This is a genomic window from Paenibacillus sp. FSL H3-0333 (assembly GCF_038002805.1).
Classification (GTDB): domain Bacteria; phylum Bacillota; class Bacilli; order Paenibacillales; family Paenibacillaceae; genus Paenibacillus_AQ; species Paenibacillus_AQ silagei.
Map to the genome: position 1 here is coordinate 6,676,964 of NZ_JBBODG010000001.1, position 115,343 is coordinate 6,792,306.

At 52.9% G+C, this 115,343-nt stretch carries 93 protein-coding genes, 1 tRNA gene and 1 pseudogene (2 of these 95 running past the window's edge); 22 read left to right on the forward strand and 73 right to left on the reverse strand.

Annotated features, from left to right (window positions below; genetic code table 11):
* The 3 genes from MHH78_RS29165 to MHH78_RS29175 form a co-directional block, all read right to left on the reverse strand.
* Nucleotides 1-2,326 carry the 5' portion of a DEAD/DEAH box helicase gene (locus tag MHH78_RS29165; RefSeq protein ID WP_341169725.1) on the reverse strand. The gene continues 947 nt to the left of window position 1, outside the view, so the window shows 2,326 of its 3,273 coding nt (coding positions 1-2,326); it begins with the start codon at nucleotides 2,324-2,326; its stop codon lies beyond the left edge, outside the window.
* A gap of 84 nt (nucleotides 2,327-2,410) precedes the next feature.
* On the reverse strand, nucleotides 2,411-3,220 hold the full coding sequence (locus MHH78_RS29170) for a protein phosphatase 2C domain-containing protein (protein WP_339254479.1): 810 nt from the start codon (nucleotides 3,218-3,220) through the stop codon (nucleotides 2,411-2,413).
* A 109-nt stretch (nucleotides 3,221-3,329) separates the two neighbouring features.
* On the reverse strand, nucleotides 3,330-3,806 hold the full coding sequence (locus MHH78_RS29175; protein ID WP_339254477.1) for a hypothetical protein: 477 nt from the start codon (nucleotides 3,804-3,806) through the stop codon (nucleotides 3,330-3,332).
* A 218-nt stretch (nucleotides 3,807-4,024) separates the two neighbouring features.
* On the opposite strand from MHH78_RS29175, the gene MHH78_RS29180 reads away from it, so the two are divergent.
* On the forward strand, nucleotides 4,025-4,657 hold the full coding sequence (locus MHH78_RS29180; protein WP_341169726.1) for a CPBP family intramembrane glutamic endopeptidase: 633 nt from the start codon (nucleotides 4,025-4,027) through the stop codon (nucleotides 4,655-4,657).
* A 42-nt stretch (nucleotides 4,658-4,699) separates the two neighbouring features.
* Here the strand turns inward: MHH78_RS29180 and MHH78_RS29185 are convergent, their stop codons facing one another.
* Nucleotides 4,700-5,329, reverse strand: a complete 630-nt coding sequence (locus MHH78_RS29185) for a YfbR-like 5'-deoxynucleotidase (RefSeq protein ID WP_036691104.1) — start codon at nucleotides 5,327-5,329, stop codon at nucleotides 4,700-4,702.
* Between the two features lie 297 nt (nucleotides 5,330-5,626).
* Between MHH78_RS29185 and MHH78_RS29190 the strand changes: the two genes are divergently transcribed.
* Both MHH78_RS29190 and MHH78_RS29195 read left to right on the forward strand, forming a co-directional pair.
* Nucleotides 5,627-5,845, forward strand: coding sequence for a PspC domain-containing protein (locus MHH78_RS29190; RefSeq protein ID WP_036727755.1), 219 nt, complete (start codon nucleotides 5,627-5,629; stop codon nucleotides 5,843-5,845).
* A 62-nt stretch (nucleotides 5,846-5,907) separates the two neighbouring features.
* A complete protein-coding gene (locus tag MHH78_RS29195) occupies nucleotides 5,908-6,579 on the forward strand; it encodes a PspA/IM30 family protein (RefSeq protein ID WP_341169727.1) in 672 nt (223 codons plus the stop codon).
* A 108-nt stretch (nucleotides 6,580-6,687) separates the two neighbouring features.
* Here the strand turns inward: MHH78_RS29195 and MHH78_RS29200 are convergent, their stop codons facing one another.
* The 8 genes from MHH78_RS29200 to MHH78_RS29235 all read right to left on the reverse strand — a co-directional run bounded on the left by MHH78_RS29200 (nucleotide 6,688) and on the right by MHH78_RS29235 (nucleotide 22,241).
* On the reverse strand, nucleotides 6,688-8,316 hold the full coding sequence (locus MHH78_RS29200) for a glycoside hydrolase family 13 protein (RefSeq protein WP_341169728.1): 1,629 nt from the start codon (nucleotides 8,314-8,316) through the stop codon (nucleotides 6,688-6,690).
* 5 nt (nucleotides 8,317-8,321) lie between these two features.
* On the reverse strand, nucleotides 8,322-10,043 hold the full coding sequence (locus MHH78_RS29205; RefSeq protein ID WP_341169729.1) for a glycoside hydrolase family 66 protein: 1,722 nt from the start codon (nucleotides 10,041-10,043) through the stop codon (nucleotides 8,322-8,324).
* A gap of 43 nt (nucleotides 10,044-10,086) precedes the next feature.
* Complete coding sequence (locus MHH78_RS29210) at nucleotides 10,087-11,661, reverse strand: ABC transporter substrate-binding protein (RefSeq protein WP_341169730.1); 1,575 nt, start codon at nucleotides 11,659-11,661, stop codon at nucleotides 10,087-10,089.
* An 87-nt stretch (nucleotides 11,662-11,748) separates the two neighbouring features.
* Nucleotides 11,749-12,627 (reverse strand): carbohydrate ABC transporter permease, encoded by an 879-nt coding sequence (locus MHH78_RS29215; RefSeq protein WP_341169731.1) that lies wholly within the window; start codon nucleotides 12,625-12,627, stop codon nucleotides 11,749-11,751.
* A 12-nt stretch (nucleotides 12,628-12,639) separates the two neighbouring features.
* Nucleotides 12,640-13,602, reverse strand: coding sequence for an ABC transporter permease (locus MHH78_RS29220; RefSeq protein WP_341169732.1), 963 nt, complete (start codon nucleotides 13,600-13,602; stop codon nucleotides 12,640-12,642).
* A gap of 75 nt (nucleotides 13,603-13,677) precedes the next feature.
* Nucleotides 13,678-15,303, reverse strand: coding sequence for a helix-turn-helix domain-containing protein (locus MHH78_RS29225; RefSeq protein ID WP_341169733.1), 1,626 nt, complete (start codon nucleotides 15,301-15,303; stop codon nucleotides 13,678-13,680).
* Nucleotides 15,304-15,306: 3 nt separating this feature from the next.
* Complete coding sequence (locus MHH78_RS29230) at nucleotides 15,307-17,058, reverse strand: cache domain-containing sensor histidine kinase (RefSeq protein WP_341169734.1); 1,752 nt, start codon at nucleotides 17,056-17,058, stop codon at nucleotides 15,307-15,309.
* Nucleotides 17,059-17,132: 74 nt separating this feature from the next.
* The gene (locus tag MHH78_RS29235; protein ID WP_341169735.1) at nucleotides 17,133-22,241 is read right to left on the reverse strand and encodes a glycoside hydrolase family 66 protein; all 5,109 of its coding nucleotides are present in this window, start codon (nucleotides 22,239-22,241) and stop codon (nucleotides 17,133-17,135) included.
* Between the two features lie 407 nt (nucleotides 22,242-22,648).
* Here MHH78_RS29235 and MHH78_RS29240 point away from each other — a divergent pair, with 407 nt between their 5' ends.
* Nucleotides 22,649-23,653, forward strand: a complete 1,005-nt coding sequence (locus MHH78_RS29240) for a LacI family DNA-binding transcriptional regulator (protein WP_341169736.1) — start codon at nucleotides 22,649-22,651, stop codon at nucleotides 23,651-23,653.
* A gap of 231 nt (nucleotides 23,654-23,884) precedes the next feature.
* A complete protein-coding gene (locus MHH78_RS29245; RefSeq protein ID WP_143803608.1) occupies nucleotides 23,885-24,427 on the forward strand; it encodes a hypothetical protein in 543 nt (180 codons plus the stop codon).
* Between the two features lie 90 nt (nucleotides 24,428-24,517).
* Here MHH78_RS29245 and MHH78_RS29250 read toward each other — a convergent pair whose 3' ends face one another.
* From MHH78_RS29250 to MHH78_RS29295, 10 genes are all read right to left on the reverse strand, one after another.
* Nucleotides 24,518-25,858, reverse strand: a complete 1,341-nt coding sequence (locus tag MHH78_RS29250; protein ID WP_341169737.1) for an LLM class flavin-dependent oxidoreductase — start codon at nucleotides 25,856-25,858, stop codon at nucleotides 24,518-24,520.
* Between the two features lie 55 nt (nucleotides 25,859-25,913).
* Nucleotides 25,914-26,429 carry a DinB family protein gene (locus tag MHH78_RS29255; protein WP_341169738.1) on the reverse strand — a complete coding sequence of 172 codons (516 nt, stop codon included), beginning with the start codon at nucleotides 26,427-26,429 and terminating at the stop codon, nucleotides 25,914-25,916.
* A 378-nt stretch (nucleotides 26,430-26,807) separates the two neighbouring features.
* A complete protein-coding gene (gene solA / locus MHH78_RS29260) occupies nucleotides 26,808-27,965 on the reverse strand; it encodes an N-methyl-L-tryptophan oxidase (RefSeq protein ID WP_341170404.1) in 1,158 nt (385 codons plus the stop codon).
* Nucleotides 27,949-29,157, reverse strand: coding sequence for an amidohydrolase (locus MHH78_RS29265; RefSeq protein WP_341169739.1), 1,209 nt, complete (start codon nucleotides 29,155-29,157; stop codon nucleotides 27,949-27,951). Before MHH78_RS29265 ends, solA begins: the two co-directional genes overlap by 17 nt.
* Nucleotides 29,154-30,176: an LLM class flavin-dependent oxidoreductase gene (locus tag MHH78_RS29270; RefSeq protein ID WP_341169740.1), complete on the reverse strand. Its 1,023-nt coding sequence runs from the start codon at nucleotides 30,174-30,176 to the stop codon at nucleotides 29,154-29,156. Before MHH78_RS29270 ends, MHH78_RS29265 begins: the two co-directional genes overlap by 4 nt.
* Before the next feature lie 11 nt (nucleotides 30,177-30,187).
* On the reverse strand, nucleotides 30,188-30,940 hold the full coding sequence (locus MHH78_RS29275; protein WP_341169741.1) for an amino acid ABC transporter ATP-binding protein: 753 nt from the start codon (nucleotides 30,938-30,940) through the stop codon (nucleotides 30,188-30,190).
* A complete protein-coding gene (locus MHH78_RS29280; protein ID WP_076076843.1) occupies nucleotides 30,937-31,647 on the reverse strand; it encodes an amino acid ABC transporter permease in 711 nt (236 codons plus the stop codon). Before MHH78_RS29280 ends, MHH78_RS29275 begins: the two co-directional genes overlap by 4 nt.
* Nucleotides 31,647-32,429 carry an amino acid ABC transporter permease gene (locus tag MHH78_RS29285; protein WP_036727734.1) on the reverse strand — a complete coding sequence of 261 codons (783 nt, stop codon included), beginning with the start codon at nucleotides 32,427-32,429 and terminating at the stop codon, nucleotides 31,647-31,649. Before MHH78_RS29285 ends, MHH78_RS29280 begins: the two co-directional genes overlap by 1 nt.
* A 34-nt stretch (nucleotides 32,430-32,463) precedes the next feature.
* On the reverse strand, nucleotides 32,464-33,336 hold the full coding sequence (locus tag MHH78_RS29290) for a transporter substrate-binding domain-containing protein (protein WP_341169742.1): 873 nt from the start codon (nucleotides 33,334-33,336) through the stop codon (nucleotides 32,464-32,466).
* Nucleotides 33,337-33,458: 122 nt separating this feature from the next.
* Nucleotides 33,459-34,346 carry a LysR family transcriptional regulator gene (locus MHH78_RS29295; protein ID WP_341141473.1) on the reverse strand — a complete coding sequence of 296 codons (888 nt, stop codon included), beginning with the start codon at nucleotides 34,344-34,346 and terminating at the stop codon, nucleotides 33,459-33,461.
* Nucleotides 34,347-34,621: 275 nt separating this feature from the next.
* On the opposite strand from MHH78_RS29295, the gene MHH78_RS29300 reads away from it, so the two are divergent.
* Nucleotides 34,622-35,188: a GNAT family N-acetyltransferase gene (locus MHH78_RS29300; protein WP_341169743.1), complete on the forward strand. Its 567-nt coding sequence runs from the start codon at nucleotides 34,622-34,624 to the stop codon at nucleotides 35,186-35,188.
* A gap of 541 nt (nucleotides 35,189-35,729) precedes the next feature.
* Here MHH78_RS29300 and MHH78_RS29305 read toward each other — a convergent pair.
* Nucleotides 35,730-36,395: a vWA domain-containing protein gene (locus tag MHH78_RS29305; protein WP_341170405.1), complete on the reverse strand. Its 666-nt coding sequence runs from the start codon at nucleotides 36,393-36,395 to the stop codon at nucleotides 35,730-35,732.
* A gap of 234 nt (nucleotides 36,396-36,629) precedes the next feature.
* Nucleotides 36,630-37,103, reverse strand: a pseudogene (locus MHH78_RS29310) (TerD family protein); the annotation flags it as partial.
* A gap of 144 nt (nucleotides 37,104-37,247) precedes the next feature.
* On the opposite strand from MHH78_RS29310, the gene MHH78_RS29315 reads away from it, so the two are divergent.
* Nucleotides 37,248-38,615 carry a TerD family protein gene (locus tag MHH78_RS29315; RefSeq protein ID WP_341169744.1) on the forward strand — a complete coding sequence of 456 codons (1,368 nt, stop codon included), beginning with the start codon at nucleotides 37,248-37,250 and terminating at the stop codon, nucleotides 38,613-38,615.
* Between the two features lie 72 nt (nucleotides 38,616-38,687).
* Here MHH78_RS29315 and MHH78_RS29320 read toward each other — a convergent pair whose 3' ends face one another.
* Both MHH78_RS29320 and MHH78_RS29325 read right to left on the reverse strand, forming a co-directional pair.
* Nucleotides 38,688-39,644, reverse strand: a complete 957-nt coding sequence (locus MHH78_RS29320; protein ID WP_076076858.1) for a 3'-5' exoribonuclease YhaM family protein — start codon at nucleotides 39,642-39,644, stop codon at nucleotides 38,688-38,690.
* Nucleotides 39,645-39,836: 192 nt separating this feature from the next.
* Complete coding sequence (locus MHH78_RS29325; RefSeq protein ID WP_341169745.1) at nucleotides 39,837-42,158, reverse strand: FMN-binding protein; 2,322 nt, start codon at nucleotides 42,156-42,158, stop codon at nucleotides 39,837-39,839.
* Between the two features lie 485 nt (nucleotides 42,159-42,643).
* On the opposite strand from MHH78_RS29325, the gene hemH reads away from it, so the two are divergent.
* Entirely contained in the window at nucleotides 42,644-43,669 is a 1,026-nt protein-coding gene (gene hemH / locus MHH78_RS29330) for a ferrochelatase (RefSeq protein ID WP_341169746.1), read from the forward strand.
* Between the two features lie 76 nt (nucleotides 43,670-43,745).
* On the opposite strand, the gene MHH78_RS29335 is transcribed toward hemH, so the two are convergent.
* The 17 genes from MHH78_RS29335 to MHH78_RS29415 all read right to left on the reverse strand — a co-directional run bounded on the left by MHH78_RS29335 (nucleotide 43,746) and on the right by MHH78_RS29415 (nucleotide 65,523).
* Nucleotides 43,746-44,201 (reverse strand): IDEAL domain-containing protein, encoded by a 456-nt coding sequence (locus MHH78_RS29335; protein ID WP_076076971.1) that lies wholly within the window; start codon nucleotides 44,199-44,201, stop codon nucleotides 43,746-43,748.
* A 292-nt stretch (nucleotides 44,202-44,493) separates the two neighbouring features.
* Nucleotides 44,494-46,302, reverse strand: a complete 1,809-nt coding sequence (locus MHH78_RS29340; RefSeq protein WP_341170406.1) for an adenine deaminase — start codon at nucleotides 46,300-46,302, stop codon at nucleotides 44,494-44,496.
* A 95-nt stretch (nucleotides 46,303-46,397) separates the two neighbouring features.
* The gene (locus tag MHH78_RS29345; protein ID WP_341169747.1) at nucleotides 46,398-47,630 is read right to left on the reverse strand and encodes a pyridoxal-phosphate-dependent aminotransferase family protein; all 1,233 of its coding nucleotides are present in this window, start codon (nucleotides 47,628-47,630) and stop codon (nucleotides 46,398-46,400) included.
* A 103-nt stretch (nucleotides 47,631-47,733) separates the two neighbouring features.
* Complete coding sequence (locus MHH78_RS29350; protein WP_445668108.1) at nucleotides 47,734-49,095, reverse strand: Zn-dependent hydrolase; 1,362 nt, start codon at nucleotides 49,093-49,095, stop codon at nucleotides 47,734-47,736.
* Entirely contained in the window at nucleotides 49,092-50,489 is a 1,398-nt protein-coding gene (gene allB, locus MHH78_RS29355) for an allantoinase AllB (RefSeq protein WP_341169749.1), read from the reverse strand. The genes MHH78_RS29350 and allB overlap by 4 nt, the downstream gene beginning before the upstream one ends.
* Before the next feature lie 61 nt (nucleotides 50,490-50,550).
* Nucleotides 50,551-50,949, reverse strand: a complete 399-nt coding sequence (gene uraH, locus MHH78_RS29360) for a hydroxyisourate hydrolase (RefSeq protein ID WP_341169750.1) — start codon at nucleotides 50,947-50,949, stop codon at nucleotides 50,551-50,553.
* 38 nt (nucleotides 50,950-50,987) lie between these two features.
* A complete protein-coding gene (gene uraD / locus MHH78_RS29365; protein ID WP_076076877.1) occupies nucleotides 50,988-51,506 on the reverse strand; it encodes a 2-oxo-4-hydroxy-4-carboxy-5-ureidoimidazoline decarboxylase in 519 nt (172 codons plus the stop codon).
* Between the two features lie 52 nt (nucleotides 51,507-51,558).
* Entirely contained in the window at nucleotides 51,559-52,488 is a 930-nt protein-coding gene (locus tag MHH78_RS29370; protein WP_076076879.1) for an ABC transporter permease, read from the reverse strand.
* A 30-nt stretch (nucleotides 52,489-52,518) separates the two neighbouring features.
* The gene (locus MHH78_RS29375) at nucleotides 52,519-53,634 is read right to left on the reverse strand and encodes an ABC transporter permease (protein WP_341169751.1); all 1,116 of its coding nucleotides are present in this window, start codon (nucleotides 53,632-53,634) and stop codon (nucleotides 52,519-52,521) included.
* Nucleotides 53,631-55,163 (reverse strand): ABC transporter ATP-binding protein, encoded by a 1,533-nt coding sequence (locus MHH78_RS29380; RefSeq protein WP_340955367.1) that lies wholly within the window; start codon nucleotides 55,161-55,163, stop codon nucleotides 53,631-53,633. Before MHH78_RS29380 ends, MHH78_RS29375 begins: the two co-directional genes overlap by 4 nt.
* A 107-nt stretch (nucleotides 55,164-55,270) precedes the next feature.
* Entirely contained in the window at nucleotides 55,271-56,446 is a 1,176-nt protein-coding gene (locus MHH78_RS29385; protein WP_341169752.1) for a BMP family ABC transporter substrate-binding protein, read from the reverse strand.
* Between the two features lie 212 nt (nucleotides 56,447-56,658).
* Complete coding sequence (locus MHH78_RS29390; RefSeq protein WP_341169753.1) at nucleotides 56,659-57,288, reverse strand: NTP transferase domain-containing protein; 630 nt, start codon at nucleotides 57,286-57,288, stop codon at nucleotides 56,659-56,661.
* Between the two features lie 44 nt (nucleotides 57,289-57,332).
* Nucleotides 57,333-58,907 carry a PucR family transcriptional regulator gene (locus MHH78_RS29395; RefSeq protein WP_341169754.1) on the reverse strand — a complete coding sequence of 525 codons (1,575 nt, stop codon included), beginning with the start codon at nucleotides 58,905-58,907 and terminating at the stop codon, nucleotides 57,333-57,335.
* A 650-nt stretch (nucleotides 58,908-59,557) separates the two neighbouring features.
* Nucleotides 59,558-60,937, reverse strand: a complete 1,380-nt coding sequence (locus MHH78_RS29400) for an amidase family protein (protein WP_341169755.1) — start codon at nucleotides 60,935-60,937, stop codon at nucleotides 59,558-59,560.
* Between the two features lie 293 nt (nucleotides 60,938-61,230).
* Nucleotides 61,231-62,529: a group II intron reverse transcriptase/maturase gene (gene ltrA / locus MHH78_RS29405; protein ID WP_341169756.1), complete on the reverse strand. Its 1,299-nt coding sequence runs from the start codon at nucleotides 62,527-62,529 to the stop codon at nucleotides 61,231-61,233.
* An 812-nt stretch (nucleotides 62,530-63,341) separates the two neighbouring features.
* The gene (gene ggt / locus MHH78_RS29410; RefSeq protein WP_341169757.1) at nucleotides 63,342-64,919 is read right to left on the reverse strand and encodes a gamma-glutamyltransferase; all 1,578 of its coding nucleotides are present in this window, start codon (nucleotides 64,917-64,919) and stop codon (nucleotides 63,342-63,344) included.
* A gap of 226 nt (nucleotides 64,920-65,145) precedes the next feature.
* Nucleotides 65,146-65,523: a PH domain-containing protein gene (locus tag MHH78_RS29415; RefSeq protein WP_036696174.1), complete on the reverse strand. Its 378-nt coding sequence runs from the start codon at nucleotides 65,521-65,523 to the stop codon at nucleotides 65,146-65,148.
* A gap of 461 nt (nucleotides 65,524-65,984) precedes the next feature.
* Between MHH78_RS29415 and abc-f the strand changes: the two genes are divergently transcribed.
* Together abc-f and MHH78_RS29425 are read left to right on the forward strand one after the other, a co-directional pair.
* On the forward strand, nucleotides 65,985-68,003 hold the full coding sequence (abc-f, locus tag MHH78_RS29420; RefSeq protein ID WP_341169758.1) for a ribosomal protection-like ABC-F family protein: 2,019 nt from the start codon (nucleotides 65,985-65,987) through the stop codon (nucleotides 68,001-68,003).
* Nucleotides 68,004-68,048: 45 nt separating this feature from the next.
* The gene (locus MHH78_RS29425; protein ID WP_341169759.1) at nucleotides 68,049-68,522 is read left to right on the forward strand and encodes an ASCH domain-containing protein; all 474 of its coding nucleotides are present in this window, start codon (nucleotides 68,049-68,051) and stop codon (nucleotides 68,520-68,522) included.
* 95 nt (nucleotides 68,523-68,617) lie between these two features.
* On the opposite strand, the gene MHH78_RS29430 is transcribed toward MHH78_RS29425, so the two are convergent.
* The 3 genes from MHH78_RS29430 to MHH78_RS29440 form a co-directional block, all read right to left on the reverse strand.
* Nucleotides 68,618-68,773, reverse strand: a complete 156-nt coding sequence (locus MHH78_RS29430) for a hypothetical protein (protein WP_156949647.1) — start codon at nucleotides 68,771-68,773, stop codon at nucleotides 68,618-68,620.
* A gap of 202 nt (nucleotides 68,774-68,975) precedes the next feature.
* Complete coding sequence (locus tag MHH78_RS29435) at nucleotides 68,976-69,593, reverse strand: NUDIX hydrolase (protein ID WP_076076900.1); 618 nt, start codon at nucleotides 69,591-69,593, stop codon at nucleotides 68,976-68,978.
* A gap of 50 nt (nucleotides 69,594-69,643) precedes the next feature.
* On the reverse strand, nucleotides 69,644-70,594 hold the full coding sequence (locus MHH78_RS29440) for a TRM11 family SAM-dependent methyltransferase (RefSeq protein WP_341170407.1): 951 nt from the start codon (nucleotides 70,592-70,594) through the stop codon (nucleotides 69,644-69,646).
* Nucleotides 70,595-70,910: 316 nt separating this feature from the next.
* Here MHH78_RS29440 and MHH78_RS29445 point away from each other — a divergent pair, with 316 nt between their 5' ends.
* Both MHH78_RS29445 and MHH78_RS29450 read left to right on the forward strand, forming a co-directional pair.
* Complete coding sequence (locus tag MHH78_RS29445; RefSeq protein WP_341169760.1) at nucleotides 70,911-72,266, forward strand: dipeptidase; 1,356 nt, start codon at nucleotides 70,911-70,913, stop codon at nucleotides 72,264-72,266.
* A 336-nt stretch (nucleotides 72,267-72,602) separates the two neighbouring features.
* Complete coding sequence (locus tag MHH78_RS29450) at nucleotides 72,603-73,925, forward strand: IS4 family transposase (protein ID WP_076086935.1); 1,323 nt, start codon at nucleotides 72,603-72,605, stop codon at nucleotides 73,923-73,925.
* Between the two features lie 742 nt (nucleotides 73,926-74,667).
* On the opposite strand, the gene MHH78_RS29455 is transcribed toward MHH78_RS29450, so the two are convergent.
* From MHH78_RS29455 to MHH78_RS29465, 3 genes are all read right to left on the reverse strand, one after another.
* Nucleotides 74,668-74,741 (reverse strand) — tRNA-Gly (locus MHH78_RS29455).
* 85 nt (nucleotides 74,742-74,826) lie between these two features.
* On the reverse strand, nucleotides 74,827-76,950 hold the full coding sequence (locus MHH78_RS29460; protein WP_341169761.1) for a putative bifunctional diguanylate cyclase/phosphodiesterase: 2,124 nt from the start codon (nucleotides 76,948-76,950) through the stop codon (nucleotides 74,827-74,829).
* 188 nt (nucleotides 76,951-77,138) lie between these two features.
* Nucleotides 77,139-78,098, reverse strand: coding sequence for an aldolase catalytic domain-containing protein (locus MHH78_RS29465; RefSeq protein WP_200869575.1), 960 nt, complete (start codon nucleotides 78,096-78,098; stop codon nucleotides 77,139-77,141).
* Nucleotides 78,099-78,316: 218 nt separating this feature from the next.
* Between MHH78_RS29465 and MHH78_RS29470 the strand changes: the two genes are divergently transcribed.
* The 4 genes from MHH78_RS29470 (at nucleotide 78,317) to MHH78_RS29485 (ending at nucleotide 81,040) form a co-directional block, all read left to right on the forward strand.
* Entirely contained in the window at nucleotides 78,317-78,559 is a 243-nt protein-coding gene (locus MHH78_RS29470) for a FeoA family protein (protein ID WP_036696155.1), read from the forward strand.
* Nucleotides 78,556-80,568 (forward strand): ferrous iron transport protein B, encoded by a 2,013-nt coding sequence (gene feoB / locus MHH78_RS29475; protein WP_341169762.1) that lies wholly within the window; start codon nucleotides 78,556-78,558, stop codon nucleotides 80,566-80,568. The genes MHH78_RS29470 and feoB overlap by 4 nt, the downstream gene beginning before the upstream one ends.
* 36 nt (nucleotides 80,569-80,604) lie before the next feature.
* A complete protein-coding gene (locus MHH78_RS29480; RefSeq protein ID WP_339254387.1) occupies nucleotides 80,605-80,796 on the forward strand; it encodes a FeoB-associated Cys-rich membrane protein in 192 nt (63 codons plus the stop codon).
* Between the two features lie 112 nt (nucleotides 80,797-80,908).
* Nucleotides 80,909-81,040, forward strand: coding sequence for a hypothetical protein (locus MHH78_RS29485; RefSeq protein ID WP_256707444.1), 132 nt, complete (start codon nucleotides 80,909-80,911; stop codon nucleotides 81,038-81,040).
* A 108-nt stretch (nucleotides 81,041-81,148) separates the two neighbouring features.
* Here the strand turns inward: MHH78_RS29485 and MHH78_RS29490 are convergent, their stop codons facing one another.
* The 5 genes from MHH78_RS29490 to leuB all read right to left on the reverse strand — a co-directional run bounded on the left by MHH78_RS29490 (nucleotide 81,149) and on the right by leuB (nucleotide 86,879).
* Nucleotides 81,149-82,687, reverse strand: a complete 1,539-nt coding sequence (locus tag MHH78_RS29490; protein ID WP_341169763.1) for a leucyl aminopeptidase — start codon at nucleotides 82,685-82,687, stop codon at nucleotides 81,149-81,151.
* Nucleotides 82,688-82,851: 164 nt separating this feature from the next.
* Nucleotides 82,852-83,955, reverse strand: coding sequence for an ATP-binding protein (locus MHH78_RS29495; protein ID WP_036727689.1), 1,104 nt, complete (start codon nucleotides 83,953-83,955; stop codon nucleotides 82,852-82,854).
* Between the two features lie 335 nt (nucleotides 83,956-84,290).
* The gene (locus MHH78_RS29500) at nucleotides 84,291-84,698 is read right to left on the reverse strand and encodes a hypothetical protein (RefSeq protein WP_036727687.1); all 408 of its coding nucleotides are present in this window, start codon (nucleotides 84,696-84,698) and stop codon (nucleotides 84,291-84,293) included.
* A gap of 321 nt (nucleotides 84,699-85,019) precedes the next feature.
* Nucleotides 85,020-85,559 carry a peroxiredoxin gene (locus tag MHH78_RS29505; protein ID WP_036727686.1) on the reverse strand — a complete coding sequence of 180 codons (540 nt, stop codon included), beginning with the start codon at nucleotides 85,557-85,559 and terminating at the stop codon, nucleotides 85,020-85,022.
* A 237-nt stretch (nucleotides 85,560-85,796) separates the two neighbouring features.
* Nucleotides 85,797-86,879, reverse strand: a complete 1,083-nt coding sequence (gene leuB / locus MHH78_RS29510; RefSeq protein ID WP_036727684.1) for a 3-isopropylmalate dehydrogenase — start codon at nucleotides 86,877-86,879, stop codon at nucleotides 85,797-85,799.
* Between the two features lie 227 nt (nucleotides 86,880-87,106).
* Here leuB and MHH78_RS29515 point away from each other — a divergent pair, with 227 nt between their 5' ends.
* Nucleotides 87,107-88,087 carry an aldo/keto reductase gene (locus MHH78_RS29515; RefSeq protein WP_036696143.1) on the forward strand — a complete coding sequence of 327 codons (981 nt, stop codon included), beginning with the start codon at nucleotides 87,107-87,109 and terminating at the stop codon, nucleotides 88,085-88,087.
* 117 nt (nucleotides 88,088-88,204) lie between these two features.
* Here the strand turns inward: MHH78_RS29515 and MHH78_RS29520 are convergent, their stop codons facing one another.
* The 4 genes from MHH78_RS29520 to MHH78_RS29535 all read right to left on the reverse strand — a co-directional run bounded on the left by MHH78_RS29520 (nucleotide 88,205) and on the right by MHH78_RS29535 (nucleotide 90,884).
* Nucleotides 88,205-89,296 (reverse strand): LiaF transmembrane domain-containing protein, encoded by a 1,092-nt coding sequence (locus tag MHH78_RS29520; protein WP_083684667.1) that lies wholly within the window; start codon nucleotides 89,294-89,296, stop codon nucleotides 88,205-88,207.
* Between the two features lie 19 nt (nucleotides 89,297-89,315).
* Nucleotides 89,316-89,813, reverse strand: coding sequence for a hypothetical protein (locus tag MHH78_RS29525; protein ID WP_341169764.1), 498 nt, complete (start codon nucleotides 89,811-89,813; stop codon nucleotides 89,316-89,318).
* A gap of 61 nt (nucleotides 89,814-89,874) precedes the next feature.
* Nucleotides 89,875-90,345 carry a zf-HC2 domain-containing protein gene (locus MHH78_RS29530; RefSeq protein WP_339254374.1) on the reverse strand — a complete coding sequence of 157 codons (471 nt, stop codon included), beginning with the start codon at nucleotides 90,343-90,345 and terminating at the stop codon, nucleotides 89,875-89,877.
* On the reverse strand, nucleotides 90,342-90,884 hold the full coding sequence (locus MHH78_RS29535; RefSeq protein ID WP_036727677.1) for an RNA polymerase sigma factor: 543 nt from the start codon (nucleotides 90,882-90,884) through the stop codon (nucleotides 90,342-90,344). The genes MHH78_RS29530 and MHH78_RS29535 overlap by 4 nt, the downstream gene beginning before the upstream one ends.
* Before the next feature lie 211 nt (nucleotides 90,885-91,095).
* On the opposite strand from MHH78_RS29535, the gene MHH78_RS29540 reads away from it, so the two are divergent.
* Nucleotides 91,096-92,244 carry a response regulator gene (locus MHH78_RS29540; RefSeq protein WP_341169765.1) on the forward strand — a complete coding sequence of 383 codons (1,149 nt, stop codon included), beginning with the start codon at nucleotides 91,096-91,098 and terminating at the stop codon, nucleotides 92,242-92,244.
* Between the two features lie 156 nt (nucleotides 92,245-92,400).
* On the opposite strand, the gene MHH78_RS29545 is transcribed toward MHH78_RS29540, so the two are convergent.
* The 5 genes from MHH78_RS29545 to ilvB all read right to left on the reverse strand — a co-directional run bounded on the left by MHH78_RS29545 (nucleotide 92,401) and on the right by ilvB (nucleotide 102,811).
* Nucleotides 92,401-97,263, reverse strand: a complete 4,863-nt coding sequence (locus tag MHH78_RS29545; protein ID WP_341169766.1) for a SpaA isopeptide-forming pilin-related protein — start codon at nucleotides 97,261-97,263, stop codon at nucleotides 92,401-92,403.
* 463 nt (nucleotides 97,264-97,726) lie between these two features.
* Nucleotides 97,727-99,268 (reverse strand): 2-isopropylmalate synthase, encoded by a 1,542-nt coding sequence (locus tag MHH78_RS29550; protein WP_036727673.1) that lies wholly within the window; start codon nucleotides 99,266-99,268, stop codon nucleotides 97,727-97,729.
* A 108-nt stretch (nucleotides 99,269-99,376) separates the two neighbouring features.
* Nucleotides 99,377-100,369, reverse strand: a complete 993-nt coding sequence (gene ilvC, locus MHH78_RS29555; protein WP_036727672.1) for a ketol-acid reductoisomerase — start codon at nucleotides 100,367-100,369, stop codon at nucleotides 99,377-99,379.
* A gap of 205 nt (nucleotides 100,370-100,574) precedes the next feature.
* Nucleotides 100,575-101,054 carry an acetolactate synthase small subunit gene (gene ilvN, locus MHH78_RS29560; RefSeq protein ID WP_036727931.1) on the reverse strand — a complete coding sequence of 160 codons (480 nt, stop codon included), beginning with the start codon at nucleotides 101,052-101,054 and terminating at the stop codon, nucleotides 100,575-100,577.
* A gap of 5 nt (nucleotides 101,055-101,059) precedes the next feature.
* Entirely contained in the window at nucleotides 101,060-102,811 is a 1,752-nt protein-coding gene (ilvB, locus tag MHH78_RS29565) for a biosynthetic-type acetolactate synthase large subunit (protein ID WP_036727670.1), read from the reverse strand.
* Nucleotides 102,812-103,432: 621 nt separating this feature from the next.
* On the opposite strand from ilvB, the gene MHH78_RS29570 reads away from it, so the two are divergent.
* Nucleotides 103,433-103,879: a GNAT family N-acetyltransferase gene (locus tag MHH78_RS29570; RefSeq protein ID WP_036727669.1), complete on the forward strand. Its 447-nt coding sequence runs from the start codon at nucleotides 103,433-103,435 to the stop codon at nucleotides 103,877-103,879.
* A gap of 21 nt (nucleotides 103,880-103,900) precedes the next feature.
* Here the strand turns inward: MHH78_RS29570 and MHH78_RS29575 are convergent, their stop codons facing one another.
* From MHH78_RS29575 to MHH78_RS29595, 5 genes are all read right to left on the reverse strand, one after another.
* Entirely contained in the window at nucleotides 103,901-104,251 is a 351-nt protein-coding gene (locus MHH78_RS29575) for a hypothetical protein (RefSeq protein ID WP_036727667.1), read from the reverse strand.
* A 279-nt stretch (nucleotides 104,252-104,530) separates the two neighbouring features.
* Nucleotides 104,531-105,487 carry an ABC transporter permease gene (locus MHH78_RS29580; protein ID WP_036727665.1) on the reverse strand — a complete coding sequence of 319 codons (957 nt, stop codon included), beginning with the start codon at nucleotides 105,485-105,487 and terminating at the stop codon, nucleotides 104,531-104,533.
* Nucleotides 105,488-106,564 (reverse strand): ABC transporter permease, encoded by a 1,077-nt coding sequence (locus MHH78_RS29585; RefSeq protein ID WP_036727664.1) that lies wholly within the window; start codon nucleotides 106,562-106,564, stop codon nucleotides 105,488-105,490.
* Entirely contained in the window at nucleotides 106,557-108,095 is a 1,539-nt protein-coding gene (locus MHH78_RS29590; protein ID WP_340943285.1) for an ABC transporter ATP-binding protein, read from the reverse strand. The genes MHH78_RS29585 and MHH78_RS29590 overlap by 8 nt, the downstream gene beginning before the upstream one ends.
* Nucleotides 108,096-108,273: 178 nt before the next feature.
* A complete protein-coding gene (locus MHH78_RS29595) occupies nucleotides 108,274-109,356 on the reverse strand; it encodes a BMP family lipoprotein (RefSeq protein WP_340978840.1) in 1,083 nt (360 codons plus the stop codon).
* Nucleotides 109,357-109,664: 308 nt separating this feature from the next.
* Here MHH78_RS29595 and MHH78_RS29600 point away from each other — a divergent pair, with 308 nt between their 5' ends.
* On the forward strand, nucleotides 109,665-110,207 hold the full coding sequence (locus MHH78_RS29600; RefSeq protein WP_036696107.1) for an acyl-CoA thioesterase: 543 nt from the start codon (nucleotides 109,665-109,667) through the stop codon (nucleotides 110,205-110,207).
* Nucleotides 110,208-110,292: 85 nt separating this feature from the next.
* On the opposite strand, the gene rplT is transcribed toward MHH78_RS29600, so the two are convergent.
* The 4 genes from rplT to MHH78_RS29620 all read right to left on the reverse strand — a co-directional run bounded on the left by rplT (nucleotide 110,293) and on the right by MHH78_RS29620 (nucleotide 112,965).
* Nucleotides 110,293-110,652 (reverse strand): 50S ribosomal protein L20, encoded by a 360-nt coding sequence (gene rplT / locus MHH78_RS29605; protein ID WP_036649386.1) that lies wholly within the window; start codon nucleotides 110,650-110,652, stop codon nucleotides 110,293-110,295.
* Nucleotides 110,653-110,683: 31 nt separating this feature from the next.
* Nucleotides 110,684-110,884, reverse strand: a complete 201-nt coding sequence (gene rpmI / locus MHH78_RS29610; RefSeq protein ID WP_036696104.1) for a 50S ribosomal protein L35 — start codon at nucleotides 110,882-110,884, stop codon at nucleotides 110,684-110,686.
* A gap of 57 nt (nucleotides 110,885-110,941) precedes the next feature.
* Nucleotides 110,942-111,439: a translation initiation factor IF-3 gene (gene infC, locus MHH78_RS29615; RefSeq protein WP_036696103.1), complete on the reverse strand. Its 498-nt coding sequence runs from the start codon at nucleotides 111,437-111,439 to the stop codon at nucleotides 110,942-110,944.
* Between the two features lie 284 nt (nucleotides 111,440-111,723).
* Nucleotides 111,724-112,965: a glycosyltransferase family 2 protein gene (locus MHH78_RS29620; RefSeq protein WP_036727659.1), complete on the reverse strand. Its 1,242-nt coding sequence runs from the start codon at nucleotides 112,963-112,965 to the stop codon at nucleotides 111,724-111,726.
* A gap of 415 nt (nucleotides 112,966-113,380) precedes the next feature.
* Between MHH78_RS29620 and MHH78_RS29625 the strand changes: the two genes are divergently transcribed.
* Entirely contained in the window at nucleotides 113,381-113,908 is a 528-nt protein-coding gene (locus tag MHH78_RS29625) for a phosphatase PAP2 family protein (RefSeq protein WP_076081835.1), read from the forward strand.
* 53 nt (nucleotides 113,909-113,961) lie between these two features.
* Nucleotides 113,962-115,101, forward strand: a complete 1,140-nt coding sequence (locus MHH78_RS29630; RefSeq protein WP_076081881.1) for an MGDG synthase family glycosyltransferase — start codon at nucleotides 113,962-113,964, stop codon at nucleotides 115,099-115,101.
* A 79-nt stretch (nucleotides 115,102-115,180) separates the two neighbouring features.
* On the opposite strand, the gene trmB is transcribed toward MHH78_RS29630, so the two are convergent.
* On the reverse strand, nucleotides 115,181-115,343 hold the end of the coding sequence (gene trmB / locus MHH78_RS29635) for a tRNA (guanosine(46)-N7)-methyltransferase TrmB (RefSeq protein WP_036727654.1). It continues 554 nt past the right edge of the window; only the last 163 of its 717 coding nucleotides appear in the window; its start codon lies beyond the right edge, outside the window — the gene reads right to left on this strand; its stop codon occupies nucleotides 115,181-115,183.

Sequence of the window (115,343 nt, forward strand, 5' to 3'; positions counted from 1 at the left end):
TCTGGGAAGCTGAATTTTTGATCGCCTGGGCTTCATCCAGAATTAGCGCATGAAAGGTTGTGCCGGAATACAGATCAATATCCCTGCGGAGAAGAGGGTAAGAGGTAATAATCACATCTGCTTCTTCCATGGCATTGCTCTCCAGCAGTCCACTGCGCTCCTCCTTCTGACCTGCCGCCACCAGTACGTTGACTGCTGGTGCAAACCGGGCGAACTCATGGCTCCAGTTATACGTTAAGGATGCCGGACACAGAATCAGCACCGGAGCTCTCCCCTGTACCTTGGACGGCATCTCAGCCAGCTCGGAGCAGATATAAGCAATACTCTGGATGGTTTTACCCAGCCCCATGTCATCCGCCAGAATTCCGCCGAACCTGAACTTCGACAACGTCTTCATCCACTGGAAGCCTCTGGCCTGATAATCGCGGAGAACCGGCTTCAGCTCAGCGGGCAGCTCGAATTCCAGACTGTCCGGTTCCCGCAGCTGGTCCAGGAATTCCCGGAGGGACTTGCCCCACTTCGTATGCTTGAAGCCATGGCCCCGCTCTGGAAGCTGAAGAGCTTGTACGGAGGGCAGGCGGATTACCGAGTGTTTAAGATCCCTTTGCCTGAGATTCAACCGTTCGGCAACGGTGCCGAATTCGTTGAAACTGTCTACGGCAATGGGCAGAAACGCCCCGCTGCGCAGGCGGACATACTTCCTTTTCTCCACAATCGCCTGCATGACCCGAACAGTCTCCTCCTCATTCAAGCCTTCCAGCTCAAAAGAGATATCCAGCCAATCCAGACCTTCGCTCAGCTCCGCTTTCACTTTGGGATAAGCTTTACGCTCCAGCACAAGTCTCTGAACAGCAGGTGTGACAAACAGCTCGGCAACCTCTTCCAAAACCGGCACAAGCTCATATAACGCCTCGTAGATGACCGGCTCACTAACCGAAACCCAGTGCTGCCGTTCCTGTCTGAGCGGAGAGTTGTCCAGAATATCAACGATCTTATTTTCCCGCTGCATATTTCGGATCAGGATCTTCTGCTTGTGCACTTCATCCACGCTATTCTCTTCCAGCGGATTAATCACAATCTCCTCATAATGAAATTCCAGCCGAAACGTTAAGGTGCCGTCCGCATAATCCAGATACAGCTTAGCCTGCAGTTCAGGCTCCACAATTCGCTCGCTTACTGCCTGTTCCACACTTACTTTCCCCAGCTTTCTTAAGGCTGGCAGCACCTGCTGTACGACCGCTTCGATTTGTCCGGGAGCCACTGCAATGTCGCTGGAGGCCGTGAACTGCTGCTGCAGCAGTGCAATTGTACGGAGCGCTGCTCTGTCCACATCATAGATCAGCCCGTTCATAATCAGAGTAGAATAGTCCTCAAGCAAGGTAAGTTTATCCATATTCGCAGCCGTCAGAACATAATCCTTCTTCTTTCCTTGGCCGATCGAGAATTCAAGCGGCGGGGCTTGGCCCGCAAGGACAGCAGGAACCTCCGGGTGCCCCACACTTCTTAGGGTAATATTCACTTTTGACAGCAGCGGCTTAAGCTTGTCCCAGGCCAGCGGAGTGACCTTCAGCATTCTCCCGTCAGTCTCAGGGGGGCTATAATAGCTATTCGGGCTAGGTTTGAGTAATTTCTCAGAGTTTTTCAGTAGAAGCATGACCTCCATGAATTCCCGGTCGGCAGCGCTAATCTGCTGCTGTGCTGCGTCAAACGTGAACTTGCTGGTGAAATACAGCGGCTTCCGCTGCTCCAGATGCTCAAGGAATTGTCCCAGCTTCGTCACGACATACCGGTGTTTATAGCCCACCCGCATTTCAAGCGTAAATCCTCTGGGCTGCTGGTAAAGCGTGCTTAAGATGAACTCAAACTGCAATTGTTCTTCATGCTCAAACAGAGGAGCTTTCTCTCTATTCATAGCAGGTTCCATCCCGGCAAGTGAGGAAATCAACAGATCCGTCTGGTTATATTTGCGTTTATCTTTGCTTTTGGAGGGGGTAACGGAGGCGGAGCCCGGCTTCTTCACTTCGCTACCTGCAGGGTTCTTGGTCTGCAGTGCGTGTATGGCCATGAGTGTCGCCGCCACATGCTTACAGCAGTCATAGTTCTCATAGGCGGGACAAGTACAGTAAGCTTCGGTATCCTTTCCCGTAAGATTAATATTGAAAATTTCAACGTGATAAGCTTTGCTTCCTTTTACCCATGCTCTATAACGGTTGATTTCTGCATCAAAGCTCAGCTTGCTTACCCGCCCCGAATTATAATAAGATCGTCCCCGCTTATAAAAGGTATCCCCGCAGATATCCTTGATATCTTCTAATGTAAAATCCATCTTCATCACCTGCTTTGTATCTAAGTTGGTCTTTACTACGGTTCTTCTCGGCCTCATCCAGGTGTTGCAAAACGAAAATAACCCTCAATCACTCGGCATCGCACCCGCCCGCCCATTATCATAACTCCAGGCCACCACCGTTGCGCTGTCCCGCCCAAGCTGTTCATGGACACTCGTCAATACATCCGCCACACATTCCTCCAGATCCTCTCTACCCGTAAAAGCTTCATACAGCCTGCGCGGGTCCTCCAGCAGTCTTTCCCCCACCTCCAGCAGACCATCCGTGGTCATCACGATGATGTTGCGGCCCTGCCGCAGCTCGCGGATGCCGGAGGAGTAACAGGCCACAGGCTGAGCAAAAGTGTTGACGAAGCCGATCCACTCGAAGTAATTACGCTGACCAAGCGCATATTGCCCGCGTGCCGCCAGCTCGGGATGCAGCAGATAGAGCGAATTATCCCCCACCGAGAACCACCAGAGATAATTCTCCATCCGGACACAGATCAGGCATGCGGTCTCCCCTTTTACCTGCCTACACTGGCTGAGAAATGCCTCAGACTGGAAAATCGCCAGCAAAAAAGACTCCAGTTCCCGGAACGCCTGCTGAACCGGCAGCGCCAGCAGTCTGATGATTCCACCTGCCTCACCATTGATCGTGCGGACCAGCAGTTCGGCGCTTTCCGCCGTATTGTGCGCATCCAGAAGCATCGCGAACTCCCAGTCCGCGCCCGGCTCGCTTGATAAATAGACACCGTCTTCATTTTTATTAGCACCTGCAGCAGTGTTTCCGCCGTACCGGCCAATAACCATCCTGTTCAGTGTAGAGGTTATTGGATGATCCAAGTACCTCTCCTCACTGCCTACCCAGCTGAATTGTTCCCTTGTCTGTCCCATCCTGCTCCTCCTGTCCCGTCTATACTCTATGTTTCTTCTATTATACTCGAACGGCTACTCCCGCGACTTCATTCAGAGACCCGCTCCATAACCTCTATCCGTTCCCGGTTTAGATTCTGTCCTCCGGTCCCGGGCTCAGGCTGTCGCTCGCTGTCAGGAATCTTCTATCAGTGTCCCGCAGAATATACACTCCGCTTAGAAGCTCTCCTCCAACCAGCTTAATGTTCATTCTCGCAGGCAGGCAGTAATTCACCGCGCACCAGCTATATAGAGGCCGCATCAGCAGCTTCCCGATCACGAAATACAATACAGCCATAATCAGTAGCACCCCATACACCACCGGCCTGTCCTGGCCATAGACAAAAAAGAGTATATCAAACTGTTTTGTCATGTTAAGGTTATAGGTGACGACCAGCTTGCTCATCAGCAGCATACCGAACAGCAGGTAGAAGCTGACGCCAAGCAAAACGTGGATCAGCAAGATCCAGGACCGGAAGGGTAAGCGCTTCCGGTCCGCTTTTGAAGACAAGTAGTATGTAACAAGCAGTCCCGCAGCAGCCAGCGAGATCAGCAACAGATTATCCATGGGATGAAGGACATACATAAGCAAGCCGTTCAAAGCAGCAAAGATCAGAATATCCGCCAGTATGGCTTTATTCCGCTCCCGGAGGCTACCCGCTTGAAGCTGTATGTGGGACCCGCCCTGTAAGAAGTCGACAGCCCACACGATCAGGAACAGAACGCTGAACCAGCCTATTTTTCCTTTATCATAACACTTTCACCATCTCAGGAGGATTAACATTCATGCTATTACTGAAGTTATGCGCTATTGCTGTACTGCTGTCTTTTTCCTACCGGATCTTCGAGCGGGTTCTCGGGCTGATCGCTAAAACACAGGTGCGGTATACAATCTATTATTGGGGAGCCGCCATGATCGGAGGAAGTCTTCTCTGGAGCAACGGTTACACCTTCAACGCTCCACAAGATGTAATGAGAGTGCTTCCGCTGTTCCTTATCATACTGCTTGTGAACCTGATCATCTCCAGATCCTCCGGCTATAATCCAGTGGGCACTTATAATACAGTCAACTTCGTGCTGTGCTTCCCGATCTTTGAAGAGATTGCCTTCCGGGGGCTGGTTCTGCCCATTCTCGCGCAGCATCCGGGTCTTGGGCAACTCCATGCCACGGGAATCATCGATGTCAGCGGCGCTATTCTCCTTACCGCCTTCCTGTTCGCCGTCTCCCATTTGCAGTATTACCGGCTGAACCGCGAGAGTATCCGGTTTATGCTGTTCGCGCTGAGCGGAGGGATCTTCTTCGGGCTGTTCGCGCAGGTGACAGAGTCGCTCTTGCTGACGATTCCGCTCCATATTGCTTTTAACGGATCAGCCGTGTGGTATGCCCGGGCTTCCGCAAGCAAGCACCTTCAGGCCTGAGGTATTTCTATATGTATATATGAAAAAAGAGCCACAGCTCCTCTATAGGGCCAGCGCCTCTTCCGTAATCTGCCTGATATCAATCGGAGACAACGTCTCCTCGTTCACCATGTCCGGCAGAATCTCTGCCAGGAAGTAATCCACACACTTAAGGTCAATATGCTTGATCTTGATCAGCGCATTGCGGTACATCACCACGAATTCCTTCTCCGTGTTCCCTCTTTGCAGCTCGGCGAAGGCCTCATACACCTGATCCATCTTATCCGCAACCTCCAGAATCAATCCCTCCAGTGACTCATCCTTGCCCTCGCGCAGCTGCTGGTAGAAGATGCTTTTGAATTCGTCCGGGATATGCTCCTTGATGAAGTTGTCGATCATGCCCTCCTCCACCTGCTGGATCAATGATCTGAGCTGGAGCGAGGAGTGCTTCACCGGCGTTTTGATATCCCCGATAAAAATCTCTCCGTAATCATGGCTGCTCGTAATCTCGTACAGCTTCTTCCAGTCGATCACCGCGCCGTGCTTCTCTTCAATATCCGCCAGCGTCTTCGCGTATTGCACGACCTTCCAGGAATGGGCCGCAACGCTATGCTCCTCGAATTTGAATTTGCCCGGACAGCGGATAATGCGCTCCAGCTCATTCAGTGAGCGAAAATACTTGTGAATTCCCATGAGGCCTTGTCCTCCCGTATGTTTGGATATGCTCTAGATTAGAGTGTAATCCTCCAGTGTTATCCCCGGATGAACCGCAGCACACCATTGTGTAAAATCCGCACGGCTACGCGCATCTAACGTTATTTCCCAGCCTCTCCCCGCCCTATTACGGTCCCCATCCCCGACTAAAGTCGGGATTCAAGAACAGTCTGCAGGCCGTTTTGCCAGAATGAATAATTACGTACAATACATACATAGACAACGGAAATGAACACGCCACACCGGCGGTCATCTAATATGAGAGGAAGATATATTATGAATAAAAAATTAACCCGCTCCGTAACAGACAAGAAACTCACCGGTTTATGCGGAGGACTGGCCCGCTATTTCAAAGTTGATGCAACCCTTGTAAGATTGATTGTTGCTATCGCTACGATATTCAGCTTCGGCACTGTAGTCTTTCTGTATATTATCGGTAGCCTAATTGTTCCCCAGGAATCCTACGGCGGATTCGATGACGGCTTCAACTACTAATTCCTTCTATTAAATACTTGCGGCATACCTTAACCAACCCACATATAAAGGAGATCATTATAATGAGCATATTCCAAAGAATCACTACACTAACCAAGGCTGCTATTCATGAAGGACTGAACAAACTGGAAGATCCAATCCTGCTAACCGGTCAATACCTGCGGGATCTGGAGGACAAGATCGCTAATGCCGAAGGCAAACAGCGTGAACTCAAGGCAGCAGCCAGTGTGCTGGAGCGCCGGATCTACGAATACAAGGTGCTTGCAGAGCGCAGTGAAGCGGAAGCAGTCCAGTTCATGAGCGAGGGCAATGAACCTGCTGCCCGCCTGGCGGTAATGGCTAAGCTCCGCTACACGGAGAGCGGACAGGAATGTACCGCCGGACTTCAAGAGACGCAGGCAGCACTTGCCTCGCTGGAGGTACAGCTTGCTGGTGTTAAGGAAGAACATACGCGTCTCAAAGCCAAAAGAGCCGAGCTGGCTGAACGTGCCCGCAAGGCTGCGGAGATCAAGCAGTCTGCCCAAGCCAGCGCTTCAAGCTTCCCGGCCGGATACGGCGGCCAGGTGCTGAATGCCGGTGCCGCTGCCCGCGGCTTCGAACGGATGGAGGACAAGATCGCCATGCAGGAAGCACTGGCCGAGCAATCCGGGCTGGCAGCAACAACCGCCGCACCTGACGCTCCGCTGAACAGCGCAGTGGAGGCCGAGCTTGAACGCCTGCGCAACCGGAAATAAGCTGACGGTGTAAGCTCAGCAATAACAAAAAGGATGCCACCCTTTTGACCAGGGAGGCATCCTTTTGATGCAATGAACTTTGTTCCAAATAGGACTGGACAGGTTAGTCTATGCAAGTACGACAGCAAAAGCTTCATAAGGCCGTAATTGCAGCTGCTTGAAGTCCACAGCATCTCTGGTATAGTTGCCGATAATGAATCCGGCGTGACCCAGCTCCGGCAATTCCAGTGTGATGGGCTCCCCGCTGAAGTTGGCCGTTACCAGCCAGGTCTGTCCTTCATAGCGGCGGAAGTACATGAATACTTGATCCGGCACGCCGGTCACCAGTTCGAACTCGCCCCATACCACAATCGGGTTGTTCTTCCGCAGTTCAATCAGCTTACGGTAGCAATGGAACACCGAATCCGGGTCCTTCAGATTCGCCTCCATATTAATTTCCTTATAATTCGGATGTACAGGCAGCCATGGCTCTCCGGTTGTAAATCCTCCGTTACGGATAGCATCCCACTGCATCGGGGTCCGGGCATTATCTCTTCCCTTGGCATTAATGGACTGAATGATAGCTTCCCTGGCGTAGCCTTGCCCGATCCGTTCATGATACATATTGATGGCCTCAATATCCTGCACTTCGCTGATATCCTGAATCGGATAATTGGTCATTCCGAGCTCCTCGCCCTGATAAATGTAAGGCGTACCCTTCATCAGGTGAAGGAGTATGGCGAACATTTTGGCGCTCTGCACACGGTACTGCTTATCGTTGCCCCAGCGCGATACAATTCTCGGCAAATCATGATTGTTCCAGAACAGGCTGTTCCAGCCCTCGTTCCCCAGCTCGGTCTGCCATTTCGCCAGCACCTGCTTCAATTCGCTTACATCCAGAGGCTTCAGATCCCACTTCTCTCCCCCGCCCTGCTGATCCAGACCGATGTGCTCGAACTGGAACACCATCGACAGCTCCTTGCGGTCCGGGTTGGAATAAAGCTTGGCTACTTCCGGAGTCGCCCCCCAGGTCTCTCCCACCGTTAGAACATCATGCGCTCCGAAGGTCTCCCGGTTCATCTCCTGCAGATATTCATGCAGCTTCGGACCATTTCCTGTGATCTCCTGATCGGGAATTTTGCCGACCAGATCAATGACGTCCATACGGAATCCGCCGACGCCCTTATCCAGCCAGAAATTCATCATGTCCCATACCTCTTGACGGACCTTGGGGTTCTCCCAGTTCAGATCCGGCTGCCTGCGGCTGAACAAGTGCAGAAAGTACTGGCCGCTCGCTTCGTCAAGCTCCCAGGCCGATCCGCTGAAGGTTGAACGCAGGGCGTTGGGAACCCCGCCGTTGACCGGATCACGCCAGATATAATAGTCACGGTACGGATTATCCCTTCCTTTGCGGGCCTCAATGAACCATGGGTGCTCGTCCGAGGTATGGTTGACGACCAGATCCATAATAATCCGGATATTGCGCTGCCTGGCCTGCTCTATTAACTCATCCATGTCATCCATCGTTCCGAATTCGGTCATAATATCCTGGTAATCGCTGATATCATAGCCGTTATCGTCATTGGGTGATTTGTATACGGGACTAAGCCAGATGGCGGTAATGCCAAGCTGCTCCAGATAGTCCAGCCTGCTGATTATCCCCCTGAGATCGCCGATTCCATCCCCGTCGCTGTCCTGAAAGCTTCGGGGATAGATCTGATATATTACAGCTGTCTGCCACCATTTCGTATTGTTCAAGCCAATCACTCCTGTAAGCTAAATTTAACTACAACCATGGACCAGATGCGCAGGGACGGCAAAGTGAATCTGGCCGCAAGTCCTTGCCCGTGAGGAACCACCTCATAATCCAGGACAATCACTTCCTGGGCCTCATCATCCGGGTTGGCCGTGTAAATGCATTCAATCGGCTGTTCGATCAGCAGTGTGCACACCACATCATTTTGAGCTTCAGGCCGCTGTTGCTTGCCATGTTCCCAATAATCATCTTCAAGCCCGGCAAGATTAATCAGCTGCAGAATCTGATAGCCCGGCTTGCGCTTAATGATCGTCCAGACCGAGTCAATATCTCCGTTCGGGGCAAATGGCACCTTGCCTTCGAAGGTAATCTCGGTGTTAACTCCCGCGGTATAGGTATAAGACACATCTTCCAATTGCGCATCATGTATCAGCACTCCAAAACGCACGATGAAATCATAATAGCGTCTGACCTCAATAGCAAATTCAGGCCGCATCACTGCATAATCGGGATAGTAGGGCATAGTCAGCATTCCATGATCCTCACCCAGCAAGAGGTGATATCCCCCGCTGGCGAATATGGAGGCCATCGTCAGCAGCGCCCCATTCTCAGCCCATTCCTTGTCATGTCCGGCTTCCGGGTAGAAGGAGGGCAGATAGGCGGAGAGAATCACCGGCTTGTGCGGGTCGAGTGAACGCGCATGATCGATCAGTCCTTTAAGCTCACGCAGCCGGACCACCGGCGGCCAGACTTCAATATATAGCGCCTCCTGATCCGCCGGGGCCGTCTTGTGTATAGGATAATTACCCACATTATTGAAAATAACCCCGGCCTCTGCCTTGATTTCCTTCACAGCCGCCTGCGTCCGGTTAATCAGAGCCGGATAACATTCCGCCAAATCGACCAGCTCTTCTTTTCCTGCGATCCGGCGCACCGCTTTCTTGGGGAAGCCGTATTGGTCCATATGAATTCCGTCGAATCCGGCATGTACGGCCTGACGGAACTGTTCAACAATATGATCGGTCCAAGGAGAGCCCGGTGTAATATCCATAATATAGAACAGATCAATTAATTGAAACGGATCTCCCTGGCGGTTATACAGTCCCCATTCCGGACGTGCCTGCAAGAAGTCCTTAAGACTTGCATATACCGCTCCATAGGCCATGGCAGCCATCCCTTTATCGTGTACGGCTGCGATCTTTTCACGAACCACCTTATAGGATATCGTCCGGCCCATCGGATCAATAAATTCATCCTCTGTCGGAACCAGATCATCATGCCGGTACATCCAGTCATAGAACTGTATGACATTCAAGTGGAATTTGTTCATGCTGTCAACGTCACGGGTGTCTCCAGATTCTTCACTCCGGAAATCGCTTAGAAATCCATACCGTGGCGCCCGGCCCCAATGATCGGCAATATCGTAGGAGGTATAGGCGGTTGACACTACAGCTTCATTGCACAGAACTGTAGCCTTGACCCCGTAACCCGCCCACTCTGTAGTTTCAGTGAACAAGGGAACGGGTACTCTTTGTCTCAGGCCTGGTTCCGTACGGATGCTAAGTCTTGCTTCAGCAACCTGCTGCTCCAGCTTGTAGAAGCTGACCACCAGCTGCAGAACCGCTTTCTCCCCGGTCTCTACTTCAATAATAATACTGCCTGATTGGCCGGTCTTGTACTGGGCCTGATCCGGATATATATCTATATGTGTCACTAATCTATGGTCCATATGAATTCTCCAATCCTTGTAGATTGAGCTTGATCACTTCCGCTTATTTCTTGCCGTTTTCCGCCAACCAGGCATCCAGCTGCTTTTGCGCCTCCGCGATGACTTTGTCTGCTCCAGCCGCTTTTTGTTTTTCCAGCATTTTAGGAAGAGACTCTTCCGGATCGAGCTGGCCGGACTTCAGACCGTCAACAAAGGCTTTGTTGGCGTTGTCAATCGAGATCAATTCATTTTTTACAGGCTCCGCATCGAAGACAAATCCAAAGATCCGTGAAGGATTAGAAGACACCTGTTCGTTGAACTTCTCATAGTTCTGGTATTTATTCGGATCTTCGCCTACACGGGTATAGTTGAGCATTTGATTGCCGAGCTGCCACATAATATCGTGGTAGTAGCCGACATTATCTGTAGTTTTGCCTTCCGGCAGCGCAACTTGTCCGTCTTTGAGCACATAGTGGGTGCCTTCAATCCCGAAGTTGAAGAGAGTCAGCAATTCCTTGTCCTTATAGAACAGGTTAAGCAGCATCATGGCACGTTCCGGATCACCGGAGCTTTTTGCAATCGCGTACATGGTTGCTGTCATCTTGCCTGTCTGCAAACGGTCAATATTAAGCGGAACCTGCAGCATCTCACGGCCTGCTTTAATCGAACCATTCGGGGATACGGCTGCTGTGCCGATCTCCATATCCGCGATAATATCCATATCAGAGACAAAGGCGAAGCCTTTACCCGCTTGAATCTTCTTCCAGGCGTCCAGACCAGGTGTCAGTGCATCCTTGTTAATGTATCCTGCCTTGTACCACTTGTTGGTAAGCTTGGCAAGCTCCATATACCGCGGAGTCGTGTAGGAATTGATGACGGTATAATCATCTGCCGCTGTTCCCACGGTGTTAATCGCTGCAATACTCACAATAGAATCCAAATTCGTGGAGGAATAGTACGCTTCGAGAGGAAAGCTTGGTGCTACCAGAGGTGTAATCCCCGGTTCGTTCTCCTTGATGGTCTGGAGCATCGGCTCCAGCTCCTCGACTTTACCGGACTTCAGTGCAGTCAGATCAAAGTTATATTTGTCCACAAGCTCTTTGTTCAAGTAGACCCCTTGCGCACCACCCAGCTCCTGGTGGGTATGAATACCGTATAGCTTGCCGCCGCGCTTAGCCGGCCCGTGATAATCCTTCTCCACAGCTTCGATGTCCGGGCCGTATTTAGCGAGCAAATCATCCAGCGGCAGCAAGCCCCCTTTGGTCACCTGTTGCTGGAATCCGAGCCAATCCGCTGTGAACAGCAGGTCCATTTTGTCACCGGAGGCCATCATCAGGTTCGTTTTATCGCTCCAGGCGCCCCAGTCGATGGGATTCAGCTTGACCGTCATGTTCATTTCCGGATAGGTCTTTGCCAGATAATCATTCATCGCATCCTGTACCCGCTGATTATCGTTTTGCGGCGCATCGGGGAATACCATGACCACTTCGTAAGGCTTCAATTCGGAGCTGGCAGTGCCTCCCGGCTGGACTGTGCCCCCCGGTGAATTCGCAGCATTATTCCCGCCGCAGCCGGTTACTAGGGCTGAAGTCAGCACAAGCGATGTCAATACAACAGAACTCTTTTTCAACCACTTCATAAATAATAGACCTCCCTGGAATACTTCTGTATTATTATTGCCTCATCATTCTGAACTTGCTTATACTAATCCGGTCATATACCGGGATCAGCCTTTCACAGCGCCTACGGTAAGGCCTTTGACGAAATACTTCTGCAGGAACGGGAATACCAGCACCAGCGGTCCGATTGCAATCATCGCCATCGCCATCCGGATGGATTCAAGCGGCGTTGTGACCTGTGCGGTTGAGCTGTAAGCCTTATTGGCAATCGTCTGCAGGAACGAAGCGTTCATTAGGGTTTTGGTCAACAGATATTGCAGAGAGAACAGCTTCTCATTCTGGATGAAGACCAGGCTTGTAAACCAATCGTTCCAGTAGGATACGGTGGTGAATAACCCGATTGTGGCCATTACAGGCAGGGACAGCGGCAGAATAATGCTGAAGTATGTCCGGAATTCACCTGCCCCGTCGATCTGAGAGGAATCAATCAGGGAAGGCGGGATGCTGTTCGTGAAGAAGGTTCGCATGATGATCACATTGAAGCCGCCGATCAGACCCGGAATGATAAGCGCCATCAGCGTATCCTGAACATGCAGGAACCGGGTGTAGACCAGATACCAGGGCAGCAAGCCGCCGGAGAACAGCATCGTGATCAGAATGTAGAAGCTCAGGGCACCTCTGAGAGGGAACTCTTTTCGCGACAATGCATAGGCCATGGCCGAAGTCACAAACAGACTGACGACAACTCCAATCAGTGTTACCGAAGCAGAGACACTGTAAGCCCGCAATATTTTTCCGGCATCTTCAAATAAATACTGATAAGCGACAAGACTAAATTTGCCGGGCCAGAAGCTGTATCCATTCGCAGTTACCCAGTCCTCATCAGCAACCGAGATCATAAAGATAAGCCAGAACGGGATCAGGCAGGCAAGACTGAACAATGACAGGACAATAAGGATAAAGGGATTGGTTCGTTTTTTCTGCATGGTGTTCTCCTTCTAGAACAAAGCATTTTCTTTGCTGAATTTACGGACAGCCAGGTTGACGGTAATGACAAGTGTAAAGCCAACTACAGATTGCAGCAGCCCTGCCGAGGAGGCGAGTCCCGTATCACCGGTAACCATTAACGCCCTGTATACATAGGTATCGATAACATCCGTTGTCTCCTTGATCATGCCGGAGGCCATGGTGGCCTGATAGAACAGACCGAAGTCAGCGTTGAAGATCCGGCCGATCGCCAGCAGGGTCATGATGATGATGATTGGAGCGATCAGCGGAATCGTAATTTTCGTCATTTGCTTCCAGCGTGTGGCCCCGTCAATGACGGCCGCTTCATAATATTCAGAGTCTATCCCGACAATGGCTGCCAGATAGACGACGGCCGAGTAACCCACACCCTTCCAGGTGTTAACAATGGTCAGGATATAAGGCCAATGCTCTGCTTCCGCATACCAGTTTCTAGGATCGATTCCGAAGGGCTCCAGAATGAATTTATTGATGAATCCCAGCTCCGGATTCAGAAATCCATACACGATATAGCCGACAATGACCATGGAAATGAAATTGGGCAGGATCACTGTGCTCTGAAAGAACTTGGAGGCAAACTTATTTTTGACCTCGTTAAGGAGAAGTGCCAGCATCACTGCGAGTATCGTATTGATGATCAGGAAGCTAAGGTTGTACAGCAAGGTATTCCTGATGATCAGCCAAGCGTCGTTCGAAGCAAACAGAAACTTAAAGTTGTCCAGTCCGATCCATTTGCTGCCCCAGATTCCTGCCGTATAATTCAGGTCCTTGAAGGCCAGGAAAATACCGAACATGGGCAGGTAGTTATTGATCAGCATCAGCAGCACACCGGGCAATGCCAGCACGACCAAGGCCCTGTACTTCCATATGCTTTTCCATTTTGAGCCAGGCCGCGAGCTGCCTGATTGTGCCGTTAGTGCTTTTTCCAAAGCCATAGTTCCACACCTTCTTATTGGGTTATGGCTTCATTATAAGGAGTTGCCTGCAGCTGCTCTGCCGTTTTTATAACCTTAATCTATTCGTTTTGTGACATTGCGGTATTCCTGGGGATTGACGTCGAACTGCTTGCGGAACATTTTGGTGAAATGGGAAAAATTGCTGTAGCCTACCTGCTGCGCGATCGCGCTGACCGGCATATCCGTGGTGTCCAGAAGCTCGCGTGTGCGGTCCATCTTCACCGAAATCAGGAAATCGATAAGATTCTGTCCAGTCTCTTTCTTGAACAGCCTGGAGAGGTAAGCCGGGTTCAAGCCCACATAATCAGCGACACTGGCCCTGGAGATCTCTTCCTCCACATTCTGCTGGATGTAGCGGATGGACCGCTCAATCACACCGCCCTTCTCCTGCCGCTCGAATTCCGCTTCCATGACCGCCGATACGATTCCTTCCGCCCAATGCCTGTATTGAAGCAGTCCCCGTATCCGGGCGGTTGTCCAGTCTGGAAACAGGGCGATGCTTCCCGCATTGATTCCTCTTACCTGCAGGAAGTGATATATAATCTGCAGGGTATCCTGATGCAGGGCGTCCAGATGTCTTCCCTGAAAAGAAGGATTAGCTTCCAGCTTCGCTGTCAGATGATGAATGAACTGCACAGCGGACTCACGTTTGCCGTTCAGCATATAAGAGATCAGATCACCCAGCAGGATATCCTCCGAATTAGAATTGGCGGACAGCATCTGATCCTGTGGTAAGTATAAGAGCACGGATTGGGTCCGGGAGATATTATCACGCTCCATGGTCTTTAGACTTTCACACATTCCCGGCAACTCCTGGATGGGTTTGAACGAGCCGACATAGCAGGTAACGATGCTGTAGAACAACTCCTGGCAAGCTTGGATGAAACGTTTACCTATGGCAGTGAGCCTCTGAATGCTAAGCTTCTTAGTCTCCCGTTCTCCTTCCGCACCTCCGGCATACAGCAGAATGAACAAAACCCCGCTCTTATCGGTGATGGCCTCCCCCGGATGCTCTTCTGTGAAACATTCCTCCGCCGCTTTCTTCACAGCATACTCCATGATTTCCTGATCACGCGGGCTGAGCGGTTTGGACCACTCCTCAATACTGATCAGAATCGGGAGCACCTGATCGTCAGGATTTAACCCTACCCCTGCACCCGCCAGCTCCCGGTCAAAGAAATCCCCGAACGACAGGATGCTGCGGGACAACAAATCCTGCCAGAAGCGTTCTACACGCTTCGGCTTTTCCTGTTGCCACAGATTCAGATACTTATGGTACATCTGGTTGTAGGACTCATACTCTTCCTTCTCGCGGATGGCCGCCATCATACCCGATACGGCTGACAACAGCTCCTCTGTGTCAACAGGCTTCAGCAAGTAATCAAAGCTCCCAAGATTAACGGCCTTCTTGGCATAGGAGAATTCGGAATGGCAGGTCAGAAATATCGATTCCGTCCAGGGAGAGTGCTCCCGCACCCAGCCAACCAGTGAAAGTCCGTCTTCATCCGGCATCTCAATATCGCAAATCAGCAATTCTATTCTGTGATCATTCAGCAGCTCCCTGGCCTTGTCGGCCCTGTTCGCCGTCAAGACCTCTTCAATCCCATACGCCTTCCAGTCGCAGCAGTAGAGCAGCCCCTCTACAGCGAATTGTTCATCATCTACAATCAATAATCGCATGGCTCAACGTTCTCCTTCTGTATATTCAATAGGCAGGCTAAGCCGCACCCGGAATCCGGACGGCTGATTGCCGCTGAAGTGAATTCCGGCTCGCCCCTGATAGATCATAGCCAGCCGTTGCTTCACATTCCAGATCCCGATTTGTCCCTCATCTGTGTCCGGGGTATAATCCGGTGCATTCAGCTCCTGCAGCTTCTCTGCACTGCTGCCCTTTCCGTTATCAGAGATTTCAATGATCATGGTACCTGCCGCTTCTTCTGAGAGGCCCGCCGAAATCTCCAGCCGGAAGATTTCTGCCTTCAGGCTCATGCCATGAAGCATGGCATTTTCTACAAAGGGCTGTACCAGCAAGGACGGTATGGAGGCGCGGCTAAGCGCTTCGGCTACGGTGATCTGGAACTCAAACGACTGCTGGTAGCGCATCTTTTGAATTTCCAGGTAATTGCGGAGATGTTCAAGCTCTTGTCCCAAAGTAATGCGGTTATCCTTGACCTGAAGCATAAAGCGGAAATACTGCACCAGATGCCGTACTGTCTTTTTGACCAATTCGAAACGCTTCAGATCGGCAAGCTGAAAAATAATATTGAGCGTATTCAAAAAGAAGTGCGGATTAATTTGCATTTGCAAATGCTTCATTTCTGCCTTTTGCGCATGAATCCGTTCCTCGTAGATATCAATTTTCAGATCTTGAATTTCCACAACCATGTTATTAAATGCCTGATTCAGCGCCTGAAACTCCACCAGGTTAGAATCGGGAAGCTTGGTTTCCATGGCGCCGTTGCGGATCCTGTGGATGCCGCTGAGCAAATCCAGAATCGGGCGGATGACCATACGGCGGAAATAATATAAGTAAACCAGTAAAATGAGCAAAATAATAAAGGGCAGCACATTAATAATCGTTTGGAAGGTATTGAGTCCCTGGAGCAGCTCGGAAGCAGGGATGACCACGGACAGATTGATTCCCAGTGCGGAGGACTGGCTGGACACCACAAACCACTTCAGCCCATCATGGGTAAAAGAAAAGGAAGAATTCAGATTCATCTTCTCACTCGGCAGCTTGAAGTCGTAGCCCATGGATGCCGAAGGACGGGTTAAGATATTCCCTTCATTATCCACAATCAGCACATCACCGCCCGATTGCAGGTTGAGATTGCCCAGCGGTGAGCGCATGGAGTCGATTCGGATCAGAGCGCCAATACAAGCGGTATTGTCCAGATTATTGCTGACAGTCCGGTTTAAATAGTAATCTCCGGCAATGTTAACGATTGTCCATTTGTACTGAAATGTTTCCAGATTATCTTCATTTTGAACCTTTGTCGTAATCCAATCCCTTATCTGGTCCATATATTCCTCTGTCGTTCCCAGTACATTGGATAGTGTCAAAGTATCATTAACGCCGGAGTACAGATAGAACATGTCCACGCTATGGTAATAGGCCTGGTAGGCCTGATTTCTCTGCATAATCCCCATACGGGCAAAATAATAGTCGGACTCTGTCAGCCCCGGCTGATTCAATTGAAGAAAATTCACATCATGATCGACAATATCGACCAGATTAATCGTAATGTCCTCCAGACTGCTCTCCATCATTTGAAGATTGGAGTTGACCAGATTCTGATAGGATCTGGATACCTGTTCGAGCACAATTCCCTTGGCATAATATCCCCCTGCAAAAAGAACGGAGAGGAGCGGAATCGTTATCGCAGCAGACAGTTGAATCAGTCTTACACCCAGCGAGTTTTTTCTGTTTTTCATAATGCCTCCTTTCTGCAACAGAACATAAGAAAGAGTCACCTCAGTGACCCTTATCCTATGACCTTATTTGCGGATTAATCAATTAAATGCTCTATGACCTGAGCGGCTTCTGCCCGTGTTGCGCTGGATTCAGGTGCAAAGTTTCCATTCGCGTATCCATTCATCAGACCCGCTGACTTCACCTTCTGAACTGCTGACTGTGCCCAGGCAGAGATCTCTTCGCTGTCCCTAAAGGTTAGGTTTACCTCTTCGGTCTGCTTGATACTTCCATGGATGGCTGATGCTTTGGCAAGCATCACCGCCATCTCCTGACGGGTTATCGCTTCATCAGGTGCAAATCGCTTCCCGTTTCTTCCGTTCACCAGACCTGCCTGATAAGCAGCGGCAACATCACCGGCATACCAGCTATCCGCAGTTACATCCATAAATGGAGCCGGTCCTCCGGCTTTTAACCGAAGTGCCTTGACCATCAATGCAGCGAACTGTGCCCGGGTAATCTTCGCCGCTGGAACGAACGTATTCTCCGTCATTCCGTTGATGACATGCTTCGCGGTCAAGCGGCGGACAGCCTTATATGCCCAATGCTCCGCAGGTAAGTCAGCATACGTTTTGTCATATGCAAACACGGTATAACGGCTAAAGTGACTAAGCTCAGCTGTAATCTCCTGTTCGGCCGTGTTGGCTCTGCTGCCGGTATATTCCCATTTCTTCAGCGGCTCACTGAAAGTGTAGATGCCCAGCAATTCATTCAGATCTTCTTGCTCCAGATCATCAACCTTTAAGGTAAGCTGCACCGGGCTTCTAAAGGAAACGAGCCTGGATAATCCTCCATCTGCCGTCGTTACTCCGAATTCAAATTCATAGATCGATCCAGCGGGAACCCAAGGCTTCACAGCCGGAAGGAAAGCTGCCTGCGGCTCGATTCTGTTGAAGGTAATTTGAATTTGTGAATCGGCTGTTATTTTCCCTTTATTCTCTTCCAGAAGCTGAAGAATATGATCATGGGTGAAGTTCAGGCTGAAATGACTTCCTTGAAGCTGCAGCTTCTTCCCCTGCAGCCCTTCCGCAACAGAGACAGGAATCTGAATCCGGTTGTACTCATCCTCATTGACCGCAATTGTGATTGTCCCATCAATCGCCGGATTCAAATCCTTCGCCTGCAAAACAAGAACATCCCTTTCTGCTGCTGCCGGAGTAGGTGTAGGCGCAGGTGTGGCCGATACCGTCACTGTACCTATATCTGCCCCTCCGGGAGCAGGTGCAGGAGTTGCCTCTGCAGTCGGTGACGGACTTGGAAGGCCCGGTTCATCATCACTGAAGATCGGCTGAACCCATGCTGTCCTCGGCGCCTTGTCGATATAAATCATCGTCCAATACTGCATCGATGGCAGTTCAATCTGCAATTGTTCACCATTCCAAGTATAATTCAGCTCTTGTGACAGACCATGCCCGGCGTCAGGACTGGCGGCATAGACCTTCAGATCCGGTGCTTCCGTCTCGGTGATGCCGATATCGTAAGACACTTTCAAATGGTTGAGGACCGCTGGCTCATTGGCTGCATTTCTCCAGTTGTCATCATTATGAAGCAGATTGATCAGATGCAGTACATCATACCGCTCAAAGCCTGTATTAGCATCATTTTTTCTGACTGTTGTCCAGAGTGTATTCTCCGTTCCGTCTTTGCTTGTTGCCAGATTGCCGCCGTCCGCTTCCACGGACACAACAGCGGATGAATCGGCTTTGCTGCCGAACAGCAGGTTTTCATAGGCAGCATTGAATTTATAATACTCCTGCATGGATTCCTTGGTGGATTCCAGCATTTTTTTGCTGCGGTTCGGATAATATTCATGGGCTAGCATGTTCGGGCCTTCCGATTGCTTCTCGGCGGTTCCCAGCTCAATATGGGTTGCACCCATCGATGCCAGCCCGGCATCCATCAGCCGCACGGACGGCTCGTTGAAATAGCCAGCCGTTACCCCGCGCAGCCGGACGCTTCCGGCAATATCATCCGCTTCCATCTTCAATGTAACGGTATGGGTTCCCGCCTCCATGTGTGGAATAATCACGTATCCGTCCCCGCTGTACTTCTCACTGCTCTCAGTTCCATCCAATCCAATCTTCAGATCGTTGCCATGTTCATCCTTGGCGCGCACGCCGTCAATATAGACCGAACGTGTGGTCATGCCGCCTGCATTGGAATAGGTGAAGATCAGACTCTGTTCCCCTGATTGAGGGATGTTCACCGGATAGGTCACCTGCTCTCCGATTTCACTAAAGTTCAGCACGGTATCCTTGTAGAGAGAGAACGGTGACTCCGTATCCGTACTCTCGGCTTCATAGCTGCGGGTTACCGGGTCCGGATTACCGGATAATGCAACGTTCAGCTTATCCAGCCTGATTCCGCTGTCCTGCCCCTCCGGCATTTTGATGATTATGCGATTTATGCCTTCCTCCATTGGAATGCCGCTCATTGCCGCTTCTCCCCATTCCGAGTCAGCGGTTGGTGCAAAGCTTACAGGAGTGCCCGCGCCATTGTTAATATACACACTGCGGCTGACGGTCGCTGCCCCCGGGGCATTATTTTGATAGATCCAGCCGAGATCGTAGATGCCTGATTGCGCTGTATTCACTGTAAAAGTCAACCGGTCATTGACATTATTGAACTCGGAGGCATATCCGATGATAGGGACAACCCCGCCTGTTGTTTCAGCGCCGCCTGTACTGTATTCATACCCTCCGGCAATGATCCCGCCCACATTGATATATTGTCCGCTTGATTCCATTCGCAGCGTAACCTTATGGTATCCCTCCTGGACAGGGACAGATAATTCACGGGGCTGCATAGAGCCCTCCCAGCCGCCGGCTGTTTTAGCAAATGTGATATTCTGGGCCTGTGGAGCTGGTTCGCTATCCACCAGAACCGACATTACAGGATCATTATCGCCATGATACAGGACCGTAATCGTGTCCAGCGGATGTTCTGCATATACATCGTAGGTGACAGTCTGTCCTGCCTGCCCGAAATTGTCTGTCTTGCTCTGGCTGTAACTCAGGCTGCTGGTCTGTGGAACATCCGCATACAGTGCATAGTTTCTCTGTGTGCCGACCGTCATATACCGGAGCTTAATACCCAGGTCATTTGCAGACGCTCTCAGCGTTATGGTATTATCGCCTGCGTTCAGATGAACCTTGTGCAGATTGCCAAGCTCCGAGAATTTATCCCATGTACCCGTGCCGGCAAACGAGACCTCTCCCTGAGGCACATCATTCACAAGCAGCTCACGGTTCACCTCCTGCCAATCAGAAGCGTAGCTGAATCCAAGCGGATATTCTCCTTCAGCAGGAACATTTACATGGAATTTCACATAATCGCCTGCGGTATCAAAATAATATACATTGCTGTACTGATCCACAATTACCGTATCCAGCTTGGCATCTGCCGCCTCATAGCGCTCATTGATCCCCTGCCCTTGGACCTCCAGGCCCGCCAGATTGAGCCACAGGCTATTTGTGTTCAGGGTAAGCTTAACGGAATTTTCACCTTCCTTTAACATTGCCGTTACTGTGGCTTGTGCTGTCGGGTTCCCCCACCCCGTATTGGCCTCAAAGGGAATTGCCGCTGCGGCAATCTCATCATTCACCATCAGCTTGCCTTCCGGAGAACCGGAGCTATTGCCCTGTCCATAATTCAGGACAAGCGTATACATTCCGTCTGCTGGCGCATTTACCGTAAACGTCACCGAATCAGTATCCTTGCGTCCAAAGTTGCCGACCCAGCCGTAAGCTTTGGCAATCCGTGATTGGTAATCCACGGTTACCGGAGCATCCTGGGCTTCCGTGCCTCGTGTCGGCAGACCTGTAGCCTCTTTGTAGTTCATATAACCGGCGATCACCATCGCCTTACCGCCATCCTTCTCCCGGGTATCTTCTACGACCTTCTGAATATCCCGGTAATTGTTGCGGTCCTGCCAAATCTCGCTGTAGTCGAAATCGGTTTTCGTACCCGGATCGGGTACTGCGCTGTATTCGGCATTGCCTCCCACCATATTGAACGTAACCTTGCTCTTTAAGGGGTTATTTGCGAGCAATGAGTCCTTGACGGAATGAATGAACCGGGCATAATCCAGGGAATAATAACGTTTATTGCCGTTATAGTCATACAGGAAATTGTTATCATTCGCTCCCCACTGGTCCAGGTGAATGCCGTCAAACCCGAATGTATTAATGGAACGGGCATACTGTCTGGTGATATAGTCCTGCCAGAACCTGCTTCCCGGGTCTTGCAGGAACAGGGAGGTCGTCTTCCCGTTCACATCGAAGGTATACCCGTTCTGCTCCTTCTGCGGATTGTTCGGATCGAGCTGAGCACTGTTATAGAGTCCCCACTCCGGACTGACGCCGAAGTCCTCATAGTTCTCACGCGCTGCATAATTCATCTGATAGGCCATAGCGGCCGAGCCGTATTTCTGTGCAGCCTCCACCTGCTGCTTAACGCTGAGCGGATACAGTGAACGTCCCAGCAGATCCGGATAGTGTGTATCCGCGTTAATGTCTTCATCAATGAAATTGCCATCTGCATCTGTGACCGGCTGTCCATTGCTGTCGGTCTTGGAATACACCGAAACATCATGCCGCCACATCCAATCATAGAACTGGTAGGCATTAATGTAGTAGTCCTGGGACAATTCCCGGAGCTTGGAGTCACTCTCCTCCGCCGTCTCCTGCGGAAAATCAGCGACATATCCGTATCGTGGGAATTTCGTCCAATCGCTGGAAACATCGATTGCTGCGGTCACATACTCCGATGGCGCATCTCCCTCTATCCACGCTTTCGCCGTGTAGCCGCGGAAGTCCTCAGCCGGAGGCGTCCACCCCACGGTTAGCTTGTTGCTCCCTTCCTGCAATACCTTCAGCGCTTTGTCGCCTTCAGCAACCAGGGTATTCAACTGATAAATTTGCAGATGCAGCTGGCCGCTCCAATCCGCAGATTGATCCAGAGTCATAATCAGCTCTGCGGCTTCCCCCGGAGCGAATCGTGCCTTTGAGGGTACCATTTTTAGTATTTTGGGATTCGCCGTCCCCGTTGGCTCTGCCTGGGCCATTCCTCTGCCGCCATAGCCTGTTGTACAAATTTGAATTAGCAGTAATAAACAGAGACAGATCACAGCTTGTTTCTTAAACATACAGCATCTCCTTTATATCCATATTGTTGAGAATACATGTTGCTGAAAGACTAAATAAGGATGTTAGGTTTTGCGAAGGTATCGAAGGAATAATAGATTTCAAGGAGTCCTTTTTTACGTAAACGTTTACTCAAATAGGCAAAGATCATCCCTTTATTAAGGCCTTTCCCTCCTCCTCCAAAAAATTCATGGTGTAAATTTATACGTTTACTTGAATGTAAGTTATGTATTTTTGTACCTACAATCCTAAATTCCTATAACGTAAACGCTTACCATAAAAGTTATCTCGTTTATTTTTCCTTGTCAATGCTTATTTTTCGGATTTTTTAATTCGGTTGACAAAGAAAAAGCAAGGCCTTATATTTTCAGTAAGCGTTTACTGCTATAAACGACAGGCAGGAGAGTCCATGAATCCCACAATTAAAGATGTTGCCCAAAAGGCGAACGTATCCATTGCCACCGTCTCACGGGTTCTGCATAACCTGGGCGGATATTCAGATAAAACGAAGCAAAAGGTAGATCAGACCATCAAAGAGCTTAAATATCAGCCGAATGCTATCGCCCGCGGACTGATTAACAAGCGCACCCAAACCATCGGCGTATTATTTCCTGATGTGTCGAGCACCTTCTCCTCCGATCTGCTCCACGGAATCAGCGAATTCGTCCATGACCGCAATTACAGTGTAATGGTCTGCAATACCGATCAGGACGGCAAACGTACGCTGAAGTATCTGCAGCTTCTGCGCGAGAAGCAGGTTGACGGGATTATTTTTTCCAGTGAAGTGCTCAAGCAAGAGTATTATGACATGCTGGAGAGCATGAATGTTCCAGTGGTGCTGGTCTCTTCCCAAACGGATTATGCCAATGTCCCTTATGTGAAGGTCGATGATTATCAGGCGGCCTATGACGCTGTCGATTATCTGATCACCAAAGGCCACCGCAGCATAAGCATGATCAGCGGCACCAAGGGCGATCCCATCGCCGGAACTCCACGGGTCGAAGGATACCGCAAAGCGCTGGAAGCACACGGCATCGCCTTTGATAGCCGTTACCTCGTGTATGGAGACTTTTCCTACGAAAGCGGCTGCAGAGCCATGGAAGCCCTGTTACGGAGAACGCCTGAGATTACTGCTGTCTTCGCGGCCAGTGACGAAATGGCGATTGGTGCCCTTTCGGTCGTTACGAAGCATGGAATGAACGTGCCTGAAGATATCTCCATCATGGGATACGACGATCTCCGGTTAGCCCGGATGGTCAATCCGCCATTGACTACAGTGCGCCAGCCGCTGTATGACATTGGAATGCTCGCTTCCGAGAAGCTGATCGGCATGATTGAAACGGGGGAGTCTGCGGAGAGTCTGATCTGTGCCCACTCCATTGTGGAAAGACAAACGGTTCGGACAATTACGTGAACAGGGACGCATAACTGTTCTTCATGAACACAAAAGGTTGTTCCCGGTGCCATTACTGGCCGGGGAACAACCTTTTTGTGTGCTATTGCTATTTTAAATTGTATTCCCTTCAAGGATGTCCTAAATTGCATCGACTAGATAGAGATATCCCACTTACCATTATTTGGTACTTTCTCTGGGCATTCGCATAGATATATTCTATAACTATTTCAATGCCAAGGAGCGATTCTGTTGGAAAATCAAATGTTGTCCCCGCAAACCTGCAATTCAGAGACTGTTGGCCTGCCGCCGCAGTCAAATCCCAGCCCGCCGTTCATCCCGATTCCCCCAACCCCCGAAACCTTGTGTACAAACACCTGGGTGTATATCTGGACGAATACCAATGTGGGAAATCTCTGGGTTTATGTTCAGCGGGTCATTCAAGGCAAACGAAACACCTTAACCGGCTGCGCCTTGTTCCAGGATTGGAGCGGCAGGCACTATTATCAACAAATCACCGTGGACTTGGCTTATATTACGATGTATGTATGCCATTCGCCGGCCTCTGACTCCATGGGGCTTTCCCCTGACAGCGCATCTTCAGGAGCATTACCATCCAGTAAACCCTTAGTCAAGCTATGCCTGTACCAACAGTTCCCGGTAGGCAATTTCGTCTATGAACTTACTCCGCTCAATACAACATGTCCAACACGGCCTGGGGATGAACGAATTCTTAAGGGCTCCATTATTATCCCTTACGATCCTGCGATGCCGGTTACGGGCGAGTTCAAATAAATTCACTAATAAGCGGGAGCACGCTCTAAGCCGAATAGGTGCCAAGAGTTTGCTCCCTTTTCCATCAATGGTGCGGGAGGGAAAGCAGATTCACAGCGGCTGCCCGGCTGGTTCAGAAGCCTTGGAATAACGGTTCTCCGGTACCGGAAGCCCAAGGTTCCCCCGCAGCGTATCACTTTCGTATTCGGTACGGAACAGCCCGCGCTCCTGGAGAATCGGAACGACCTGATCCACAAATTCCTCCAGCCCGTTCGGTACGGCGGCTGCCAGCATGAAGCCGTCAGCGGCTCCGGCCTCGAACCAGGCCTGAAGCTGATCAGCCACCTGCTCCGGCGTCCCGATGAAGCTGCTGCGCGGCGTTGCCGATTGCAGGGCAACCTGCCGCAGAGTCAGGCCCTGCTCTTTGGCATCCTTTTTGATTTTGTCCGTGCCGCTCTGGAAGCTGTTTCGGCCCAGATCACCGACATCCGGGAATGGCTCATCCAGCGGATACTGCGAGAAATCATGATGCTCGAAGAAGCGGCCCAGATAGTTCAGCGCATTCTCAATCGTCACCAGTCCGGCCACCTCCTGATATTTGCGCTCCGCTTCCTCCGGGGTGGACCCGAGAATCGGTGCTATGCCCGGGAAGATCAGCACTTCATCGGGATTGCGCCCGAAGGAGGCCACCCGGCTTTTCACATCCTTATAGAATTCCTGCGCGGACTCCAGCGAGTCATGACCCGTGAAGATGGCATCCGCCACGCTGGAGGCATAATCTTTGCCGACTTCAGAGGAACCTGCCTGGAAAATAACCGGCTGCCCCTGCTTCGAGCGGGCGATATTGAGCGGTCCCTTCACCGAGAAGAATTCACCCTGGTGATCGAGCGTATGCATTTTCTGCGGATCAAAGAAGACGCCCGTCTCCTTATTGCGGACAAAGGCATCGTCCTCCCAGGAATCCCACAGCCCGCGTGCCACCTCCAGATATTCGGCGGCGATGCGGTACCGCTTGCCATGGTCCGGGTGCTCCTGCTTGCTGTAATTGAGCGCAGAGCCTTCAAGCGGTGAGGTTACCACATTCCAGCCGGCCCGTCCGCCGCTGATGACATCCAGCGAGCCGAATTGCCGGGCAACTGTGAACGGCTCACTGTAGGAAGTGGACAAGGTGCCTACCAGACCGATACGGCTGCTGACTGCCGCCAGCGCACTAAGAATCGTCAGCGGCTCGAAGCGGTTCAGGAAATGAGGGATGGATTTCTCATTGATGAACAGACCGTCTGCAATGAAGATCAGGTCCAGCTTGCCCTCCTCCGCTTTGCGTACCCATTCCTTGTATAGCTCGAAGTTCACACTGGCATCAGGCTGCGCATCGGGATGGCGCCACATGGAGGTACTGCCTCCAACGCCGTGCAGCAGGGCCCCCAGCTTCAATTGTCTTGGTTTCGTCATATTCATTCCTCCTCGAATTGGTATTCAGTCCGCTTGGTTCCTAATGAAAATATTCTTACAGAGCCGCTTGCTGCGAAGCTTGAGCGGCTGATGCAGCTTGACTTGCCTGCGCTCCCCGCTTCACTCGTTCAATCTGGGCCAAATGCCGCTCTACATGTGCAGTGAATCCGCGGACAATATCGGTGATACGCACCGTTTCTCCCTTGAAGTTAATCCCGCTTTTCTCCCATTCTGCATCACTCAATCTTCCCAGCAGGAGACTGTTGTAATGCAGCAGGCTGCGGAACAGCTCCAGGCTGTCTGCCGCCCGGCCCTGATTACTGTGCTGTCCGCTGACCCAGGCATCCTGATGGAACGCCGGGAGCTGTACCTTCGTATCCGCCAGAATATCGCGGATGCGGAAGGAGACTACAATGCTGTGATCCGCTAAATGGGCCAGCACCTCGGTCACGCTCCAGCTTGACGGCTCCGCCTTCCACCTCAGCTGCTCTTCAGACAATCCTTCTAGCGCTTGGACCAATTGACCATGAGTATTCAAGTAGCTGGCTAGCTCCACACTCACACTACTCATTGCGATTCCCTCCAATATAGGTTTGAATTATCGTTGTTACCCGCTGATGGAATATGCTTAATTGCACTTTGTACATCTAAAACGTCTGATTTACAACCCATTATCTGTTTAATTGTAGTTCGTACAATTAAAAGTCTATTTGCTTCTGATTTTCAACCATTCGGGCAGATTTAGTTGTACAGACTACACTTATACGATACATGTACGCCTTTTCACTGTTTTTAACAGTACATTCTACAACTATCCCTGAATGGAGGTGTGTTACGCCTAGCCAAACGCCCATGAAACGCATAAGAACAACAACTCCGGCCTGGAAAGGGCTCATCCGAAGGGGAATCGTTCAACTTCCTCGGTCCTCCAGGTATCATCGCTCGCCCTCTACGATTTCAAATCAGATGCGCTGCTATTGAAGCGTGACAACGAGAATGGAGCTATATTCTGCCTGGTATGTCCCTGAACAGCCATGTCCGCGAGAATCTCTCCGACCGCGCTGGAGAATTTGAAGCCATGTCCCGAGAAGCCTCCGGCCAGCAGCACATTGCTGTAGACCGGGTGGCGGTCAATAATGAAATCCTCATCCGGCGTATGCTCATATTTACAGACGGAGCCCTTAAGCAGACGCCCGGCTGCGCCAGGCATATACGCTTCGAGAACCCGGCGGAGGTCGCCTTCATCACTCTCCAGGCTGCCGAACGGATGCAGCGCTTCGCCGGGCTTCCATTCTTCGCCTGTATCATGGCGGCCGATCTTCAGTCCCGCCCCGCCGATACTGGGAAAACCGTAGAACCCGCCTTCCTCAGCACCCAGCGTGAAGCCGGGGAACCTCCCGGCCTCGAAGTCCGGCGTACTCCCGAACCAGCCTACTACCTTGCGAACGGCCTTAATCGGCAGGTTGATGAAGGGCGACAATGAACTGAACCAGGCCCCGGCATTGAGAACAGCAGCCGCTCCATGGTAGTCGCCGTTCTTCGTATGAACCGTGACACTCCCTTCGCGGGCCGTCACCTTCAGCACAGGAGTATTCGTCAGCAGCTCTGCACCGTGAGCCAGCGCAAGCTGACGGTACGCGGTAATGCACCGCTCACTGTATAGGTAACCGGCATCCGGCTCATACATCGCCTCGAAGGATTCGGGGAGGTTCAGGGCCGGCCAGCGGCGGCAGATTTCCTCGGCATCCAACTGCTCAGCCCAGACCTTCCGCTTCCGCGCCTCTTCCAGACGTCCAGCGAAGGAATACACCTTGCTGTCCGCCAGATTGAGCACGCCTGACGGAACCAGCAGCTTGAGGCCGCTCTCTGCCTCCGCCTCTTCCCACAACACCTGGGCACGGAGCGCCAGGTCAATATAGGCCGGATCGCCGCTGTAGGCGTGCCGGATCAGCCGGGTCTCCCCGTGATGGCTTCCTTCCGTATGCGGCGGATCGAAGGCATCGATCAGCAGTATCTTCACACCGCGCCGGGCCAGATGGTAGCCTGCGCTCATGCCCATGGAGCCTGCACCAACAATAATGACATCATAATCAGAACGCTCCGCTATGATCTGCACCCCTCTCCGCCGCCAGATGCTCAAGTACACGTACCGCCAGATCGCTGAAGAATTCTGCACCTACAGGCAGCGCTGCTTCGTCCAGATCGAAGGCAGGATGGTGCCATTCACGGCTTCCGGCCGTGCCGGTGAAGACAAACAATCCGGGAACCGCCTGCTGATAGAAGGCGAAGTCCTCCCCGGCCGGTGACGGCACCGGCTGCACAGAGGTATAGCCCAGCTTCGCCGCCGTCTCTTCTCCAAGCCGGGCTAGCAGCGCATCGTTAATGACCGGCGGCGGCCCGCCGATCCATCGCACGCTGGCTTCAGCGCCGAGCGCGGCGGCCACACCTGTCACCACCTCCTCGAAGCGCTTCAGCACCCTGCTGCGCACCGCTTCATCGAAGGAACGGATCGTCCCTTCCAGCACCGCCGTGTCCGGGATGATGTTCCACGAATTGCCGCTGTGGATCTGTGTGACGCTGATTACTGCGCTATCCAGACTGCCCACATTCCGGCTGATGATGGATTGCAGCGCCGTTACAATATGCGAGGCGGCGACAATAGGATCAATCCCGGCCTCCGGCACGGCTGCATGGGTACCAAAGCCCCAGATACTGACTGCGAAGCCGTCTGCGGCCGCCATCAGCGGACCGGCCTTGATGCCAAGGGTCCCTACCGGCAGATCCGGCTTATTGTGCATACCGATCACTGCGCGCACCTGCTCCAGCCCGCCGGCAGCGATGATCTGCTGTGCCCCCTTCGCTTTCTCCTCGGCAGGCTGGAACAGGAAGCGAACCGTTCCGCTCAAGGCGCTCTCCTGCTCCTTGAGCTGATACACAGCTCCAAGCAGCGCCGCCGTATGGAAGTCATGTCCGCAGGCATGCATTCTGCCCGGATATAGCGAGGCATACGGCAGCCCGGTCTCTTCCTGGATCGGCAAGGCATCTATGTCAGCCCGCAGCGCAATCACCGGCCCCCCCTGCTGACCGCCGATTTCGGCAATAACCCCGGTCTTCAGCCCGGAATCTGTAATCTTCACCCCCGCCTGCTTCAGCAGCGATGTGATGTATGCGGTAGTCTCAACCTCTTCCCCTGACAGCTCCGGGTGCCGGTGCAGATGACGCCTGATTTCAACCAGCCGCTCCTTGAACGCCAGTGAATGCACTTCACGGGCAGCGGATTCTGCCGCTGTACTGGTCATAATGAAGCCCCTGCAATAGCCCCGGAGAGCGCCTCACTCAGCAGCTCGAAGGAACGCTGCCGCTTCTCGAAGGGCTGAACGTTAGTAGTGACGATGAACTCCTCTACGCCGGAAGCTTCAGCTAACGCCAGCAGCTGCTCACGTACGGTCTCCTTCGTCCCCTTGGTAATCTCAGGCTCCCGCTCCTCCAGCGTGTACGCTTCCTCACTCTGGCGGGTGAACTCCTCGGCCTGCTCCCGGCTGGCCAGAGTCAGGATCTTGCCGCTGGCGAAGCGGATGCGGATCAGCTTATGCGCTCCAGCCAATTCCTTGGCCTCCTCTTCCGTATCAGCCACGATAACAGCCAGCGCAATAATCACCTGCGGCTCCTGCCCGCCGCTTCGATTGAAGCCGTTGCGGTAAGCCCGCACCGCCTCTAAGGCAACGGCCTGATCGCCGCCGATGAACAGGGAGAACACGTACGGCAAGCCTAGGCTGGCTGCGATCTCGGCGCTGGCAACGCTAGCGCCGAGCACATACAGCTCCGGCGGGGTTCCGGGGAGCGGGCCTGCCTTCAATCCGTGCAGCGGATGCTCCGCCTCCAGCCGGTTATGCACATATTTGTCCAGCTCCGTGATTTTGTCCGTTAATGAAGCGGCTTCCACGCCTCCCTGCTGCAAGGCCTGTGTGCTGCGCGGCAGACCTCCGGGAGCGCGTCCTACCCCTAAGTCCACCCGTCCCGGGGCCAGCGAAGCCAGCACGTTGAAGTTCTCAGCCACCTTATAGGGGCTGTAATGCTGAAGCATAATTCCGCCGGAGCCGATGCGGATACGCTCCGTCCTGGCCAGCAGGTGCGAGATAAGTACCTCGGGAGAAGACCCGGCTACCTGCTCGGAATCATGATGCTCGGATACCCAGAAGCGGCGGAAGCCGAGGCGTTCCGATAGCTGCGCCAGCCTGATCGTATGTGCAAAAGCCTCTTCCGGTGTCTCCCCCGGATAGATCGGGCTTTGGTCGAGTACGCTGATTGTAATTGCCATAGATATGCCTCCTAGATGGAATAGTTCAGCTCCGGCGTAATCCGCTTCAGGAACTGCTTCGTTCGTTCTTCACGCGGGTGGTTGAATACTTCCGTGGGCGTGCCCTCCTCGACAATCACTCCGCCGTCCATAAATACCACATGATTCGCCACATCGCGGGCAAACCCCATTTCATGCGTCACCACAATCATCGTGATGCCTTCCTTGGCGATTTTGCGGATTACCTCAAGCACTTCGCCCACCAGCTCCGGGTCCAGTGCCGAGGTAGGCTCATCGAAGAGGATCACCTCCGGCTCCAGTGCGAGCGCCCGGGCAATGCCGACCCGCTGCTGCTGCCCGCCGGAGAGCTGGCTCGGATAGGCATCCAGCTTGCTGCCAAGCCCGACCTTTTCCAGCAGCGCGATGCTCTTCTCTCTCGCCGCCTCCTTTGGCAGCTTCTTGACGATTAGGAGGCCTTCCATCACATTCTCCAGCGCGGTTTTGTGCCGGAACAGATTGTACTGCTGGAAGACCATCGCCGTCTTTTGCCGGAGCTGGTGGATATCCTTCTTGCGGGCGTGCCGGAAGTCCAGCTTGAAGTCCCCGATCGAGATTTCGCCGCCGCTGGGCTTCTCCAGCACATTCACGCAGCGCAGCAGGGTTGTTTTGCCGGAGCCGCTGGGACCGAGAATGACCACCACCTCGCCCCTCGACACCTCCAGATCAATATGGTTCAGCACCTGATGGCGCCCGAACGACTTCGATAGCTGTGACAGCTTAATCATGCGACTCCCCCCCGGTTATACAGATTGATCCGTCTTTCAATGACGGCAGTTGCCCGCTCAATGAGGAACGTCAGTCCCCAGAAGATCAGCGCCGCCGCAAGGTAGGCCTCGAAGAACTTCCAGTTGGTTGAAGCGACAATCTGCGCCTGGGCATTGATATCCACCACCGATACGGTAAAAGCAAGCGTAGACCCGTGCAGCATTCCGATCACGGAATTCGACAGATTCGGCAGGCTCGCCGCCAGCGCCTGAGGGAACACAATCCGCCGCAACGCCTGCGGAGTGCTCATCCCGATGGAATGGGCCGCTTCGAGCTGACCGCGATCCACCGCCAGCAGACCGGAGCGCACGACCTCGGACATATAGGCCCCCGCCGTAATGGAGAAAGAAATATAGGCGAAGCCGATCATCGGTATCGATACCGAGCGGAAGCTCCAGCCGAACTGTGCAGCAAGCCCGTCGATGATCATCGGCAGCCCGAAATAGATCAGCAGCAGATGTGTCAGCATCGGGGTGCCGCGGATGAATGTGACATATCCTGCGGCCAGCGGATACAGCCCGGGGACTCTATAAATCCGGATCAGGGCCACAACCGTACCAATAACGAAGCCTGCCAGCACCGACACAACCGTGATATACAGCGTCGTAGGAATGGCTCCCAGAATCTGCAGGAAGGCCGTCCAGATAAAAGATGGATCCAGCTTCATTACGCACCGCCTCCCTTGCCCGCTCCCATATCCGCAACGATTGTGCGGTAGGACGCTTTTCGCTGAAGAGTGAACCGCTTCTTGGCCGGACTGTCCTGGGCTTCATGCCTGAGCAGACGCTTCTCCGCAACCAGCAGCAGCTTTTCAATCGTAAAACTGATCACAAGATAGATAAGGGCAAGCGCAATATAAGTCTCAATGAAATGCTGGGTCGCGCTGCCCAGGGTCTGGGCCTTGCCCGTCATCTCCATCACTCCCAGCGTGAACGCCAGTGAAGTATCCTTCAGCAGCGCTATGAGCAGGTTCGAAAAGACAGGAATCGCAATTCCCAGCGCCTGCGGCAGCACAATACGGGTAAAAGCCTGGTACGAGGTCATCCCCGTAGCGTAAGCCGCTTCCACCTGGCCCTTATCGACTGCTGTCACTGAAGCACGGATCATCTCCGACATGAAGGCCCCGGTATGCAGGCCGTAGGTCAGAATCACGAACACCAGCACCGGCGTCCGAGTCATATCCAGATTCACCAGCTTCAGCACCTCAGGCAGACCGTAATAGAACAGGAATAACTGAATGAGAATCGGCGTCCCCCGAAAAAAAGAAATGTACACCTCAGCGCAGGTCTTCAGGACCGGCACCTTATACAGGCGGGGAAGCGCAATGATAAATCCGACAATCATTCCTGCCAGCAGCGAGCAGGCTACGATCAGCAGCGTGGTACTCAGCGTAGTCAGCAGCTTGGGCAGGAACGAGAAGACAAAACCTAGATCAAACGGTGCACCCATCCTGCACCTCCTTTCCGCTGTACGGGCCTGCGCATTATTGAACCGATGAGGTGGTAACGTCTGCCCCCAGCCACTGTGTGCTTATTTTGCCAAGTGTGCCGTCTGTCTTAAGCTCCTTGACCACACCGTCAATGGCATCCGACAGCTTCTGCGAAGGGGCATCATCCTTGCGCAGCACATACAGAATATCAGCGGAGGACAGCTCGGGACCTACCGCCTGCAGCTTGCTCTGCGGGTCGATGATCGGCAATACGAAATCCGCAGCAAGGGTAGCATCCACCCGGCCCGAATCAATCTGGTTGACCGTATCGTTGGCGGCACCGTTCTGATAGACAATTTTGATCGAATCCGCACCGTGCTCCTTGTTATAGTTCTCAAGAATTTGCGCTTGCGCGCTGGTGGCGCCGGTCAGCACCTTTTTCCCCTTCAGATCGTCCAATGTCTGGATCGAGGTATTGCCTTTGGCTACAACGATGCGGTTTCTCCAGTGGGCATAAGCTTCCTTGTTAAAAGCGTATTTCTGCTCCCGCTCCGGGTTCTTCTCCATGACATGGGCTACCAGGTCAATCTTCTTCGTCTCCAGGCTCAGCAGCAGATTGCTGAAATCCATCGTCTGGAATTCGAACTCATACTCCGGCAGGCGCTTGTCAATCTCCTTCAGCAGCTCTACATCGAAGCCGGTCAGCTTGCCGTTCTCATCGATGAAGCAAACATTGGGAAAAGCGGTGCCTGTGCCGACCACGATCTTGGTCACCTTAGCCGGATCGGCGGCAGCAGCCGTGGACTCCGAACTATTAGGAGATGCTGCCTCCGCTACCTTGCCGCTATTAGCGCTGTTATTATTGCCGCAGCCAGCGATCAGCAGTGTTAGTACAAGTGTGGATGCGAACGAAATGGTCTTGTTCATCTCTCAAACCCCTTTTCAATTTAGATAATCCCTATCTGTTTAGTGGTAATTATATGCAATTAACTTTATCACTGCACGCTGCCATGCGCTAATAGAGTTTCTTAATATGGTTATTCAAGAAGTCAATTCAGCTTACTCAACGTCCCCGTCCCCAGCTCCAGCAGGGTGTCCAGGAACTCCGCGTTCTCCCCGTTCAGTGAGATCAGGCTGGTCCGCAGGGAGATGCCTTCGGTCTCCGTGATATCCACCCTTACCAGCGTTCCCGCCTCTACCTCATCCTGCACACTCAAGGCTGGAAGGAAGCAGATTCCCGCTTGCTTCAGCACCAGCTTCTTGGCGGTCTCCAGGTTATCCACCTGATAGACAATGCCCGGCGGACGCTCCATGCTCTCGAATACCCGGTGCAGACGCATCCAGTCCAGCGAGCCGCATTCGAAGAATACGAGGGTCTGCTCAGAGATCTCCCGGATCGAAGCGCGGCCCTTGCGGGCCAGCGGATGACCGGCATACACATACAGCGAGATCGGGTCTTCACAGAAAGGAAACGACTGGATGGCCGGATTCACTACCTTGCGGATAAAAGCGAGATCGATCTCCTTCGCCTTCAGCTTCTCAATCAATACTTCCGTAGGAGCAGTCGTCAGCTTCATACGGATGTGGGGATACCGCCGCTTCAAATGCAGCAGCAGACGGGGCATCAGATAATTGGAGACCGATACTGTGCTTCCGATCCTCAGTTCGCCGGGGATTTGGCCTTTGGATTGAAGCTGATGCCTCCCGTTCTGATAGACCTGCAGAATTTGCTGCGCATAGGGGAGGAACTGGCGGCCTTTATCCGTCAGGTTAATTTGCTTGCCCAGCCGGTCGAATACCTTGCAGTCCAGCTCCCGTTCCAGCGACTGGATACGGGCAGTCACTGTCGGCTGCGAGATATAAAGCACATCTGCCGCTTTGTTGAAGCTGCCGTAGTGGTTGATGTAGACAAAAGCTTCAATATTCTCGATGTTCAAGCGTAGTCCCCCTCCGCGTTTTATAATTTTTACTATTCCAATCGTTTAACAATGAATTAGATCCGCATTTTCCTATAGAATTTGTTTATATCTTAGTCACCGGCCCTTTTTTTGTCAACAGACTTATTGTGTAGCATACGGCCTTAACCATTACATTGATCACAATTACAGATAGAACTTTTCTATCCATTAATCAAAATCATTAAATCCCTCTTATACTCATCGGATTTATAGATTATAATAACAAAACACCATTACCGGACAGGAGGCACCAGATGAATCACTCAGCAGAAATTGTAATCCGTGAAGCCGCAGCTTCCGATCGTGAAGCCATTGCCAGGGTCTTGCTTGAAGCTTACAGCGAATATGCAGCCGTGCTGCCCGGGCCGTTCTGGGCGGAGTACCGGGATTCCATTCTCGGCTCGGTTCATGGCGATGCACCCGTCTCCCGGATTGTAGCGGAGCTGGACGGACAAATTGTAGGGAGCGTGCTGCTGTTCACCTCCTCAGAGGCTGCTTACGGCAGGCCGGAGCTGGGTATCCATACACCGATCATCCGTCTGCTGGCTGTATCTCCGGCGGTCCGGGGACGCGGGGTGGCCAGACTTCTGATCCGTGAAGCCGCAGAAAGGGCCATTACGCTTGGGGCAGCTAGCTTAAATCTTCATACTTCGGATATGATGGCCTCTGCGGTTAGATTGTACGAGGCATTGGGCTTCAAGCGGGCTTATGAAACGGATTTGAAGAACGGGGATACTCTGGTCAAAGGCTACCGCCTGGAGCTGCCGGTCTCCGCCGGTTCACACGCGGAACCAACTTCTACAGCCAGGATAACGGGCTAAGCTGTGCTTTTGTTACGGCACATTAGGGGCTTATCACGGCTTATCACGGTGATTCAGCGGAGCACTGTAGGGCTGTGTTTGGTCCGTGGGCAACTTGAGCCGGGAAATTGCAAAAATCCTGCCCAAAAGACAACAATCCCCTCTCCATCCGCACCAAAATTCGAAATTGTTGTCTAAAAGTCAGCATTTCTCCTCCTCCGGGCGGCATAACGGGGCAATTCCTGCATTTGTTGCAACAATCCCCTTGGACGCCTAAGTATCCGGGAATCAAAGCTGCAAAACATGCAACATTCCTCGCGTTGCAGTGCTATCCGGCCCCAGTAAGGGGGCAAACATAGCACGATATGGATGCCCTCACAGACCGGAACAGCACGGCCCAATGTGAATGCTGCTACTGTACGGTGGCACTACAGCTTATTGTGATTGCCGCTTCAGAGCGGAGCACCACGACTCAATATGAATGCTGCTACTGAGCGGGGCACCACGGCTCCATGTGATTGCTGCTACTGAGCGGTTGTTCCACGCTTCCCTGCGAATGCTGCTACAGAATACTCTTCGCCTTCGCGGCCTTCAGCCACTGCGGGAATTCATTCAGCAGCTGGTCATACAGCTCCTCATCGGATACGTCTTCAATCCGGTCCAGATGGATGAAGCTGGCGTTATCCACCAGTCTGCCGCTCATCGTGTCGAGCTGCTTCAGCACCTCGAAGTCGGAGTCGCCGATGCCGACAAACTGCCAGAAGATCGGAAGCGAGGAGGCAGCCATAATGACTTTGCGGGTCAGTTTGACCACACCGCCGTCATTGATGAAGATAATGAACACTGGCGTCGTGTCCGGCTCCTCCTTGGTGTATTTTCCGATGACATCCTGCATTACCGGCGGTTCGTTATTGCGCCCGAACTTATGAATTGAATCGTTGTTCATAATATGAGTGAAGACATAGCTGCCAAGCTCCTGCTCGGTAACCGGCGGAAGTCTGCTGAATTCCGTATCATAGACCCACACATCCAGGGAGCCGTTATCATCGAACTTGCTGGCAACCGCAAGGATACGTTCTACCACCTCCTGCACTACCCCTCTGGCATAGAGGCTGCGCATGGATCCGGTGATGTCGAGCACGATACCCACTCTTGCGGTTACACCGGTGAGCTGTTTTTTGACCAGGGTGAGCTCCACGATCTTTTTGCGCAGATTAATCGAAGACAACACATTCACCGGAGGCTCCTCCTCGGGCTGACGAATTACCTCCGGGGTCTTATTCACCACCTCAGGTGTCTGCTCCACTAGCTCAGATGTTTGCTCCACCACTTCAGGTGTTCGCTCCAATACCTCAGCCGCCGCTGCAGCTTCGTTCCCGGACTCCTGTTCCACCTCAAGCCCGTAGCTTCGGCACAAGGCTGCAAGTCCTCCATTATACCCGCTGCCAATGGCGCTGAACTTCCACTCTCCCTGATGGCGGTACAGCTCCCCGGCTACGACAGCTGTCTCCTCTGACAGATCCGCCCCATACTCAAAGCGGTACAGCTCTTCCCCAGTCCTGCGGTCTGTCAGCGTTAGCTGCAAGCCGGACAGATCCTTCATCCGCTGGTTGCGCTGCTCGCCCTCATAGATCGTCAAGGTTACCGCAATGCGGGCATAATGCTGAGGTATTCTCGATAACGAAATGGACAGGTCCGCCCCGTTCTCCCCCTCCGCAGAATGCGCTACTCCCCCCTCCCTCGACACCGGATTCCCGTAAAATATAAAATCCTCATCCCGTTCACACCGGTTCTGATCTGACAATAGAAAGGCTGCCGCATCGACGCCTACTCCGCTATGCTGCGTGTTCCAGCGGAGCTGGATGGATATCTCGTGAGCCTCTCTTCCTTTGGTGAGTTCGACCTTTTGACCTTTTGACAGCTGCAAGTCTTTCATCTCCTCTTCATAGCAGTCTATTCCAGAAGTTCATAGATAAGGTATACCCCATTGAGGCAGCCTTGCACAACCTGAACAGATTGTATTTCCAGCTTTGCTCCTTTAATATGAAAGGTAATAGATGATAGATAGGGGCTTTACCTGATGAATTTCACTGCGATAGATTTTGAGACTGCCAATTCCGGCCGCTCCAGCGCCTGTGCCCTGGGGCTTGTTCAGGTCCGCGATGGTATCGTTACAGCAGAACATAACTGGCTGATAGACCCGCAGCAACCGTTCGACGGGATGAATATTGCCATTCATGGCATTACACCTTCGATGGTCAGAGGCCAGCCTACCTTCGAGGAGCTGTGGCCTACGGTAGAGCCGCTGCTGCAAGGGGAGATTGTGATCGCGCATAATGCCGCCTTCGATATGAGTGTGCTGCGCTACTGCCTGGACGACTACTCTCTCTGCTATCCCGGCTTTCAATATTTATGTACCTACCTGCTCGGCAAAAAAATGCTCCAGGACCTCCCCTCCCATAAGCTGAATGTCATCTCGGCGCATTTCGGCATCCGGCTGAAGCACCATGATGCTCTGGAGGATGCCAGAGCTTCTGCACTGATTCTCCTGAAATTGATGGAGCAGTGGCAGCAGTTCGATCCGCTGCTGTTAGCCGGCAGCCAGGGCTACAAGGCCGGGACGATGTATGACGGCGGGTATACGCCGTTCAAGGCAGCGCCCAAGAAGGCCGCGAAGAAGCCGGCCGCCGGGAAGAAGGCAGCGGCCAGTCCTGCGGTCGATGTTAGCCCAGGATTGCCGGTGGGCGGAACGGTGGCCGGGCAGTCGCCAGGTGAAGCGCCAGCGGCATCGCCCGGTAAGCTTCCGGCGGAAGCATCGCCAGCTACTGAAGCTGCGGCTACCCCCATATTGGTGCGGGGGCAGCGAGTCGATATCGGCGACAAGCTCAGCGCTTCCAGACTTCTTGCCGCTGTGGAGTGGGACGCTCCGGCTTCGCACCCGGAAGTGAGCCAGCCGGAGACCGCTGCCTTCCTGCTCCGGGAGAGCGGACGCTGTGAGCAAGAGCGGGAGCTTATCTTCTCTGGGAATATGGAAGACCCTAGCGGCTCCGTCTTCTGCTCTAAGCCCGCTGCGCACATGGGACATCTGTATCTTCAGCTGACCAGCCTGCCTGCAGCCATCACGCGGATTGCGCTGGCCTTCACGGTTGCGGAGTTCAGCGGTGACCGGAATCCGGTCCCGATCTGGAACGCTTCCGTATCATTGATTGATTCCCGGACGGGAGTCAGACTGGCCGTGTTCCCCTTCGGCCAGGACATTACGCCGGGTATGGCCGTCGTTATCGGCGAGTTCTACCGTTATAAGGACAAATGGAGATTCGCTGCAATTGGCGAGGGGTTCGCGGGCGGACTCCGCGCCCTGTGCAGCCACTATGGCCTGGAAGCTGACAGCGTCACGAAGGCACAGGCGGAGTCCGCCGCAGCGGCGGAGGCTGAAGATCCTAAGTAAAGCAATCCCCCCAAACCGCAACTACGGGATGGGGGGATTGCTCTATTTTCAGAGAGACAAGGGTCTCAATCGTTATATCTTCAGCCGGTAGACGGCCTTATTCTCCAGTCCTCTAATGAACGGCGTCCATTCCTCCGTCTCCGGAGTGGTATCCAGGGCGTCCTCCACCATTTGCAGCTTCGCATCCATCGCATCGATATGATGCAGGGCAACTGCTTCAGCCGTCTGGGGCTGGACCGGGCTTCCCCACTCGCCCAGATTATGATGGGATAAGACGAGATGCTGAAGCGCCATGACCTTCTCGGATTCCAGATCAATCCCGGTGCGGATGGCCGCTTCTGTAATCCAGCTTGAAGCCATCGAGATATGTCCAATCAGTTTTCCGTGCACACTGTAGTCCGACACAATGCCGTACTGCGAGATCATCTCTTCCGGCTTGGCGATATCATGGAGGATAATGCCCGCTCTCATCAGATCAGGATTCAGGAACGGACGCTGCTTGCACAGGAAATCCCCAATCTCCAGCATACGGACCATGTGATAAGCAAGCCCGGCGAAATAGGCATGATGATGGGTCTTGGCCGCCGGATAATGCATCAGCTTCTCCTCAACCTTCCCTACACAGAAGTTCACAATCGCTGCAATCTCCGGATCGGCAATACTCGCCATCTCGTTCTTAATCGTATGGACCAGGTCCACAGGACGCACCGGGGCTGAGCGGATGAAGTCGGTCAGCGATACGCCGTCGGATTCATTGACCAGTCTTAGCTTGGTGATTTTGACCTGAAGCTTCTCGCGATACGTATGAGCCATCCCCCGGACCTTCACCAGCGCCATCGGGAAAAAAGTCTCCTTATCCGTCACGCTGACGTCCCAGTATTTCGCCGAAATCTGGCCGCTGGCATCGCCTAGTACAATATCGAAGTAATCCTTGGGAGGAGTCCCGTTCGTCTGTTTCAGCACCAGTTCTCTAAGCAGATAGAAGCCGGTGAATTCATCCTGCGGGGCTAGCTGTTTGATTAATGTCATTGTGAAGCCTCCTATGACTTACAGGCCTGGGCCTGCTGGGTATATTAGTGTGTATATTAGAGGTTTGACACTCCCTTCCCAAATCCCTTTAAATTACTATACGATTGGCATTTCTATTTATGTCCACACCTGCAAAAAGGGCTGTCCCGGCCATTTGCATGACCCAGGACAACCCTTAGTGAATGGATTCTGTTATTTGCCGGCAGATTCGAGCGCTGCTTTGATCGCTTCTACCGCTTTGGCGGAGATGGCTTTCTGGGCATCATTCGCTCCGAAGGCTGCTGCACGGTACCCATACTTATGCAGTCCCTTGCCGTTCGAGGTATTCTCGATCTCGTATTTCACAAGCAGCTCATCATCCGTCAGATTATATCTTACTTTACCTTTATCATCCAGGTAGTACACAGCCATAGTTACAGGAACATTATACTTAGTAGTAACCATAACATTTACAGTCTTATCCACACTTGCACCGATGAAAATGCCATCGAAATACGCAGCCTTATCCGTTTCCGTAACTTCCGCTTTACCATAAGCTCTGTCAACGGCTGCCTTCAGCGCATTGCTGCTGCTGGTAGCGCCGGATACCGCATCCACATCCTGAGCGCCTTCTCTTGTGCCTGCGGCCAGGAAGCTGGCGGTCAGCACCGGAATAGCTTTTTGCACCTCAGCATAAGCGGCTTTGCCCAGATCCACCATGTTCATGCCTACACGGGAAAGGGCCACATTTACGATCTTGCCGTTGCGCAGTGTAACATCTGCTTTGTTCGTGCCTTTGTCATAAGCATCACCATAAGCGGTGAAGGTGCCGTCTTTATAAGTGCCTTGTACCTTGGACGCATTGGTCAAAGCATCCGTCAGTGCTGCCTTCGCTGCAGCCGACAGAGCTTCCTGTCCGGCGATATCTGGAGCCTGCACGCCGCTTGCGAGCAGCCCTGCGGTCAGCTTGTCGACCAGTGACTTCTGTTCTTCGGTCCGCTTGTCATCTGCAATCAGCTTACCGTCTGCGCCGAACAGGCTCAGCTTGATGCCCGTTACCTGATCCGTATCGATATCAACCAGCAGCATAACCTTGGACTGATTATCCACACCGGCAAATTTACCATCGAAGGTTTGACCTTCACCCGGAGTCTTCAAGGCTTTCTCAAAAGCGCGCTCTACGGCCTGGTTCCAGCCATGGCTGCTCTCCGTAGCGCCGGAGATTCCATCTACCTTCTCATTATAGTTAGCGATATAAGATCCGTTAGCCAGCAGTTTGGCGGTCATCGGAGCATTCGCCTTCACAACTTCCGCATAAGCGGTTGCCCCTCTGTCGATCAGGTTGCTGCCCAGTCTGAACAACTTCACATCCACCAGCTTACCGTTACGGATCACAACATCCGCTCTCTCCACGCCCACACTTCTTGCTGTACCGTAGGAAGAGTAGAATCCGTCAACATAAGCAGCCTTGTTGTTGATGCTGGCATTCTGTTCGGCATCCCAGAAGGCGTTCACTGCGGCTTTGGTCTCTGCCTCGAAGCCGGCTACCGGCTGCGCACTAGCACCTTTGGCAAGCAGTGCAGGAGTGATTGCTGCAATCGCTGCGGTCTGTTCAGCCGTATATGTCTTCTCATCCACGAAATCTCCGGTAGCGCTCAGCGGATACAATTTCACCGCAGTCAGCTTGTTTGCTTCATAGGTAGCAAACACTGCATATTTGGCCTCAGGGTCTACGCCCATATGGACTCCGTTAAAATAAGTGGCATCAGCCGCTTGGTGCGCAAGGGATCGCTCAAAAGCTCTGTCTACAGACAGCTTCCAGCCGTTACTGGTACGGGTTGCACCGGATACAGCGTCAACCGCAGCCGCGCCGTCTCTGGTTTTACCCATCAGTCTGTCTTTCATCAGGCCATAGGCTGCCCACACGCCGCTGTAATTCTCACGGGCATTGCGGTCGATGATCTTCGGGCTGGTTCTGAGCAGCTCGATATCGGCGATCTTGCCGTCTTTGATCGTTACCTTTGCACCCTCTGTGCCTTTGGAATACGCATCTCCATAGGCAACATATACTCCGTCCTGATATACATCCTCGTGTACAGTAACTGGAGCTGCTGTTGCTGCCGGCTTAGCAGTTGCCGCTGGCTTCGCAGAAGCCTTGGCGGATGCTTCCGGTGCAGTGGTTGCTGCAGGCTTAGCGGTTACTTTAGCCGTTGCTGCCGGTGCAACTGTCGCCTTAGGAGTGGCTGCCGGTTTGGCTGTTGCCTTCGGGGTTGCCACCGGTTTGGCTGTTGCCTTCGGGGTTGCCGCCGGTTTGGCTGTTGCCTTCGGAGTTGCCGCCGGTTTGGCTGTTGCCTTCGGGGTTGCCGCCGGTTTGGCTGTTGCCTTCGGAGCTGGTTTAGCAGTCGCTGCCGGCGCTTCTTCCGAGGCTGCTGAAACCGCATCCACCTTCAGGTTCAAGGCAGGTAGGTTAATCGTATAGGCTAATGGCGCGAGCAGCAAGGCTGCGCTTACAGTCAAAGAAATTAATTTTTTCAAATGCGTATTCTCCTTTATTATTCCCCAGTAGTATGTAGCGTTTTCAAACCGTCTTGTTCCGTATCATTTCCTTCTGATTACGAAGAGCAGCCAACTCTCCCTGAACGTCATCCACTCCTTCCTTCATTCCTGCTCGGCCCAGCCCGTGTAAGAAAAGATTCATCTATATATACAATCTTTCAAAAGGTGAAACAATTCACATAATAGAGTGAATTAATTCACATAAGTGGACTTCAAGCTGCTGGTGAATATTTCTGGCTTGATGGTAACAAAATTGAAACTCTTTTCTCTGTGTAGAAAATCACATACCCTATAAGAAACATCACTTTTTTGCAATAGCACAAAATATATACTCCTCTCACCTCTCATAATCTCCCATATCCTCCTTCATATGATAACGGTGAGATATATTATATTGTGTGATTGGACTTGAATATGATATTTTAAAACGATGTCATGTTCATGGAAGGGAGTAACAGCTGCTGATGAATCAATCGTGTATAGGCGTTATTCTTGCTCAGATCGGAACCCCTGACGCCCCGAGCGCCAAGGCGGTCCGTCCTTATCTGAAGCGGTTTCTGTCTGACCGCAGAATCATTGATTATCATCCGCTGCTCTGGCAGCCGCTGCTGCGCGGCATTATTCTGCGTACCCGTCCGCGCCGGTCCGCGAAGCTCTATCAGGAGATCTGGATGGAAGAGGGATCACCGCTGCTCGTCCATTCCAGAGCTCAGCAGGCAGCGCTCCAGGCACTGCTGGGCAGCAGTTATCAAGTCGAGCTGGGGCTTGCTTACAGCACACCCGGCATGGCCGAAGCCTTCCGCAAGCTGGAAGCTTCGGGAGTGACCCGTATCATAGTTCTTCCGTTATTTCCCCAGTATTCCTCAACAACAACAGCTTCCGTCTATGAAGCTGCCAGCTTCGCCGCTCTGGGACGGCATAGCCGCTACGGGCAGGTATCCAAGCGCTTCGTACCGGCGCTGCGGTTCGTAGAAGCCTACCATGATGCCCCAGGCTACATAGCAGCAATGCAATCCTTATTGCAGCGGCAGATCCGCGCGATGAGTGAAGAGCCGGATTATTATGTCCTGTCCTTCCATGGCATTCCCCGCCGTTATGCCGAGACCGGAGATCCCTACCCGCAGCAGTGCCAGGAGACAGGCCGTCTGCTCGCAGAAGCGATGGGCTGGCCCCCGGAACGGTGGCAGCTCTCCTTCCAGTCCCGTTTCGGGCCGGAGACCTGGGTAGGGCCGGCGACTGCGGACACGCTGAAGGAGCTTCACGGACGCGGAATCCGGCGGCCGCTGATTTTCTCACCCGGACTTGTTACAGACTGCCTCGAAACACTGCATGAACTGGCCGTAGAAGGCCGGGAGCTTTTCGCCATGGGCGGCGGGAACGCTGAGCTGCTGGAGGTGGCCCCTTGCCTGAACGATACGGAAGAATGGATCAGCTTCCTTGCGGAACGGGTAGACTGCTCGGCCCAGGGCTGGCTGGCTGTCTTCCACTGAATGAAGATAACAAGAACGCCCGGTCTCACGGATGCCATCATCCTGTGAGCCGGGCGTTTTATTTTAAATAGTACGATTACTGAACCGTGAGCTGTTTATATTTGGCAGTCAGTTCCTCGAACCACTGTTTATCCTGCAAAGTCAGGGCAAAATCAATCAATTCGGCAATTTCGTCAGGCTGCAGATCCGGCGAATCCTTGAAGCTGATCTCGGCCGAAGCCGCCGCTTCCCCCTCCGAGCCCTCCGCAAAATCATAAGAGAACATCAGCTTGATGTCACTTTCCAGAAACTCATTACGAAGGAAGTAGAGCACCTCACACATCAGAACAGGTCTGACATGGTTCTCGAACACACAATCCATAACCTTAGCCCAATAATGCTGGTTGCTGAGATGCAGCTTATCATTGGTCAGCAGGTATTGCTCACCCTGATAATCATTGACAAATTTCAGTTCAACCGGCTCCATTTTAAAAATACCGGCAATTTGCTTCCTGGTGATATTCAAGATGTCCTGTGTTTCTAATCTCATCATTCTCATGCACCCCGTTCCTCAGGTTTGGACGATCTGTATATGCTGAATTTTCATGATTCGACAATAATTTTAACTAATTTAAAAGTATTATCGTCTTTTCCGCCCCTATTGTTAATGCTTTTTCATTAAAAACTTAAAATTTTCTGTTTCACACTGCAAAAAATCGGTTAATTATTATCTTTTTTTCAACAGGATAACCATACATGAACAAAAAGCCACCCAGTCTGTGAAAGACTGAATGGCTCAAGATTAGAATACTAGTATATCTTCCCCGGCAGGATGTCCCGCTGCCTTAGCTAACGAACAACGGTACCAGCTGAATTCCCTCTTCGGGGGAGATCCGCACCAGGCCTTTATCGGAGATCCGCAGTGCGGGAATAACCGCCAGGGCCAGCAGAGACAGGGTCATAAAAGCATAGTTCAGCGTACATCCCGCATCATATAACGCTTTGCTGATGGCAGCGGATTGCGCGGCGGCAATCTCAAATGGCTCTGCGGACATCAGTCCGGCAATTGCCAGCGGGAACAAGGTGGTCCCGGCAGCGGTAATCACCGCAACCCCGCCTTGAGCATCCGCCACGGCAGCCGCCGCCTGCGCCATCAGTCCATCATCATTGCCGATGACCAGCACATTATGGCTGTCATGAGCTACAGTCATCGCTATAGCCGCAGGCTCGCGGAAGCCAATGCCCTGCACAACCCCTACGGATTTGTTGCCGGTTCCCTTGTGCCGCTCCAGAACAGCGATTTTGCACAGACCGCCCTGCACAACCAGCTCCGATCCAGCCACAGGCAGGCTCATGATCAGCTCGCCGGTCTCCACATGGTTCTCAATGACCTGGATAACCCGCGTGGCCAGAACACCTTCCTCAATGGGCGCGTGGATCACAAAGTCTGCGGGAACCGGAGGCTGCTGCAGATGCACAGAGGCCAGTACTTCATCCGGGTAGGTGTAAGGACTCAGTTCAGCCGTCATGCTTCCGTTCTCAGCCACAACAACGCCAGCCGCAATTGTCATGACCACATGAACATCGGCCAGATTTCCGTCCAGCAGAATGATATCCGCACAGGAGCCCGGAGTGATGGAGCCGATATCGCGGGCTACGCCGAAGCGCTCGGCTGTGTTAATCGTTGCCATCTGAAAAGCCGTGACCGGCTTCACCCCCTGGGAGATCGCATGGCGCACGACAAAATCCATATGCCCCTCATCGCGCAGCGATTCGGAGCTGCGGTCATCTGTCACCAGCATCATCCGGCGCGGGTCCAGCCCGTGCTCGGTATGCGCCGTGATGGTTTTGGCGACATCATGCCAGGCAGAGCCGCGGCGCATTTTGGCATACATCCCCAGACGTACGCGTTCGATCACATCCTCCGCTGTCACACACTCATGATCCCCAGTCACCCCTGCTGCGGCATAGACCGGAAGTCTCCAGTCACTCGCCGGCCAGGTGAAATGCCCGTCAACATACCGTCCCGCACGCAGCGTGGCCTGGATCTCTCCGAGCATCTTCTCATCGCCGTAGACTACACCCGGGAAGTTCATGACTTCGCCGAGCGCGATCACATCCTCGCCCCAGGTGTAGGCTTCCGCTACTTCCTCCGGTCCGATGGACGCGCCGGTTGTCTCAAATTCTGCGCCCGCAGAAGGGACACAGGAAGCCACCTGCATATAGGCAGCCAGCGGTGTTCCCCGCATCTCGTCCAGCATCAGCTTAATTCCCTTAAGCCCGAATACGTTGGCAATCTCATGGGCGTCGAAGAAACCTCCGGTCGTCCCCAGCGGCAATACAGCGCGGGCGAATTCAGTCACCGTCAATTGAGTGCTCTCGATATGGCAGTGTCCGTCAATCAGGCCGGGAGCAATGTATCTTCCTGCCGCATCAATAACCTGAGTTCTCTCCCCAATCGTATGGGAGACGTCCTTGCCGACGTAAGCAATGCGCCCGCCTTGTACAGCGACGGACATGCCGTCCAGAATCTCCCCGGAGCAGACATTGACCAGCTTGCCGCCTGTAATGACCAGTGTAGCCTTCTGATCTCCCCGGGCTGTAGCTACCAGCTCAGGCACGCAGTCGGCCAATGGTTGTCGTGTATAAGTCATCATGTGCACTCCCTTCCGGTTATCTATTTAGAAAAAACGGCCCTGACGCCCCTCAAGGGGCGCAAGCCGTCACTTAAACAAATCGCATTGTATGATTATCTTACTTTTGAATCATATACGTCAAGTGCCGCCTGAACGCCCTGCCCGGCAGGTACTGCGTACCCGTGGCGGATAAGCACCGCCTCCAGCGCGCCAAGCAGACGCAGCACATTATTCTCCCGGCAGCTGAAGCCCATGGTACCGATCCGCCAGATCTGGCCTTGTAACGGTCCGAAGGAGCTGGCGATCTCAATACCGAAACGCTGCAGCAGCATGGAACGGACGGATTCCCCGTCTATGCCCGCCGGAATGAGCACACAGGTGACTACTGTCAGCTTGCTCTCCGCCTCCCCGTACAGCTCCAGCCCCATGGCTGATAGTCCGGCAGTAAGGGCTTGCTCATGGAACCTGTGCCGGGCATGCCGCGCTTCCAGCCCTTCCTCCAGGACCAGCCGCAGGCCTTCACGCAGAGCATAGAGCATGGAGGTCATCTCCGTATGGTGATTGAGCCGCCGGGGACTCCAGTAATCCTGCAGCATACTCAGGTCGAGGTAATTACTGCGCACTACAGGCAGCTCGCTGACAGCAGCAGTGTCAGTTCTAAGTCCACGTTCTACCTGCTTGCGCCTGAGCAGCTTGGCCTCGGCCCGGTCATTATACGTCACCGGGGCCATGCCCGAAGGGATGGACAGGCATTTCTGCGTTCCGCCGACCACGGCATCCAGCATCCAGGCATCTGTCTCTACCGGCACCCCGCCGATCGTCGCCACCGCGTCCACAATCAGCAGCGCATCCTGCTCCCGGCAGGCCTGCCCGATCCCGTCCAGCGGCTGTACACGGCCTGTAGAGGTCTCACCGTGAACCATCGCCACCACATCCGGCTTGAAGCTCCGTATAGCCGCAATTACCTCTTCCGGCGGAAAGACGCGGCCCCAGGTCTGTTCTATCGTGAGGACCTCAGCCCCGCAGCGCTCAGCAATCTCATGGAGCAAATGGCCGAAACGGCCAAAGACCGGAACCAGCACCCGGTCCCCCGGCGCAATCAGGCTGACCATCACCGCTTCAATGCCGGAACGCGAAGTCCCGTCTACCGGATACGCCCACTGATTCCTGGTGGCGAACAGCTCACGCAGCATCTCCATCGTCTCGTTCATGATCTCTGTGAATTCGGGATCGAATTGTCCCAGCACCGGATACGACATCGCCCGCAGCACACGCGGATCAACCTCCACGGGGCCGGGGGTCATAATGCACCGCAAGGACGGCGACAAATCTTCGTACCGCTTCATGATTCTCTCCCCTCCAGACTTTCAGGTGATCAGATCTCGCTATTTATAGCGAAATTAAAATTACAACTCGAAGCTTGGTCGTCGCTGCGGTGAACAGTGTCTCTTATTCGTAAGCTAATCTATATAATATGGCTGTCAGCACTTCCAGTCCAGCAGCGAGTTCCTCCGGGGAGGTATACTCCCCGGGGGAATGGCTGATCCCGCCCCGGCTCGGCACGAAGATCATCGCAGCCGGGCAGCGCGGGGCGAACAGCTGGGCGTCATGCCCCGCACCGCTGACCATGCTCAGATAAGGCTTCTCCTGCTGGAGACAGATCTCTTCAAGAGCCGCGCGCAGCTCCTGATCCATAGGAGCTGGGGCTGTCTCCAGCAGCGGCTGTACCTCAAGCGTGAGGCCGCGCCTGCGGCCAAGCTCTGCGAACTCCGCCAGGACCGCTGCGCAGAAGCGCTCCAGCACCCCGGCTTCGCTATGCCGGATATCCAGCGTGAACTGCACTTCGCCGGGAATCACATTGGATGTACCCGGATAGACCTCGAGCCGACCCGTCGTGGCTACCAGCGGATCACCCGCCGCCAGGGCGGACCGCTCCAGCGCCAGCAGCATCTCCGCACTCCCGGCGAGTGCATCCTGTCTTAACCCCATCGGCGTAGTCCCTGCATGATTGGCCGTCCCACCGACCTTGACAAGATACCGCCGCTGTCCGGCGATAGCCTGCACGACCCCGATTCTACGGGACATCCGTTCCAGAATAATCCCCTGTTCAATATGCAGCTCGACATATGCGGCAATATCACTGCGCACAGGACTATTATTGCGCCAGAAGCTTCTCTCCAGACCCGCAGTAGCTCCAGCTTCTGGCCGCTCACTCCCATATTCGTCACGCCCATATCCGCCACTCTGCTCCAGACCCGCCGCAGCTTCAGCAGCCAACCCTTCATCCCCTGCCAGGCCGCAGGCCGCCATCGCTGCCCCCAGCGTGATCCCATCCGCATCTGTGCAGTCTATACATTCCTTCCCGCTATACAGCCCGGTCACATTCCCCGAGCCCCAGAACGTCAGCGGAAAGCGGCTGCCCTCTTCCTCGCAGAAGGATACCACCGCAAGCGTCCGCAGCGGCGGACCGAAGGTCTCCAGAAGATAGTGCAGCGCAGTTACAGCTGCCGCTACACCATAAGCACCGTCATACCGCCCGCCGTTCACCACCGTGTCAATATGCGATCCGGTCAGGATAACCTTGTCGCTTACCTGAGAACCGGCCAGTGTGCCATAGACATTCCCTACCTGATCCATCCTGACCTCAAGCCCGAGTCCGGCCATTCTCTCCTGCAAAAAATGCTGAACCCCTTGCCACTCCGGCGTATACAGCAGCCGGGTAACTCCAGGACCCGGAGCGCTGTAGACTGCGAGTTCATCCAGCAGCTTCAGCATCTCCCCGGCGGGGACATGCGGGACAGGCGGCTTCATATCCCCGGCTGGCTGTGCCGGATACGCAGCCATTCTCCTCCGCCGCCAGCAATAACGCCTTCCGCGGCAGTATAGACCACATTGCCCCGGCAGATCGTTGCCGTTACCTTGCAGGATAAGGTCATTCCGACATAAGGGCTATGCCGGTGGCGGTACAGCAGATCCTCTGCACGCAGGGTATAGGCCGCATCTGGATCAAGCAGCACCAGATCGGCATCCAGCCCCGGCGTAATGGAGCCCTTGCGCCCCTCCAGCCCGAACCGCCGGGCAGGAAGCCCGGAGAGCAGCGCCGAGATCTGCGTAACCGGCAGGCCGCGCACATGAACGCCTTCATGGAACATCAATTCCAGACTGCTCTGTGCTCCCGATATCCCGCCCCAGGCTTCCATGAACGACAGCCCGGGCGCCAGCTTCAATTCAGGCGGACAGGGGGAGTGATCGGAGGCGACCAGATCCACCCGGCCCGCAGCCAGCGCCGCCCACAGCCGTTCCCGTTCACTGCTGCTGCGCAGGGGCGGAGCGCATTTCGCCAGCGCCCCGAGAGTCTCCATGCTGTCTTCATCCAGGATGAGATAATGAGGACAGGTCTCTGCGGTAACATCCAGACCGCGCAGCTTGGCCTCATGAATCAGCTCCAGGGCTGCCGCTGTGCTGATATGGACGAAATGCAGCTTACAGCCGGTCCGCTCACTGTACAGCAGCGCCCTGGCTACAGCCTCCAGCTCCGCTTGCGGAGGGCGTGAAGCCGCAAAATCCCTCGCGCTGCTGCGCCCGGCACGGAGTGCCGCCGCCCCCAGCGCCGAGGTTATCGCTTCGCTCTCCGCATGCAGGGCGAGAATCCCGCCGGTTGCGGCGATCCGAAGCATCCCCTGATACAGGGTATCATCGTCCACCTCACGGAACCGGCCCTCGCCTTCACCGCCGGGATTCGAGATGAACGCCTTGAACCCGGTAACGCCCGCTGCCGCCAGTCCCTCCAGCTCCTCCAGATTCCCGGGCACCAGTCCGCCCCACAACACATAATCCACCGCCGAGTTCCCGGCTGCGGCCTCCGCCTTCAGCCGGAGCGCCTCCAGATTAACCGTCGGCGGATTCCCGTTCAGCGGCATATCCGCATAACAGGTGCAGCCGCCAGCCGCTAGAGCAGCTGACCCGCTCCGGAAGCCCTCCCAGTGACCGAACGCAGGCTCATTGAAGTGAACATGCATGTCGATTATGCCGGGCAGCACATATTGTCCTTCCGCATCCAGAATTCTGGTCCCGGACGATGCCTGTAAGGCTTCGCCCAGTGCAGCGATTTTGCCATCCTTCACCCCGATCTCAAGCCTGCGGACTTCTCCGGGCAGGACCACCTGTCCGTTCCTGATGATAAGCTCATAACCTTCTTCCTTCATGATAGGCCCACCTCCGGTCTATTGGCTTAAGATTAGATCAGCGGTACACTGAATTGCCACGTTAACTCCCGCGATAAGTGCTGTATCCTCCAGGTGCAACCAGCAGCGGTACATGGTAATGGGCGGAGGGGTCCGGCATATTGAAGCGGATCGGAATCTGGTCCAGGAACGGGACTACAGCGCCTGCTCCCTCCTCCTCAGCCTCCGGTTCTCCGGCACCAGCCTGAGCGCCCCGGAAATAATCCCCTGCCATGAACAGCAGTTCATAGCTTCCGGCCTGCATTTCTTCTCCCGCCAGCAGCGGAGCGTCCAGCCTGCCATCCTCATTCGTCACCGCCTCACGCAGCAGCACAGGCCCTCCGGTACTCAGCCGCCAGAGCTGAAGCGACAGGCCCGCAGCAGGCTTGCCCTGTGACAGATCCAGCACATGAGTTGTCAGCCGTCCGTTCCTTTCAGACAATTGCGTCACCCTCCTCCTATAATATGCAGTGCCCTGCTCTATTCCGCCCCCAGCAGATCCTCCAGCCGAAAACGAGTAATCGCACCAATCTCCAGCAGCGCCTGTTCCTGCTCCTCCTCAAGCGAACGATCCACACGCTCACCGATGGCGCTAAGGATCTCTTCTTTAGTTTTGCCCCGTACGGCGAAGATGAACGGAAAGCGGAATTTCGCTGTATAGGCGGCGTTCAGCCCGGTGAGCTCCGCGAATTCCTCCGGTGTCAGCCGGTCCAGTCCGGCCCCCTGCTGCTCAGCCGCCGAGAGCGGACTGACCGCAAGCCTTGTCGCCAGATCCGGGTGAGCTCTAAGCAACGCCAGCACCTGGTCCGGCTCCGCCTGCCGTGCTATCTCCATCATGGCAGCATGCAGCTCCTGCACAGAATCGAACGGACGCCTGCTGTACACCCCCTCTGCTACCCATGGGGAGTGCTCGAAGATGCCGCCGAGCTGCTCCACGAAGTCTTTTTTTACCATCGAGTTCATCTGCTCCAGAGTCAACCGGTCCGCCGGTATAGTCATAGGCCAACCCCCATCCCTCTAATTTGTATATTTCCGCCTGCGCCCTTCCGGCCTAGAACCGCTGTTCGCGGATATAAGGTGTTCCCAGTGATTCCGGCGTACCGGAGGGCTTGTTGCGGTTGCGGTATCCCAGATACATCAATACGAGAATGGTTACGACGTAAGGAATCATTTTCAGAAAATAAGACGGCACCGCACTCCCCAACAGCTGAATACGGAAGCCCAGCGAGTCGAGTGCTCCGAAGAAGTAGGCGCAGAAGAGAGCGCGCAGCGGATTCCATCTGGCGAAAATCACCAGACCCACCGCGATCCAGCCCCGTCCGGCGGTCAGCCCTTCATTCCAGGTCGGCGCATATGCCAGCACCATATCCGCACCGGCCAGCCCAATCAGCGCCGCCCCGGCAGTAACATAACAGTAACGGATCAGCTGCACACGAATCCCCATGACGTCCGCAGTAGCCGGATTGTCACCGACTGCCCGCAGATGCAGCCCCCACGAGGTATGGTGAATCAGCAGATGCAGCACAAGGACGAGCAGAAGACTGAACCAGGTCAGCATATCCAGCCTTCCAAAAAGCTCCCCGAGCACCGGCACCGGCTTCAGTATCTCCAGATCCAGCTTGGGCAGACTGCCGGGAAGCGGAATGCCGCTGATCGACTTGCCCACATAAGCGCTTAAGCCGCTGCCGAACAGCGTCATAGCCAGACCCGACATCGTCTGATTCGCCCTCAGCGTGACACATAAGAAGGAATGAACCATACCCAGAAGAGCGGTAATGGCTACCGCCGAGAGCAGCGCAAGGATCAGATTCCCGCTGCGGATGTAGACGATGCAAGTCGTCACTGCTCCCATCAGCATCAGCCCCTCCGCACCAAGCTGGATAATGCCGGCCCGTTCGGTCAGAATGCCTCCCAGCGTAGCCAGCAGCAGCGGTGTTCCGGCGGAAATAGCGGCGATTAATAACTGTGTAGTGAAATCCATGAGTGAACTCCCTCCTGTACGAGAATGCTGTTATGCGCTCCGGCGGATGCGGAACCGGTGAATCATGTCGCCGGCAATCAGGAAGAACAGGATCGCGCCCTGCAGCATTTCCGATATGGACGAAGGCAGTCCGATGGTCTGAACACTATAGCCGCCTACAATCAAGCCGCCGAACAGAATCGAAGTCACAATCAGGCCCAGCGGGTTCAGCTTGGCAAGCCAGGCTACGATGATCGCCGTATAGCCATAGCCCGGTGAGATTCCCTGCATCAGCTTATGCGTAACCCCGGACACCTCGGCCATGCCGGCAATCCCGGCAAGACCGCCGCTGATCAGCATGACGATGATAATATGCTTCTTAATATGGATGCCCGCATAACGGGCAGCTGTGGGATTGGCGCCGATCAGACGCAGCTCATAGCCCCAGCGGGTGAACCGGATCATCAGATAATAGACCAGCACAGCCACGAGGCCGAAGACCAGCCCGATGTGCAGCCGGGTACTGCCAAGCACCGGCAGGGACTGGGCGGCCGTGAACATCGGGGAACCCGGGAAGTTGAAGCCCTTCGGGTCCTTCCAGGGGCCGAACACTACATAATCCAGAGCCAGCAGGGCCACGTAGTTCAGCATCAGGGAGGTAATCAGCTCATTTACACCGAAATGGGTTCGCGGCACTGCCGTCATCAGACCCCACAAAGCTCCGGCCGCTGTACCGAAAACCAGCATCAGCGTGATGGACCAGAAGGAAGACAGGTCCGGGAAATAGATCGTTACCGCAGTAGCCGCCATAGCGCCTACTGTCAACTGACCCTCTGCCCCGATATTCCACACAGAGATCCGGTAAGCTACAGCAATACCTAGCCCGCAGAGCAGCAGCGGAATAGCCTTGACCATGGTTTCAGTGAAGCCGTAGGAGGTGCCGAAGGCTCCCCGGAACATTTTCTCATAGACGACCAGCGGGCTCATTCCATTAGCGGCGATGAACACCGCACAGAGCAAGAGTGCCAGAACAACGGACAGGATGGGCGTCCACCACGGTGAACGGGTACGGCTTGAATCATATTCCAGCCTGAGGGAGTACCACCTCCTGCTGCGCCCCGCCAGCGGCGTAAGCGTTGCAGATTCATTTCCAGGCTTCGGACTCATACGGCACTTCCTTCCCTGCTCCGGATGCCGGCCATCATCAGGCCGATTTGTTCCCGGTCCGCCTGCTCATGATCGCTCTCACCTATAATTGACCCGCCATAAATCACCAGAATACGGTCGGATAACTGCAGCAGCTCATCCAGATCCTCGGAGATCAATAGCACTCCGCTACCGGAGCTGCGCAGCTCCATCAGCAGCTCATGCACCCCTGCCGCTGCGCCGACATCCAGCCCTTGCGTTGGATGCACGGCCACCATCAGCTTCGGACGGTGGCTGACCTCACGGGCGAACAGCAGCTTCTGCTGGTTCCCGCCGGACAATTGCTGCACGGGAGTATCCAGCTCCGGCGTCTTCACATTGAAGCGGCGGACCAGCTCCTGCGACCAGGAGCGGTTCCTCGCCGCCTTCAGGAAGCCGAACCGGGAATGCTCCCCGCTGCGGTAAGACTTGAACAGCAGGTTGTCAACGGACCCCAGCCGTCCGGCAAGACCGCTCTTCATCCGGTTCTCCGGCACATGCGAGATGCCCGAATCGATCGCTCCTCTTACCGAAGCTGTTTTTACAGGACTGCCGTCAAACCGGATCTCGCCCGTCCTCCATGCTCTTAGCCCTGTCAATACCTCCGCTAGCTCCTTCTGCCCGTTGCCCGCGACACCGGCCACGCCCACAATTTCGCCTTCATGAACCGTAAGCGACAGGGCATCCAGCGCCTTGCGGCCATGATCCGCAGCCACCTCCAGATCGCGGACGATCAGCAGCGGCTCTCCGGCCGTCGCCGCGCGCTCCTGACGGCTGATCGTAACCTCCCGGCCCACCATCAGCCGGGCTAGCTCCAGCTCATCCGTCTCGCCCGTCATCAGCGAAGCAATCATTTTCCCCTTGCGCATCACGGAGATCCGGTCCGAGGAGGCCATGACCTCCTTCATTTTATGCGTAGTCATGATCACTGTCTTGCCCGCCTGCTTCATCACCTGAAGGGTCTCGAACAGTTGCTCCGCCTCCCCCGGCGTCAGCACCGAAGTCGGCTCATCCAGAATGATGATGTCTGCCCCGCGGTATAGCGTTTTGACAATCTCAACGCGCTGCTGCTCGCCGACAGACAGCTGCCAGATCGGCCGGTCGACGGGAAATTTCAAGCCAAACCGTTCTCCAAGCGCCTCTATCTCTTCATGCTTATGTTTAATCCATCTGCTGCCGCGCCAGAAAGACGACTTTTCGCCAAGCACGATATTCTCCGCCGCTGTAAGGCTCTGCACCAGTCTGAAGTTCTGAAAGACCATGCCTACACCGAGCAGTGCCGCATCCTTCGGGGAACGGATTCTGGCCGGTTTGCCATGAATGAGAATCTCTCCTGCGTCCGCCCGGTACACTCCTGACAGCATGCTCATGACTGTGCTTTTCCCTGCCCCGTTCTCCCCGAGTAACGCGTGAATCTCCCCCGCATTTGCCGAAAAATCAACTTGATCGCTGGCCGTTACAGCACCGAATGTCTTCACTATCCCGCGCATTTCAACCGAAGGGTCCTGCATAATACTACGCTCCTTTCCGGGTAGTTATAGTACAGGTGGGGAAGGCTCCGGTATCCGGAACCCGCCCCACCCGTAAGGCTGTGCTGTATGAAGATGTGTAGCAGCTGTTATTGCGGAATCGTGCCCTCGACACCCTTGACCAGCCAGTTCATGCCAAGCACCTCTTCAAGGGTCAGCTTCTGACCGTCCTTAACAGTTACATTGCCCTTGTTGTCCGAGATCGGTCCGGTGAAGACCTCCAGCCCGCCGCTGATGATTTTGGCCTTGGCGTCCTCCACCAGCTTCTTCACATCCTCGGGAACCTTGTTGCCGAATGGCGCCAGCTCCACCATGCCGTCCGCCATATCGCCGGAATACTGCTCACTTTTCCAGGTTCCGTCCATCACAGACTGTACAGCTTTTACATAATAAGGACCCCAGTTCCATACAGGGTTGGTTAAGTAGTTGTCCGGTGCATACTTGCTCATATCCGAGTCATTTCCTCCGGCAAAAGCTCCCCGTTCCGCCGCAGCCTGAAGGGTAGCCGGTGAATCCTGATACGCCAGCAGGACATCCGCTCCTTTGTCGAGCAGGCTGATGGCCGCCTGACGTTCAGTCGCAGGGTCATACCAGGTATTCGTCCACACCACATCTACCTTAACCGCCGGGTTGACGCTCTGCGCGCCAAGCGTGAAGGCGTTCAGATTATAGATCACCTCGCTGATCGGGAAGGCTCCCACATAGCCGAGATGGTTTTTCTTTGTCATTTTGCCTGCCGCGATCCCCGACAGATAGCTTGCCTGGTAGTTTTTGCCGAAGTAAGTCCCCATGTTATCGGCGGTCTTGTAACCGGAGGCGTGCAGGAACTTCACGTTAGGGAATTTGCCAGCCACATTCAAAGTGAAATCCATATAGCCGAAGCTCGTGGTGAACACGATGTCATGGTTCTGCGCAAGCTCTGTGATGATCCGCTCGGCATCGGCGCTTTCCGGTACATTCTCAACGAAATCCGCCTTGATCCCAAGCTCCTTCTCCATATACAGGCGGCCCTGATCATGCTGATACGTATACCCGCCGTCACCCGGAGGCCCGATATAGACAAAAGCAACCGTCGGCTTTTTCGCTGCCGGCTCTGTGGTTGCCGCGGCCTCGCTCCCTGCCGGTGTACTTGCCGCCGAAGGCTCTGCCGTTGCTGCCGCACCCGTATTAGACGCCGTATTATTCTTCGCGCACCCCGTCAGAACCACCGCCAGCAGGAACATCGAGATGATGCTGAATTTGAATGTCTGACCCCTTTGTTTCATAATTCTCCTCCTCCAGGATATCTCTTCTAATGGCTACAGCCATTAATGTATCTCTACTATACTGAGGCGCAGCACTTACGTAAATTTATATAACATAGCTTTGTGTGGGTGGATAAGAAGAGGGGCCGATTTTGTGCTTCATGCACGAAGTCATCTCAAATTAAACTTAAATTATGAGATATTACCTTACATCACTTTTAAAAATAGCGAATTCACTGTCTATTCCCGCTCCGCACGCTCCATTCTCTGCGGTATTCTCCGAAGCTCTCCGGCAGCCCGGTCTCTGCGAACGCCTGAACAGGCTCTTGCGGCAGGATGAGCCCCTTATACTCCTTGGTCCGCATAATGGCAGCTACGCCCTCCTCCTCGTCCAGCTCTTGAAGTCCGCCGAACAGCGTGCTCGAGAACAGAGTAGGCGGCATCAGCAATCCTTCTTGCGCACTGGTGACATAATCAAGCTCCGGGTGCTGCTCATACGCTTGGATGAACCGGCGGATCTGAGCCGCTGCCACAAACGGCTGATCTGCCGCCGCAATGACCACCGCATCCGGCTGAAGCGAAGCTACAGCATTCAAGCCGCAGCGCAGTGAGAAAGACAGGCCCAAATGGGCCGTCAGGCAAGTCTCAATCCGCCGCATATTCTCCGCCATCCCGGCCGGCGGCAGCCAGCCCAAAGGATCATCCGCGCGAACCACCACAACCAGCGGCACAAGCCCGCAGGTCTCCAGCTCGCCGAGCATCACCGCAGCGGCTGAACCCGCACCCGCCCTGTTCAGAGAACCTTCAGAGGCCCCTGCTCCATTACTGCGGCCTGCCGCCAAAAAGATTCCGGCCACCTTCATTGTTCTCCACTCCTTTTTTTGGGCAATCTGCTCATGGACAGCTGTTATTCTCGCTCCAGCATTCTGCGGAACAGGAATACCAGCTTCAGCTTCATGAGATCATTGATTTTTTTGAAATCGACATCCAGCAGCTCACTGAGCTTCTCAATCCGGTAAGTGGCCGTATTGCGGTGAATGAACAGCTTCTTGGCCGTCTCGTTCACATGGCCGTCATTCTCCAGGTAGACCTCCAGCGTGTGGAGCATCTCCTTAACATATTCCGGTTCCCGGCTAAGCAGCCCCCGCAGGCTGCCGTTATAGTAACGCTCCATGGTCTCCGCCGGAATCTTGCTCAGCAGAAGATCAAGCTCCAGCTGGCGGTAATGCACCACATTTCCCTGTGCGCCCCATTGCCGGGCCATGCCCATACATTCCTTAATCTCGGCAAAAGCTTCCTTCAGCCCCTCCGGCTTCAGCTTCACGCTGCTGACAGCCGCCTGCGGATAATACCCTTTATCGAACTTCAGGCTGTCGAAGCATTCCTGAATCATTGCCCGGAACTCCTCCGGCTGATGCGGCCCGGCAGGGTACAGCGACACCAGTCCCTCCTCCACCAGGAAGTGGACCGCCTGCAGGCCATTCAGCACCGGATGCTCCGAATACTCCTCCTTCAGCCGCAGGAGCTCTGCCTGCCGGGCTTCTCCCGCAGCAGCGACATCGGTAAGCAGCAGTTGATACGGAGACTGGAGCAGCGTAATCTCCAGCCGGAGCGCAGCCTGCGCCAGCTCAGCGTATTTCAGCCCGTCCTTCAGGAACCGCCGCAGCAGCCCGCTGAATTCCCGGTGTCCGGCCTGCTCGAAATAATCCTCCAGTCCGGTATGCATATGATAAGAAATCAGCTCTGCCCCCTGGACGAACAGACTTTCCTCCACGGGCAGCAGCAAAGGATCAATATCGCAATAATGTAGGTAACCCAGGCATTTCCCGGCCTGTAGCAGCGGAAGCCGGTAGCCTGTGCCCGTGCTGAGCCGGAAGCGCTGATTGCGGGGCTGCCAGGGCCACCCTTCCAGCAGCTCACTGTCGGTGTACCCCGAGTTGTTGAATACTACCGTTCCGCGGCTACTGATTACAGCCAGCGGATAACCGATGATCTCGGAGACGGTGTCCAGCAGCGGACGGCTGCGCCCGGAACGCAAGGCAAGACGCATCAGCATCCGCTGCTTCTCCATCATGCTCTGCAGGGTGCCCACGCTGCGCGACAGCTCCGCGCGGAACAAGCCGTTCATCTGGTCGGAGAAGGTGAACTGGAACGGCAGCTCAATCAGCGGAAAATTCAGCTGCTCCGCTTCCGCAATCAAGGGCGGCGGCACAGCCTCCCAGAACCGGCCCAGCTTGATGCCCAGCCCCGCTGACCCGCGCCGGTTCAGCATCTGCAGCAGTGCCGAGGCATCCTCCGGGCTGTCCTTGATCAGATAGGCTGTGGTCAGCAGCATTTCCCCTTCCTTGATCCAGTCCGAGATATCGGGAGCATCCATGACATTGATCGATTTCACAATCCTGTGCTTCCCCTTGGACCCGGCAATCAGCTTCGCTTCGGATAAAGGATAAATGGACAACGCTTCTTCCACCGTAAGATGCATAGCCACCCCTCCTTCTGTACCTTCATAATAGGTTTATTCGAGTCATATGTTATTTTATGTAACATTATAGATAAAATGACCGCTGTTGGAAAGAGAAAAGTTAGAGTTAGGCTTATCCACGTTAGGTAATATTACATATTGGGCGGCAGTGACTCTTATTTGATCTCATGGAGCTGCATATTGCTCACGTGTCTTTGCAGCTGCCGGATGTATGCTGTTTTTTGCATACATCCGGACCACTCACCCCCGCACCGGCCGGATGTATGCTGTTTTTCACATACATCCGGACCGATCCCCCTGCACCGGCCCAATGTATGCTGTTTTCCGCATACATCTGGACCACTCACCCCCATACCGGCCCAATGTATGCTGTTTTTCGCATACATCCGGACCACTCCCCCCATACCGGCCCAATGTATGCTGTTTTCCGCATACATCTGGACCGATCCCCCCGCACAGGCTCAATGTCTGCTGTTTTCCGCATACATCTGGACCACTCACCCCCATACCGGCCCAATGTATGCTGTTTTTCGCATACATCTGGACCACTCACCCCCATACCGGCTCAATGTATGCTGTTTTCCGCATACATTGAGCAATCAGCAAAAAGCCCTGGTTCTCTTCGTTCAGAGAACCAAGGCTATGACTTCCTACTTCCATACCTCCTGTATCCATGACAGGAGCCTCAGATCTTGTCCGTGTCCGCCGATGACGGACAATCCCAGCGGCAGTCCGCCGGGGCCGGGCACCGGCAGCGTAACCTGCGGCAGCCCGGCCAGTCCGGCCAGGCAGCTGAGCATCATGGCGCTGCTGCGGCTCCGCTCCAGCTGCCCGGGTCCGGCGCCGCGCAGCGGGGCCGGACCCGGCACGGTCGGAAGGACGAGACAGCCGTCCTTCCCGAGCAGCACCCGCAGCCGCTGGGTGATCCGGCTGCGTAGCATAGCGGCCGGGCTGTGATCCGCCCCGGCCAGCCCCGCCGCCCAAGCGAACCGGGCGGCAATGTCCGGCCCGAAGACCGGCTGCTCCCGCCCGATCCACTCCCCATGGGTTGCCCAGATCTCGGCACCCTGCAGCTCGCGGAAGGCGTCCATCCAGGTCTTCAAGCCTTCAGGGGCAACCACGGCTTCAGCAGCCTGTAGCGAAGCGCCTGCCAGAAGCTTGTCCAGCCCCCGCCTCAGGTAGTCTGCACAGTCCTGCTCCACAAGCGCCCAGCCTTCCGGAGGGATGAACATCTGGGACATTCGAAGATCACCGGCAGGCTCATCAACCGCCTCACCGCCACTCTGCTTCATACTATTCTCCATACCCTGGGCAACTACGCCGCTGTCCGCAGTCCCGAGCTGATCGCCCGCCTTCTTCCTATTCTCCCCGCCACAGGCAGCTCCGCCACTGTCCGCAGTTTCGAGCAGAACGCCCGCCTTCTTCCCACTCTCTCTGCCCTGAGCACCACCACCGCTGTCCGCAGCCCCAAGCAGAACGCGCCCTGTCTTCAGCAGCAGCTCCGTGCTTCCCGCGATCCAGCCCACCGTGTCAAAAGCCGGGGCCAGCGGAATGACACCCTCCAGTGACACCGCGCCGTGTGTCGGACGAAAGCCGAAGACGCCGCAATAAGCCGATGGAACCCGGACAGAGCCGCCTGTATCCGTCCCGAGGGCAAAATCCACACTCCCCGAGGCCACAGCCACCGCTGACCCGCTGGACGAGCCGCCGGGAATCCGGTTCTCCCCGTGCGGATTCACCGGCGTACCGTAATGATAGTTCTCTCCGCCCAGGCTGTACATCAGCTCATCCGTATGGGCAGCCCCCCGCAGCGCAGCTCCGGCTTCCAGCAGCCTGCGCACAGCATCTGCATGAACAGCCGCAGGTTCGTGGCTACGCAGCCAGTCCGGGTTACCGGCGGCAGAGCGGTGCCCGGCCACTGCGAAGACATCTTTTACCGTGAAGGCCAGGCCATGCAACGCCCCGTGCCCGCTGCCGGGAATCACCAGCTCCGGGACCCGGAATGCACCGTGCCGATTATCAAGAACCATGCTGTTCCACCCTTTCCCTCCCGGACAACCCCGGTTAATCACACCCTGCCTCCCTAATCACTCTGCCTTCTTCTCTTCTAGCAGAGCAGGTAAGGGATGAAGCTTCGTTCAAGCCGAGCATTCGGCGATAGTTGTATTCTGTACATCTAAATACAGTGAAATGAATGGATTCCCTCTTCTAACTGGTCGAGTAGGCGGGGCCTCTCCATCGTGGATTGTGCCCCTACCCCTCACAGATCCGTACGTGCGCAATTTACGCATACGGCTCTTCACCCCATCGTTCACAGTTGGCCTTAGTCGTAGATATTGACGTAGATCCGCGGCTTCGGTAGCTTGAATTCTTTAAGCACTTCGTAGAATCTCTCCCGGGTGAAGCTCCTGCGCTGACTTCTGCGGTTTAGCCATTTGTAAATCAAGTCCAGCGTTTGCAGGTAGTAGGATTTCATTTTCTGCGCGTTATCCGTGATTCCGTAGTATCGGTAGTGACCCGACAATTTGGCCCGGATGACGCCTAGAAACTCCTCCTGCTTCATATGCCGATTCCACCTGACCCAGCTCTTCATGGCTTTGACCTTCTGTCTGAACTTCTTCCCACTCGTTTTACGCTTCACCCGGAAGGTTCCTCTTCGGCTCTTGGCGCAGTAGTGTGTGAACCCTAGGAAATCGAATGTTTTCGGTTTCCCTTCGCCCTTCCTCCGTGACTCTGCTTCCGCAAAGCGACCGAACGCGATGATTTTTGTCTTCTCTTCCGCAATGCTTAGCCCGAATTTCTCCAGCCGGAGCACAAGCGCGGTATAGAAACGTTCTGCGTCTTCTTTGTACTGGAAGCAGCACACAAAATCATCGGCAAAGCGCACCATTTCGGCTTGCCCCGCGCACTGCTTCTTCACCGTCACGGTGAACCATAGGTCAAGGACATAGTGCAGGTAGACGTTGGCTAGCAGGGGCGACACCACCGAACCTTGGGGAGTTCCTTCCTCCGTCGGTTCAACGTGTCCCTCCTCCTGTATGCCCGCTTTCAGCATCCGTCTCACCAGCCGGTGGATGTTTGGATCTCCGATTCGTAGTTCGAGGAACTTCATCAGCCATTCGTGATCCACGTGGTTGAAGAAACCCGAGATGTCCGCATCGACGACATAGCTGGTTTTCCCATGTTCAATGACCCGGTTTAGATGTTTCAGCGCACTGTGCATGCTTCGGTTCGGGCGAAATCCATACGAGAAATCCAGGAAGTCTTGTTCATAAATGGCTTCGAGCACTCTTTTCAGCGCATGTTGCACCAGTTTGTCCTCATACGCAGGAATGCCTAGGGGCCGCATGCTTTTCTCGTCCTTTGGGATGTAGACTCTTCTCGCCGGCTGAGGTCTGTAGCTTTTTCGCTTTAGCCGGTCCACTAGATGTGCTACATTCGCTTCCACGTTGGTTTCGTACGTCTCTTTGGTCGATCCGTCGACTCCCGTTGCTTTTCCCGGTTTCATCTCTTTGTGACTTTCCGTTAATGCTTCTACGTCAATAAGATGTCCGATGGAGGTGAACCGTAACTTCGGATCTTCTTTGGCCATTTCTGCTATTCTTGCTAATTTCGTTTCCATTTTTTTTCCCACCTCTGCGTGTGGCCAATGTGTCCTTACCAAGATTGATAGGGTGTCGCCTGCCTTTCCTCCGCCCCCATTACAGGGGTTTCACAGGTCTTATGCGGCAATCCGACTCCCTGGACGCCGTTTGGCATTCTTACGTGTTACGGCTTGTTTGCCATACTCCTGTAAAGGTTCCTAAAGAGTACTTCTCTCGCAGAAGAGCGCCAGGGTCTCCCGAGTTGCTGAGTAACCAATGGGTATACATGCCTGGCTCTTCGACCCCGGGGAAGCTCCTCCATCCTCGCCCTTTCGGCTGGAATCATGTTGTCTTCCGGGAGAATAAGCCCGTCGACCTTCCCGTTTATTGCGTTTCGAGGCTCAATCACTTTCAGGCCTGTATCCTAACTGTCTACGCTTAAACGGTAGGGTTACCCCTGCCGCTCCAAGACTCGCTATTGGTGGCGTGGCTTTCGCCTTTCCAAGCAGGGATTCCACCTGCTAAGTTACTCAACCTAGGCTCGGTCGCTCTACTCTGTGCAACTAAATCTGCCCTAATGGGCGAAAATCCAAGTACAGCGGCATTTTAATTGTACGAAATACAGCTAAACGGAGATTCGGCGGCACATTCGAGGAATTAGTTGTACAGATTGCAATTAAGCCTCCCCCTTGCACCCTGATCGAGGCGCGGCAAAAATTCAGCAAGTGATGAGTTAGCAAGCGATTAGTTAAAGTGATTTTCACAAGTTGAAATCCGATGCTCTACTAGTCTTCGTCTTCCTATCTTCCAGTTCCCTTATTTCCTTACTCCCGTCACCCATTCAATCCCTCTACCACCCGATAGCCGCTCCATCAGAGCGAGGGTCCGTCCCCCCGCTGCGGTAGCCGTTACCGTCAATCGAGATAGCGTGGGCGTGCCCCATCACCCCGTCATAGCTCTCTGCCTCACGGACCAGATGTCCCGCCTCCGCCAGCTCTGCCCGTACGACTTCTGCTACCCGGTTCTCGATCCGTAGCTCCTGGGTCGGCTCTCCCCAGGTTCTGCCCCAGACGAAGCGGGGTTCACTCACCGCAGTCTGCGGGTCCATCCCGTAGTGAAGCATGCGTGTGAGCAGCAGGGTCTGCGTCTGCGGCTGTCCTTCACCGCCTTGTGTGCCATAGAGATAAGCCGGCTTCCCGTCCCGGCAGGCCATCGCCGGCATCAGCGTGTGGAAGGTGTGCTTGTGCGGCTCCAGCGTATTGACATGGGCGGGATCAAGCGAGAAGAAGGACCCGCGGTTCTGGAGCAGAATTCCCGTATTCCCGGCCACAACCCCCGAACCGAATTCGAAATACAGACTCTGGATGAATGACACCGCGTTGCCCTCTTCATCCACCACCGCTGCGTAAGCCGTGTCCCTTCCAACCGGTTCGCTGCTGAGAGCAAGCGCCTTACGGGGAGAAATTGCCGCCGCGAGTTGAGCCGCATAAGGCTTACTCAGCAGACGGTCCAGCGGAATGCTGCTGAAGGACGGGTCAGTGAGCACCTGATCACGGTCACGGAAGCTCAGCTTCAGCGCCTCCACCAGCAGATGATAATATTCATAGGAGCCATGCCTGATCTCCGCGAAGTTAGAATGCTCCAGGATATTAAGCGCCATGAGCGCCGTGAAGCCCTGCGAATTCGGCGGAACCTGATAGACGGTATGCCCATGGTATCCGGTCTGAAGCGGCTCTTCCCAGCTCCCCTGGTGGTCCGCGAAATCATCGCGGGTCAGATACCCGCCGGAAGCCTGCATATAATTACTGATCTCTTCCGCAATGCTCCCTTTATAAAAAGCATCCCGGCCTCCCGCCGCAAGCGCCCGCAACGTCCCGGCCAGCTGCCGCTGCACAAACCGCTCTCCCGCCGCCGGTATCCGGCCGCCGGGAAGATACACCGCCGCCGCTTCAGGCGACAGCGCGGCTCCGGCCAGAACACTGCCGCCATGCTGATCCGGCGACAGCGGAAAGCCCCCGGCGCTGTAGCCGATAGCCGGCTCCAGCACCTCGGCCAGGGTCAGCCGTCCATACTCCCGCTGGACGGCCTCCCAGCTATCCGCCATTCCGGGCACCGTAATGGCGCTGCGCACACCCCGCCGGGGAATGGCCTCTTCCCCGGCATAGCAGTCCCGGCGGACGGCGTAGCCCGAGCGTCCGCTGCCGTTGTAGGCCCGCACGCGCCCTTCGCTGGCGCTGTACCCCAGCCAAAAGGCGTCGCCGCCGAGCCCGGTCATATGCGGGTAGACCACAGCCAGCGCCGCGCTGACTGCAACGGCCGCATCATAGGCGTTGCCGCCTTTGGCCAGGATCTGTGCGCCCGCCGCCGAGGCCAGATAATGCGGGCTGACCACCATCATTTTCGTTCCGGTCACCGGTCCTCTCCTCATGTTCCGCCTCCGCCTCCCTTCCCTGCCGCTTAAGTTAGTGTCATTTAACAGCAGGACCTGAACCCCTGTCAACGGCTTCCGCAGGACCGTACATTTACTGCCGTTTATTTTGTGAACCATGCACAAATTTCAGGACGGAAGCAGACCCAGGCGGGCATTCGTTCTACCCGTCTGTTATATGGAGCTGCAGCAGGCTACAGCCTTAGTACGCCCTCTGTGCGCCCCCTTACTTCAGGATATATTGCGACAGCACAGCCTGCACTTCGTAGATATCGACCGATTTGTTGAAGGTTTTCTTCAGCGGCAGCCCCGCGCCCGAGATATACAGACACAGCTCCGCATCCAGATCGAAATGCCCCGCCGTCTCCACAGAGTAATGAGTGATGCTTTTGTAAGGAACAGAGTGGTATTCGGTTTTCTTGCCGGTCATCCCCTGCTTGTCTACAAGAATCAGCCGCTTGTCTGTAAAAATAAACATGTCCCGGACCAGCTTATAGGCGCGCTCAATCTTTTCATTCGGAGCCAGAATCCGTCCATATTCCCGCTGCACCTCCCCCAGCTCCACCTGAGTTGCATTGCCGAGCAATCCGTTAAAAATCGCCATAACTCTCCTCTTTTCCCGCAGCCGTTATAAGGTCAACGCCCCTTCGCCACACTCCATACTACTTGCAGTGCCATGCATTTATGTCTCTGCGGGAACAATTCTCCCTTGCTTATTTCGGGATTTTTGGTTACACTAGCTTTAAATTTATCAAAAAGGAGGTGTAGGAGAATGGATCACAATCGGACCAACAGTGTTAGCAGCCGGCTGATTAATATTATGGCTGGCGTTATTCATGCAAATCTGGACAACGGGAGAAGTCTGTCCATTTACACGAACTTAATAACACTACAACATTGTGAAATGCCTTTCTCGCCTACACTTCAACGGATATCCTAACCCGAAGAATACTCAGGCCGCAGGGAAATTTCCCTGCGGCCTTTTTATGCTGTTTTGACCGGAATCCGCAGAAGCCAAAGGACGGCGAAGGAGAGTGCATTCCTAATTAAAGGAGAAGAATAACGATGATTATCTCATGTCAAAATATCCAAAAATACCACGGTGCCCAGCTCGTCCTGAGCGATGTCACCTTCGATATCCGCCAAGGCGAAAAAATCGGTCTGATCGGCCGCAACGGCTGCGGCAAAACCACCCTCTTCCACCTGCTGAGCGGAGAAGAACGCCCGGACCAAGGGCAGCTCTCCATCCGCCGGGGCAGCGTCATCGGCCTGCTTGCCCAGATTCAGGAGGTGAACGAGAGCGACACGGTCTATGCCGTCCTGCAGCGCAGCTTCGCCGAGCAGCTCGGCTGGCAGCGCCGCCTGCGGGAGCTGGAGCAGGAGATGTCTTCCTCCGGCGCGGGCGAAGACGGGCAAGCCTGGAACCAGCTGCTTAAGGAATACGGCACCCTGCAGGAGAAGTTCGAGGCCGCAGGCGGCTATGAGCTGGAAGCCTCGATCCAGCGTGTAGCCTCAGGGCTGGGGATTGGAACGGAGCAGTACGACCGCCGCTTCTCCTCCCTCTCCGGCGGAGAGAAGACCAAGGTAGGGCTGGCCGAGCTGCTGCTGCGCCGTCCCGACATCCTGCTGCTCGATGAGCCGACCAACCATCTAGACATGGAGGCTATCGAGTGGCTGGAGCAGTTCCTCCAGAGCTATGACGGCACGGTGCTGGCGATCTCCCATGACCGTTACTTCCTGGATGCCGTGGTGAAGAAGGTCATCGAGATTGAAGACGGGGAGGCTTTCACCTTCCATACGAACTACAGCGGTTATCAGGTGGAGAAGGAAGCCCGGCTCCTTCAGCAATTCGCTGACTACCAGGAGCAGCAGAAGAAGATCAAGCAGATGCAAGAGAGTATCAAAAGGCTGATTGAATGGGGCAACCGCTCCAATCCGCCGAACCCTTCCTTCCACCGCCGTGCGGCGTCCATGCAGAAGGCGCTGGACCGGATGGTCAAGGTCAAACGCCCGATCCTGGAGCGCAAGTCCATGGATCTGCAGCTCCAGCAGGAGGAGCGGACCGGCAACCAGGTCGTCATCCTGGACCGGATCAGCAAGTCTTACGGGGAGCGCAGGCTTTTCTCGGCCGCCAGCGATATTCTGAGATACGGCGAGACCACCGCACTGATCGGCGGCAACGGAGCCGGCAAAAGCACCCTGCTGAAGATCATCCTTGGCCAGGAGTCACCGGACAGCGGGAGCTGTACGCTCGCTTCCAGAGCTGTCGTTGGTTATCTGGCCCAGGAAGCTGTGCCGGAGGAGGGCGGCCACTCCGTGCTGCGGTATTTCCGCGAGGAGGCCGGACTTGAAGAAGGCGAAGCCCGCGGCCAGCTGGCCCGCTTCCTCTTCTACGGCAGCGATGTCTTCAAGAGCATCACCAACCTGTCAGGAGGAGAATGGACCCGGCTGCGCTTCGCGATCCTGATGCACAAGAGGCCGAACCTGCTGATTTTGGATGAGCCGACCAACCATCTGGATATCGATTCACGCGAGGCGCTGGAAGAAGCGTTGGAGGAATTCCCCGGCACCGTGCTGGCGGTATCCCATGACCGTTATTTCATCAACCGCTGCTTCGGCAAGCTTTGGCATATTGACGGCGGACACTTCTCCTCCTTCCCGGGCAACTATGAATACTATAAGGAAAAGCAGGCCGAAGCCGCCCAGCGGAAAGAGGCCACGCAGCCGGAATCTTCCGGGGACGGCACCGGCAAGCCCCGCTCCTTAAGCGGGCAGGTAGACCGCTCCCCTTCTGCCTCTGCTTCAGCAGGTTCGGGTACGGAATCCGCTTCCTCCCGCCGCAAGAATACAGGGGGATCACCCTCCAGTCCTTCCAGTCCGAACCGCAAGCCGCGTCCGGCAGCTTCGTGGGAGCAGGATATTGCCGCAGCGGAAGCGCAGCTTGCTCTTATCGATGCCGAGATGCTGGACCCGCAGCTGTCGAGCAATGCAGAGAAGCTGGCCGAGCTGCAAAGAATGAGAGATGCTGCGCAGCAGAAGCTCGATGACCTGTATAGCGGCTGGTTGAGCGAAGCGGAGATGTGAATTGTAGACAGACTAAATACTAAATCTAAGGTAGAGGTGACCGTAATGACATTAACCCCGGAAATTGCGAAATATTGGGAGAGTTATCTGGTGAAGCATCCGGAAGCAGCGGACAAATTCGACAGCGCTTGGGCGTTCGGCGACAATCCCCGGCTGGCAGATGAGCTGCTGGATCTGGTTCTGAGAGGAATCAAGACCGGGACCGCGCAGAATTATGAGTTGATTGAAGCGCAGGGGCTGAGCATGCCTTTTACAGGCGGACTATCCGTCCTGCTGGACAGCACAGGGCATCCGCGCGCGATCATCGAAACAACGAAGGTGGAGGTCGTTCCATTCGCTGAGGTAACCGCTGAATTCGCCTACTCCGAAGGGGAGGATGACCGCAGCCTTGAATCCTGGCGCTACGAGCATGAGGTGTTCTTCACCAGGGAGCTGGGGCGTGAGGGCAAGCCCTTCGACCCGGATATGCGGGTGGTCTGCGAGACCTTCCAGCTGGTGCATATCAACAACGACTTGTAATTTCAGCATAAAAAGGCTGCTTCTTCACTTCGAAGAGGCAGCCTTCATTGTATATGTGTAAGTTAGTAGTGGAATATAGCTTCTGCGGACGGGTCTTAGAATTTCCAGATGCCCATCATCCAGCCGATCAACGAGATCCATAAGGGAATACTGATCAGGACACCCCATACCAGGCCCGTGGCAATATTGCCCTCTGTAGGCCGGGTCATCCCCTCCTGCGCAAGCGGAAGTCTTAGCTCTTCTTGTTCCATGCGATCCCCTCCTAAAATTCTTATCGTCAAAGCAGAGGAAAAAATGTAGACCGCCAGGCCCAAAAAGAGATGTTTTCGATAAATTTTTTAGATATAAAGGCTCAGCGGACTATCACTGTAAAGGCTTACATAAATAATATTAACCAAAAAATGTATTCATAAAACTTATATACACTCTTGGTTATCTATTATATGCAGTGCTTTAGTCCAATATTACTTCTTTTTCGGGATGATGTAAATATTGGAATAGGGTGTGCAGCTGCTCCGCCGTATTGCGCTCTTCAGACAATTCGGGCAATGCATCCTCGGCAAAAAAACCCGCACCGCTCGTCTCCACACCACCCGCCGCCTCCCCGCCGGTAATTCTGCAGAGGATGAACATTTTATAGGTATGGTACGGCTCCGGCGGATGATGATGGAACTTCTTATCCAGTACGGCAAGCAGACGGACCGCTTCCGCCTGATAGCCGGATTCCTCGGCAATCTCCTTCACCGCTACCTCGCTTGGTGACAGGCCGATATCCGCCCACCCTCCGGGCAGTGCCCATTTTCCGTCGAGCTTCTCGTGTACGAGCAGAATTTTATCATCCTGAAAAATCACTCCCCGAATATCCACCTTAGGTGTGCTGTACCCGCCTTCGCCCGCGAAAGAGAGCCGGATACGCTCCTTGCTCTCATACGTATAGTTCGCCAGGATATCCACGCTCAGCTCCCGCAGCGCCTGATAACGCTCAATATCATATACATCCTTGGCATACGTCAGCCCTGTCTGGGCAATCCCTTGAATTTCTTTGGCCCAGGTTAACCATTTCGGTTCCATAAGCACACCGCCTTCACTCGGATTTAGTTACGCCTTTCCTTCAAGGTGCTCTACTCGCACAGCATCAGATGACGGGAGAACGCACCTTTTCGCGCCACACAACGGTCTATAATTGTAAAACCGGCCGCAGCAATCATCTCATCCACAGCCTCAATCGCCACAATGACCACTCTGTCCGCAATCCGCCGCGTATGGCTCAGAATTGCAAACTGCTCTTCGGGGGTAATCCGTGAATACAGATTATAAGGCATATCCACAATGGCCGTATCATAATGCTCCTGGATGTCTGCAATATCACCGAGCGTCACGATGCTCTCGAAGCCGAAATGAGCGATGTTCGTCCGCGCACCGGCTGCAATGAGCGGGTTAATATCACGGCCGACGACATCGATTCCCATCGACAGTGCTTCCACCATTACCGTGCCAATTCCGCAGCAGGGGTCGATCAGCTTCACACCGGGTATGCGCGGAACCGCCATATTGACCGCCGCCCGGGCTACCCGTGTGCTGAGCGCTATGGAGTAACTGCGGGGCTTGTGCATCTGCCGGAACCAGGTTGCATTGTTCTTATGATAAGGGCCGAAGTACCAGCGTCCGCCGAGCGTTACAATCCCGTACACCAGCTCCGGATGGTTCACATCCGCCTCTCCCTCAATCCGCAGGCCGATTTCCCGCTCAATCACTCTGCGCTCACCGTATTCGATTTTGTGCTCAGGAGCCAGATCATTAGTCTTCACAAAAATAACCTTGAAGCTCTGCCCCTCCACATCTACCTGCTCCGTCTGCTTGTAGATCTCCGGGAGCGTGTCCCCTTCGTACATCACATCAATCCGCTCTTTGATAAAAGGACTGCGGCTGACATCCACCTCTACCCCGCTTGCAAATATAGCCGGAGGGATCTCCCTGCCGAATAGGCAGCGCAGCTCCATCCCGCATAAAGAGGTCTCATCCGGTGAATGGGCATAAGTATATATATATAACGGTTCAACACTTGCAGGCATATTCGCTGACACTTCAATTTCGCTCCTGTCGCTTCCGCCGCGCTCGGCGGTTCCTTTGCTTAAACTAAGTAAGTCTATCACGGTTACTGCCAGTAATCAACAGCCTGCAAGGAACTGTATCCCAAGCTACGCAGCTCCGGTCAACCTCTGATGAAGGGCCGGACAATCCTTTTTTGATCCATCGGGATATCTCCAGTATAATGAATGCATTACACTGCCGAACCTGAGCCGCAGAGACCCTCCGTTATGCATGTTGCCGCATAATACGGGTAGCTGTGGTATTAAGCAGCGAATTCCAAGGAGGTACATAATCACAATGTCATACGAAACTTACTTTCAGACTGAGCGCGAAGCCCAGCTCAGCGAACTCAAGCAATGGCTGGCGATCCCCAGCATTTCAGCCCTGTCCAGCCACAAGGAAGATATTAATACCGCTGCCGGCTGGCTGGTAGAGACCCTGAAGCGTGCGGGTCTTGAGAACATCGAGCTGCACCCTACAGCCGGTCATCCGGTGATCTATGCAGACTACCTTCACGCTCCCGGCAAGCCGACCATTCTGGTCTACGGCCATTATGATGTACAGCCGGTGGATCCGCTGAACCTGTGGACTACGCCTCCGTTTGAACCGGAGATCCGTGACGGCAAGCTGTATGCGCGCGGCGCTACAGACGACAAGGGCCAGGTATTCATGCATATCAAAGCCATCGAGGCTATCCTGAAGCAAGAGGGCACGCTGCCAGTCAACATCAAGCTCTGCATCGAAGGGGAAGAAGAGATTGGCAGCGTCAACCTGCCGCCATTCCTGGAAGCTAACCAGGACAAGCTTGCGGCAGATGCCGTTCTCGTCTCGGATACCTCCCTGCTGGAACGCGGACGCCCCGCCATCTGCACCGGGCTCCGTGGTCTCTGCTCGATGGAGGTCACAGTGAACACCGCCTTGACTGATTTGCACTCCGGCTCCTACGGCGGCGGCGTTCCCAATGCGCTGCATGCGCTCGTCTCGCTGCTCAGCACCCTTCACGATGATAAGGGCCGCGTATCTGTAGAAGGCTTCTACGAAGGTGTGCCTGCCCTGTCTCCGCTGCTGCGCGAAGAATTCGCCAAGCAAGGCGTGGACGAAGACAAGATCAGGACCGCCCTCGGCTTGGAGCAATTGTACGGTGAAGAAGGCTACACCTTCGTGGAACGGGTCGGCGCGCGTCCAACGCTGGAGCTGAACGGCGTATACGGAGGCTTCCAAGGTGAAGGCAGCAAGACCGTAATCCCGAAGGAAGCCCATGCCAAGATTACCTGCCGCCTGGTTGGCGACCAGGACCCGCAGCACATCCTGGATGCCGTTGAAGCCCATCTGAAGGCCCATATCCAGAGCGGCGCCAAGGTTCAGGTGAAGCAGATGGAGAAGGCACGCGCCTTCAACATCGATCCGTCGCACCCGATCCTCCAGACCGCTGCCGATGCTTATGGCAAGGTCTACGGCACACGTGCCCTCTTCACCAAAGACGGCGGCTCCATCCCAATCATGGAGAGCTTCGCCCGCATCCTGAAGGCACCGGTCGTCCTGATGGGCTTCGGACTCGATGACGAGAACCTGCATGCGCCGGACGAGCATTTCAATCTGGAGAACTTCGACAAAGGCCTGCTGACCCTTGTCGAGTTCCTGAAGACTGTCTAACGTCCAAGGCAGACGGCTTACCTGTCATCGGGACACATTTATCAGCAAAGGCAGGCCCCCGAAGGATCAGGGGCCTGCCTTTTTCAACAGATGAATTGGCTATGGCTGGTGTAGCCGGTGTGACTTGTGACACCTGTGCTCATTCTCTCTTACCGTCAACTTTCAGCGAGTTCAGGTGCACTAATGCCAATGTCATTAAGTTAAGATATATAGCCAAAAACAAGAAAAAGGCAGGTTATCGAAAAGATAGCCTGCTCTTTTTTTGCACAAAAAAATCTTGACAATCCGTAGAAAACGTGTGGCGAAGCCCCTTGAAAAAACGAGGAGGTTACGCCAATGAATGCTTATGCAAATTCGCTGAAAGACAGACTGACATCTCTCATCCGTGAGATGGCGGCTGCCCCCGCGCCTTACGTCAGAAACCCGGGAAAGGATTTTACCCGAACGAAAAAACTACCCTTTGAAATGGTTATGCAAACCCTGATCTTTATGGGCGGCAACAGCCTCTATAAGGAACTGTTGGAATCGCAGGGCTATGACGTTAACACCGCAACTTCTTCTGCTTTTGTTCAGCAAAGAAATAAAATTTTGCCGTCTGCGGTCGAATCTTTGTTTCACACCTTTACCGCGTCCCATACGGAATTCAAGGATTATCGAGGCTATCGATTATTGGCCATTGACGGTTCCGATCTGCATATTGCAACAGATCCTGCGGACCCGTTGACCTATTCTCAAAGTCAGCCCCACTCGAAAGGCTTTAACCTTCTGCACTTGAACGCTGCTTATGACCTCTGTAACCGGCTTTACGTGGACGCCATCCTTCAACCTCGAAAGCTGCGCAACGAAGGAAGGGCGCTGTCCACGATGGTGGATCGGTCCCCTATTCAGGGGAACGTCATTGTGTTGGCGGATCGAGGATTGGAAAGCTACAATACGTTCGCGCATCTGGAACGGAAAGGATGGAAGTACGTCATACGGGTCAAGGATTTGCATTCGAATGGCATTCTTTCGGGCTTGCACTTGACCTTTGAAGGGGCGTTTGATCAGGAGATTCACCTGACGCTGACTAAAAAACGAACGAAAGCGTTCAGGGATCACCCCGAAATCTATAAAATTCTTCCGGCCACCTCTAGCTTTGATTTTCTGGACATGCAAAAGAACCTGTTTTACCCGATTTCCTTTCGGGTGGTTCGTTTCCTCCTGCCCAGTGGCGATTATGAAACCGTCATTACCAATCTACCGGCTGCTGAATTCTCACCGGATGAACTCCGGGAACTGTATCACCTGCGATGGGGGATTGAGACCTCTTTCCGGGCCTTAAAATACACCATCGGTCTGACCCATTTTCACGCAAAGAAGCAAGAGTCCATTACCCAAGAGATATTCGCAAGAATGATCCTCTACAATTTCGCTGAAATGATTACCTCGCACGTAGTCATTTCCCAAAAGGATAAACGGCACCTCTACCAAGTCAACTTCACGGTGGCCGTTCACGTCTGTAGACATTTCCTGCGCTCCAAGGGCGATGGACCCCCGCCTGATGTGGAAGCTTTGATTCGCAAAAATATTTTGCCGATTCGTCTCACCCGTCCTGGGCAAAGGAATACACGCAGAATACGTAGCAAATCCGCCATTAGCTTCGTCTACAGAGTAGCATAATTCGGTTCGCATGAACATTTTTTTAAGTGGATCTTCCATCCGCTTTGTTTGCTATGCGCTTTTTTCCTTCCTTACACCAAAAACAAACGGCATAGGACGTTTCCCCATACCGTTTTGGATTCTCTTTATTAATTCCAAACTTATCTTTGAACTTATCTTAATGACATTGGCACTAATGCTCCTCATTTCTGCTTACCGTCAACTTTCGGCTAAGTTTTATATGCTGGAGCGTATGCAGTCTTTGTGCTACTACTCACCTTTGCAATCCAGCCATCTAATTTCTCGTATGGCCACAGATGGCGGAATCAGTGGGATTTATCCCCTTGATTTTCACGTATAACTGACTTTCAGATGCATCAGTGGGATTTATCCCTCTCATTTTCCCGTTTAGCCAACTTTCAGCCGTATCAGAGGGATTTATCCCTCTCATTTTCACCTATCGCTCAATTCAGGACGAATTAGAGGGACTTTTACCTTTGAATGAAGCCGCACCCTACTTTCAGCAGATTTAGTAATTGTTCTGCCAGTATGTACTATCCCTTATGTTCTGACCCTAAGTTCTGTTCTGTCCCTATGTACTCACGTATCTTCTATCACTAGGTACTCCCTCACGTCCTGCCACTACGTCTTCTTCCCTGTACCCTATCCTCCCTGATCAGCATTATCCACACATTCTAGTTCCCTGCAACAACTCCGAAACAACAAAAAAACCCTTGCGGACAAGGATTTCGGAAGTTAAATATGGAGCGGGTGATGGGAATCGAACCCACGCTATCAGCTTGGAAGGCTGAAGTTCTACCATTGAACTACACCCGCAACTCGAATTGAGTACAAGAAACATTGTAGCACCACTACGAATAAATTGCAACCCTATTAAATTCAGATACCGGAGGTCCGGAGGTTACGACGGCATTTCCAGTAAAGGCCTGAGGAAGGACTGTTCGAATTCAGCTGCCTTCACCGGCTTGCTGAACAGATACCCCTGGGCCTCATGGCAATGCTGCTGGCGCAGAAAGTGCAGCTGCTCCTTGTTCTCCACACCTTCGGCGGTGACCTTGAGCTTCAAATGGTGGGCCATCGAGGTAATCGTAGAGACAATCGCGGCATTGTTGCTGTCCTCCATGACATCGGATACGAAGGAACGGTCGATCTTCAAGCGGTCAATCGGCATATTCTTCAGATAATGCAGCGAGCTGTAGCCTGTGCCGAAATCATCGATGCTGATGCATACGCCAAGTCTTTTGAGGCGGTTCAGCTGGTCGAAGGCGGTCTCCTTGTCGAGGGTCATACTCTCGGTAATCTCCAAATCCACGTAGCAGGGATCTAGACCGATATCCTTCAGGATGGCATCAATTTTGCCGGCCAGATTGGGCTGCAGAAACTGGCGCATCGAGAGGTTAATGGACACGCAAATCGGATGATAGCCGGCATCCTGCCACATTTTATTCTGCATACAGGCCGTCTTAAGCACCCATTCCCCAATGGGGACAATTAGCCCGCTCTCTTCAGCGATAGGAATGAAATCCACCGGAGAGACCAAGCCGCGTTTGGGATGGTTCCAGCGCAACAGCGCCTCCATGCCGACAATCTCTTCTGTCTCAAGTAGTACCTGGGGCTGATAGACCAGATAGAACTCCCCCCGTTCCAGCGCACGGCGCAGATCGTTCTCCAGCTTGAGCCGTTCCTTCGCCTTCATCTGCATAGCCGGAATATAGCGGCGGATCTCCACCCCTTGATCCTTGGCATTGTGCACCGCTGTGTCTGCATTCTGTATCAACTGCTCTGCCGTATCTCCATCCCCGGGGTAGATGCTTACCCCCAGACTCAGTGAGATATGGTATTCGCCCGACTCCAGGCCTACCGGTGTCTCGAACAGGCGCAGCAGCTCACCCGCCCGGACCAGACAATTCTCCAGACCCGTCCGCTCCGTCATCAGAAAAGCAAACTCGTCCGCTCCCATACTAAAGAGCTCTTCATTGACTCTAACCTCATCCCCGATCCGCCGGGCGACCAGCTGCAGCAGCAGATCTCCTGCATAATGGCCAAGAGAGTCATTGATATTCTTGAAATGGTTGATGTTCATAATGACCAGCCCGGCGAAGCCGCGGCTTTTGTCCTGCTCACTCTGGAGCACCACCTCTTCCATGCGCTGCATCAGGCGGCGTCTGTTCGGAAGACCTGTCAGCTCATCGTGGTACGCCAGATAATTAATCCGCGCTTCCGCCTGCTGGTTCTCCTGAAATGGCTCCTCAATCGTTAATCTGTAGACCCCGGTCAGCAGAAGATAATAGGCCGCTGCGCTGCTGAGCATCCCGAAGAGATAATCCAATTCTCCGACACTGAACAGATTCATGAAGAAGACCTGAGCCAGTGAGAAGAACACAAGGGAACGGATAATAATCAGCAGAGAGGCTGACTTTTCGCTTTTGCCAGGATAGATAATAATCGCAGCACCAAGTAAATAGACGAACAGTATCGCCATATTCATCAGGTCTCTTGCCGTTTCTGCCCATGGTTCGTCCGCCAGCCCGGAGACAATCAGGTTGCCGAGACCAAACACAGCCAAAGCCAGCAGAATCACCACAAAAGCATTCCGAAACACCTTCCCCTTGACACCGTTTCCTACAAGCTGGTCTTCTCTGCTGAAAATAAGCATAATCCCCAGTGCACTGGCCAGCCGTGAGAACGTCAGGAGCCATAAGGACTGCTCCGGGCTGATATACGAGGTGATTCCAGGAATACCTACAAACCCGAGTACATGCAGGAAATCAAAAATGCTCACCCCCAGGAACAATGCAGAGGTGTACAGCCTAGCCTTAGATAAACTATTGGCGAACAGCAGCCAGCCCTGGGCAAAAATCGCAAAACCGAACGCGACAGTACAGCAGCCCAAAATAAGGTAAAAGGCTATCAGTAAATCCTTGTCCTCGATTCGGCCCAGCGGTGTACGAAAAATCTGGATCAGAAGGAATAGCACAGCCCCCAGAATAGCCGCATGAATCGTCTTTCTCTCTTCTTGTCTCATAAGTCCCTCGCGTCTAAAAATAATATCTATAAAGTCAGATGGATGTGTATGATGTCCTATGTATAAATATCGGCTAGATAGCTCTGTAAAGTTACATTGATCACCTACTAATATTGTAAGGAAGCAGATTCGGCAGAAAAAAAGCACCTGCCTACAAACAGAGGCCAGTGCTTTCTCCTTCCAGACGGTTATTTGTCCCCGAAATTGACCTCGGGTGTTGTCAGTGTGTCATAGAAGTCAACCGCCTTATCTTTATCGGCCGAAGATCGCAGCGCCATTGCCGAGCGGGGATGCTCGTCCAGCGTTCCTGTAATCATATACGGAATGATATAGCCCCACTCTTCCTTCTCCCGCAGAGGGATCATCAGGTTCTCAATGATATCCAGAACAGGCCGGAGCGTATAATTCGTATTCTTCAGATGGGTAACCAGCAGCTCTGTAGGACAGTTGCCTGCGGCGCGGCCCATTCCATAACAGGAAGCATCCAGCAGCTCTACCCCCTTCTCGGCTGCAATCAGCGTATTGGAGAAGGCCAGCTGAAGATTGTTGTGAGTATGCACACCGAGCCGCTTCTCCGGAAGATGTGTCTTGAACTTCTCTACCAGGTAATGAAAGTCATTATGATCCAGGCTCCCGTAAGAATCCACGATATAGACTACATCAACTACGCTCTCACGGATCTGCTCGAAGGCTTCCAGCAGCTCATTCTCCATCACATTGGACAGGGCCATAATATTAATGGTCGTCTCATAGCCCAGGTCATGGAAGGTCTGCACCAGCTGAAGGGCCTTGTCCACATCCTTGCTGTAACAAGCCACACGGATCAGATCGAGCATGCTCTCGCTGCGTGGCAGAATATCATTCTCGTCCACCCGGCCGATATCGACCAGAGCCGACAGCTTCGTATGCCCCTTTTGCGGAATGACCTTGCGCAGGAAGTCATCATTCAAAAAGCGCCAAGGGCCTGCACCCTCTGCCCCTTTGAGCAGCTTCGGCGAGTTTTTATATCCGATCTCCATATAATCAACACCGGCTTCATTCAGTCCGGCATATAATTTCTGAACAAATTCAATACTGAAATCCCAGTTATTTACCAATCCCCCATCACGGATGGTACAATCGACAATTTTACTATGATTCGTCTTCACAATCTGTTCTCCCTTCGGGGTATCTCTTTAGTACTATGCTTATATTATCGTTCAATCATACTTTAACGAAGAAGATATTGTAAAGAAAATTTCAGTATTCTTCATATCGATTTTCGCTAACAGAAACAATGACATTAATCACAGAATAAATGGCAGTAAAATGCTACATTACAAGAAATCATTGAGATTGATTATCAGTCTCTTTCGGAGGGATAACAATGGCTCTAACATCCTGCTCCTTGCTGCGTTTGCAACCAGGCACTACCGGCTCCATTCAAAGAATTGAGGGCATGAATCCAATTTTGCGCCGCCGTCTGGCCGATCTGGGAGTATCTGAGGGTGTAATGATCCGTCTCAAGGGCAAAGGGCCGTTCATGGGGCCGATTACGCTTGAATGTAACGGTCAGCTATTTGCTATCCGGCGGAAGGAAGCATCTATGATAGAGGTGAAAGTATCATGAGCTCCATTGCACTTGTGGGGAACCCCAACACCGGGAAAACCTCGCTGTTCAATACCCTGACTTCCTCCTACGAATACGTAGGGAACTGGGCAGGCGTTACGGTTGAGAAAAAAATCGGCAGTCTGAAGAACGGAGCCGGGAAGCTCATCGATCTGCCTGGAATCTACTCCCTTCACCCCCTCTCCCGTGATGAGGGCGTAGCCGCACAATATCTAATCGAAGAAACCCCTGAAGCACTTATCAATATTGTCGATGCCTCGCAGTTGGAACGGAACCTGCTGCTTACCCTGCAGCTGCTGGAGTATGGCAAGCCGACGATCCTCGGACTGAATATGACCGATGTTGCCAAGGCGCGCGGCATTCAGGTGAACCCCGACATTCTTTCGGAACAGCTCGGTATTCCCGTGCTGCCGCTGATTGCCCGGACAGGCAAAGGAACCAGTCAGGTGCTTAGCGTGCTGGAGCAGCCTTCCCATATCCCGCCTGTTACCTTCCAGTTGAATTATGGGGAACTCGCTGAAGAAGCCATAACCTCCATTGTTACACATTTGCAAAAGATCTCTGGTCTGCCTAATCTCCGCTGGGTTGCTCTCCAGCTGCTGGAGCAGAACCCGGTAATCCTGGAGCTGCTTAAGAAGCGGACGGATATTTCCGGCTTGCTGCTGATTGCAGATACCGCTCAGACCCGGCTGCAGCGGGATAAGCTTGCACTCACTCTTCCCCAGTGGATTCGCTCGGTCCGCATGGACTACATCCGCAAGGTGTGCGCTGAAGCGATAGACTCCACCCTGCAAAAACCGCATAATTTGACCGAACGTCTGGATTCCATCCTTACCCACCGTTTTCTCGGACTGCCCCTGTTCATCCTGTTTATGTATGCCATGTTCAAAACTACCTTTGACTGGATTGGCGGGCCGTTGTCAGATCTCTTGGATGGCTTCATCGGCGGTCAGCTCAGCGATTGGACGAATTCGCTGCTGGGGGCCATCGGGGCTTCAGAATTCACGCACGCACTGATCGTTGATGGTCTCATCGGCGGTGTGGGCGGCGTGCTCGTATTTGTTCCACAGATATTCATCCTGTTCCTGATGATCTCCTTCCTGGAGGATTCCGGGTATATGGCCCGTGTCTGCCTGCTGATGGACAGCACGATGGAACGGATGGGACTGAACGGCAAGGCCTTCATTCCGTTCATTATCGGCTTCGGCTGCAACGTACCGGCGATTATGGCGGCCCGAAGTATTGAACAGCCCAAGGACCGGATGCTGACGACACTGCTTATGCCGCTGATGTCCTGTTCTGCCCGGCTTCCAGTCTATCTGCTGTTCGCAGCGGTCTTCTTCCCTGCCCAGCAAGCTGCAGCTGTACTCTCTATGTATGTCATGGGCGTTGTATTTGCCCTGGTTCTGTGTAAGTTCTTCTCCAAGTACCTGTTCAAGAATGAGGCGTCTATCTTCATTATCGAGCTGCCTCCTTACCGGATGCCGCAGCTCAAGACACTGAGCCGCAGCACCTGGGAGAAGGGCAAGGGCTTCCTGCGCAAAGCAGGGACCATTATCCTGGCCGGCTCGGTCCTGATCTGGCTGATGTCCTACGCTGGTCCTGGCGGTCTCAATGTGGACATGGATCACTCCTTCCTGGCCAAATTCGGCGGCTTCATTGCCCCGCTGCTGCAGCCGCTCGGCTTCGGAACATGGCAGGCGGGATCTACTCTGGTGCCCGGCTTCCTCGCGAAAGAGGTTGTGGTCTCTACCATGAACATCATCTACCATGCCCCGGATACAGCGGGACTGGAAGGCCAGATTGCTTCAGTCTTTACACCGCTTAGCTCGATCAGCTTCATGGCCTTTATCCTGCTCTACATTCCTTGCCTGGCCACTGTCGGCGTTATCAAGAAAGAGACTGCGTCCTGGAAATGGACATTCTTCTCCATGGGTTACTCTCTGGTATTGGCCTATGCGGTGTCACTGGTGATCTATCAAGGAGGACGTTTGCTCGGATGGTCGTAGCCCCGCAGCAAGTCCAAGTTATTAGGAGAGGAAGCGATGACGGCAATGATCGTTAATATTGTGATTGTGGCGCTAATATTCGGGTATTCCGGCTGGATAATCTACCGCCATGTGCAGAAAGGCAAGCAGGGGGCCTGTGCGGGCTGTGACAAGGGCAAGACCTGTCCCGCAGCAGCGATGGATTCACCTCTGTCCTGCGGCAGTGCTTCACTGGGCAGCAAGCGCTAGGATGCAGTTCTAGCGGATACAGACTTAGTATTCTTTCGTTTAGAAACCTTGGCATGCGGGTATGTTAGTTATAAGCTTTTAACAACCAGACTATTGCCAAGGAGGAATAACCATGAACACCAAGAAGACTTTGTTTACAACGGTAGCCTTGGGAGCCGCCTACTTGCTGAAGAATAAGAATACACGGGATAAGATTATGAATGGCGTCCAATCCCTGACGGCCCAGATGAAGGCCCGTAAATAGGCTGCTATTCCCGCAGTTATGAGAAGCAGGATTCCAAATGAACAAAGAGCCGCAGGTCTCAGGAAACTGAGAATCTGCGGCTCTTTGTGTCTGTTTGGACAATTCGGTCTAGGCTTCAGGGGGGCGATGATCTGGTTCAGCCGCAGCGCTCAGCAGATATTCCAGCAAGGTGCGGACCATGATGCCTGTGGCACCCTTAGGATTCACACCCCGTTCCGCAGACAGAAAGGCAGTCCCTGCAATATCGAGATGCACCCACGGCAATCCCTCGGCGAATTCTCCGATGAACAGCCCCGCCGTGCTGGCAGCCCCATATCGTCCGGCAGCATTGCGGAGATCCGCAACCTCGCTTGTCAGCATCTCACGGAATTCAGGATAGACAGGCAACGGCCAGATGTGCTCCCCTGACAGCCTTGAGGCTGCCAGAAGCTCTTCCAGGAATGCTTGATCATTCGTTACTGCCCCTGTAGCCACATCTCCCAGAATCGACACCACAGCTCCTGTCAGCGTGGCTACGTCAATGATCCGCTGTGCGCCCCATTCCCGGGCATAGGTAAGCGCATCTCCCAGAATGATCCGTCCCTCCGCATCAGTATTGATGATTTCGACCGTTCTTCCACTGAGGGTAGTAATGATATCGCCCGGTTTATAAGCATTCGCTGCCGGCATATTCTCTGCCGCCGGAATCAGCATGACCACATTGACCTTGGGACGCAAATGCCCCAGCGCATCCATTACCGCCAGAACCGCTGCGGCCCCGGCCATGTCACTGAACATGCTCTCCATGCCCGGTGCCCGTTTCAGGGAGATGCCCCCGGTATCGAAAGTGATTCCTTTGCCGACCAAGCCCACTGCGTTCTCCCATTGATTCGTCCCCTGATAGCGGATAACAATCATGCGGGGAGGATTCACACTGCCGCTGCCGACCGCAAGCAAGCCGCCCATTCCCTTAAGCGCAAGCTCCCGTTCATCCAGTACTTCAGCCGGAAGCCCGTGCCGCTGTGCAATTTCGATGGCAGCCACTGCAAGACCCGAAGGAGTCAGCAGGTTCCCCGGACGGTTGGTCAGCTCACGGGCAAGGTTGGCAGCCTCCCCGAAAGCCTTCCCCCGCTTGATGCCTTGTCTCCAGGCTTCCTCTTCTGCTGCCTCGCTCTTGCCTTCCGTACGAAGATGTACCGTATCTATACCCGTATAGGCTGCCTGGTCCAGCTTATATTGTCTTCTGCGGTACGACCCCAGGACCAGCCCTTCCGCGATGGCCTGGCCGGCCTGCTCCGCCTTCAGCACCCCAGTCAGCCCGCCTGGTACCGCCAATATCTGCACAACCAGCGCAACGGCCTTCAGCCTGTAAGCTGCCCTGGCGGTCTGCGCCATCAGCTGCCGCAGATCGTGCATACCCATCTGGCCCTTTCCGCTTCCGGCCAGAATGACCACAGGCTGCTCAGGCTGCTCCATTACGGGCAGTATATACACTTGCCCTTGTTTGCCGTTGAACAGGCCCGCAGCGGACAATAGGCGGACTCTCGCGGCCCAATCTGCCGGAAGTCCTTCTCCCTGTGCCTGTGCCTGTGCCTCTGAGATGATTAGACATACAGCATCTCCTTGCGGCGAAGCTTTACCGGCATCACTGCTCCATTCAAAGATCAAGCTCCATCCCTCCGCATCCTGGTTGCCCAACACTACTAACAAATACACTACTAACGCAGATAAGGCTGATCTCCCGCACTTGTTCGTGCATCGCAGGAATCAGCCCTTACATATTAATTATAACCCGTATGCACTCCACCGAGAACAAAGGGCTTAAGATAGCATTAGTGAGTAAGCGGAAGCGAAATGACGAACCGGGTTCCTTCATTCAGCCGGCTGCTGACCGAGATGCAGCCGCCATGATTCTTGATGATCCGGTCACTGACGGAGAGTCCGAGTCCCGTCCCATTCTCCTTCGTAGTGAAGAACGGATTGAATAGTCTGTCAAGTGTGCAGATATCCATTCCCTTGCCGTTGTCAGAGATGAAGATGCGCACCTCTGTTCCTTCTTTACGTGCGCCTACCTCAATCCGGCCTACAGAATCATCCACCCGCTCCGAGATCGCTTCCATCGCATTTCTGATCATATTCAGCACAACCTGCTTCATTTGCTTAATATCCCCTGAGATGACCAGGTCCTCCTGGAGCACCTGCAAGTTGATCTGGCAGCCCTTCATCAGCGCCTCGCTCTCTGTCAGCAGGACCACTTCCTTCAGCAAGGCAGAGACAGGAATCATGCTGATCTGCGGCACAGAAGGCTTGGAGGAAGTCAGAAATTCATGAATAATGTCATTGGCACGGTCAATCTCCGCTAATATAATCTTCGCATATTCTTCTTTGCCGAGCAGATGCAGATGGGGATGAAGCAATTGGATGAACCCCCGGATAGCCGTCAGAGGATTGCGGATCTCGTGGGCGATGGAGGCCGATAACCGGCCCAGCATGGCCAGGCTGTCGTTCTGGTAGGCCGTCTGCTCAATCAGCTTGTAATCGGAGATCTCTTTGAATGTGAACAGGTAGCTGCCCTTCATTTCCTCTCCGCTGGACAGGGTTGCGCGCCAGTACCGTCCATATTCATCCACAAATTCATAGCTTGGCTTACCTTTGAGCACCATTTCACGATAACTCCTCAGCACCTGTTTCTTCTTGAAGCGGCTGAGCTGAATATGGGATAACAGATGATGCAAGGTGCAGCCCAGAAGAGAGTGACGGTTAAGCTCCAGAATGCCGTACATCTGCTTGTTGACGAAAGTCAGCACACCCTCATCATCAAAAAGCAGAATCCCGCTGTCGATGTGCTCCAGCACATCCTCAAATGTGGTATCCATCGGACCAGATTGAAACGTTCTTGCCGATAATAGCAAGCTTTCCTGATATTGGCTTATCACGATACGAAGTTCCCCCTTTTACTGCAATTGACGAAGACGCTTAAGCGACATCAAATTACTATGTATCTGAGTATATGACGAAGCCGCCAGAACATTCGAAAATCGTATTGTATTATCCAACCGTTTCAACTATATTCCAATCATATCCAAGAGAAGAAGACAACGCAATCAGAGAATCTGTCGAATGGCAAAAATATTCCTAAAATGATTCTTAAGACACATTTAAGTGGGAGGGGAATGATTTATTTCCTGCAAATACATTGAAAAGAGCCCCCGCCAGGGCGGCGGGAGCTCACTGATTTATAACATGATGGTGGCAGGATCAAGACAGATATTCAAGCCTTCTGCTGGAGCCGGTGACGCCGCTGGCTCATGACAGCCAGACGCTTCTTCAGCTCACGTTCCCATTTGGAGTCACCGATCTGTTTGGCAACTGCCAGCAGGTCCAGCGACATATCGATCTGGCTGCGTATGATCGCGAGCGGGTCCTCGCTCTCCATATTGATGACGTTCTCGAAGATCGCTTCCTCTTCCTCCATCACATAATCCTGGAAATCCACATCCGTGACGCCGTCGCCATGGGCATATTCCGCCAGAATTTCATATTCATTCTCGACTTTGTAATGTACCTCTACCCGGTGGCATACCGGACAAAAAAGCAGGGGAACATTATGGACTTGCGTGCGATAATGCTTTAGGGTCCCCTTCGTTCCAACCATACTCGCTCCACAGCAAAAGCTCATTTTTGTTCACCCTCCTTGAGTGTTGTCGTTGATTTGATTTCCTATTATTATATTACAAAACAGCGGGAGAGATTCCTCTCCTTACAAGCTATATATTAACCTTTATGCCCATTTTCAAACGTCTGTCCATATCTCAAGTGGAAACGGCTTTGCCGTCCTTTTAAAGGACGGTACCGTTTCAGCGAGAAAGATAAGGATAATTATAGCGCGAAGCATATACATTCTTATCTTTTTGCAAAAAACCTCCTTGAAGGGAATAATGCTTCCCGCAAGGAGGTCCTCTTAGTATATCAAAGATCGCGGTTCATGAGGCCCGGAATCTTACAGGTTCTTGTCGCCTGGCTTCCAGTTCATAGCGCACAGCCCGCCGGATTGGAGAGCCTGCAGCACACGCAATGTCTCTTCAACGCTGCGGCCCACATCATTATGGTTAACAACCTGATACTTCAGTTCACCTTCAGGATCGATGATGAACAGTCCGCGCAGCGCAATGCCTTCTTCTTCAATCAGGACGCCATAATCGCTGGCAACCTTCTTCGTGATATCAGAAGCCAGCGGGAAGTTGATCTGGCCAAGACCGTTCATATCCTTAGGTGTAGACAACCAAGCCTTGTGGCTATGGATGGAGTCGATGCTCACACCTAGAATTTCTGTATCAAGCTCTGCGAAATCAGCAGCAGCATCACTCAGGGCTGTGATTTCAGTTGGACATACGAAGGTGAAATCAAGCGGATAGAAGAAGAATACAAGCCATTTGCCGCGATAGTCGGACAAGCTTACCTTACCGAAATCCTTACCGTCGCCTGTTACTGTCTCCATGAAGAAGTCAGGAGCGGGTTTACCTACCAAACGTTCTGCCATTGCTTAAATCCTCCTTTTGATTATGTAAGAAAAACAGCTACCGGACCGTTGCCGGATGCAATATGCTTTTCTTGATTTTATTGGATGGTTACATTCTTACGGGTACAGACCAAATGTTATCATCGTACAAAATCAAAGTCAATATTACATTGATTACTTTTTTATAATAATTATAAATAAGCAACATTTTGTGAAGTTTTTCTTCATTCTGCGTCAAAAGGGATACATGTGGTAGAACTAGGCTTTGCGGATAGCGGCTACAATCAGGTCGCCCATCTCTGTGGTGCTGATCGCCTTGCTCTTATCAACTGCGATATCGCTCGTGCGGTGACCGGCATCCAGTACCTCCGCAACTGCGGCTTCAATGGCTGCGGCTGCATTCTCGTAGCCGAAGGTCATACGGAACATCAGTGCAAGCGACAGGATCGTAGCGATCGGGTTCGCCAGCCCCTGTCCGGCAATGTCAGGCGCGGAGCCGTGAACCGGCTCATAGAGGCCGTAGCTGCCTTCTCCCAGTGAGGCAGAGGCCAGCATACCAATGGAGCCTGTCAGCATCGCTGCTTCATCGCTCAGGATATCACCGAACATATTCTCGGTCACGATGACATCGAAGCTCGAAGGACGGCGCAGCAGCTGCATCGCACAGTTATCCACCAGCACATGCTCAACTTCAACCTGCGGATATTCCGGCGCCAGTCTGTTCACTACTTCACGCCACAGACGGGAGGTCTCCAGAACGTTGGCTTTGTCGACACTCGCCAGCTTGCCCCGGCGCTTCCCGGCAATCTCGAACGCCTGGCGTACGATCCGCTCCACTTCAGTGACGTTGTAGACACAAGTATCTACCGCTTCTTCCCCATGCTCACCTTGACGGCGCAGCTTGTCCCCGAAGTAGATCCCGCCTGTCAATTCACGCACGACCATCAGGTCTGTGCCTTCCAGGACCTCCGGCTTCAGCGTCGAAGCGTCCTTCAGACAATCGAAGACCACCGCCGGACGCAGATTGGAGAATAGGCCAAGCGCCTTGCGGATACCGAGCAGTCCGGTCTCCGGACGCAGCTCCTTCGGATTGTTATCCCATTTCGGTCCGCCTACGGCTCCAAGCAATACAGCATCGGCGCTGCGGCAGATCGCAAGCGTATCCTCAGGCAGCGGAGTTCCGCGTTCATCAATGGCGATTCCGCCGAACAGGGCGTGCTCTGTTTCAAATGTATACCCGAACAGCTCTTCCGTTCTTTTCAATACCTTTTCCGCTTCCGCCACAACTTCAGGTCCGATACCGTCCCCGGCAATTACGGCGATTTTTTTGACCTCGCTCATTCCTGTCACTCCTTAGGTAGTCCTGCTGGTCGCAGACATAGTTCTTCTGTATATTGTTGTATCATAACGAAGGACAAAGGACAAAGATATAGATTCTATCACGTTCATAGATATAGCCTATAAGTGAGACAAATCCCTAATTTGCCCTTGTCCCACCAATTGATTACAATTAATGGGTAGGTGAAATTATCGGATCTCTAATCATATGGAAGAGGAGTGATCTCAAGATGCAATACGCGAAGCTTGGCAAGTCTGGTATGAAGGTAAGCCGCCTCTGTCTGGGAACGATGAACTTCGGTCCCATCACCGACGAGAAGGAAGCCTTCCGGATTATGGATGCGGCGCTGGACGCGGGAGTCCAGTTTTTTGATACCGCCAATGTGTATGGATGGGGTGAGAACTCGGGTCTGACCGAGACTATTATCGGCCGCTGGTTCAAGCAGGGCGGCGGACGCCGTGAGAAGGTTGTCCTGGCGACCAAGGTCTACGGGGCGATGAGTGACAAGCTGGATGGACCCAATGATGAAGGCGGCCTCTCCTCCTACATTATCCGCCGCCATCTGGAGGGCTCTCTGCAGCGTCTGCAGACCGATCACATCGAACTCTACCAGATGCACCATATCGACCGTAACGTGTCCTGGGACGAGCTGTGGGGCGCCTTTGAGCTTGCGGTCAGCCAAGGCAAGATCGGCTACACCGGCTCCAGCAACTTCGCCGGCTGGGATATTGCCGTTGCCCAGCAGGAAGCGAAGGCCCGCGGGTTCCTTGGACTGGTATCCGAGCAGCATAAATACAGCCTGACCTGCCGTCTGCCGGAGCTTGAGGTTCTGCCTGCGGCGCAGCATCTGGGCCTCGGCATTATTCCGTGGAGTCCGCTTGACGGAGGGCTGCTGGGACGCAATGCGCTGAAGAAGATCGAGGGCAGCCGCAGCGGCGGCAACGCGGAGCGTGTGGAGCAGCACAAGAAGCAGCTTGAGGCCTTTGCGGAGCTGAGTCTGGAGCTGGGCGAGCCGCAGGATAATATCGCTCTGGCCTGGCTGCTGGCCAACCCTGCCGTAACAGCGCCAATCATCGGACCGCGTACGCTGGAGCAGTTCGAGAGCGCGCTGCGCAGCCTGGAGGTCGTTCTGGACGAGTCCGTGCTGAAGCGTCTGGACGAGATTTTCCCCGGACCCGGCGGTGCGGCTCCGAAGGCTTATGCATGGTAATCAGAACTAACTGGCTGCAGCCTGCATAACCTCCCGATATCATTTCTTCTCTTACAATAAAGAGCTGTTCACCGGCATAACGTATCCGGTGAACAGCTCTTTATACTTCTATGTCTTTTATTGCGCCGTATCCACTGTTATAGAACCATTGCTGGTGGACAAGGTGACCTCATGGGTGCCTTTTCCAAGTACAGCCGTTCCATGGTCCTCATCGTCGCCGCCCCAGTCCACGTTGCCTTTAAGTGATCCGTTACTGGTATCTGCCGTAATCTTGGCATCCGTTACCGCCGGAAGACCCAAGACAATCTTGCCGTTGCTGGATTTCAGTTCCCATGCACCTGTGATTGCCGAATTGACTGTAATCTTGCCGTTGCTGCTTCTGGCCGACACAGCGCCGTCAATATTCCCCAGCGTAATCGCACCGTTCGAGCTAACCAGGTCTGCTCCGCCCTGTACATTCTTTACCGTCAACGTGCCGTTGCTGCTATGAGCCTTCACCCCTCCGGAGACATCATGGATATCCATCGTTCCGTTGCTCGTATCCACATTAATGCCTGCGGCCAGCCCCCCGGCTTCGATGGAACCGTCACTGGTCTCTACCTGAGCGGCCAGATTCTGCGGAATGCCGACATTCAGATATGGCGCATTGTTATTAAAGCCGATCTGGATATTGGAGAGCCAGCCTGAATCTCCTTCCAGCTCCATCACAAGCGTGTCGCCCTCGGTCGTCACTTTCCATTTACGCTCCAGGGCACTTGCCGCTTCATTGTCTGTATTGCCCGGCAGCTCCAGCTTTCCTTCATACGTCAGCGTGTTCCCATCCACACCCTGGAGCTTAACCTTGCCTTGGGGCAGATCAATCCGCACATTCTTAATATCCTGTTGCACTTCTACCTTCCCGTTCACCGGCACCAGCTTGGTATTGCCGAAGATACTGCTCAGCGATCCTCCGGCCAGCACCGTCTGTGCCCCGCTTGCCGCGATAAGCACAATGATCAGCAGAATGGCCCAGCCGCTTACGCGGCTTTTGACATCTGATTTAATGAAGAGCCTAAGCAGCATCTCCAGGCCGAACAGGATAAGCAGGGCCGGCCAGATATAACCCAGCACATCGTACGTGATTACACCATATTGAGCCATGACTACAATAACGCCTACTATTATGCACCCTATTGCGGCGGTAAAGCTGCCGATTTTCCATCTCCCCATCGTTCAATTCCCCATTTCACTATACTTTTGAATTATTCTTCAGCATTCTGAATCCATACCCGATCAAGGCAAGCGACAACAGAATCGCTCCGATATTCATATCGTTGAGTATTTCCCACAGAGCGGGAAATGCAGTGATGAGCAGCAGCAGGATGCCCGCGATAACACACCCTATACCGACCCACACTGGATTCACGTCATCATGCGGATACATCGGGGGCGCAGACATTCCCATTGACCAGGGTGCTCCAAAGCTATCCGGATGAAACATCATCCGCTCATGCTCGGCAGCCGACACTTTCATCCAAGCCGCCTTTTGCAGCGCATCGAATAATTGATAGAACCAGAGCGCAGCAAGTGCGAACGGAAACACGGCGGGCATGGACGGAATGAATATAATACAGAGCGATGCTCCAATCATATACTCCAGACCCATTTTTTTAAAGCCCAGATACATGTGGCCCAGTCCCGGAACCATAGCCAGGAGAAACGTGAGCCAGCGTCTTTTCTTAATCATATGTTACCCTCCCAAAAGTTTTGTTGAAATAAATTAGATAACCGGCGAAGCCGCTATGGATTTATTTATTGTTACCTTGCGGGCCGAACCAGGAGCTGACCGATGTGGACATATGCCCGTTGATTTCAGTGATGCCATAAGCCAAATTCTCAAATACGCCAAGCTGCAGCAGGAGAAACGTCAGACCGACCGCCACGCCGTAATGCATCCAGGAGGTTCCCCGGGTCGTACGCCGTCTGGACATGGTTGATTTCACGATCCGTTCTCTGCGTCCGTTCTCCAGCTGGCCGATCCTTGCCATAACATCCCCGGTCAAATCAGGGAAGTCATGCGGCAACACGGGCTCCTGCCCGTTAAGATCCAGCCCGGCTTCCATCTCGCTCCACATCGCCGCAAGCTCCCGCGCCTCCTCCAGCCATTCCGCGCAGCCGGGACAGGTCTGGATATGCAGATAGATCGCCTGCTGGGCCTCAGGTGACAACTGTCCATCTATATAATGCGGCATCCACTCTTTTACTGTTGAACAATTCATCGCCATTCCTCCCCGCTTTTGCGCATCATCTGTCTGGCCCGATAGAGCTGCGATTCAACCGTTTTAACCGAAATTCCTTTTTGCTCCGCGATCTCCTGATAGGAGTGGCGCTGAAAATAGTACAGCTGCACAACCGACCGGTACGGTTCCGCCAGACTATTCAGGTTCTCACCCAGCTCCCGGGAAGCCTCCTTGCGAAGCACTGCCTGTTCAGGTGTCTGTGAAGTCACCCAGTCATTCTCAGTGTAATCTGCTGCACTCCGGTGCCGCCATTCCCGGTCATTGGCCCGTTTCCAGTCCAGACAGGTGCGGTAAGCAATCCGGTATAGCCAAGTGGAGAAGGAAGATTGTCCTCTGAAGGTGGGAAGGGCTTTATAGGCTTTGATGAAGACTTCCTGAGCCATATCCTTGGCAGACTCGGCTTCTCCTGTAATTTTGATGCATACGCTATATACCATGCCTTGATAACGGGTCACCAGATTCCCGAAGGCCTGATGCTCCCCGCTTAGCACAGCACTGATCCACTCCGTCTCTTCCAAGTCTTTCTTCCCTCCTTCAGCTACATAACGTTAGACGTCTGACTTTAAGGTTCCCCTGCATAGTTTTTTAAATTATTTTAGAATAGCAGCATTTCTATTCAAAATCAGCCTCAAGTGCAAGCTCAGAGGGAGGATAACCCGCATCCTTGTCGAATTATCCTTAAACAGCCTATGACAAGACAACATTCCTTAATGAAGTGGTGGGATAGACATGATTCAGGCCTTGCTGGTAGATGATGAACGGCTTGCTCTTATGAAGCTGAAAATGATGCTGGAGGAACTGACAACTATAAATATAATCGCTGCTTATACTGATCCTTCCGAGGCGGTCAAGGCAGTGCCGCTGCTACGCCCTGATGTGATTTTCCTCGACATTGATATGCCTGAGATGAATGGCGTCCAGGCTGCGGAGGCCATGCAAAGGCTGTGCCCGCAGGCAAGCATCGTATTTGTAACTGCACATAACAGCTACGCCATCGAGGCGTTCGAGCTTTATGCGCTTGATTATGTTCTTAAGCCTGTACAGCGGGGCCGTCTGCTGAAGACCATCGAGCGGCTGGAGGAGCGTCTCAGCCAGGCACAGGAGGATTCGCGCAAGCCTGCACAGACGGTAATGATCCGCAGCTTCCAGTCCTTAAGATTCGAACGGGGCGGCCAGCCGCTGCCCAATATCCGCTGGCGCACCTCCAAGGCGCAGGAATTATTCGCTTATTTATTTCATAACCGCAACCGGTTTGTAAGCAAAGATACCCTAACCGATCTGCTGTGGCCTGATTTCAATCTCAAGAAGGCCTCCACTCATCTTTATACAACGATTTATCAGGTTCGGCAATGCCTGAAGCAGGCGGAGATCGATCTGCAGATCAGCAATGCCAGCGGAGGAGAAGGCTACACCCTGGAGACCGGCAGCCTGCTGATAGACAGCTACGAATGGGAGAAGGGCATTCTTACCTTGGATGCCATCAATAAAGATAACTATGAGGAACATCAGCGGTTGTTCGAATTCTATTCCGGCGATTATCTGAACGATTACGATTACCTCTGGGCGGAAGGGGAACGGCAGCGTCTGCGGACCATCTGGCTGCATCACGCAATGAATATCGCAGAATTCTATGTAAGCAGTGGCCGGATACCGGAAGCGGTGACCGTGTACCAGAGAGTGGTGCAGCTCCAGCCTTATTTTGAACAGGGGCATCTCGGGCTGATGAAGGTCTACGACAGCATTGGAGAGCGTTCAGCGGTAGAGGAACAATATCATATTCTGACGGATTTACTGAAGCGGGAGCTCGGCGTGAAGCCGCCCGCGAGTATTAAGCGCTGGTATGAGGAATGGAAGCATCTTAACCTCAGAAGCATGTGATTCTCCATAAATAGAAACGGCAATGCTGACCTTTCAAAGGACGGTATGATTTCAGCGACTTTATATTTATAAGAGCAAAGACACCCGCAGCAGGCTGCGGGTGTCTTTGTGTATGCTGCCATATTAGCTGGTTAATACCTGCTAAGGTGCATTCTCCTACATTTTCTTGCGGGCATTAAATCTTCTGGCCAGTACAGCTCCCAGAATAATCAATCCGCCGCCAGTCAGATACAGCGGGAGAGGACTTTCTTCTCCGGTCTGCGGAAGCTTGCCGGGAAGTCCGCTGTTGTTGCCTTTGTCAGTTGGTTCTGTAACCGTGCCCTTAGGCACTTCATCGACTCCAACTTCAATTGTAATCTCTTCCTCATTGCCGTCTTCATCTGTTACGACAATCGTGAATTTATCCTTGCCGGTGTAGCCTGGATCAGGAGTATACGTCCATTTGCCATCCGGTGTAATAGTTACCGTACCATGCGCCGGCTCTTCGCCGATGCTAGGAATACCTCCCAGCGGGATCTCGCCGTCGATAGGCACTTCCTCAATCGTAGTGACCTGTGTGGCTTGCGGCGTTGGAGTGCTAACCGTTCCAGGCTGGGCCGGTGTTGCTGCTGGCGTCACCTGTGGTGTTGCCGTTACTCCTGGCGTACTGGAAGCAGCCGGAGTCCCCGTTGGTGCTGGCGTTACCGATGGAGTCGGTGTTGGTGTACCGATAACTCCAGGAATGCTTGATGGTTCAGGTGTCGGTGTATAGTACACCGGCGGTGATGTTGGTGCTGGTGTTGATGTTGGTACTGGTGTTGATGTTGGTACTGTAACTGGCGTCGGTGTTGCTGTTGGTGTCACCGGCGTTGGTGTTGGTGTCGCTGGTTGTTCTGTCGGCGGTGTCGTTATTTTTTGGTTAGTAATTGGTAACAGCACCTTTTGCACGCCGGAATCAATCGTTACAGAATGCTCTGTTGTGCTCAGAACATAACCTTCCGGAGCTGTAATTTCCTTCAGAATATAATTCCCCAGCTTCAGAGATGTGAATACCAGTTCACCATTTGCATCTGTTTTTCCGCTTACCACCAATTTCTTGGCGGAATCATACAGTCCGAACTCTGCTCCTGCAAGCTTTTTGTTCGTATCCTCCCCAGCAACCTTCGTTACTTTGAGTGAGCCGAGGATTTCAACAGGAATCAGTTTGTTCGTGATTGGGGCCAATACCTTCTGTACGCCTGAATCAATGGTTACGGTGTGCTCTGTTGCATCCAGCACATAACCAGCCGGAGCAGCAAGCTCCTTCAGTGTGTATGTTCCCAGCTTCAGCGATTTGAATTCCAATACGCCGTTAGTGTCTGTTTTACCACTTGCCACTAATTTCTTAGCGGAATCATACAGTCCGAACTCTGCACCTTCCAGCTTCTTGTTCGTATCCTCACCAGCAACCTTCGTCACTTTGAGCGAACCGAGGACTTCGACTGGAATCAGTTTGTTCGTGATTGGTGAAAGTACTTTTTGTACGCCTGAATCAATGGTTACGGTGTGCTCTGTTGCATCCAGCACATAACCAGCCGGAGCAGCAAGCTCCTTCAGGGTGTATGTTCCGAGCTTCAGCGATTTGAATTCCAATACGCCGTCTGCGTCTGTTTTACCGCTTGCCACCAGCTTCTTGGCGGAATCATACAGTCCGAACTCTGCGCCTTCCAGCTTCTTGCTGGCATCCTGCTCCGCAACCTTAGTCAACTTGAGCGAGCCGAAGACTTCGGCAGGAATCAGTGCGTTAGTTACTGTAACAGTTTTCTCTTGTGATGGATCAATGGTAACATTAATGACTTTGGTATCCAGGATATAACCGGCAGGAGCGGTTTTCTCCTTCAGGGTATACTCCCCGCCCTTAAGCTTAGTGAATTTCAGCTCACCATTCGCATCGGTTGTTTTCGTTCCCACCAGTGCGTTCTTGGAGTCGTACAGTTCGAATACTGCGCCTTCCAGCTTCTTGGAGGAATCATTCACATCCAACTTGGTCAGCTTGAGTGAACCGAAGAAATCATTCTTGACGGTTAGCTGTACGGCCGTAGACGAATTGATTGTCACCTTAATCTCTGAGCTGTCCAGCGAATAGCCTGCCGGAGCTTTAGTTTCTTTTAGTACATATTTACCAGCCTTAAGATTTGTGAAAGTCAGGGTTCCGTCTGCTGCAGAAGTCTGTTTTTGAGTCTCCTTCAGTTCAGTTCCAATCACCCGTGAGAGTGCGAACTCAGCGCCTTTAAGCTTTTCATCGCCGGCCTGATTCGTCTTGGTTACAATTAGCGAACCTTTTACACCACTACCTGTACCGGAGGTGTCTACAATTTGAATGCTCTTGTCAGATGTAATAGGTTTTGTAATCCGATTTACACCGTCGCCGCTAAACGATATAGCGTTTTTCACTTGTACATTATTTCCGGCTTCAGTGACGACAGTCTGATAAGCCAGAATGTACGGCTTGCTGATCGGGTTCGGGTTCAGGAAGACAAGCTCGAATCTTTCTTTACCGTCAGTGCCGGTTTTGAAAGTAAGCGTATAATCTACATCCTTCTTCAGTTCATTTCCCGGGGTTCCTGCATTCCCATTCTGATCAACAGTCGTTTCAAAGAGATGGAAGCTGTCCGGCAGCAGCACCTGATTCGAGCTAGGATCATCTACCAGTTTAACGTTTTTGACAACGGACTGGTTGGCGTTGATGACCACTTTCCAGTTCAGAAGAGTCTGATCATTGTTATCCTGTGTAAACCCTTTGGCGACATATTCTCCACCCTTAGGAATCGTTACTGTGGCTTCCAGAGGCTTAGAAACCGGTTCGTTGTCCTTGTCATATAAGGTGGCTGTATTCTTAACTGTACCTTTATTAACATCACCATCAATGAACTCTGTACTGAAGACCACCTGGAAGGCATAATCAACCTGCTCTTTGAATTTCACTGTAAGTTGCTTGTCTGTGACAGTCAAATCGTATTTCGAAGCGTCTATCAAAGCACCTTTAACAGGGATTCCATCCGCAGCATAATCAAATTTATACACTACTGCAGTAACGCTAGTTGCTTTCTGACCTGCGGGAATCGTATCCACCAGCGTAGCTCCTGCAGCCAGCTCCCGTTTATTATAGTTGGCTCTTACTGTCCAAGTAAGCTGTTTGGTCTTTACATCGTATGAACCTGTTTTATTACCGTTGTTCTTGACTTCAGACCGCGGATCAAAGGTTGCATCACCCTTAATGCTTTGATCCTTGCCGTTAGCATCCTTCCAATCAAGCTGTGCGGTGTTCTTGAAGCTGGTCGCACCACTCTGCAATTTGTAATAGTCAAAACTGGTTGTATACGTCACCGTAAACGGCTTATTGATCGGCTTAGAGAATGTGATGGTGAACCCGTCACCCTTGGCATAATTCGAACCGTTTGGTGTAATCGTATAATCTGCGCTGTTCATAGCTGGTGTCAAAGTGATATTGATCGGCTCGCTTAATTTCAACCCGCCATTATCAAAGGTATCCTTCAGAACCAGATCGTTCATCACTCTACCATCTTTGTTTACCTCAATGGTCCACTTTACAGTTTTATTCAAATAGTCAACATCGGCAAAATTTTTCTTGACTATTTGCTGGAAAATATCCCGTTGATCTCCTTTAGTCTCACCATTGTAAGTAACATCATTACGGATCGTTTCTGTATTACCGTATACACGGTCTTTGACCTTTGTTTTATAGACAATTTTGTAAGCTGAATTGATGTCATTATTAAATTTCAGTTCAAACCCGGTCTTGCCTGTTGGGGGCGAAGGCACAGTAGTAATTGTATATTCCGTTCCCTTAATTAGGGTGCCATCTTCGCTAGCATTGCCATTCTGATCTAGTTTGATCTTGTAGACCACTACTGAATCTTCAACCAGTACCTGAGAATTGTTAAAATAATCGAGCAACATAGCATTGGCGGCTGCAATAGACTGTTCATTATAGTTGAATTGAATTTCCCAAGGAATTGTTTCGGTCACGGGATCGAAGTTTCCTGTTGCAATTTTCTTCAACGGTGCTCCACGCACAATATCAACCGTCTTAGAAGAACTCTTATCGATTCCTTCACCAGTAAGCGTAGCTGTATTGGTGAATTTTTTAACGGATGTATCTGTAATCTTGGTCGAGAATGTCACCCGGTACGCATCTGTAATGGTATTAGTGAACTTCAGGTTCAAACTGCTCGTCGTGCTGCCTGAAGCATCATATTGATCCAAACCGATCTGAGCTCCCTGCGATGCATTCCCTTGAACATCCACGGCAAGCTTGTAGACCTTAATTGAACTTGGGTCAAGCTCCAGGCCTGTCGGAATGGAGTCCGTAACGACCGCTTTGTATACTTCGTCCTGCACCGTGTTTACATCAACGGTCCAGAGGATACTGGACGGATTGTATTTTTGCGGCTGCGGAATTCCGTCCTTGGTAATGCTGGTGCCGCCCTTAGGATGGACTTTAATCACAATCGTATTATTCAGGTTCCCGGCGATCGGGAATAACAGCTCCTGAGTCGTGGTTCCTGTGACTTTGGTAGAGCTAAGTTTGGACGTCACATTGAAAGTACCGCCTACATCAAATAAGCCTTCGATTTCACTATTGAATGTAAGCACCACTTTGTTATCTGTACCTACTGTGTAGTCTCCGATACTGCCCGACTCCACTCCGTCGTAGAACAATTTTCCCGAGTAATTTTTATCGATTGCTAACTGGGAAGGCAACTGATACACGAACGTATCTCCACCCTTGTAGCCATGCGCTCCAGTCTCAGGGTCCGTTACCGGAAGCTTGAAGGTCAGCCCGACTTTAACCTCCGAATCAAGCTTATACACACTATCCGTGACCTGTGTGCCATTCTCATACACAGCCATCGTAACACTGGTAATGATATTATCCGTCCCATCCGCCTTAACCTTCGTCATGAACCCGAAACCGTTGGCAAACTGTGTAATCAGCATTACAACAACCAACCAGGCGCCTATCGTCTTTTTCTTCATAATCACTATAACCTCTCTCTCTTTCTGCAAAATGATTGTTCCAGCGTCACAATTACCGTTCCCGCCTGCTTCTTCCCGATCGTCCCCCTGTCACTAATATGTATGTGGGCCTTCGATTTCGCTTGTACTGTACTTCCGTAACTTTACTTGCCGCCTCTGAACAATTTCTGAACAGATTATGAGATAAATCATAGATAACTTAAAAATAAAATATTTTTTTCGACAAAAAAGTGGTTTCAAACGCTGATAATGTGGAATCCACCCTGGATTATGAACTATTTTTCATTTTTCCGACTCATCTTGTTCATTCTTTTCAATTAAAACTTGTTTCAAATCCCCTTAAGCTGGATTCTACCCCGGAATGCTCAGCGTCAAAAAAATTTCAGCAGATTATTGAACAAAAAAAAGAAGCCTCCCCGGACAAAATGAACTGGTCCGGTGAAGCTTCTTTTAAATAGTTGAATTATAGATTGGCATGCTCCCGCTTGGTGTAGGTCTTGCGCTTCTCAATCAGCTTGTTCAGTGCATCCAGATAGGCTCTGGCACTTGCTTCCAGAATATCGGTGCTAAGTCCGCGGCCCTGTGCAGCCACCTCGCCTTGCGAGAGCACGACATGCACCTCACCCTGAGCATCCTTCCCTCGGCTGACGGCTTTGATCGAATAATCACCAAGTGTGACTTCTTCCCCTGTAGCCTGGTCAATGGCATTGTAGATCGCATCTACCGATCCATTGCCTTCGGCAACCGCCACAATCGGCTGAGGGTCCTGGCCGTGAATAATCACCTTGGCGGTTGGAGTAGCCTCATTGCCATACGTAACATAGATCGTCTGCAGGCTGAAGGTCTCCGGTGTATCAATCAGCTTCTCTTCCAGAAGCGCAAGGATATCCTCGTCTGAGACTTCTTTTTTCTTATCTGCGAGATCCTTGAACTTGGCAAAAGCGGCATTGACCTCTTCCTCAGAGATGTCATAGCCCAGATCACTCAGCTTATCGCGGAAAGCGTGACGGCCCGAATGCTTGCCGAGCACCAGCTTGCTTTCTTTGAGGCCGATGGTTTCCGGTGTCATAATCTCGTAGGTCGTCTTCTCCTTCAGCATGCCATCCTGATGAATCCCGGATTCATGGGCGAAGGCATTCGCGCCGACAATCGCCTTGTTCCCCGGCACAACCATCCCTGTCAGCTTGCTGACGAGGCGGCTGGTACGGGAGATTTCGGATAGGACCAGGGAGGTCTTGGCGCCGAAATACTCACTGCGGGTCTCAAGCGCCAGAGCCACCTCTTCAATCGCTGTATTGCCGGCACGTTCCCCGATCCCGTTGATCGTACCCTCAATCTGGTCTGCGCCATTCTGAATGGCAGCCAGCGTATTGGCAGTAGCCATCCCCAGATCATTATGACAATGGGCGCTAAGCTGTACCCGCTCGATATCCGGCACCGTATCCTTCAGGAATTTGAAGATGGCACCGTATTCCGCCGGATTCAGGTAACCGACCGTATCCGGAATATTCACCACATTCGCACCCTCGCGGATCGCCATAGATACCATTTCAGCCATGAAATCACGCTCGGTACGGCCGGCGTCCTCCAGGGAGAATTCCAGCTTGGGAAAATACTTCTTGGCATAGCGGATCGCCGATTGTGCCGTTTCCAGCACTTGTGACTTCTCCATGCGCAGCTTATGCTGACGGTGTATCGGCGATGTAGCCAGGAAAATATGAATGCATGGGTCCTGTGCCCCCTGCAGCGCTTCCTTGACCGCATCAATATCGCTCTCTCTGGAACGGGACAGACCGATTACGGTGACGTTCTTGACCGCTCTGGCCACTGCGTTCACCGCAGCCAGATCTCCTGGCGAAGCGGCTGGAAAGCCTGCCTCCATCCGGTCAATTCCCAGCTTCTCCAGCTGGTAAGCGATTTCTACCTTCTCACGTGTATTGAGGTTCACACCCGGCGACTGCTCCCCGTCACGCAGCGTCGTGTCGAACACATGAATTTTCCGCATGCTGAGCACCTCCTGAAGATTGTCCATAAACCCTCAAATGCGGCCCGCAAAATTACGGCCGCATCTGAGAATCACACTATGGTTACTTGTATTCTGAAGTATATGATTTTATTTCTTAATCCAGTGCATCATTTCACGCAGCTGGCTGCCAACCACTTCTACCGGATGAGCGGCTTCATTGCGGCGGGTAGCGGTCAGGAAGGCACGGCCCGATTGGTTCTCAAGGATAAAGTCGCGGGCGAATTTACCCTGTTGAATATCAGACAGTACTTCTTTCATAGCTTTCTTAGTCTCAGCAGTGATGATGCGTGGTCCAGTTACATAGTCACCGTATTCCGCTGTGTTACTGATGGAATCGCGCATGCTGGACAATCCGCCTTCATATACCATGTCAACAATCAGCTTCAGCTCATGCAAGCACTCGAAGTAAGCCATCTCAGGTGCATATCCGGCTTCAGTCAATGTCTCGAAACCAGCCTTGATCAGTTCGGACACACCGCCGCAGAGAACAGCCTGTTCACCGAACAGATCCGTTTCTGTCTCTTCACGGAAGGAGGTTTCGATGACTCCGGCACGGGTACAGCCGATGCCTTTGGCATACGCCAGACCAATAGCCTTGGCATTGCCTGTTGCATCCTGTTCAATAGCGATCAGGCCGGGAACGCCGAAGCCTTCAACATAAGTGCGGCGAACCATGTGTCCAGGAGATTTAGGAGCTACCAACAGCACATCCGCATCCTTAGGAGCTACGATTTGTCCAAAATGCACGTTGAAACCGTGGGAGAACATCAGAGCCGCGCCATTCTTGAGGTTCGGTTCGATATCATTCTTATATACAGATGCCTGAGTTTCGTCCGGCATGAGGATTTGCACCACATCTGCACGGGATACCGCTTCTGCTACAGACAATACTTCAAAGCCGTCATTCTTGGCAGTTTCAAAAGATTTACCTTCACGCAGACCGATAACAACCTGAAGACCACTGTCACGCAGGTTCTGTGCCTGGGCATGTCCTTGGCTACCGTACCCGATTACTGCAATTGTCTTTCCCTTCAATACGCTAAGCTCTGCATCCTGTTCATAGTACGTTGTAACTGCCATTGTCAAAATCCTCCTTTAATTTGGGACCCATCGTAAAGAGCGGGTGCTTCAAGAGCACACTCCTGTTAGGCTTACTCTATTATAGCGTGCTCCTCAAGCCCCCGCTCTTTAGCGGGCAAAGTCTGTCCTAATCTTAATTAAATGAATGTCTTAATTAAATTAATGCACGCAAGCAGCAATTCGTTAAAGCTGTAAAATGTGACGATTAGGCATTCCCGCGGATCATTGCCGTTACTCCTGTCCGGGACAGCTCCTTAATGCCATAAGGCTTCAGCAGCTCAATCATTGCATCAATTTTGGTGGTTTCTCCGACTACCTGCACCAGCAGGCTTGCCGTACCGATATCTACTACCGAGGCACGGAAGGTCTCGACTACGCCCATAATCTCAGGCCGCTCAGAGGGCTCAGCCTTGACCTTAATGAGCGCCAGCTCACGGGCAACCATAGGCTTTGAACCCAGATCAACTACCTTAATTACATCAATCAGCTTGTAGAGCTGCTTCTCAATCTGCTCCAGAGTATGCTGATCACCTAACGTTACAATAACCATCCGGGACAATCCGACCTCTTCGGATTGCCCAACAGTAATACTCTCAATATTGAACCCCCGGCGGCCGAATAATCCGGATACCCGCTGCAGCACGCCAGGCTGGTCATTCACAAGCACAGCAATCGTATGTCTCATCACTGTTATTCATCCCCCATCAGCATTTGATCAATGGTAGACCCTTGGGTTACCATCGGGTAGACATTCTCGTCTTTGGGGACAACGAATTCTACCAGGACAGGTCCAGGTGTTTCCATGGCTTCTTTCCAGGCGGCGCTGGCTTCTTCCTTGTTCGTTGCCCGCAGGCCCTTCACACCGTAAGCCTCAGCCAGCTTCACAAAGTCCGGGCTGCCGGCCAGATCGGTATAGCTGTAACGCTTCTCATAGATCAGGTTCTGCCACTGACGGACCATTCCGAGTACCTGATTGTTGATCACAACGATCTTGACCGGAATCTTATTGATCGCACAGATCGCAAGCTCCTGGGAACACATCTGCATGCCGCCGTCACCATTAATGGAGACTACGAGCCGCTGCGGATGGGCCATTTGCGCCCCGATCGCTGACGGGAATCCAAAGCCCATTGTTCCAAGGCCCCCCGAAGTAATCCATGAACGCGGATGGTTGAACTTGTAATATTGAGCAGCCCACATCTGATGCTGGCCTACGTCAGTCGTCACAATAGCTTCACCTTTGGTGGTGTCATTGATCATCTGGATGACCCACTGCGGCTTCAGCTCCGTCTCCGAATCCTTGTACCGGTACGGCTGGTCCAGCTTCCACTGGGCAATCTGTGTTCTCCAGGCATCGGCCTTCGAGGCACGCTTCACATCCGGGATCAGCATTTCCAGAACCGTCTTAACATCGCCCACAATAGGAATATCAGTTGCTACATTCTTGCCGATCTCGGCCGGATCAATATCGATATGCACGATCTTCGCTTTGGGAGCGAAGCCGTCCAGCTTACCGGTTACGCGGTCATCGAACCGGGCACCGATGTTAATCAGCAGATCGCATTGCTGAATGGCATTATTGGCTGTGTATGTGCCGTGCATTCCCGGCATTCCCATCCACAACTCTTCGCCGCTCGGGTAACACCCCAGTCCCAGCAATGTAGTAGTAATTGGAATCTCCGTGCGCTTCACGAATTCATACATGGACTCATGCGCTCCAGAGTAGATGACTCCGCCGCCTGCAATAATAATCGGACGCTCCGCCGCCTCAATAGCCTTCACCAGCTTATCGAGCTGCAGCTTATTGGGAACCGTGCGCGGATTGTAGCCGCGAAGGTTAACTCCCTGGTGTTCTGCCGGAGTGAACAATGTCATCGCCGCCGATACATCCTTCGGAATATCGATCAGTACCGGACCTTTACGTCCCGTATTCGCAATATGGAAGGCTTCATGAATAATGCGCGGCAGATCCTCAACATCCCGCACCAGATAGCTGTGCTTCGTAATCGGCATCGTTATCCCGGTAATATCCGCTTCCTGAAAAGCATCTGTGCCAATCAGGCTGGAGAATACGTTACCGGTAATGACCACCAGCGGAACCGAATCCATAAAAGCTGTAGCGATTCCGGTTACCAGATTGGTTGCCCCGGGGCCTGAAGTGGCAATACATACGCCCACTTTACCGCTCGCTCTTGCGTACCCGTCAGCCGCATGGATCGCTCCCTGCTCATGGCGTGTCAGAATATGATTGAAATCGTCGAATCCATAAAGAGCATCATAGATATAGAGTACAGCCCCGCCGGGATATCCAAATACAGTATCTACACCTTCCAGTACAAGACTGCGCAGGAGGACTTCGGAACCCGAAACCACCTCTGGATTTTTCCATTTCTCACGTAACTGCTCTATCGACCGCACTTCTTCCGGTAATTGCGCGCTCATCAGTATTCCTCCCTTCGATCGTTCACATGCATTATTCAAATGACAGGACGTCAGTATCCAACCTTTAATATTAGCGAACAGGCTTAAATCTTTCCTGTTTCAACAAAAAAACCTTTCGCCTCCCACGCGCAGAAGAAGCGCGTGAGGGACGAAAGGTTTAGCTTCCGTGGTACCACCCATGTTTGCATAACATCTCACGATGATATGCCTTATCAGGTATACAAAAATCCATCGATGTAGGCAGGGCCCAAATCTTCGTAACCTGAAGTCCCTAACGCGGACCAAACGATTCCCCCTAATAATTCCACCGCTCCTGCTGGTGGACCTTTCAGGGAAACAGCTCCGAGGTGAGCTCGTATATAAGGGATTCTGGTGGAGGTTGCAGCAATTCCTCTCACTCTCTGAACAAAAGAGCCCTTAAAACTTCGTCCTCATCATTGCCGATACATGTATGCTCGTTAAATGTTTAGACACATTATATGATTCCTCACACGGTTAGTCAATACCCATCTGCGGGTTATACATTAAATTGTTCATAAAATCTTGTTCTATTCTTGCCGGAACGCCCACACCGCCCGGGGCATATGATGTACGACAATGCGTGGAAAGGGGGCAATATTTATGATTCGTTACCGCAGACCCAGGCAGGATGACACGATTATTTATGACTTAATTGAAAAGCAGCTTGTCCCGTTATCCCATCTTCCGCAGACAATCATTAATCAGGTCAGGAAGGATCTGCCCCGCCGCCTGGGACAGGGAGTCACACTTGTTGCTTGTCCCGACTACGACAGTGATCCGCTGGGGTTCGTACATTTTCTGCTGCATGGCGATTTATTATACATTGATATGCTCGCCATTGCCCCGGATGCAAGGCGTAAGCGATACGGAAATATGCTTATGGACAGGGCGGAGCGGTTTGCACTATCCCGTGCATGCCACAGAGCAAAGGTCTCTGTAGATACCGGAAATACCGCCGGTCTGAACTTTTATGAAAAACTGGGCTACAGCGTAGCCCGTTATCAACCGCAAAACTACTGCTATGAGCTTGAGAAACAGTTCCGCTGATAAAGCAGCAAGTTATATGGCTTAAAAGAATCCGATCGGCGGAATTCCATAACCAGGACCTGGGCCGTAGCCGCCATAAGGGCCGGGAACAGGACCATGGCCATAACCATAACCGCCCCCGTAAGGAGCACCGCCATACCCGTAGCCTCCGCCATAACCGTAAGGAGCCGTACCAATGGCCAGCAAATCAAACAATACGAGCGGAATCAGTGCCTTGGTTTGTACTTTTTTACCACTGATACGCTGCAGAATCAACCGGTTGCCTGAGATGCGGATAAGTTTGCCCGTCACTTTGGACCCGTCTTTTTTTACCGCCACGATATGTTTGCCTATCAGCTTGATCACTTGTTGCTTCGTAACCGGGTGTGCCATAATATCCCTCCTGTAGTTGTTTCTTAACACTCTATTCGCCTCACCCGGTATTTGCCTGTACATCTGCCCGCCTCCGGGCTGAAAATATCCGCAGCTGCTGCCTGCAATGATTACAAAATCCCCCACAAAGCGGGGCTTTAGCTTCGATGATGACTCAGGTACTTTGCGGGGACCCCAAAACATATGAATTCTTATCTATCAAAAAAAGCGCATTCCCGGAAATCCGGAAATGCGCTCTGTTCTGTTCTGTTAAGCTCTGGAATTGGTATATCGATAGCCTTAGCGTTTGCTCGGATCGTAAGGTTCACCAAGCGCCTTAGGTGCCGAAGAACGGCCCACAGCACTCACCAGAACGATAATGGTTAACACATAAGGAATCATGAAGATGAATTCCTGCGGAATGCTCTTGGACCATTCAAACAGCTGGACATAGTTGCGGATCGCCTGGGAGAAGCCGAAGAATACCGCAGCACCGAAGGCACCAAGCGGATTCCACTTCCCGAAGATCATCGCAGCAATGGCAATGAAGCCTTGTCCCGAGATCGTATTGTGCGCAAACGTACCTGTAGTAGTCAAGGTAATGGTGGCTCCGCCGATACCCGCCAGCAGTCCGCTCAGCATGACGCCGATATATCTCATCTTGTTGACATTGACACCCAGGGTATCAGCCGCACTCGGATGTTCACCGACTGCGCGCAGACGGAGTCCAAACGGAGTTTTGAACAGGATGAAATAAATGACAATGACTAAGATAATCGCCAGATAAGTGGTTGGATAGGAGTTAAATATCCCCTCGCCGATAACCGGAATCTTAGAGAGCCCGGGAATCGCCACTTTGCTGAATCCGTCGATCAGCGGAGTTTCGCCTGATCCTTCGAAGAACAGCTTAACCATGTACAATGTGCTGCCTGCGGCCAGGAAGTTAATAACCGTACCGCTTATCGTCTGGTCAGCCTTGAAGGTAATCGCAGCCACTGCATGGATCAGTGAACCGATTACTCCGACAGCCATGGCACAAAGCACCCCGACCCAAGGGGCCCATTCGCCCATGCCTGCATCTTGAGCATAGTAGCCACCTACGGCAGCTGCAAAGGCACCAAACATCATTAAGCCTTCAAGTCCGATGTTCACGACGCCGGATCGTTCAGAGAAGATGCCGCCGAGGGAGGCAAATATTAGCGCTGTGGAAAAAACAAGCGTCGTATTGAGCAGTTGGCCTAAGACTACGAAGTCCATCTATAACACCTTCTCTTTCTTGCGCTTGAAGTAAAACGGTTTGAGCACCCAGCGTACAATGCCTTGCGCAGCAATGAAGAATATGATCGAACCGATTACAATACGGATCAGCTCCGGAGGCACATCCGCACCGAAGCTCATGCCTGCCGAACCGTACGTCAGCGTGCCGTATAGAATAGCAGCGAGAATGACACCCAGCGGATGGGTCAGTCCAAGCAGGGCAACAGCGATACCGTCAAATCCATAACCAGGTGAAGCTGCAAATACGGATTGATAATGGAATACACCCAGTACTTCACCAGCGCCTGCGAGACCTGCGAACACGCCGCTGATGAACATTGCCTTCACCACATTGCGTCCGACATTCATTCCTGCATATTCGGCAGCATGCGGGTTCAAGCCTACTGCACGCATTTCGTAGCCCTGCTTGGTCTTCCAGAGATAGACATAGAAGAAAGTTGCTGCCGCCAGGGCAATCACGGTTCCCCAGTGCAAGCGGGCATTATCAAAGGTGGAGAAGAGGAAGGTCATGGATAGAGAAGCCGGATTATCCTCCGACCGGTTCTGCCCTTGCAGAAGCAGGAACGTCCGGACAATATAATTCGACAGGAAGAGCGCAATCCAGTTCAACATGATCGTTGTGATAACTTCATTAATTCCGCGCTTGGCCTTCAGATATCCGGCAATACCGGCCCAAAGTCCGCCGCATACAGCAGCTGCAATGACCGCAAGCGGAACTAACAGGAAAGCCGGCAATACCCCTCCGAGCTTAATGCCAACAACAGACGCAGCCGTCATTCCGATCATTACCTGCCCGTCCGCACCAATGTTGAACATCCCTGAGCGGAAGGCAAAGGCTACAGCCAGACCCGTCAGCATAAGCGGAGTCATCTCGCGGATCGCCTCACCGAAATCATACGGGCTGCCGAACACGCGCTTGAACAGCGCAGAATAAGCCGCAATAGGATCATAACCGCCAATCAGCATGACGATAGCACCTACAAGGAAACCCATCAGAATTGCTACAAGAGGAATTATGTAGCTGTCTGTTGCGAATATTTTCCGGAGTCTAGACATCCGCATGACCTCCCCGCTTCAAACTGCCCGCCATCATCAGACCCAGCTCCTGGTCATTCGTATCCTGCGGGAATACCTCTCCGACAATCTGCCCTTCATAAATAACGGCAATCCGGTCGGACACATTCATAATTTCATCCAGCTCAAATGAAATCAGCAGTACAGCCTTGCCTTGGTCACGCTGCGCAATCAGCTGCTTCTGCACAAATTCAATGGCTCCGACATCCAAACCGCGCGTTGGCTGAGCGGCAATCAGAAGAGTCGGATTCTTGTCTATTTCCCGCGCAATAATCGCTTTTTGTTGATTACCGCCGGATAAGGAGCGGGCTTTGTTCTCTATGGAAGGTGTGCGCACATCGAATTGTCTGACCAGATCTTCGGCATGCTTGTTAATCACATCTGTGTTCAAGAACCCGTTCTGGTTATATGGACTCTTATAATACGTCTCCAGAACCATGTTCTCGCTCACGGTGAAGTCCAGCACCAGACCATGCTTGTGACGGTCCTCCGGAATATGGGAGACATTCATTTCAGATACCTTGCGCGGTGACAGATTGGCAATCTCCTTGCCGGAGACCTGGATCGAACCTGAGTCAATCTTGCGCAGTCCGGTAATGGCCTGAATCAGCTCACTCTGGCCGTTACCGTCCACTCCGGCGATTCCGAGAATCTCCCCCGCCTTAACCTCGAAGCTCAGGCCGTTCAGCACAGGCACGCCATCCTTGCTCTTGCTGCTGACGTTAGACAGCTTCAGAATGCTCTCGCCAATATGCGGCGGCTGCTTGTCCACTTTGAAGGTTACCCCGCGTCCGACCATCTTCTCAGCCAGCTCGTTAGGATTGGTCTCGGCGGTCTTCACCGTATCAATTACCTTACCACGCCGGATAATGGTGACACGGTCGGAAATCTGCATGATTTCTTTCAGCTTATGTGTGATCAGAATAATGGATTTACCTTCTGCAACGAGCCGCTTCATAATCGCCATCAGTTCTGTAATCTCCTGCGGCGTAAGTACAGCGGTAGGCTCGTCGAATATAAGTATATCCGCTCCGCGGTACAGGGTTTTCATAATTTCTACCCGTTGCTGCATGCCTACCGAAATGTCATGAATTTTGGCATTTGGATTGACTTGGAGCCCGTACTGCTCAGATAGCTTACGAACCTGCTCCGCAGCGGATTTATAGTCAATTTTAAGACCTTTCTTCGGTTCCATGCCCAGAACAATATTCTCGGTGACCGTAAAAGGATCAACAAGCTTGAAATGCTGGTGAACCATCCCAATGCCAAGCTCAATAGCTTTATTGGGGTTATCAATAATAACCGGTTTCCCGTCGATTTCGATGCTGCCTTCATCGGGCTGGTACAGTCCGAATACGATATTCATCAAGGTTGATTTGCCTGCCCCGTTCTCACCAAGCAACGCATGAATCTCCCCTTTTTCCAGCGTCAGACTAATAGAGTCGTTCGCAACGATACCGGGAAAGCGTTTTGTGATTTGCTTCAACTCTACGACAGGAGCCGCAGCACTCATGGAATCACCCTCATCACAGAATATATATAATATTGCCTTTTAGACACGGCTGTACCGCCCCACACAAGGACGGTACAGTTGTGATTGTCTATAACAGATGCCGACAGAGAACAAGGCCAGTACTTGAACCGGCCCTGCTTTGTCGTTATGTTAAATCGGTTAAAGCTGATGCAATGAATTACTCGGAAGGAACAACAATTGTTCCATCAATGATTTGTTTGCTGTATTCGTCAACCTTAGCCAGAATATCAGCGGTAACATTGGCTTTGGATGTTTCAGGAAGGCCTACGCCGTTGTCTTTCAGACTAAGAACGGTTGTAGTGCCGCCTTTGAATGTTCCGTCAACAACCTGCTGGGAAACCTTCTTAACCGCTTCGTCAACACGTTTGATCATGGAAGTCAGCGTTACATCATCACCAAATTCCAGAGACTGGTCTTTGTCAACGCCAATAACCCATACTTTGCTGCCGCCGGCTTTGTTGCGGGATTTGGCTTCATTGAATACACCGTTGCCTGTTGCACCTGCAGCAGGGAAGATGATGTCGTTGCCATCATTATACAATGTTGCCGCCAAAGATTTACCGGTATCCGGCTTATCATAAGCACCTGCATAAGTGATCTTTACTGTAGCATTAGGGTTAACCGCTTCTACGCCAGCTTTGAAGCCCACTTCGAAACGTTTGATAACCGGGCTTTCCATACCGCCGATGAAACCTACTTTGTTGGTTTTGGTTGTCAGACCAGCAACAACACCCACCAGGAAGGATCCTTCATTCTCGGCAAAGGTTACAGATTCAACGTTAGGAGCGTCCACTACACTGTCGATGATCGCAAGGTTAGCATTCGGGTTCTCTTTGGCAACCTTCAGTACAGCATCGCCAAGGTCGAAGCCGATTCCCCAAGTGAGGTCATAGCCGCCTTTAACGAACTGGTTAAGGTTAGGCTCATAGTCTGCATTGGATTTACTCTGCAGGTATTTGATCTCAGCGCCGAATTCCTTCTCCATAGCCTCCAGTGCTTCCCAGGAAGACTGGTTAAAGGACTTATCGTTTACTCCGCCTACGTCAGTTACTAGACCCAGTTTGACAGCCTTAGGAGCGTCAGTTGCTGCTGGTGCTTCTGTGGCAGCTGCGTCTGTTGGTGCAGTAGTTGCTGTTCCAGCATTGGAGCCGGAATTAGCGCTGTTATTGTTACCGCAACCTGCCAGAATGACAGTGAAGGCCATAACCATAACCAAAGATAGTTGGTAAAACTTCTTCATCGAAAGTGATCCCCCTTAGTAAATTGGATGTCTTCTGTGTTCTGCTTTGGACATACCATTAGTACAAATTATACCTGCAAAAAAAGCTAAAATCCAGTCTATTAATGACCTCAGGTCAATAATAATTTGCATTTTTCAACAAGAAATCGCTTACCTTGACACGGGCTGTTATTTCTGTGTCCGTTATATGTTAGAAAACCTCAAAATGTAGCTTCTGGCTCCAAGTGCATTAACATTATTATTGCACAGGGAAGGCTTTTCTATTATCATGTATGATTACATCTTGTACGCAAAGGGAGTTACTGAAAATGGAACAAGAACACACACCACAAGCTGCACCCGACTTCAAATACTGTCATGAATCCCGCGTATTCAAAACCGGCCGCGTCTTCCCGAATGATGTGAACAATCACAAGACACTGTTCGGCGGCAAGCTCATGAGCACCATCGATGAAGTGGCCTCCATCTCGGCCATGCGCCACTGCCGGGTCAACGTAGTAACGGCATCCGCTGACTCTGTCGACTTCCTCCTGCCGATCCGGCCGACGGATTCCGTCTGCTTCGAATCCTTTGTCTCCTGGACGGGCCGCACCAGCATTGAGGTATTCGTCAAGATTATCTCCGAGAATCTCTACACAGGCGAACGCGCCGTTGCCGCAACTTCCTTCCTGACCTTCGTAGCTATGAATGAAGACGGCACTACAGCCCCTGTTCCGGCCATCGTGGCCCAGACCGACGAAGAGAAGCTGATCTGCCAGTCTGCTGACGAGCGGTCTGCGCTGCGCAAGCTGAGACGCTCCAGCAGCAAGAAACTCGCTTCGCTGCTTAGCACAACGAAATACTGGGAATAGCTGTCCATCCGGCGGTTCCCACCGCGCAAAAAAAGCACCGTCACACGGGAGAACCCGCAGGCGGTGCTTTTCGGTTTATAGCGTCTTACGCGTTGATCTTCTCTTTGGCAACAACAGCCAGGGAGTTGAAGGCGTTCAGATCATTCACTGCCAGATCAGCCAGCATCTTACGGTTCACTTCTACACCAGCCAATTTCAGGCCGTATACAAGCTTGCTGTAAGACAGACCGTTCAAACGGGCTGCAGCATTGATACGAACGATCCACAGTCTGCGGAAGTTACGTTTCGTCTGACGACGGTCACGGTATGCGTAAACCATCGATTTCATTACTTGCTCTTTAGCTGTTTTGAAAATGCGGTGCTTGGAACCGAAGTAACCCTTTGCCAGCTTCAATACTTTTTTATGTCTACGACGAACTACAAATCCGCCTTTAACTCTTGCCATATTAATAAACCTCCCAAAAATGTGTGATTAACTATTTCAAGTTAGCGAGTCCTTGTTTCAAACGTCTTACATCCCCAGGGGCCATTACCGGATTGCCGTTCAATACGCGTTTTGCACGTTTCGATTTGTGGGACAGCAAGTGGTTCTTGTGAGCTTTGTAACGCAATACTTTACCAGTTCCAGTGATCTTGAAGCGGCCTTTCAGGCTGCTATGTGTTTTCATTTTAGGCATGGTGTTTCCTCCTTGAATATTATGCGGCGCCAAATTGCTATGCAAGTGACTCCAGGATTATTGGGGCTTCGGAGCCAGAATCATAATCATGCTGCGGCCTTCCAGCTTAGGCTGGCGCTCTACAACAGCAATTTCTTCTACTTCGCTCTTCACGCGCTCCAGGATCTTCTGGCCGATACTAGCGTGGGTAATCTCACGGCCGCGGAAACGGACAGAGCACTTCACTTTATCGCCTTCGCCCAGGAACTTGATTACATTGCGGAACTTGGTCTGATAATCATGTTCCTCAATGTTTGCACGGAACCAGACTTCCTTGAGATCCACGATCTTCTGGTTCTTGCGGGCTTCCTTCTCTTTCTTCTGCGTTTCATAACGGAACTTGCCGTAATCCATGATGCGGCATACCGGCGGCTTCGCCTGCGGTGCTACGTTGACTAAATCCAGATTAAGATCGATCGCCATTTGTAACGCCTCGCGGATCGGCTTGATCCCGATTTGTTCACCCTCTGCTCCGACCAGCCGAACCTCTTTGGCACGAATTTCATCATTGATCATATGTTCCTTACTGATAATCCTCCACCTCCGAATAATTTTCAGATAATATATTACGGTTCTCCATAAAAAAGGGATGCCGGTAATTCCCCGACACCCCGTTTGATCAACGTTCATGAATTGTAACCATTCATAAAGCATTGAGATCAAAACCAGCAGGCTGTTAGCCTGTCAGGTGAGAAGCCGGTGCTTCTGCTTGCAATCCCTATGTTTTGCACACTTGAATACTATACATCATCAGACTGAAGATGTCAACATCCTCTGAAATTATTAATTTACAGTGCGGATTATGAAACCTGCTTGCTCTGCACTTCCTCCAGCCGGACTACGCGCGTATGCTTGGTATGACTCCACTGCTTGTTGTTCTGCGTGAAGAACGCATAGAACGTAATAGGATACCACGAGAGCAGATAGACCGGGAACACCAGCAGGTACAGATAGACCTTCTTGAACTTCACCCGCTCCAGCGCCATAGCCAGCAGGAAGGTCAGAATGTTCGCCCCTACGGCAAAGTACCCGAGCCACAGCGGCAGATGTCCGTAAATATTCGCAATATGCGGACCGCCAAACACAGCATTATCCACAAACATTACGGCAGTCATCAGGAACGTAAGCAACACAATGTATACGTTCGCTCCATACAGTGCCAGGTCGAACTTCGTCAGGCTGCGTTCCTTGATCCCCTGCCACAGCAGCGGGAAGAAGTAACGGCGGGCTACGGTGAAATGACCCTGCATCCAGCGCAGACGCTGTCTGGAGGAAGCCTTGAAGGTAAGCGGCTTCTCATCGAATACTTTGGCATCATAATTAAATCTTGGATATACGCCCTTGGAGGCGCTGCGCATGGTGAATTCCAAATCCTCAACCAGACTGGTTGCGCCCCAGCCCATTTCCTTCAGCAGGTTCGTCTCGAAGCACATGCCTGTTCCGCCGAGGAAGTTAGCCATCTTCAGATTATGGCGCGACAGCTGCCACAGCCGGTTGATGTACCAGTAGGATACGCCGTAAGCAGCCGTGATCCAGGAATCCTCCGGATTCTTCGTATCAATGTAGCCTTGAATGACCCGTCCGCCTGAACACAGATCGTTGTTCATCTCTGTCAGGAACTCTGTATGTGCGAGGTTGTCGGCATCGAACATGACTACAGCGTCGTACTGGCGGGGCAGCGCCCACAGCTCCTTCAGCATCCACTCGATGGCATAGCCTTTACCGCGCAGGTTGCTGTTGGTACGTACACAGGCATTCATGCCGTGCTCCCGCACGATCGCAGCGGTATTATCCGTACAGTTGTCACAGATGACAAATACATCGTACAGTTCCTGGGGATAATTAAGCTGCTTCAGGTTCTCCATCAGAGCGCCAACCACTTCTTCCTCGTTGTGTGCGGCGACCAGTACGGCAAATGACTTTTGCGGCGCATGCCTAACCTTGTTCTTCTTCTTGCGCAGTCCAAACAGCGAAAATGCAAACTGATAAACTGCGATTGCCGCCAAGATCACTTGGAGCGTAACAAACAATGCGTCTGTCATGATCTTTAGATGCCCCCTTTTTCCAAATCTTGATGTTTTTTCTCTTTCTCTCTCTAACTTGCTAACGTTCTATCTGACCCTTTTGTTGCATCCCTTACTGTAGACAAGAATTTCCCCTTAGTTCCGGGCAGGATTCCGAATTGTGTTATGTCCCGTTTCACAAGATATGAATATGGATTCCAGTGTACTGGCTGGCTCCTTATTTCTCTGTTACCTTATAAACGCGATCTTCCTGCTTGAATCATTGTAGTCGCTTTGGGGCTCACAAGTCAAAAGAGACATTTTTCGAGCGGACCCGAGCTTTTTCTTGAACGGGCTACCTTAAAAAAGTATGATAAAGACAGCTTCAGGCCGTGAAATCTGCTGCTTAAGCTGCGCCAGAACTCTTTTAGCCGGACTATCGGAGGGACATGATATGAGACCTTTATTCAAGAAACTGCATCTCCTGGAGCAGCGGGTGTTTCAATGGATTAACGGACGGATGCACAATCCGTTTCTGAACTTCTGGCTCTTCTACCTCACTCATCTCGGAGGTGCAACAAGCGCGATCGGCATCAATCTCCTGGTCTGGGCAGTGTGCCCGCAGCCATGGAGAACTACAGGACTTCAGGCACTGGTCGCGCTGGCGATAAGCCATGTACCCGTCGCTATCGCCAAAAAGCTCTACCCGCGCCTGCGGCCCTATCTGGCCCTGCCGGACACCAATACGTTCCGCAATCCGCTTAAGGATCATTCTTTTCCTTCAGGCCATACGACCGCTATCTTCGCCTCAACGGTTCCTTATATGATAGCCTTTCCTGTCCTGACTGCGGTCCTGCTTCCTCTGGCCTGCACAGTCGGCTTCTCCCGGATCTACCTCGGGCTGCATTATCCATCTGATGTCCTCGCAGGAGCGGTCATTGGGTCAGGAGTCGCAGCCGGTACGCTTGCCCTCTGGATATGATGCCTAAGGGGCGCCGGCCGGTCAATACCTCTAGGGAACAGGTGAACTATACATTGCGCAAAAAAAGAATATTATTGCTGTCAGAGGGCTTCGGTGCCGGGCATACCCAGGCTGCATATGCGCTGTCGAGCAGCCTGCGGAAGCTGTCTCCGGAGGTGCAGACCAAGGTGCTGGAGCTGGGGAGCTTCCTGAATCCCAAGGTGGCCCCGCTCATTGTCTCGGCATACCGCAAGACGGTTACCTCCCAGCCCCGGCTGATGGGCTATGTGTACCGTCACCAGAAATCATTCAATCGTCTTACCACACTTGCCCTGCACCGCTTGTTTTATACGCATGCCCAAAATATTGTGAAGCAGCTGAAGCCGGACATTATCGTCTGTACCCACTTCATTCCCGGTGCTGTTATCTCACGCCTGAAGCGGCTTCACCCGTCGCTGAAGGCTCCGCTGATTACGGTCATTACAGATTATGACGCCCATGCCAGCTGGATCAGCCCGCAGGTGGACCGCTATCTGGTATCCACCCCTGAGGTCAAGGCGAAACTGCGCCGCCGGGGCGTTGCCGCCTTCAAGATCCGGGTAACCGGCATTCCTGTCCACCCGAGCTTCTGGGAGCAGCACGGCCGGGAAGACATTCAAGAGCAGTTCAAGCTGCTTGGTGTTCCGACGGTCATGGTCATGGGCGGTGGATGGGGCATGATGAATGACGAAGTAGTGAATGCGGCTCTGGCCGGATGGCGGGACAAGGTGCAGATTGTGTTCTGCCTCGGCCAGAATGACAAGCTGCTGCAGGAGATGATGCAAGACCCGCGGTTCAGGCATCCCAACATCCGGCTGCTGGGCTTCACCCGGGAGATTGACAAGCTGATGGAGGTGTCCGACCTGCTGGTCACCAAGCCGGGCGGCATGACCTGCAGCGAAGGCTTGGCCAAGGGCATTCCGATGCTCTTTCACTCTCCGCTGCCGGGCCAGGAAGAAGAGAACTGCCGGTACTTCACTGCCGCCGGACTGGGAGAGCCGATCAGCTCCCTCGATGTAGTTGACCGGTGGATGGAGCGGCTGCTGAATGATTACGGAAATGTCCGTGCGGCGCGCAAGGCCCATCTGGAGGCCATCTCCAGGTACAACCCGCTGCAAAGCGCCCAAAGCATTATTGATATGCTGGATAAACCGCGCGCAGAACATGGACAGTAGAGAACCAGGTTAGAACGCAAAAGGCAGTCCGGTATGAATGAACCGGACTGCCTTTTGCTGTAATTGCCGGTAATGCAGCCTAGAGGCGGTACTTGTCCAGACGGGTGGCCTGATATTGCTTCAGCGCCTCATCTCCGACAATTGCCTCGCAGCGGTGAATGTTCACGCCCCGTCCATAGAACTTGGTCTCGTATTCGGTCATTACATGCTCTTCGTTGATCACGCCGCCCTCATGCAGGTCA

Bases quoted from the DNA above. Each gene is read 5' to 3' on its own strand.
- MHH78_RS29590 (WP_340943285.1), bottom strand. From the start codon at position 108,095: ATGAGTGCTGCGGCTCCTGTCGTAGAGTTGAAGCAAATCACAAAACGC.
- MHH78_RS29500 (WP_036727687.1), bottom strand. From the start codon at position 84,698: ATGAGCTTTTGCTGTGGAGCGAGTATGGTTGGAACGAAGGGGACCCTA.
- allB (WP_341169749.1), bottom strand. From the start codon at position 50,489: ATGAAGGAAGAAGGTTATGAGCTTATCATCAGGAACGGACAGGTGGTC.
- MHH78_RS29210 (WP_341169730.1), bottom strand. From the start codon at position 11,661: ATGAAGTGGTTGAAAAAGAGTTCTGTTGTATTGACATCGCTTGTGCTG.
- MHH78_RS29320 (WP_076076858.1), bottom strand. From the start codon at position 39,644: ATGACATTAATCAAACAGCTAGCCCCGCAGGATGAATTCACCGGCTTC.
- MHH78_RS29180 (WP_341169726.1), top strand. From the start codon at position 4,025: ATGCTATTACTGAAGTTATGCGCTATTGCTGTACTGCTGTCTTTTTCC.
- MHH78_RS29530 (WP_339254374.1), bottom strand. From the start codon at position 90,345: ATGAATTGTTCAACAGTAAAAGAGTGGATGCCGCATTATATAGATGGA.
- MHH78_RS29435 (WP_076076900.1), bottom strand. From the start codon at position 69,593: ATGGAACCGAAATGGTTAACCTGGGCCAAAGAAATTCAAGGGATTGCC.
- MHH78_RS29385 (WP_341169752.1), bottom strand. From the start codon at position 56,446: ATGAAACAAAGGGGTCAGACATTCAAATTCAGCATCATCTCGATGTTC.
- ilvN (WP_036727931.1), bottom strand. From the start codon at position 101,054: ATGAGACATACGATTGCTGTGCTTGTGAATGACCAGCCTGGCGTGCTG.
- MHH78_RS29395 (WP_341169754.1), bottom strand. From the start codon at position 58,907: ATGCATCTTACGGTGGAAGAAGCGTTGTCCATTTATCCTTTATCCGAA.
- uraD (WP_076076877.1), bottom strand. From the start codon at position 51,506: ATGACTATACCGGCGGACCGGTTGACTCTGGAGCAGATGAACTCGATG.
- ilvC (WP_036727672.1), bottom strand. From the start codon at position 100,369: ATGGCAGTTACAACGTACTATGAACAGGATGCAGAGCTTAGCGTATTG.
- ltrA (WP_341169756.1), bottom strand. From the start codon at position 62,529: ATGGAAACGAAATTAGCAAGAATAGCAGAAATGGCCAAAGAAGATCCG.
- MHH78_RS29515 (WP_036696143.1), top strand. From the start codon at position 87,107: ATGCAATACGCGAAGCTTGGCAAGTCTGGTATGAAGGTAAGCCGCCTC.
- MHH78_RS29230 (WP_341169734.1), bottom strand. From the start codon at position 17,058: ATGAAAAACAGAAAAAACTCGCTGGGTGTAAGACTGATTCAACTGTCT.
- MHH78_RS29620 (WP_036727659.1), bottom strand. From the start codon at position 112,965: ATGACAGACGCATTGTTTGTTACGCTCCAAGTGATCTTGGCGGCAATC.
- MHH78_RS29265 (WP_341169739.1), bottom strand. From the start codon at position 29,157: ATGACCAGTACAGCGGCAGAATCCGCTGCCCGTGAAGTGCATTCACTG.
- MHH78_RS29235 (WP_341169735.1), bottom strand. From the start codon at position 22,241: ATGTTTAAGAAACAAGCTGTGATCTGTCTCTGTTTATTACTGCTAATT.
- MHH78_RS29485 (WP_256707444.1), top strand. From the start codon at position 80,909: ATGAACACCAAGAAGACTTTGTTTACAACGGTAGCCTTGGGAGCCGCC.
- MHH78_RS29520 (WP_083684667.1), bottom strand. From the start codon at position 89,296: ATGGGGAGATGGAAAATCGGCAGCTTTACCGCCGCAATAGGGTGCATA.
- ilvB (WP_036727670.1), bottom strand. From the start codon at position 102,811: ATGAGCGCGCAATTACCGGAAGAAGTGCGGTCGATAGAGCAGTTACGT.
- rplT (WP_036649386.1), bottom strand. From the start codon at position 110,652: ATGGCAAGAGTTAAAGGCGGATTTGTAGTTCGTCGTAGACATAAAAAA.
- MHH78_RS29215 (WP_341169731.1), bottom strand. From the start codon at position 12,627: ATGCAGAAAAAACGAACCAATCCCTTTATCCTTATTGTCCTGTCATTG.
- MHH78_RS29240 (WP_341169736.1), top strand. From the start codon at position 22,649: ATGAATCCCACAATTAAAGATGTTGCCCAAAAGGCGAACGTATCCATT.
- MHH78_RS29270 (WP_341169740.1), bottom strand. From the start codon at position 30,176: ATGGCAATTACAATCAGCGTACTCGACCAAAGCCCGATCTATCCGGGG.
- MHH78_RS29580 (WP_036727665.1), bottom strand. From the start codon at position 105,487: ATGGACTTCGTAGTCTTAGGCCAACTGCTCAATACGACGCTTGTTTTT.
- MHH78_RS29505 (WP_036727686.1), bottom strand. From the start codon at position 85,559: ATGGCAGAACGTTTGGTAGGTAAACCCGCTCCTGACTTCTTCATGGAG.
- MHH78_RS29205 (WP_341169729.1), bottom strand. From the start codon at position 10,043: ATGGACCATAGATTAGTGACACATATAGATATATATCCGGATCAGGCC.
- infC (WP_036696103.1), bottom strand. From the start codon at position 111,439: ATGATCAATGATGAAATTCGTGCCAAAGAGGTTCGGCTGGTCGGAGCA.
- MHH78_RS29595 (WP_340978840.1), bottom strand. From the start codon at position 109,356: ATGAAGAAGTTTTACCAACTATCTTTGGTTATGGTTATGGCCTTCACT.
- MHH78_RS29375 (WP_341169751.1), bottom strand. From the start codon at position 53,634: ATGAGTCCGAAGCCTGGAAATGAATCTGCAACGCTTACGCCGCTGGCG.
- MHH78_RS29400 (WP_341169755.1), bottom strand. From the start codon at position 60,937: ATGGTTCTTGATAATCGGCACGGTGCATTCCGGGTCCCGGAGCTGGTG.
- MHH78_RS29540 (WP_341169765.1), top strand. From the start codon at position 91,096: ATGATTCAGGCCTTGCTGGTAGATGATGAACGGCTTGCTCTTATGAAG.
- MHH78_RS29250 (WP_341169737.1), bottom strand. From the start codon at position 25,858: ATGACGAAACCAAGACAATTGAAGCTGGGGGCCCTGCTGCACGGCGTT.
- MHH78_RS29335 (WP_076076971.1), bottom strand. From the start codon at position 44,201: ATGATGAGATTAGAAACACAGGACATCTTGAATATCACCAGGAAGCAA.
- MHH78_RS29315 (WP_341169744.1), top strand. From the start codon at position 37,248: ATGAATTTCACTGCGATAGATTTTGAGACTGCCAATTCCGGCCGCTCC.
- MHH78_RS29350 (WP_445668108.1), bottom strand. From the start codon at position 49,095: ATGAAGCCGCCTGTCCCGCATGTCCCCGCCGGGGAGATGCTGAAGCTG.
- MHH78_RS29185 (WP_036691104.1), bottom strand. From the start codon at position 5,329: ATGGGAATTCACAAGTATTTTCGCTCACTGAATGAGCTGGAGCGCATT.
- MHH78_RS29175 (WP_339254477.1), bottom strand. From the start codon at position 3,806: ATGGATAATCTGTTGCTGATCTCGCTGGCTGCTGCGGGACTGCTTGTT.
- feoB (WP_341169762.1), top strand. From the start codon at position 78,556: ATGAGCTCCATTGCACTTGTGGGGAACCCCAACACCGGGAAAACCTCG.
- MHH78_RS29450 (WP_076086935.1), top strand. From the start codon at position 72,603: ATGAATGCTTATGCAAATTCGCTGAAAGACAGACTGACATCTCTCATC.
- MHH78_RS29255 (WP_341169738.1), bottom strand. From the start codon at position 26,429: ATGAGTAGTGTGAGTGTGGAGCTAGCCAGCTACTTGAATACTCATGGT.
- MHH78_RS29220 (WP_341169732.1), bottom strand. From the start codon at position 13,602: ATGGCTTTGGAAAAAGCACTAACGGCACAATCAGGCAGCTCGCGGCCT.
- MHH78_RS29170 (WP_339254479.1), bottom strand. From the start codon at position 3,220: ATGGGACAGACAAGGGAACAATTCAGCTGGGTAGGCAGTGAGGAGAGG.
- MHH78_RS29625 (WP_076081835.1), top strand. From the start codon at position 113,381: ATGAGACCTTTATTCAAGAAACTGCATCTCCTGGAGCAGCGGGTGTTT.
- MHH78_RS29280 (WP_076076843.1), bottom strand. From the start codon at position 31,647: ATGAAGCTGGATCCATCTTTTATCTGGACGGCCTTCCTGCAGATTCTG.
- MHH78_RS29525 (WP_341169764.1), bottom strand. From the start codon at position 89,813: ATGATTAAGAAAAGACGCTGGCTCACGTTTCTCCTGGCTATGGTTCCG.
- MHH78_RS29460 (WP_341169761.1), bottom strand. From the start codon at position 76,950: ATGAGACAAGAAGAGAGAAAGACGATTCATGCGGCTATTCTGGGGGCT.
- MHH78_RS29195 (WP_341169727.1), top strand. From the start codon at position 5,908: ATGAGCATATTCCAAAGAATCACTACACTAACCAAGGCTGCTATTCAT.
- MHH78_RS29275 (WP_341169741.1), bottom strand. From the start codon at position 30,940: ATGATTAAGCTGTCACAGCTATCGAAGTCGTTCGGGCGCCATCAGGTG.
- MHH78_RS29570 (WP_036727669.1), top strand. From the start codon at position 103,433: ATGATTCGTTACCGCAGACCCAGGCAGGATGACACGATTATTTATGAC.
- MHH78_RS29440 (WP_341170407.1), bottom strand. From the start codon at position 70,594: ATGCCTGCAAGTGTTGAACCGTTATATATATATACTTATGCCCATTCA.
- MHH78_RS29445 (WP_341169760.1), top strand. From the start codon at position 70,911: ATGTCATACGAAACTTACTTTCAGACTGAGCGCGAAGCCCAGCTCAGC.
- MHH78_RS29480 (WP_339254387.1), top strand. From the start codon at position 80,605: ATGACGGCAATGATCGTTAATATTGTGATTGTGGCGCTAATATTCGGG.
- abc-f (WP_341169758.1), top strand. From the start codon at position 65,985: ATGATTATCTCATGTCAAAATATCCAAAAATACCACGGTGCCCAGCTC.
- leuB (WP_036727684.1), bottom strand. From the start codon at position 86,879: ATGAGCGAGGTCAAAAAAATCGCCGTAATTGCCGGGGACGGTATCGGA.
- MHH78_RS29545 (WP_341169766.1), bottom strand. From the start codon at position 97,263: ATGAAGAAAAAGACGATAGGCGCCTGGTTGGTTGTTGTAATGCTGATT.
- MHH78_RS29340 (WP_341170406.1), bottom strand. From the start codon at position 46,302: ATGACTTATACACGACAACCATTGGCCGACTGCGTGCCTGAGCTGGTA.
- MHH78_RS29600 (WP_036696107.1), top strand. From the start codon at position 109,665: ATGGAACAAGAACACACACCACAAGCTGCACCCGACTTCAAATACTGT.
- MHH78_RS29430 (WP_156949647.1), bottom strand. From the start codon at position 68,773: ATGGAACAAGAAGAGCTAAGACTTCCGCTTGCGCAGGAGGGGATGACC.
- MHH78_RS29190 (WP_036727755.1), top strand. From the start codon at position 5,627: ATGAATAAAAAATTAACCCGCTCCGTAACAGACAAGAAACTCACCGGT.
- MHH78_RS29345 (WP_341169747.1), bottom strand. From the start codon at position 47,630: ATGAAGCGGTACGAAGATTTGTCGCCGTCCTTGCGGTGCATTATGACC.
- MHH78_RS29425 (WP_341169759.1), top strand. From the start codon at position 68,049: ATGACATTAACCCCGGAAATTGCGAAATATTGGGAGAGTTATCTGGTG.
- MHH78_RS29370 (WP_076076879.1), bottom strand. From the start codon at position 52,488: ATGGATTTCACTACACAGTTATTAATCGCCGCTATTTCCGCCGGAACA.
- MHH78_RS29300 (WP_341169743.1), top strand. From the start codon at position 34,622: ATGAATCACTCAGCAGAAATTGTAATCCGTGAAGCCGCAGCTTCCGAT.
- MHH78_RS29380 (WP_340955367.1), bottom strand. From the start codon at position 55,163: ATGCAGGACCCTTCGGTTGAAATGCGCGGGATAGTGAAGACATTCGGT.
- MHH78_RS29225 (WP_341169733.1), bottom strand. From the start codon at position 15,303: ATGCGATTATTGATTGTAGATGATGAACAATTCGCTGTAGAGGGGCTG.
- MHH78_RS29390 (WP_341169753.1), bottom strand. From the start codon at position 57,288: ATGAAGGTGGCCGGAATCTTTTTGGCGGCAGGCCGCAGTAATGGAGCA.
- MHH78_RS29550 (WP_036727673.1), bottom strand. From the start codon at position 99,268: ATGCGGAAAATTCATGTGTTCGACACGACGCTGCGTGACGGGGAGCAG.
- MHH78_RS29575 (WP_036727667.1), bottom strand. From the start codon at position 104,251: ATGGCACACCCGGTTACGAAGCAACAAGTGATCAAGCTGATAGGCAAA.
- rpmI (WP_036696104.1), bottom strand. From the start codon at position 110,884: ATGCCTAAAATGAAAACACATAGCAGCCTGAAAGGCCGCTTCAAGATC.
- ggt (WP_341169757.1), bottom strand. From the start codon at position 64,919: ATGAGGAGAGGACCGGTGACCGGAACGAAAATGATGGTGGTCAGCCCG.
- MHH78_RS29585 (WP_036727664.1), bottom strand. From the start codon at position 106,564: ATGTCTAGACTCCGGAAAATATTCGCAACAGACAGCTACATAATTCCT.
- MHH78_RS29470 (WP_036696155.1), top strand. From the start codon at position 78,317: ATGGCTCTAACATCCTGCTCCTTGCTGCGTTTGCAACCAGGCACTACC.
- MHH78_RS29285 (WP_036727734.1), bottom strand. From the start codon at position 32,429: ATGGGTGCACCGTTTGATCTAGGTTTTGTCTTCTCGTTCCTGCCCAAG.
- hemH (WP_341169746.1), top strand. From the start codon at position 42,644: ATGAATCAATCGTGTATAGGCGTTATTCTTGCTCAGATCGGAACCCCT.
- MHH78_RS29290 (WP_341169742.1), bottom strand. From the start codon at position 33,336: ATGAACAAGACCATTTCGTTCGCATCCACACTTGTACTAACACTGCTG.
- MHH78_RS29415 (WP_036696174.1), bottom strand. From the start codon at position 65,523: ATGGCGATTTTTAACGGATTGCTCGGCAATGCAACTCAGGTGGAGCTG.